This window comes from Leucobacter sp. MMO-125, assembly GCF_037148395.1.
Taxonomy (GTDB): domain Bacteria; phylum Actinomycetota; class Actinomycetes; order Actinomycetales; family Microbacteriaceae; genus Leucobacter.
The window spans coordinates 55,643-170,985 of the sequence record NZ_JBBCTL010000004.1; the positions used below are offsets into that span (position 1 = coordinate 55,643).

Annotated in this window: 98 protein-coding genes, 1 other RNA gene and 1 pseudogene (2 of these 100 running past the window's edge); 25 read left to right on the plus strand and 75 right to left on the minus strand. The window is 67.3% G+C overall.

Annotation, left to right across the window (positions count from 1 at the left end):
- From mtrA to truB, 7 genes are all read right to left on the minus strand, one after another.
- Positions 1 to 617: the 5' portion of an MtrAB system response regulator MtrA gene (gene mtrA, locus WFI54_RS10455; protein WP_336652737.1), read on the minus strand. It extends 67 nt beyond the left edge of the window; 617 of the gene's 684 nt are visible here — the first part of the coding sequence; it begins with the start codon at positions 615 to 617; its stop codon lies beyond the left edge, outside the window.
- Between the two features lie 57 nt (positions 618 to 674).
- Positions 675 to 1,118, minus strand: a complete 444-nt coding sequence (locus tag WFI54_RS10460; RefSeq protein WP_336652738.1) for a hypothetical protein — start codon at positions 1,116 to 1,118, stop codon at positions 675 to 677.
- Between the two features lie 68 nt (positions 1,119 to 1,186).
- Positions 1,187 to 2,584 carry a DUF5719 family protein gene (locus WFI54_RS10465; protein ID WP_336652739.1) on the minus strand — a complete coding sequence of 466 codons (1,398 nt, stop codon included), beginning with the start codon at positions 2,582 to 2,584 and terminating at the stop codon, positions 1,187 to 1,189.
- Positions 2,581 to 5,583 (minus strand): glycosyltransferase family 2 protein, encoded by a 3,003-nt coding sequence (locus WFI54_RS10470; RefSeq protein ID WP_336652740.1) that lies wholly within the window; start codon positions 5,581 to 5,583, stop codon positions 2,581 to 2,583. The genes WFI54_RS10465 and WFI54_RS10470 overlap by 4 nt, the downstream gene beginning before the upstream one ends.
- Positions 5,584 to 5,734: 151 nt before the next feature.
- Positions 5,735 to 5,953, minus strand: coding sequence for a WhiB family transcriptional regulator (locus WFI54_RS10475; protein ID WP_336653090.1), 219 nt, complete (start codon positions 5,951 to 5,953; stop codon positions 5,735 to 5,737).
- Positions 5,954 to 6,205: 252 nt separating this feature from the next.
- A complete protein-coding gene (locus tag WFI54_RS10480) occupies positions 6,206 to 6,562 on the minus strand; it encodes a hypothetical protein (protein ID WP_336652741.1) in 357 nt (118 codons plus the stop codon).
- On the minus strand, positions 6,559 to 7,593 hold the full coding sequence (gene truB, locus WFI54_RS10485) for a tRNA pseudouridine(55) synthase TruB (RefSeq protein WP_336652742.1): 1,035 nt from the start codon (positions 7,591 to 7,593) through the stop codon (positions 6,559 to 6,561). The genes WFI54_RS10480 and truB overlap by 4 nt, the downstream gene beginning before the upstream one ends.
- A 179-nt stretch (positions 7,594 to 7,772) precedes the next feature.
- Here truB and WFI54_RS10490 point away from each other — a divergent pair, with 179 nt between their 5' ends.
- On the plus strand, positions 7,773 to 8,657 hold the full coding sequence (locus WFI54_RS10490; RefSeq protein ID WP_336652743.1) for an A/G-specific adenine glycosylase: 885 nt from the start codon (positions 7,773 to 7,775) through the stop codon (positions 8,655 to 8,657).
- A gap of 52 nt (positions 8,658 to 8,709) precedes the next feature.
- On the opposite strand, the gene rbfA is transcribed toward WFI54_RS10490, so the two are convergent.
- Complete coding sequence (gene rbfA / locus WFI54_RS10495) at positions 8,710 to 9,147, minus strand: 30S ribosome-binding factor RbfA (protein ID WP_336652744.1); 438 nt, start codon at positions 9,145 to 9,147, stop codon at positions 8,710 to 8,712.
- 81 nt (positions 9,148 to 9,228) lie between these two features.
- Between rbfA and WFI54_RS10500 the strand changes: the two genes are divergently transcribed.
- A complete protein-coding gene (locus WFI54_RS10500; protein WP_336652745.1) occupies positions 9,229 to 9,666 on the plus strand; it encodes a helix-turn-helix transcriptional regulator in 438 nt (145 codons plus the stop codon).
- Positions 9,667 to 9,676: 10 nt separating this feature from the next.
- Positions 9,677 to 10,087: a VOC family protein gene (locus tag WFI54_RS10505; protein ID WP_336652746.1), complete on the plus strand. Its 411-nt coding sequence runs from the start codon at positions 9,677 to 9,679 to the stop codon at positions 10,085 to 10,087.
- 151 nt (positions 10,088 to 10,238) lie between these two features.
- On the opposite strand, the gene infB is transcribed toward WFI54_RS10505, so the two are convergent.
- From infB to WFI54_RS10555, 10 genes and pseudogenes are all read right to left on the minus strand, one after another.
- Positions 10,239 to 12,974 (minus strand): translation initiation factor IF-2, encoded by a 2,736-nt coding sequence (gene infB, locus WFI54_RS10510; RefSeq protein WP_336652747.1) that lies wholly within the window; start codon positions 12,972 to 12,974, stop codon positions 10,239 to 10,241.
- A 74-nt stretch (positions 12,975 to 13,048) separates the two neighbouring features.
- Positions 13,049 to 13,306 carry a YlxR family protein gene (locus WFI54_RS10515; RefSeq protein WP_336653091.1) on the minus strand — a complete coding sequence of 86 codons (258 nt, stop codon included), beginning with the start codon at positions 13,304 to 13,306 and terminating at the stop codon, positions 13,049 to 13,051.
- Between the two features lie 172 nt (positions 13,307 to 13,478).
- Complete coding sequence (nusA, locus tag WFI54_RS10520) at positions 13,479 to 14,474, minus strand: transcription termination factor NusA (RefSeq protein ID WP_336652748.1); 996 nt, start codon at positions 14,472 to 14,474, stop codon at positions 13,479 to 13,481.
- Between the two features lie 207 nt (positions 14,475 to 14,681).
- Positions 14,682 to 17,135 (minus strand): FtsK/SpoIIIE domain-containing protein, encoded by a 2,454-nt coding sequence (locus WFI54_RS10525; protein WP_336652749.1) that lies wholly within the window; start codon positions 17,133 to 17,135, stop codon positions 14,682 to 14,684.
- Between the two features lie 77 nt (positions 17,136 to 17,212).
- Positions 17,213 to 19,384, minus strand: a pseudogene (locus WFI54_RS10530) (FHA domain-containing protein); the annotation flags it as partial.
- Positions 19,385 to 19,419: 35 nt separating this feature from the next.
- On the minus strand, positions 19,420 to 20,142 hold the full coding sequence (locus WFI54_RS10535) for a hypothetical protein (protein ID WP_336652750.1): 723 nt from the start codon (positions 20,140 to 20,142) through the stop codon (positions 19,420 to 19,422).
- A gap of 126 nt (positions 20,143 to 20,268) precedes the next feature.
- Positions 20,269 to 22,092: an alpha/beta hydrolase gene (locus tag WFI54_RS10540; protein WP_336652751.1), complete on the minus strand. Its 1,824-nt coding sequence runs from the start codon at positions 22,090 to 22,092 to the stop codon at positions 20,269 to 20,271.
- Complete coding sequence (locus WFI54_RS10545; protein WP_336652752.1) at positions 22,089 to 22,397, minus strand: hypothetical protein; 309 nt, start codon at positions 22,395 to 22,397, stop codon at positions 22,089 to 22,091. The genes WFI54_RS10540 and WFI54_RS10545 overlap by 4 nt, the downstream gene beginning before the upstream one ends.
- 35 nt (positions 22,398 to 22,432) lie before the next feature.
- The gene (locus WFI54_RS10550; protein ID WP_336652753.1) at positions 22,433 to 22,726 is read right to left on the minus strand and encodes a WXG100 family type VII secretion target; all 294 of its coding nucleotides are present in this window, start codon (positions 22,724 to 22,726) and stop codon (positions 22,433 to 22,435) included.
- A 247-nt stretch (positions 22,727 to 22,973) separates the two neighbouring features.
- A complete protein-coding gene (locus WFI54_RS10555) occupies positions 22,974 to 24,755 on the minus strand; it encodes a proline--tRNA ligase (RefSeq protein ID WP_336653092.1) in 1,782 nt (593 codons plus the stop codon).
- Between the two features lie 173 nt (positions 24,756 to 24,928).
- On the opposite strand from WFI54_RS10555, the gene WFI54_RS10560 reads away from it, so the two are divergent.
- Positions 24,929 to 26,494, plus strand: coding sequence for a phospholipid carrier-dependent glycosyltransferase (locus tag WFI54_RS10560; protein WP_336652754.1), 1,566 nt, complete (start codon positions 24,929 to 24,931; stop codon positions 26,492 to 26,494).
- 55 nt (positions 26,495 to 26,549) lie between these two features.
- Here the strand turns inward: WFI54_RS10560 and WFI54_RS10565 are convergent, their stop codons facing one another.
- Positions 26,550 to 27,281: a LuxR C-terminal-related transcriptional regulator gene (locus WFI54_RS10565; protein ID WP_442918656.1), complete on the minus strand. Its 732-nt coding sequence runs from the start codon at positions 27,279 to 27,281 to the stop codon at positions 26,550 to 26,552.
- The gene (locus tag WFI54_RS10570; RefSeq protein WP_336652755.1) at positions 27,278 to 28,735 is read right to left on the minus strand and encodes an ATP-binding protein; all 1,458 of its coding nucleotides are present in this window, start codon (positions 28,733 to 28,735) and stop codon (positions 27,278 to 27,280) included. The genes WFI54_RS10565 and WFI54_RS10570 overlap by 4 nt, the downstream gene beginning before the upstream one ends.
- Positions 28,736 to 28,849: 114 nt before the next feature.
- On the opposite strand from WFI54_RS10570, the gene WFI54_RS10575 reads away from it, so the two are divergent.
- Together WFI54_RS10575 and WFI54_RS10580 are read left to right on the plus strand one after the other, a co-directional pair.
- Positions 28,850 to 30,667 (plus strand): PspC domain-containing protein, encoded by a 1,818-nt coding sequence (locus tag WFI54_RS10575; RefSeq protein ID WP_336652756.1) that lies wholly within the window; start codon positions 28,850 to 28,852, stop codon positions 30,665 to 30,667.
- A complete protein-coding gene (locus WFI54_RS10580) occupies positions 30,664 to 31,044 on the plus strand; it encodes a hypothetical protein (RefSeq protein ID WP_336652757.1) in 381 nt (126 codons plus the stop codon). The genes WFI54_RS10575 and WFI54_RS10580 overlap by 4 nt, the downstream gene beginning before the upstream one ends.
- A gap of 178 nt (positions 31,045 to 31,222) precedes the next feature.
- On the opposite strand, the gene WFI54_RS10585 is transcribed toward WFI54_RS10580, so the two are convergent.
- A complete protein-coding gene (locus WFI54_RS10585) occupies positions 31,223 to 32,761 on the minus strand; it encodes a sensor histidine kinase (RefSeq protein WP_336652758.1) in 1,539 nt (512 codons plus the stop codon).
- Positions 32,762 to 33,229: 468 nt separating this feature from the next.
- On the opposite strand from WFI54_RS10585, the gene WFI54_RS10590 reads away from it, so the two are divergent.
- Positions 33,230 to 33,628 (plus strand): Rv3235 family protein, encoded by a 399-nt coding sequence (locus WFI54_RS10590; protein ID WP_336652759.1) that lies wholly within the window; start codon positions 33,230 to 33,232, stop codon positions 33,626 to 33,628.
- A gap of 111 nt (positions 33,629 to 33,739) precedes the next feature.
- On the opposite strand, the gene rlmB is transcribed toward WFI54_RS10590, so the two are convergent.
- From rlmB to phoU, 3 genes are all read right to left on the minus strand, one after another.
- Entirely contained in the window at positions 33,740 to 34,729 is a 990-nt protein-coding gene (gene rlmB, locus WFI54_RS10595) for a 23S rRNA (guanosine(2251)-2'-O)-methyltransferase RlmB (RefSeq protein WP_336652760.1), read from the minus strand.
- On the minus strand, positions 34,726 to 36,186 hold the full coding sequence (gene cysS / locus WFI54_RS10600) for a cysteine--tRNA ligase (RefSeq protein WP_336652761.1): 1,461 nt from the start codon (positions 36,184 to 36,186) through the stop codon (positions 34,726 to 34,728). Before cysS ends, rlmB begins: the two co-directional genes overlap by 4 nt.
- Positions 36,187 to 36,275: 89 nt before the next feature.
- Positions 36,276 to 36,917, minus strand: a complete 642-nt coding sequence (gene phoU, locus WFI54_RS10605; RefSeq protein ID WP_336652762.1) for a phosphate signaling complex protein PhoU — start codon at positions 36,915 to 36,917, stop codon at positions 36,276 to 36,278.
- A gap of 138 nt (positions 36,918 to 37,055) precedes the next feature.
- Between phoU and WFI54_RS10610 the strand changes: the two genes are divergently transcribed.
- Entirely contained in the window at positions 37,056 to 38,270 is a 1,215-nt protein-coding gene (locus WFI54_RS10610; protein ID WP_336652763.1) for a sensor histidine kinase, read from the plus strand.
- Between the two features lie 22 nt (positions 38,271 to 38,292).
- Positions 38,293 to 38,988: a response regulator transcription factor gene (locus WFI54_RS10615; protein WP_336652764.1), complete on the plus strand. Its 696-nt coding sequence runs from the start codon at positions 38,293 to 38,295 to the stop codon at positions 38,986 to 38,988.
- Between the two features lie 108 nt (positions 38,989 to 39,096).
- On the opposite strand, the gene WFI54_RS10620 is transcribed toward WFI54_RS10615, so the two are convergent.
- Positions 39,097 to 39,678 carry a DNA modification methylase gene (locus WFI54_RS10620; RefSeq protein WP_336652765.1) on the minus strand — a complete coding sequence of 194 codons (582 nt, stop codon included), beginning with the start codon at positions 39,676 to 39,678 and terminating at the stop codon, positions 39,097 to 39,099.
- A gap of 163 nt (positions 39,679 to 39,841) precedes the next feature.
- Here WFI54_RS10620 and WFI54_RS10625 point away from each other — a divergent pair, with 163 nt between their 5' ends.
- The 3 genes from WFI54_RS10625 (at position 39,842) to ispF (ending at position 41,729) form a co-directional block, all read left to right on the plus strand.
- Positions 39,842 to 40,327 carry a CarD family transcriptional regulator gene (locus WFI54_RS10625; protein WP_017883579.1) on the plus strand — a complete coding sequence of 162 codons (486 nt, stop codon included), beginning with the start codon at positions 39,842 to 39,844 and terminating at the stop codon, positions 40,325 to 40,327.
- Between the two features lie 125 nt (positions 40,328 to 40,452).
- A complete protein-coding gene (gene ispD / locus WFI54_RS10630) occupies positions 40,453 to 41,226 on the plus strand; it encodes a 2-C-methyl-D-erythritol 4-phosphate cytidylyltransferase (protein ID WP_336652766.1) in 774 nt (257 codons plus the stop codon).
- The gene (gene ispF, locus WFI54_RS10635) at positions 41,223 to 41,729 is read left to right on the plus strand and encodes a 2-C-methyl-D-erythritol 2,4-cyclodiphosphate synthase (RefSeq protein ID WP_336652767.1); all 507 of its coding nucleotides are present in this window, start codon (positions 41,223 to 41,225) and stop codon (positions 41,727 to 41,729) included. Before ispD ends, ispF begins: the two co-directional genes overlap by 4 nt.
- Positions 41,730 to 41,794: 65 nt before the next feature.
- On the opposite strand, the gene purM is transcribed toward ispF, so the two are convergent.
- Positions 41,795 to 42,904, minus strand: a complete 1,110-nt coding sequence (gene purM / locus WFI54_RS10640) for a phosphoribosylformylglycinamidine cyclo-ligase (protein WP_336652768.1) — start codon at positions 42,902 to 42,904, stop codon at positions 41,795 to 41,797.
- Positions 42,905 to 43,050: 146 nt separating this feature from the next.
- Here purM and purF point away from each other — a divergent pair, with 146 nt between their 5' ends.
- Entirely contained in the window at positions 43,051 to 44,511 is a 1,461-nt protein-coding gene (gene purF, locus WFI54_RS10645; RefSeq protein WP_336652769.1) for an amidophosphoribosyltransferase, read from the plus strand.
- Positions 44,512 to 44,589: 78 nt separating this feature from the next.
- On the opposite strand, the gene tatA (WFI54_RS10650) is transcribed toward purF, so the two are convergent.
- The 4 genes from tatA (WFI54_RS10650) to WFI54_RS10665 all read right to left on the minus strand — a co-directional run bounded on the left by tatA (WFI54_RS10650) (position 44,590) and on the right by WFI54_RS10665 (position 46,048).
- A complete protein-coding gene (gene tatA, locus WFI54_RS10650) occupies positions 44,590 to 44,850 on the minus strand; it encodes a twin-arginine translocase TatA/TatE family subunit (protein WP_336652770.1) in 261 nt (86 codons plus the stop codon).
- A 31-nt stretch (positions 44,851 to 44,881) separates the two neighbouring features.
- On the minus strand, positions 44,882 to 45,169 hold the full coding sequence (gene tatA / locus WFI54_RS10655) for a twin-arginine translocase TatA/TatE family subunit (RefSeq protein WP_336652771.1): 288 nt from the start codon (positions 45,167 to 45,169) through the stop codon (positions 44,882 to 44,884).
- 32 nt (positions 45,170 to 45,201) lie between these two features.
- Complete coding sequence (locus WFI54_RS10660) at positions 45,202 to 45,603, minus strand: hypothetical protein (protein WP_336652772.1); 402 nt, start codon at positions 45,601 to 45,603, stop codon at positions 45,202 to 45,204.
- A gap of 91 nt (positions 45,604 to 45,694) precedes the next feature.
- Entirely contained in the window at positions 45,695 to 46,048 is a 354-nt protein-coding gene (locus WFI54_RS10665) for a sterol carrier family protein (RefSeq protein WP_336652773.1), read from the minus strand.
- A 42-nt stretch (positions 46,049 to 46,090) separates the two neighbouring features.
- Here WFI54_RS10665 and purD point away from each other — a divergent pair, with 42 nt between their 5' ends.
- Positions 46,091 to 47,353: a phosphoribosylamine--glycine ligase gene (gene purD / locus WFI54_RS10670; protein WP_336652774.1), complete on the plus strand. Its 1,263-nt coding sequence runs from the start codon at positions 46,091 to 46,093 to the stop codon at positions 47,351 to 47,353.
- Positions 47,354 to 47,435: 82 nt separating this feature from the next.
- Here the strand turns inward: purD and WFI54_RS10675 are convergent, their stop codons facing one another.
- A complete protein-coding gene (locus WFI54_RS10675) occupies positions 47,436 to 48,329 on the minus strand; it encodes an SRPBCC family protein (RefSeq protein WP_336652775.1) in 894 nt (297 codons plus the stop codon).
- A gap of 183 nt (positions 48,330 to 48,512) precedes the next feature.
- Between WFI54_RS10675 and WFI54_RS10680 the strand changes: the two genes are divergently transcribed.
- From WFI54_RS10680 to purQ, 3 genes are all read left to right on the plus strand, one after another.
- Positions 48,513 to 49,430 carry a phosphoribosylaminoimidazolesuccinocarboxamide synthase gene (locus WFI54_RS10680; RefSeq protein WP_336652776.1) on the plus strand — a complete coding sequence of 306 codons (918 nt, stop codon included), beginning with the start codon at positions 48,513 to 48,515 and terminating at the stop codon, positions 49,428 to 49,430.
- A 90-nt stretch (positions 49,431 to 49,520) separates the two neighbouring features.
- Complete coding sequence (gene purS, locus WFI54_RS10685) at positions 49,521 to 49,778, plus strand: phosphoribosylformylglycinamidine synthase subunit PurS (protein WP_336652777.1); 258 nt, start codon at positions 49,521 to 49,523, stop codon at positions 49,776 to 49,778.
- Entirely contained in the window at positions 49,778 to 50,482 is a 705-nt protein-coding gene (gene purQ, locus WFI54_RS10690) for a phosphoribosylformylglycinamidine synthase subunit PurQ (RefSeq protein WP_336652778.1), read from the plus strand. The genes purS and purQ overlap by 1 nt, the downstream gene beginning before the upstream one ends.
- Positions 50,483 to 50,645: 163 nt before the next feature.
- Here purQ and hemL read toward each other — a convergent pair whose 3' ends face one another.
- Genes hemL through hemE form a run of 6 tightly spaced genes read right to left on the minus strand, consistent with a single transcriptional unit; the run spans position 50,646 to position 57,629 of the window.
- Positions 50,646 to 51,971, minus strand: coding sequence for a glutamate-1-semialdehyde 2,1-aminomutase (hemL, locus tag WFI54_RS10695; protein WP_336652779.1), 1,326 nt, complete (start codon positions 51,969 to 51,971; stop codon positions 50,646 to 50,648).
- Positions 51,972 to 51,985: 14 nt separating this feature from the next.
- A complete protein-coding gene (gene hemB, locus WFI54_RS10700) occupies positions 51,986 to 52,975 on the minus strand; it encodes a porphobilinogen synthase (RefSeq protein WP_336652780.1) in 990 nt (329 codons plus the stop codon).
- Complete coding sequence (locus WFI54_RS10705) at positions 52,972 to 53,823, minus strand: uroporphyrinogen-III synthase (RefSeq protein WP_336652781.1); 852 nt, start codon at positions 53,821 to 53,823, stop codon at positions 52,972 to 52,974. Before WFI54_RS10705 ends, hemB begins: the two co-directional genes overlap by 4 nt.
- Positions 53,820 to 54,971 (minus strand): hydroxymethylbilane synthase, encoded by a 1,152-nt coding sequence (hemC, locus tag WFI54_RS10710; protein ID WP_336652782.1) that lies wholly within the window; start codon positions 54,969 to 54,971, stop codon positions 53,820 to 53,822. Before hemC ends, WFI54_RS10705 begins: the two co-directional genes overlap by 4 nt.
- Positions 54,968 to 56,521 carry a protoporphyrinogen oxidase gene (gene hemG, locus WFI54_RS10715; protein WP_336652783.1) on the minus strand — a complete coding sequence of 518 codons (1,554 nt, stop codon included), beginning with the start codon at positions 56,519 to 56,521 and terminating at the stop codon, positions 54,968 to 54,970. The genes hemC and hemG overlap by 4 nt, the downstream gene beginning before the upstream one ends.
- On the minus strand, positions 56,511 to 57,629 hold the full coding sequence (hemE, locus tag WFI54_RS10720; RefSeq protein WP_336652784.1) for a uroporphyrinogen decarboxylase: 1,119 nt from the start codon (positions 57,627 to 57,629) through the stop codon (positions 56,511 to 56,513). Before hemE ends, hemG begins: the two co-directional genes overlap by 11 nt.
- 109 nt (positions 57,630 to 57,738) lie before the next feature.
- Here hemE and WFI54_RS10725 point away from each other — a divergent pair, with 109 nt between their 5' ends.
- Complete coding sequence (locus WFI54_RS10725) at positions 57,739 to 59,046, plus strand: glutamyl-tRNA reductase (protein WP_336652785.1); 1,308 nt, start codon at positions 57,739 to 57,741, stop codon at positions 59,044 to 59,046.
- Between the two features lie 44 nt (positions 59,047 to 59,090).
- Here WFI54_RS10725 and WFI54_RS10730 read toward each other — a convergent pair whose 3' ends face one another.
- The 6 genes from WFI54_RS10730 to WFI54_RS10755 form a co-directional block, all read right to left on the minus strand.
- Positions 59,091 to 59,948, minus strand: a complete 858-nt coding sequence (locus WFI54_RS10730; RefSeq protein ID WP_336652786.1) for an iron ABC transporter ATP-binding protein — start codon at positions 59,946 to 59,948, stop codon at positions 59,091 to 59,093.
- A complete protein-coding gene (locus WFI54_RS10735; RefSeq protein ID WP_336652787.1) occupies positions 59,945 to 60,976 on the minus strand; it encodes an iron chelate uptake ABC transporter family permease subunit in 1,032 nt (343 codons plus the stop codon). Before WFI54_RS10735 ends, WFI54_RS10730 begins: the two co-directional genes overlap by 4 nt.
- 2 nt (positions 60,977 to 60,978) lie before the next feature.
- Positions 60,979 to 61,968 carry an ABC transporter permease gene (locus WFI54_RS10740; RefSeq protein ID WP_336652788.1) on the minus strand — a complete coding sequence of 330 codons (990 nt, stop codon included), beginning with the start codon at positions 61,966 to 61,968 and terminating at the stop codon, positions 60,979 to 60,981.
- A complete protein-coding gene (locus WFI54_RS10745; RefSeq protein ID WP_336652789.1) occupies positions 61,965 to 62,963 on the minus strand; it encodes a siderophore ABC transporter substrate-binding protein in 999 nt (332 codons plus the stop codon). Before WFI54_RS10745 ends, WFI54_RS10740 begins: the two co-directional genes overlap by 4 nt.
- Positions 62,964 to 63,168: 205 nt before the next feature.
- Complete coding sequence (locus WFI54_RS10750) at positions 63,169 to 63,645, minus strand: GNAT family N-acetyltransferase (protein WP_336652790.1); 477 nt, start codon at positions 63,643 to 63,645, stop codon at positions 63,169 to 63,171.
- 23 nt (positions 63,646 to 63,668) lie between these two features.
- Positions 63,669 to 64,559, minus strand: coding sequence for a hypothetical protein (locus WFI54_RS10755; protein WP_336652791.1), 891 nt, complete (start codon positions 64,557 to 64,559; stop codon positions 63,669 to 63,671).
- A gap of 170 nt (positions 64,560 to 64,729) precedes the next feature.
- Between WFI54_RS10755 and purL the strand changes: the two genes are divergently transcribed.
- A complete protein-coding gene (purL, locus tag WFI54_RS10760; protein ID WP_336652792.1) occupies positions 64,730 to 67,063 on the plus strand; it encodes a phosphoribosylformylglycinamidine synthase subunit PurL in 2,334 nt (777 codons plus the stop codon).
- A gap of 88 nt (positions 67,064 to 67,151) precedes the next feature.
- On the opposite strand, the gene tmk is transcribed toward purL, so the two are convergent.
- From tmk to WFI54_RS10800, 8 genes are all read right to left on the minus strand, one after another.
- The gene (gene tmk, locus WFI54_RS10765) at positions 67,152 to 67,787 is read right to left on the minus strand and encodes a dTMP kinase (protein WP_336652793.1); all 636 of its coding nucleotides are present in this window, start codon (positions 67,785 to 67,787) and stop codon (positions 67,152 to 67,154) included.
- A gap of 49 nt (positions 67,788 to 67,836) precedes the next feature.
- On the minus strand, positions 67,837 to 68,367 hold the full coding sequence (locus WFI54_RS10770) for an HPP family protein (RefSeq protein WP_336652794.1): 531 nt from the start codon (positions 68,365 to 68,367) through the stop codon (positions 67,837 to 67,839).
- Between the two features lie 3 nt (positions 68,368 to 68,370).
- Positions 68,371 to 71,187, minus strand: coding sequence for a type I DNA topoisomerase (topA, locus tag WFI54_RS10775; protein ID WP_336652795.1), 2,817 nt, complete (start codon positions 71,185 to 71,187; stop codon positions 68,371 to 68,373).
- 280 nt (positions 71,188 to 71,467) lie between these two features.
- Positions 71,468 to 72,262: a M23 family metallopeptidase gene (locus WFI54_RS10780; RefSeq protein ID WP_336652796.1), complete on the minus strand. Its 795-nt coding sequence runs from the start codon at positions 72,260 to 72,262 to the stop codon at positions 71,468 to 71,470.
- Positions 72,259 to 72,651, minus strand: coding sequence for a TadE/TadG family type IV pilus assembly protein (locus tag WFI54_RS10785; protein ID WP_336652797.1), 393 nt, complete (start codon positions 72,649 to 72,651; stop codon positions 72,259 to 72,261). Before WFI54_RS10785 ends, WFI54_RS10780 begins: the two co-directional genes overlap by 4 nt.
- 40 nt (positions 72,652 to 72,691) lie before the next feature.
- Positions 72,692 to 73,006 carry a DUF4244 domain-containing protein gene (locus tag WFI54_RS10790; RefSeq protein WP_336652798.1) on the minus strand — a complete coding sequence of 105 codons (315 nt, stop codon included), beginning with the start codon at positions 73,004 to 73,006 and terminating at the stop codon, positions 72,692 to 72,694.
- Between the two features lie 151 nt (positions 73,007 to 73,157).
- Complete coding sequence (locus WFI54_RS10795; RefSeq protein WP_336652799.1) at positions 73,158 to 74,114, minus strand: type II secretion system F family protein; 957 nt, start codon at positions 74,112 to 74,114, stop codon at positions 73,158 to 73,160.
- Positions 74,111 to 75,151 (minus strand): CpaF family protein, encoded by a 1,041-nt coding sequence (locus tag WFI54_RS10800; RefSeq protein WP_336652800.1) that lies wholly within the window; start codon positions 75,149 to 75,151, stop codon positions 74,111 to 74,113. The genes WFI54_RS10795 and WFI54_RS10800 overlap by 4 nt, the downstream gene beginning before the upstream one ends.
- 224 nt (positions 75,152 to 75,375) lie before the next feature.
- Between WFI54_RS10800 and acs the strand changes: the two genes are divergently transcribed.
- Complete coding sequence (acs, locus tag WFI54_RS10805) at positions 75,376 to 77,361, plus strand: acetate--CoA ligase (protein WP_336652801.1); 1,986 nt, start codon at positions 75,376 to 75,378, stop codon at positions 77,359 to 77,361.
- Between the two features lie 90 nt (positions 77,362 to 77,451).
- Here the strand turns inward: acs and WFI54_RS10810 are convergent, their stop codons facing one another.
- Both WFI54_RS10810 and WFI54_RS10815 read right to left on the minus strand, forming a co-directional pair.
- On the minus strand, positions 77,452 to 77,928 hold the full coding sequence (locus WFI54_RS10810; protein ID WP_336652802.1) for a RidA family protein: 477 nt from the start codon (positions 77,926 to 77,928) through the stop codon (positions 77,452 to 77,454).
- A 1-nt stretch (position 77,929) separates the two neighbouring features.
- Complete coding sequence (locus tag WFI54_RS10815) at positions 77,930 to 78,097, minus strand: DUF4177 domain-containing protein (RefSeq protein WP_017883616.1); 168 nt, start codon at positions 78,095 to 78,097, stop codon at positions 77,930 to 77,932.
- Positions 78,098 to 78,210: 113 nt separating this feature from the next.
- Here WFI54_RS10815 and WFI54_RS10820 point away from each other — a divergent pair, with 113 nt between their 5' ends.
- Positions 78,211 to 80,838, plus strand: coding sequence for a transglycosylase domain-containing protein (locus tag WFI54_RS10820; RefSeq protein WP_336652803.1), 2,628 nt, complete (start codon positions 78,211 to 78,213; stop codon positions 80,836 to 80,838).
- Positions 80,839 to 80,842: 4 nt separating this feature from the next.
- The gene (locus WFI54_RS10825; protein ID WP_336652804.1) at positions 80,843 to 81,784 is read left to right on the plus strand and encodes a metallophosphoesterase; all 942 of its coding nucleotides are present in this window, start codon (positions 80,843 to 80,845) and stop codon (positions 81,782 to 81,784) included.
- A gap of 117 nt (positions 81,785 to 81,901) precedes the next feature.
- Here WFI54_RS10825 and WFI54_RS10830 read toward each other — a convergent pair whose 3' ends face one another.
- The 14 genes from WFI54_RS10830 to WFI54_RS10895 form a co-directional block, all read right to left on the minus strand.
- Positions 81,902 to 82,969, minus strand: a complete 1,068-nt coding sequence (locus WFI54_RS10830) for an aspartate-semialdehyde dehydrogenase (protein WP_336652805.1) — start codon at positions 82,967 to 82,969, stop codon at positions 81,902 to 81,904.
- 11 nt (positions 82,970 to 82,980) lie between these two features.
- Positions 82,981 to 84,258, minus strand: a complete 1,278-nt coding sequence (locus tag WFI54_RS10835; protein WP_336652806.1) for an aspartate kinase — start codon at positions 84,256 to 84,258, stop codon at positions 82,981 to 82,983.
- A gap of 111 nt (positions 84,259 to 84,369) precedes the next feature.
- A complete protein-coding gene (gene recR / locus WFI54_RS10840; protein ID WP_336652807.1) occupies positions 84,370 to 84,966 on the minus strand; it encodes a recombination mediator RecR in 597 nt (198 codons plus the stop codon).
- A gap of 42 nt (positions 84,967 to 85,008) precedes the next feature.
- A complete protein-coding gene (locus WFI54_RS10845; protein ID WP_336652808.1) occupies positions 85,009 to 88,077 on the minus strand; it encodes a DNA polymerase III subunit gamma and tau in 3,069 nt (1,022 codons plus the stop codon).
- A 102-nt stretch (positions 88,078 to 88,179) separates the two neighbouring features.
- Positions 88,180 to 89,367 carry an acetate/propionate family kinase gene (locus WFI54_RS10850; RefSeq protein WP_336652809.1) on the minus strand — a complete coding sequence of 396 codons (1,188 nt, stop codon included), beginning with the start codon at positions 89,365 to 89,367 and terminating at the stop codon, positions 88,180 to 88,182.
- Positions 89,368 to 89,369: 2 nt separating this feature from the next.
- Complete coding sequence (gene pta, locus WFI54_RS10855) at positions 89,370 to 91,478, minus strand: phosphate acetyltransferase (protein ID WP_336652810.1); 2,109 nt, start codon at positions 91,476 to 91,478, stop codon at positions 89,370 to 89,372.
- A gap of 162 nt (positions 91,479 to 91,640) precedes the next feature.
- On the minus strand, positions 91,641 to 93,119 hold the full coding sequence (locus WFI54_RS10860; RefSeq protein WP_336652811.1) for a phytoene desaturase family protein: 1,479 nt from the start codon (positions 93,117 to 93,119) through the stop codon (positions 91,641 to 91,643).
- A 109-nt stretch (positions 93,120 to 93,228) separates the two neighbouring features.
- An RNA gene (gene ffs, locus WFI54_RS10865) (signal recognition particle sRNA small type) lies at positions 93,229 to 93,325 on the minus strand.
- Between the two features lie 5 nt (positions 93,326 to 93,330).
- A complete protein-coding gene (locus tag WFI54_RS10870; protein ID WP_336652812.1) occupies positions 93,331 to 95,913 on the minus strand; it encodes a S8 family serine peptidase in 2,583 nt (860 codons plus the stop codon).
- A gap of 193 nt (positions 95,914 to 96,106) precedes the next feature.
- The gene (locus WFI54_RS10875) at positions 96,107 to 98,191 is read right to left on the minus strand and encodes an ABC transporter ATP-binding protein (protein WP_336652813.1); all 2,085 of its coding nucleotides are present in this window, start codon (positions 98,189 to 98,191) and stop codon (positions 96,107 to 96,109) included.
- Positions 98,191 to 99,927 carry an ABC transporter ATP-binding protein gene (locus WFI54_RS10880; RefSeq protein ID WP_336652814.1) on the minus strand — a complete coding sequence of 579 codons (1,737 nt, stop codon included), beginning with the start codon at positions 99,925 to 99,927 and terminating at the stop codon, positions 98,191 to 98,193. Before WFI54_RS10880 ends, WFI54_RS10875 begins: the two co-directional genes overlap by 1 nt.
- Positions 99,928 to 100,171: 244 nt before the next feature.
- Complete coding sequence (gene rplL, locus WFI54_RS10885; protein ID WP_336652815.1) at positions 100,172 to 100,555, minus strand: 50S ribosomal protein L7/L12; 384 nt, start codon at positions 100,553 to 100,555, stop codon at positions 100,172 to 100,174.
- Positions 100,556 to 100,634: 79 nt separating this feature from the next.
- Complete coding sequence (gene rplJ, locus WFI54_RS10890; RefSeq protein WP_336652816.1) at positions 100,635 to 101,144, minus strand: 50S ribosomal protein L10; 510 nt, start codon at positions 101,142 to 101,144, stop codon at positions 100,635 to 100,637.
- Positions 101,145 to 101,453: 309 nt separating this feature from the next.
- Positions 101,454 to 102,176 (minus strand): response regulator transcription factor, encoded by a 723-nt coding sequence (locus tag WFI54_RS10895; protein ID WP_336652817.1) that lies wholly within the window; start codon positions 102,174 to 102,176, stop codon positions 101,454 to 101,456.
- Between the two features lie 352 nt (positions 102,177 to 102,528).
- On the opposite strand from WFI54_RS10895, the gene WFI54_RS10900 reads away from it, so the two are divergent.
- Positions 102,529 to 103,083: a YqaJ viral recombinase family protein gene (locus WFI54_RS10900; protein ID WP_336653094.1), complete on the plus strand. Its 555-nt coding sequence runs from the start codon at positions 102,529 to 102,531 to the stop codon at positions 103,081 to 103,083.
- Positions 103,084 to 103,161: 78 nt separating this feature from the next.
- Here WFI54_RS10900 and WFI54_RS10905 read toward each other — a convergent pair whose 3' ends face one another.
- The 7 genes from WFI54_RS10905 to WFI54_RS10935 form a co-directional block, all read right to left on the minus strand.
- Entirely contained in the window at positions 103,162 to 103,785 is a 624-nt protein-coding gene (locus WFI54_RS10905) for a PH domain-containing protein (RefSeq protein WP_336652818.1), read from the minus strand.
- 4 nt (positions 103,786 to 103,789) lie between these two features.
- A complete protein-coding gene (locus WFI54_RS10910; protein ID WP_336652819.1) occupies positions 103,790 to 105,493 on the minus strand; it encodes an SPFH domain-containing protein in 1,704 nt (567 codons plus the stop codon).
- Positions 105,494 to 105,533: 40 nt separating this feature from the next.
- Positions 105,534 to 106,100 (minus strand): hypothetical protein, encoded by a 567-nt coding sequence (locus tag WFI54_RS10915; protein WP_336652820.1) that lies wholly within the window; start codon positions 106,098 to 106,100, stop codon positions 105,534 to 105,536.
- 158 nt (positions 106,101 to 106,258) lie between these two features.
- Complete coding sequence (locus WFI54_RS10920) at positions 106,259 to 108,853, minus strand: ATP-binding cassette domain-containing protein (RefSeq protein ID WP_336652821.1); 2,595 nt, start codon at positions 108,851 to 108,853, stop codon at positions 106,259 to 106,261.
- Positions 108,850 to 109,857, minus strand: a complete 1,008-nt coding sequence (locus tag WFI54_RS10925) for an ABC transporter permease (protein ID WP_336652822.1) — start codon at positions 109,855 to 109,857, stop codon at positions 108,850 to 108,852. The genes WFI54_RS10920 and WFI54_RS10925 overlap by 4 nt, the downstream gene beginning before the upstream one ends.
- A gap of 114 nt (positions 109,858 to 109,971) precedes the next feature.
- Positions 109,972 to 111,558 (minus strand): ABC transporter substrate-binding protein, encoded by a 1,587-nt coding sequence (locus tag WFI54_RS10930; protein ID WP_336652823.1) that lies wholly within the window; start codon positions 111,556 to 111,558, stop codon positions 109,972 to 109,974.
- A 181-nt stretch (positions 111,559 to 111,739) separates the two neighbouring features.
- On the minus strand, positions 111,740 to 112,963 hold the full coding sequence (locus tag WFI54_RS10935; protein WP_336652824.1) for an amidohydrolase family protein: 1,224 nt from the start codon (positions 112,961 to 112,963) through the stop codon (positions 111,740 to 111,742).
- A 168-nt stretch (positions 112,964 to 113,131) separates the two neighbouring features.
- Between WFI54_RS10935 and WFI54_RS10940 the strand changes: the two genes are divergently transcribed.
- Complete coding sequence (locus WFI54_RS10940; protein ID WP_336652825.1) at positions 113,132 to 113,497, plus strand: DUF2568 domain-containing protein; 366 nt, start codon at positions 113,132 to 113,134, stop codon at positions 113,495 to 113,497.
- Positions 113,498 to 113,631: 134 nt separating this feature from the next.
- The gene (locus tag WFI54_RS10945) at positions 113,632 to 114,738 is read left to right on the plus strand and encodes an LLM class flavin-dependent oxidoreductase (protein ID WP_442918570.1); all 1,107 of its coding nucleotides are present in this window, start codon (positions 113,632 to 113,634) and stop codon (positions 114,736 to 114,738) included.
- 218 nt (positions 114,739 to 114,956) lie between these two features.
- On the opposite strand, the gene WFI54_RS10950 is transcribed toward WFI54_RS10945, so the two are convergent.
- A protein-coding gene (locus WFI54_RS10950; RefSeq protein WP_336652827.1) for a C45 family peptidase crosses the window boundary here: on the minus strand, positions 114,957 to 115,343 show its 3' end. 678 nt of this gene lie beyond the right edge of the window; only the last 387 of its 1,065 coding nucleotides appear in the window; the start codon falls outside the window, past its right edge; its stop codon occupies positions 114,957 to 114,959.

The following is a 115,343-nucleotide window of genomic DNA, read 5'->3' on the forward strand; positions in this document are numbered from 1 at the left end:
GGATCTTGCTCGATCTTGGCCCGCAGCCGCTGCACATGCACGTTCACAAGCCTCGTGTCGGCCTTGTACTGGTAGCCCCACACCTTCTCGAGCAGCACCTCGCGGGTGAACACCTGCTGTGGTTTGCGGGCAAGGATCGCCAGCAGATCGAACTCGAGCGGGGTGAGCGGGATCGGCTGCGAGCCGCGCCGCACCTCGTGCGCCGAGACATCAATCGTGAGATCGCCGATGCGCAGCGTCTCGGCGGCGTCCTGCTGTGGCTCCCGCAAACGCGCGCGGATGCGTGCGATCAGCTCGGCAGGGTTGAACGGCTTGACGACGTAGTCGTCTGCGCCGGCTTCGAGACCGCGCACCACATCACGCGTGTCGGTGCGTGCGGTGAGCATAATGATCGGGGTGCCTGATTCGGCGCGGATCTGCTCCGCCACCTCAATGCCGTCGAGGCCGGGCAGCATCACATCGAGCAACACCAGGTCCGGTCGCATCTCGCGAAACTTTTCGACAGCCTCGGCACCATCGACCGAGAAATCAGTGGCGAAGCCCTCACCCTGCAGCACCATGCCGAGCATCTCGGCAAGGGCCCTGTCATCGTCAACCACCAGGATGCGCGCGCTCATGGTTCCCATTATGGCCGCTCCTCCTCTGAGTCGGTGGATTGCGGCGACACCAGCCGCTCAGTAGTGCTCGAAGCGGCCAGGCAGCAGCTCCCACGGCTCCCGGCCGAGATACTCGCACACCGCCTGGTAGACGCAGTGCTCTACGAAGTAGCGGCGGTGCTCGGCATCATCGACGTGCAGGCCACGAGCCCGCTGGATCGGCATGCGATACATGATGATCGTGCGAGCGGCGCGATCAACCGAGTAGAAAAGCGGAAACTTGCTCTCACCGCGCCCGGTCGGTGCCGTCTGAAAACCGATCTGCACCTCGCGCAGCTCATCGGGAAAGCTCGATTGCAGCAACTCGACTGCGCCGCGCGCATCGGCCTCGAAGCGCAGCACGCGTGCGTTGGGGTCTGGCAGGCCGGCACCCGTGAGGGAAGATCGCATCGCCCGCCGCCCGTGCCGCCGCTGCGCGCGCGCAGGGGCGGGGGCGGAGGGCTTGCGATCGCGTCGGAACATGACACCCAGTCTACGGCCGTGCCGCCCGCGCGGGGACCCGCGCCTGCGTCCGCGCGGGACGCGCAAGGTCAGCGGGTGTAGACGGTAAGCGCGCCCTCTCGCGGATCGGGTGCGAGCACGGGATACCCGGCGATCAAGCCCCCACTCACGTAACGCACCCCGGCATACACGGGAACCGAGCTCGTGAGCAGGGCATCAGCGGGAGCCTGCACCACAGCAGCAGCACCGGCAGGCAACTTCTGCGTCCGGGGCGCACCGCCACCATCGGCCTGCTCGATCACCAATTTGGCTTCAACGTCACCGGGGTTGACCACGACGAGCTCGCCACCCGCAACTACGGGCACCGCTGCAGACACCTCAGCAGCAATGACCGGGGCCGGTGCGAACCACTCGTAATCGTGCCCCTCGGCAACCGTCGCGGAGCCGAGCGCCGCAGCGATCACCGGCACATCCGCGCTCACCATCACCGCCTGGGCACCCTCGGGCCAGTGCGGCACGAGCAGTTCACCGACCGACGCCCCGCTGAGCGCGATATCGCCGAGATCGGTGATGCCACCGCTCGCGTCGACGGCGCGCACCTGGGCGCGGCCCTCCTCACCGCCGGGCGCGAGCACCCGCACGGCCACAGGGAAGTCATCGCCCTCACCGGAATCGCTCGGGCCGTGGCCGTGGTCGCTTCGATTCGCAACCCCCGGAATCACGAGCGCAGTCTCCGGGTCGACCTGACGGGTCACCGACGACACCGCGAACGGTGAAATACCGGAGGTCTGGCCCACGCCGAGCGATGCCGTGACGGGTGCGCCCGTGCTGATCACACGGACGGCGACCCGCTCCCGCTCGGGGGCATAGCCATTCAGCGACACCGTCTGCATGGTGCCAGCGGCAACGAGCACACCCGCCGTCTGCACCGCATCGACAGGGCCGGACTCGTCATAGACGCTGATCTGCACAGTGGCCGGAACAGAGCCAGGATTGCCCAGGCTGAGCGTCGTCGACACCCCGAGCATTGTGGAACCGCCGAGCAGCCACTGCTCGTTCAACGGCTCAGCGCAGGCGCTCGCCGCCGCACCGCTCAGAGTCTCAGTGCTCACAGCCTGGATCTGCGCGGCGGCCAGCGGCTCATCGGCGGGCGCTTCGATCACCAGCGGCGACGATGCTCCGCCCTCCGGCCGCACCAGGCTTCCGACCTCGCTCGGTGCGCCCGAGATCGCCACAGCGGGACTCCCTGTTGGCACGGCCACCCCGGGCTGGGAAGGATCGGCGCCAAGCTCACCGAACGGACCGGCGCAAACCAGGCTGCGCACCGTGTTCTGGGTACTGTCGACGGTCACAGCGATCGGGGCGCGCTCAACCGCGGGCAGTTCGGTCTGGCTGAGCAGCAGCACCGCGGTCGCGCACACGCCAACCACGACAAGGCCCGTCGCAGCGCGCGCGCCGCCGCGAAGCACTCGGGAACGATCACTCATCGTGGGTCTCCGTTCTCGGGATGCTCGGGATACTCGGGATGCTCGGCCACAGGAAGCCCGCTCGCCGGGCCCTCCTGGCCCGCAGGAGCGGTGGCCCCAGCACCCTGATCCGCCACTGATTCGACCGGGGCCACAGCAGGCGCAGCAGCCACCGGTGCCGCAGCATCAACCGGGCTCGCCTGCACCGGCAGCCCAGACCCAGCACCGGCGCGCTTCGCCGCGCGGCGACTCGGCCGCTTGCGACGCTCGGGCCGGTAGGTGACCTCACCCGTCGGCAACGCCAGCAGCACCACAGCGATCAGCACCACAAGCTGAATGCCCCAGATCGTGCTCCCCGTCAACGAGGTGCCGCCGAGCCTGGTGCCCGCATCGCCCTGCGAGTCGGCAACGGACTCGGGATCCGCCACCCGCCACAGCAGCCCCTGCGAGGTCAGACCCGCGCTCGCAAGCGCAGCATGCTGGTCGAACACGCGCTGCAACTGCGCCCGCTCCACATCGCTGCCACTGTTCACCAGCAACACAAACCCAATACCCTCGTCTCGCAGGCTCTCGCGCATATCGGCTCCGCCCACGCTCGCGAGACCGCCCACAAGCTCGGCAAGGCGACGATCCTCCGCAGTCTCAACGGGGGCCGCAAGCGAGGAGCGGATGCGATCAAGCCGCAGACCGCTTCCCGTCACCAGCTCGGCGCGCACGCTATGACCCGCCTCCGGAGTGAGCACCAGCGTGCGCACATCGGCATCGTTCTCACCCGCAGCCTGCACCAGCGCAGGCATCTGCGCGCTCGCCGGCACGAACGGCACACGGTTCAACAGCAGGTTGCCGGCCACCGGCACCACCGCGAGCAGTGCAGCCACAAGCGCCACCGCAACAACAGGCGCCGCACCGCGCCGCAGCGCCGTCGCACCCACCGCCGCAAGACTCAGCACCGCAATCCAATACACGGCAAGCCCCGAACCCGTCCACACGGACACGCTCTGCTCACCGACGATCGCAATCTGCAACTGCCCGGCCGCAATCGCCGTCAACATACCCAGCCCGCCGAGCACAGCATTGAACACCGTGACCGCAACACGGCCCGTGAACAAGCCCAGCAGCGCGAGCAGTGCGATCGGAGCCATGAGTACCCCGACCAGCAACGTGGCAGGCGGCCCGCCCAGACCGATCCCGTCGAGAATGGCACCCCACCCCTCAAGACCGAACTCGGGAAAGCCGAGCAGCAGGTGCCAGGTGGTGCCCGCGTCAAAAGGCACGATCACGCCCGGATCGCGCAGCAGATCCAGCGGGCGACCGTTCACGAGCAGATAGACGACCTTCGGCGCGAACAGCACCGCAGGCAGCAGCGCCGTGGTGAGCACGCGCGCGGCACCCCGCAGCGTGCTGAACAGTCCCACTACGAGCAGCACTAGCGCCGCGGGAATGAGAATCGGTGCCGCAGCGAGTGCCACGGCGGCAAGCAGCGATGCCGTACCTGCCCAGCTCCACGACTCACGGCAACGGGTCGCAGCCAGCAGCAGCCACGGCAGCACGATGGCGAGCACCAGAGTGGGCAGACGCCCCGATTCGAGCGAACCGAGCAGCACCGGGCTCAGCGCAAAGCCGAGACTCAGCAGCACACGCGCTGCTCGCGACTCCGTGAGCTGCGCCCCCCAGATCCAGCCGCCCAGCGCGGTGAGCGGGATCGCCGCGATCATCAGCAGCACGAGGGCGTGCGACGGGTTCCAGAAGGTCAACGTTCCCAGCAGGGCGAGCACCCAGGTGAACGGATCAGCGGGCACGCCGCCGAGGGGGCGCGTGTTCCACCACAGCTGATCGATCGCGCTGAGCGGTGCGAGCCCCCCACCGGCAAGGCTCGTCTGCGGGAACGCCCACCAGGTAAGCGCAACCGCAGCAACCAAGGCGGCGACAAGCACCCCAAGGCCACCGCTCGAAATGAAGTGCAGCTCACGCCGCTGCCTGCCGGAGGAGGCGAGGATCGCCTCTCTGTCGATCATGCGCGCGGTGCGCACGCTCTTGGGATCCACCCGCAACTGCCTGATCGCGGGCCAGCCAGCAGTCGAATGCGCGCGGATGCGACGGCGCGACGCGATGACCGCGTGCGGCCTGAAGAACACGGTGAGCGCCGCCACGAACTCGCCGAGCATGTAGCCCGGCTGCTCGCGGATCAGCGACCACAGCACGCGCAGCACGGCGTATACGGGCAACCCAAGCCACTCGAAGAAGGCGACGGGTGCCGGAGCGTACGAGATCCGCCGTTGCAGTTGCGAGGTGCGGGCCTGCCGGTGCGCCGCACGCAGCACCGAGCGGCGACGGTCGAGGTGGGGGCCTGCCACGCCGCTCTGCGCGAAGCGCACCCGCGACGCTGGTGCGACCTCGACACGGTGCCCCGCAAGTCTGGCGCGCACGCAGAAGTCGAGCCCGTCGTCGTAGACGGGCAGCGCAGGATCGAAGCCGCCGAGCTGCTCCCAGATATCGCGCCGCACGAGCATGCCGACAGGGCCGACGCCCAACACATCCTGCAGGTGGTCGTACTGCTGCTGGTCGAGTTCCTGCCGGCGCAGCGTCCAGCGCGAGCCGTAGCGGGTGAGGCTCTGGCCCAGCTCGATGATGCGCTCCGGGTGATCCCAGTCGACGAGCTTGGGGCCGGCGACCACCACCGAGGGGGCGCGCTGCACGCTGCTGAGAATGTGTTCGAGGGCCTGCGGCTCCGGGCAGGAGTCTTCGCTGAGCAGCCAGATCCAGTCGTCGACGCCCGCAACGGCCGGAACCGTCTGCACGGCGCGTGCAACAGCCTGACCGAATGAGAGCCGTGACGACAGGCCCACCACACGCTCGGCACCGCTGTGCATGAGCTGCTCGCCGACCCGCTGCGCTCCCCCGTTGTTCACAGCCACGATCGCATCCGGTGCGACGGTCTGGCCCGCGATCCCGGCGATGGTCTGGTCGAGCCATTCGCCGCCCCGCTGGGCGACAAGAATGGCGGTTACTCTCGTACGCATATCGCGCTCAGTCTAGGCGGCGATGCCTGACGATCCCCGCCGCCATGCCAGGCAGCGGCCAAATAGCCATCGCCCCGGCCGCACGATTCGTCGAGGGCGCAGCTGGGGCGATGGTGAAGTTGAGGGTGCGGATCAGCCGCTGTGCGACGGCTCAGCCGGCCTCGCGGCGTAGCCTGCGGCGCTCACGCTCAGAGAGACCGCCCCAAATGCCGAAGCGCTCGTCATTCTGAAGCGCGTAGTCGAGGCATTCGGAGCGCACTTCGCAGCTCTCGCAGATGCGCTTGGCCTCTCGAGTCGATCCCCCCTTTTCGGGGAAGAATGCTTCAGGGTCGGTCTGCGCGCAGAGGGCGTCGACCTGCCAGGCGAGCACTTCTTCGTCACTGCGAACCCCCGGAACACCGAGGAAGACGGGGTCGACGAACCAGTTTCCCGGAACGGGGGTCTGCGACGGATCCGACACTGTCGCTCCTTTCCTCTCCTCCGGGGCACGCGATGCGCGCTGATACCTCACAATTACATCGGTGTGATTCGTTCAAGTCAAGCCGGGAAGTTTAAACCCTCAATCACTGCTTGAGGGTGGAAGACACGCCAGCGTGTCGCAAACGTGTCACCAGCGCCCGCTCTAACCCCAGATCACCAGCATGCGGTAGCTCATCACAGCCACCGCAAGATGCACCACCGCGAGCACCAGATTGGCCCAGCGAGTGCGATCCACCAGCGCCCAGAACCCGGCAGCCGGCGGCAGCAGGAACGCCACAATCAGGTACATCCAGAATTCAAGCGGATCACCCACCGCGGTATTGCCCGCGAACGGCGCAGCAATCGAAATGACAATCTGCGCGAGCAACAGCAGCGTCACCAGCAGAGTTGCACCCATCGTGAAGTCGTCAGGCCCCCGCTTCCGCAGCGCCGCGACCAAACACAGCGCTGCCCCGGCAAGCGCGACCGCAATCAGAACGACGGTGAACCAGAGGATCACGCGGCACCCCCCACATCGCTCGCACCGTTCGCAGCTGCATCCGCACCCGCGCCCGCAGCCGAATCCGGGGTCGGAAAATTCGTAACCACCCTCGTGCGCCCGCGTTTCACCTCGACAAGCCCCACAAGCCGCCCATCAGGCGCAACAGCGGCCACCAGTTTCGCATCGGGGCACACCTCCGGATCCACGTCCACCCGCTTGCCGTGCCCCAGATCGATAGCCTGCTCCGCCGTCAGCACCAGCTCGGGAAACAGCGCGGTCGCCACCGCAGCCGGCTCAGCAAGCGCGCCGATCCGACCCTCCACCAACTGCTCAATGGAGGTGACACCCTCCACCGCAAACGGGCCAACCTCAGTGCGCCGCAGCGCCGTCAAATGCCCGCCAACTCCGAGCGCAGCCCCCACATCACGGGCGAGCGCGCGAATATAGGTGCCAGACGAACACCGCACCGTCGCCTCGATATCGAGCACCGCATACTCGCCGCCGTCAGGGCCCACAGCAAGACCGGCCCGCGGCTCACCGATCTCGAAGGCGTGGATCGTCACCGGCCGCTTCTGCAACTCAACATGCTCACCGGCCCGCACCCTGTCGTAGGCGCGGCGCCCGTCGACCTTGATCGCACTCACCGCGCTCGGCGCTTGCTCGATGTCACCCGTCAGCTCGGCGACTGCTGCAACGATGCGGGCCGGATCGGCCGCGAGGCGGGCCACCTCAGCCGGATCCGCAATGCTCACGGTATCGCCCTCGCGGTCGTCGGTGACCGTCGCAGAGCCGAGGCGGATCGTCGCCGTGTAGGTCTTGTCCAGGCCCACGAGGTGGGTGAGCAACCGCGTCGCAGGGCCGGCGCCGAGCACCAGCAAACCCGTTGCCATCGGGTCGAGGGTGCCAGCATGCCCCACCTTGCGGGTGCCGAGCGCACGCCGCGCCTTGGCGACGACGTCGTGGCTGGTCCACCCCTCAGCTTTGTCGATCAGCAGGATCGCCCCCTGCGGGGGCAGCGGGCCGGGCGCGTTCTGAGCCTGATTCGTCACCCCCCAAGCCTAGCCCGGAGCGTGCGGGGTGAGCGGTCTCCGTTCACACCGCGGATCGCAGCTCAGGCCGAGGTTCTCGCCGAACACCTCAGTCTGAGCTGCGATCCACGCCCTGAGCTGCGGCGGGTGATGCATCCAGAGCCCCATGCTCGGAGTTGCGGATCGCTAGGCTATGGGCCGTGGACACCACTCCGATCGCGAGCGCACTCAACGCCTGGTACGCGCGCACCGCGCGAGAACTGCCCTGGCGCGCCGCTGCAGTGACGCCCTGGGCGATCCTCGTCTCCGAATTCATGCTGCAGCAGACCCAGGTCGACAGGGTCATCCCCCGCTGGACCGCCTGGATCGAGCGCTGGCCCACACCCTCAGCACTCGCCGCGGAGGAGCCAGGCGAAGCCGTGCGCGCCTGGGACCGCCTCGGCTACCCGCGCCGCGCACTCTGGCTGCACCGCGCCGCCATCGAAATCACCGAACAGCACGGCGATCAGGTGCCCTCAGACGTGGATCAACTGCTCGCCCTCACCGGTATCGGCCCGTACACGGCGCGAGCCGTCGCAGCCTTCGCATTCGGCGAACGGCACCCCGTCGTCGACACCAACACCAGACGCGTGCTCGCCCGCATGATGCACGGGAAAGCCGCCGCAGGCATGCCCGCGCCCAGCGACCTGAGCGACATGGAGCAGCTGCTGCCCGAACAGCCCGAAGCGGCTGCCGTCTGCAACGCCGCCGCGATGGAGCTCGGTGCCGTGGTCTGCACTGCGCGCGCACCCCGCTGCGACGCCTGCCCGGTTGCACAGTGGTGCGAATGGCGCGGCGCGGGCTATCCCGACAATGCCCCATCAAAGCGACCACGGCAGGCCAAGTTCGCAGGCAGCGACCGCCAGGTGCGCGGCCGCATCATGGCCGTGCTGCGCAACGCCGCAGCCCCCGTCTCAACAGCGCAGGCCCTCGCCGCCGCAGCCGATGGAGGCGTGCGCGACCCCGAGCAGCCTCGCCGAGCCTACGACTCCCTCATCACCGACGGGCTGATGGTCGAGTTCGACGGAACCGTGCGCCTGCCCTGAGCAGACCCGCACTGCCCGTGCCGCGCACAGCCCGCGGCTGCGTCAGCGCGGATCAGCGCTCGTCGTCGTCTTCTTCGCGAGGCTTCACATAGGGGTCGGCCTCGCCGGCGTACTGGGCGCCGGCAGCGAGTGCCGCAGCCTCTTCGTCGCGGCGCTTCGCCTCGGCCAGCAGATCATTGAGGTGCTGCGCGCTCTCGGGAAGCTCGTCGTGGATGAACTCGAGCACAGGCGTGAGCCGGGTGCCCAACTGCTTGCCCACCTCGGTGCGCAGCATGCCGGTGGCAGCCTTCAGCGCCGCCGCCGAATCGGCCTGCTCCTTCTCATCGCCGTACACCGTGTAGAACACACTCGCCTGCTGCAGATCACCCGTGACGCGCACATCGGTGATCGTCACGAAACCGAGGCGCGGATCCCGCAGCCCCTTCTCCAGCCTGCGCGCGATGATCTGCTGGATGCGCTCTGCCACCTTGCCGGCCCTCGGATTGCTCATACCACCAGCCTACCGCCAGCCCCCGACACGCAGCGCACCGGCCCTGTCGCTCCGAGCGGCCGGATCCGCGAAGATGGACCCGTGAGCAGAGCCGACGAAGACCGCCTGCACGATCTCGTGCGGCTGCGGAAGGTGCGCGACCGCATCGACCGCGACTACGCCAGCCCCCTCGACGTGACCTCGCTGGCCAGCGGCGTCGGCTTCTCGGCGGGGCATCTCAGCCGCGAATTCAAAGCCGCGTACGGCGAATCCCCCTACAGCTACCTCATGACGCGCCGCATCGAACGCGCCATGACACTGCTGCGCCGCGGCGACCTCAGCGTCACCGAGGTGTGCTTCGCCGTGGGATACGGCTCGCTCGGCACCTTCACCACCCGATTCACCGAACTCGTCGGCATGTCGCCCGGGCGCTACCGGAGGGAGGGCTGCGAACCGCTCGCCGGGCTGCCAGGCATCATCACGATGCGCGCCACGAAACCGGTCAGGAATCGAGAAGTTTCTCGCTCAGACGGTGAGTAGCGTGACGAGCATGAAGATCAACATTCACGTCACATTCCTGCCCCACACCGACCCCGAGGCCTCCCTGGCGTTCTACCGCGACGTGCTCGGATTCGACGTTCGCAATGACGTCGGATACGCAGACATGCGCTGGATCACGGTCGGCCCGCCCAACCAGCCCGATACCTCTATCGTGCTCACACCCCCCGCCATCGACCCTGGTCTCACCGACGACGAGCGCCGCGTCGTGCGCGAACTCGTCGCGAAGGGTGCCTACGCCTCAATCGTCTTCGCGACCGACGAACTGCAGCCGCTCTTCGAGAAGGTCGAGGCCTCCGGCGTCGATGTGCTCCAGGAGCCCATGGACCAGGACTGGGGCACCCGCGACTTCGCCTTCCGCGACCCCGCGGGCAACACCGTCCGCGTGCAGCAGCTCGCCTGATCCGCCCCCCCTGCATACTCTGAGCTTGCCCCCGCCTTCCCCCTAGCTCAACAGCAGCAGGGTGCAGGCCGGAGCAGCTGCAATGCAGACAGGGGCGGGGCGGATCGGCGCATTGCCGATCCGCCCCGCCCCTGTTCGCGGGAACCGCTCGCTACGCGCGCGGCTTCTCCACCATCTCAGTGGTCTCGATCTCGTCACCCGGCTGGATGTCGTTGTACTTGCCGAGGCCGATACCGGCCTCGAAGTCGGTCTTGACCTCGGTGACGTCGTCCTTGAAGCGACGCAGCGACTCGATGGCCAGGCCATCGGCGATCACCACACCCTCACGGATGACGCGTGCCTTCGCGTTGCGCGTGATCGTACCGCTGCGCACGATGACACCGGCGATGTTGCCGAACTTCGAGGAGCGGAACACCTCGCGGATCTCGGCCACACCCGACTGGACCTCTTCGTACTCAGGCTTGAGCATGCCCGTGAGCGAGTTCTCGATGTCGTCGAGCGCGTTGTAGATGACGTTGTAGAAGCGGATGTCGATACCCTCGCGCGCAGCACGCTCGCGAGCCTTGACGTCCGGCCGCACGTTGAAGCCGATGACGATCGCGTTGTCGATCGTGGCAAGATCCACGTCCGACTCGGTGATCGCGCCGACGCCGCGGTGCAGAATACGCAGCTGCACCGAATCGTCGACCTCGATCTTCATCAGCGACTCCTCGAGCGCCTCCACAGCACCCGACACGTCACCCTTGATGATGAGGTTGAGCGACTCGACCTTGCCATCCTCGAGAGCCTTCGTGAAGTCTTCAAGGCTGATGCGCTTGCGGGCCTTCGCGAGCTGGGCGTTGCGCTCGGCAGCCTCACGCTTCTCAGCGATCTGGCGGGCCGTGCGGTCCTCGGAGGTGACGATGAAGTTATCGCCGGCGCGCGGAACGCTCGACAGACCCTGCACCTGCACCGGACGCGAGGGAAGCGCCTCGAGCACGGGATCGCCGTTCTCGTCGCTCATCGCACGCACACGACCGTAGGCGGTGCCCGCCACGATTGCATCGCCGACGCGCAGCGTACCCGACTGGATGAGCACTGTCGCGACGGATCCGCGGCCCTTGTCGAGCTTCGCCTCGATCGCGACACCGCGCGCGTCCTTATCGGGGTTCGCACGCAGGTCGAGACCGGCGTCCGCGGTGAGCAGCACGGCGTCGAGCAGATCGGTGATACCGACGTTGTTCTTGGCCGAGACATCGACGAACATGACGTCGCCGCCCCACTCCTCGGAGACGAGACCGAACTCGGTGAGCTGCTGGCGCACCTTATCGGGGTTCGCACCCTCCTTGTCGATCTTGTTGACCGCGACCACGATCGACACGTTCGCCGACTGGGCGTGGTTCAGCGCCTCGATCGTCTGCGGCATGATGCCGTCATCGGCAGCGACCACAAGGATCGCGATGTCGGTGACCTGCGCACCACGGGCACGCATAGCGGTGAACGCCTCGTGACCAGGGGTGTCAATGAAGGTGAGCGCGCGATCCACGCCATCATGCACGGTGTGCACCTGGTAAGCGCCGATGTGCTGCGTGATCCCGCCGGCCTCGCCGCCGCCCACGTCTGCCTTGCGAATCGCATCGAGCAGTCGGGTCTTACCGTGATCGACGTGGCCCATAACGGTGACCACGGGAGGCCGCGGCTGCAGCACCTCGTCGCCCTCGTCTTCGAGCTCGCCCTCGATATCGATATCGAAGCCCTCGAGCAGCTCGCGGTCTTCGTCCTCAGGCGAGACGATCTGGATCTTGTAGCCCAGCTCGTCGCCGAGGATCTCGAAGGTCGCCTCGTCAAGCGACTCCGTCGCCGTCGCCATCTCACCGAGGTGGAACAGGATCGTCACCAGGTTCGATGCACTCGTATCGATCTTGTCGGCGAAGTCAGAGAGCGATGCGCCGCGACGCAGACGGATCGGCGTGTTGCCGTCGCCGCGAGGAACCTGCACGCCGCCAATCGACGGTGCCTGGCGCATCTCGAACTCTTGCCGCTTCGCCCGCTTCGACTTGCGTGCCTTGCTCTTGGAGCCGCCACGGCCGAACGCGCCGGCAGTGCCGGCACCACGACCACCGCGACCGCGACCGGCAAAGCCGCCGCCGGGACGGGGCCCACCGAAACCGGTGCCAGCGCCTGCACCGGGGCCGGTGCCACCGCCGCCGGGACGGTTGAATCCGCCGCCACCACCGGGACGACCGCCGCCGGGACGACCCGGACCACCGGGACGACCAGCACCCGCACCGGCACCCTGCGGGCGAGGAGCGGGACGGGGGATGTTGCCGGGGTTCGGGCGACCTGCGCCACCACCGCGATTCATACCCTGGTTCGGCGCGAAGGGGTTGTTGCCGGGACGCGGCGGGCGGGGAATGCCCATGCCCTGGCTCGACGCGAAGGGGTTGTTACCCGGGCGGGGGCCTGCAGGCTTCGGGCCGGGCTTAGCACCCGGCTGCGATGCGGCCGCGGGCTTCGCGCCGGGCTTCGGTGCTGCCGCCGACTTCGGGGCAGCAGCCGATTTCGGAGCCTCCGCAGCACCAGCGGCGTCATCGGCCTTGGGGCTTGCGGGCTTCTTCGGAGCCTCAGCAGCGGGAGCTGCGGGCTCTTCGACTGCCTTCGGCGCCGGCTTCGGGCCGGGCTTGGGCGCTGCGGGCTTCTTGGCAGCCGGCTTCGCCTCGGACGGCGCATCGTCTTTCTTGGTCACGCCATCCGCCTCGAGGGCAGCCTTGACCTTGCGCGCCACCGGGGGCGCGATTGCGGACGAGGGCGCCTTGACGAACTCGCCCATCTCCTTAAGCTTTGCAAGGACGACCTTGCTGTCGACACCGATCTCAGTAGCGATCTCGTGTACGCGTGGGTTTGCCACTTTTCTCCTGTCTGGGTTCACGCCAGACAGGCGAGAACCTTGGTTATCGGACGGGCCTCATTGTGAGCCGCTCATTAGTTGTCCATGAGTGTTTTCAGCCTGTTCTCTAAAGGGCCGGCGTCGGGCTTCCCCGACACCTTCAGCGCACGCGGAAAAACTCCGCGCGACACCGCTCGATTCAGACACTGCGCCGTGGGGTGCACCCAGGCTCCCCGCCCCGGAAGCACCGCACGATCATCGGCTATCAGCCGTCCATCTTGCAGCACCACTCGCAGCAGTTCATCACGCGACGCACGCTTGCGGCACGCGACACAGGTCCGAATCGGATCCATCTTACCAGCTTCCTCCACGAGGCATCCTCCCGGGCGCTCCCCCGGCGTCCGCTCGCAGCGATCCCGGGCGTTGTCTCAGGTGGCGGATCGCAGTTCAGGCGGAGGATTCTCCTGCGACTCCTCCACCTGAACTGCGATCCACGCCCTGAAGAGAGCGCCCCAGTGGGTGATCTCAGTCGTTCATAATCGAATCGGGCTGGATGTCGATCTTTGCGCCCGTCAGTTTCGCGGCGAGGCGGGCGTTCTGGCCCTCCTTGCCGATCGCGAGCGAGAGCTGGAAGTCGGGCACGAGGGCGCGCACCTGCTTCAGTGACTCGTTCAACATGAAGACGTCGGTCACCTTCGCGGGCGAGAGCGCATTCGCGACGAACGCCGGTAGCTGGGAGGAGTAGTCGACGATGTCGATCTTCTCCTCACCGAGCTCACTCATCACCGCGCGCACGCGGCTGCCCATCTCACCGATGCAGGTGCCCTTGGCGTTGATGCCGGGCTGCTTCGCGCGAACAGCGACCTTCGTGCGGTGCCCCGCCTCACGGGCGAGTGACACGATTTCGACGATGCCTTCGGCGAGCTCGGGCACCTCACGTTCGAACAGCTTGCGCACGAGACCGGGGTGGGTGCGCGACACGATCACCTGCGGGCCCTTCAGCCCCTTCGAAACGCTCGTAACGTAGACGCGGATACGCGCGCCGTGCGGGTACTTCTCGCCCGGTACCTGCTCCTCAGGGGGCAGGATCGCCTCAAGATCGCCCAGGTCGACGTGCACCATGCGTGGGTTGGGGCCCTGCTGCACGACGCCCGAAACGATCTGGCCTTCTTTGTCCTTGAACGCGCCGAGCACGGCGTCGTCGGTGAGGTCGCGCAGGCGCTGGTTGATGACCTGCTTCGCCGCGCTCGAAGCGACACGACCGAATTCGTCGGTGGTGACGTACGCCTCGCCGATGATCTCGCCCTGCTCGTCAAGCTCAGGCACGAGCACCGAGATCTGACCGGTCTTGCGGTCGAGGGTGACACGAACCTCGTCTTCTTTAGGAACCGGGATGTTCTGGTTCTCCGCGTGGCGCAGGTATGCGGACTGGATCGCCTGCTCGATGATCTCCACGAGCTCATCGAAGGGAATCTCCTTCTCACGCTCGATCTGTCGCAGTGTGACGAGTTCGATCTTCACGGCGCCTCCTTGAGTTATTGAAATGTCTATTCAGCTATCGATCCGGCATCGGATCAAACCAGCATTCTAACCCACGTGTCTCCGCAGCGGATCGGGGCCCCGGCCGGGTCACGCCCGATAGCCCTGTGGCGGCTGGGCGACCGGCTGGGGCGCCCGCCCAGATCGGGCGCAAGGGAAGCCGGGCACCCGTTGCGAGGTGGGCCCTCGTCAGGCCAGTAGAGCTTCTTGCAACGTCGCAGAATCGGCGAAGGCCACGTGTACCGGATGCGCCCGACCGTTCTCGATGACGAAACCGCGACCCGGCGGGAAGTCTGCTCGACGCACCCTACCGAGATCTTCACGGAACGGGCTCTGGGATTCGTGCTGGTCAGGCTGCAGCGACAGCCCCCACTTCGGCTGTTTGAGCGCCTGGTAGAGATCCCACACGGCACTCGCGGTGCCTGTCTCGAACTCGCAAAGCACCAGCACCCCGGCCCGGCGCGCGACTTTCACGAGGGCGACGAGCTGCGGCAGGGCCTGGGTCCCCTCAGCCTCCGCGGGCCGCTCGATCACGATCACGCCGCGGGCCCCTGACACCGCTGGAAAGGCGGGAACCTGAGCCTCCGCAGCTACCGTCGCCACGCCACCGACGCCGTCGGAACCGGCCGCACTGACGGCTCCAGCGCCCACAAGGCCGGTAGCTGCAAGCCCGACACCCATCCCACTGCCAAGCCCACTATTTAGTGCCCCGCCTCCCAGCAGCGGGCCTCGTGCCGGGACTTGTCCGCCGAGGGCCACGACCAGCTCGGCGGCGACCCGCTCGATGTCGGCTGCGCCGCTTGCAATTCGATCCCAGTGGCGGCTCCCTCCGATGCCGCGCTCATCGAAGCTGAGCAGCACCGTTTCGAGTACTTCGCCCCGCTCCGCCGCAGCTCGTTCCACGGCGGCCACGCAGCACAGCGCCGCTTGGGAGAGGCCAGCTCCACTCGGACCGGCGATCACGCCGAGACCGGAGAACGGCATCACCACCGGCTCGAAGCTGCGCACGTCGATCCCGAACACCGGCCGACCGTCGATGGTCGCCGGCAGCTCAGAGAGTGGCTGCCGCTCGGGCGCATTCACAATGCGCGGTGCGGGCTCGTCGTCCCGCTGGCTCACTTCGGCGGCGAGCGCTTCGATCGCCGCCGACTGCGCGATGAGGTCAGCACCCCCGGCAACCGCGAACTGGATCTCACGGTCGTCTCCCGAGAGAAGCGCCCGCCCTGGCGGGGCGTCCTCGAGCGCATCGGCGAGCACTCCGAGGGAACCGTAGTCGTGCGAGTTGGCGAGTCTGAGCACGAACTGACGCTGCAGGCTCGCACTCATCGACGCCGGAATCGCCGAAGCCCGATCGCTCGTGAGGATCACATGCACACCGAGAGCGCGTCCGCGCATCATAATGTCGCCAAGCAGCTGAAACGGCGAATCAGAGCCTCCCATCGATTCTGTGGCTTGCCGGAAGGCGGCGAAGCCATCGATGAGGAGGAACACTCGGTGCTCCCGGCGCTGCGGCTCAGCAGCCCGATAGGCGTCAAGCCCGCCCGCGCGCACCGCGGCATAGCGTGGGCCGCGCTCATCGATCAGTTCACTGAGGTGGCGGAGCACTCGATGCATGAGCTCGGCATCGGCGAGAGGCGCAACGGCGCCGACTGTCGGCAGCGGGCTGATGGTCTGCAGCGCGCCTCCTGCGCAGTCGATGCCGTAGATCTGCACCGGCTCGCTGCGTGCTGCAGCGCTCAGCGAGGTGACGAGAGTGATGAGAGCGCTCGTCTTTCCGGTGCCGCCAGCCCCGATGATGGACACATTGCCGGCTTCTTCGAAGTCGATACACACCGGGTCTTGGGCTTGCGCGGCAGGGTCGTCGCGCAAGCCGATGGGCGCATTCGAACCGTCAGCGATCCGCTGATCCAGAGTCGCGAGCGTGAGTAACGTCGGCAATTCGTCGAGCCACGGCCGGCGCGGCGGCACCAGCGAAAGTGAACGCGCAGCTTCGACGATGCCGTCACGCAGTCGTTCAATGTCACGAGCCTGGCGGCTGCCTCGTGTTGGCGACCGCGCTTCGGATGGGATGTTCCACGGCTCTCCCTCCACGAAACCGAGGGACCGCAGCTCGATGTCGGCAGCGCGATGCTCCGCCAAGGGCCGCCCGCCGAGATACCCGGTCTGGAAGTGGGTGATCCTGCCGGGCCCCACTTTGATCGCGCCACGACCCGGGGTCTCCGCGTCGAACAGCGCAGCATCCTTCACGCCGATCACGTCGGCGCTGTCGGTTTCATCAGCCATGCGCAACGCAACCCGCAGGTTCGTGTTGGCCCGGAGGTTGTCGGTGATGACGCCGGCCGGCCGCTGCGTCGCCATCACCAGGTGGAGGCCGAGGGATCGACCACGCTGGGCGACGTCGATGACCCCGGCGACGAACTCGGGCACGTCGCTCGCGAGCGCCGCGAACTCGTCGATCGCGATGACGAGCACCGGCGGGGCTTCCGCAGCCGAACGCCGCTCCATGGAGATGAGATCTTTAGCACCGTGCGCGGCGAGCAACTCTTCGCGGTAACGCAGCTCGGCGCGCAGGGAGGTGAGAGCCCGGCGCACGAGGTGCGGGCTGAGGTCGGTGACGAGCCCAACCGAGTGCGGCAGATCCACGCACTCAGCGAATGCGGCACCGCCCTGTAGTCCACCAGCAGAAGCGTGAGCCTATCGGGGCTCAACTTCGCGGCCATGCTCATGATCCAGCTCTGCAGGAATTCAGATTTTCCGGCACCCGTGGTGCCCCCGACGAGGGCGTGGGGGCCGTGTGTGCGCAGGTCGAGCACCGCAGGCCCCTCCGAACCCTGCCCCACAACCGCTGCGAGCGAGATCGGCTCACGATCTTGCCCCTGCTGCCACTCGGAGATCAGAGATCCACTGTCGGCCCAGGCCTGAGCGATCGGTGCTGCACCGCCGAGCAGATCGGTAGCGTGCAATTCGCGCAGGTTCACGGCCCGCGGGAGGTCAGTCTCATCGAGCACCCGCGCTGCAGTGTCTTCAACAGGTGCGAGCCGACGCGCGAGATCGTAGGCCAGCGGCGATTCAACGTGCTCATGCCGCGACAGCGGCACGATCGTAGCCGAACGCACGAAGTGCACGCGCCCCTCGCCGCGGCCGAGCTCAACGAAGGTGCGGCAGGCTGCCGGCAACGAGGCACGATTGCCCGCGACCCAGAGCACATGCACACCGTAGTCAGGGCCGGTCTCTGCGAGCTCGATGAGGCGTGCCGGATCGACAAGGCCATCTTCGAGCACCAGCACAACGATGGCGGGCAGCGTGGGCAGCTCCGAGACAGCCTCGCCCTGCGCGTCGTCGTTGCGGGTGTGGGCGGCAAGGTGCGAACGAACAGCGGTGCGTGTGCCGCGAGCCGCCATACGAGATTCGAGCACACCCTCGATGGCGGTGATCAGCCGAACCGAGCTCGTCTCTGAGTCGGCGATCTGCCAGCCTGAAATGGGGCTGGCAACTGGATCGACGTGGGGCAACCACTTCAGCCACCCCCAGGTTTCGTCATGCTCTGCGCCGGCGAAGCATGCGAACACGAGTTCATGAGGCGAGTGCAGCCCCACCAGTTGCAGCACCAGCGATGCCGCGACGCCTTCGGCCCAGTACCGCTCGCCGACAACACCAAGCGAACCGCAACGATCGAGCCGTTCGATGACCGGCACAGGCGCAACGTGCGCGAACTCGTCGGCGAGCAGACGCACCCGATCCCATTGCATGCGCGGGGCTTCGCCTCGCTCAGGCATCACCATCTCTGTGCGGCTGGGAAGTACTCCGTCGCCGAATCGAACCTCCAAGAATGCGCGGTGCTCAGGGCGCCGGGTCCAGAGCAGTTCGTCCCGCTGCTCGATCGCGACGCGCACCTCCTCGGTGGTGGGCGTCTCAGCCGCCCGCACCCTGATCTCTTGTTCCCGCAACGCAGCGAGCTCGGCCCGTTCTCCCGCCAACTCTCGTTCGAAGCGGCCAGTTTCTCGGGCGAGCTTGCGACGCCCGCCGATCCGCCCATCGAGCCACGACCCGATCATCATGATCGGCGAGAACGCAACCATCATGAGACTCATCGGCGACTGCGTGATCGCATACATCGCACCGCCCATCAGCATGGGGGCGAGCATTGCGAGCATCGGCATCCGACTGGGATCAGCGGGCGTCGGGGGTGCCGGCAGCTCACGCTTCGACGCCGGAAAATGCGGGGACACCCGTGGGCACCGGGTGTGCGTCACCCGATGAGACAGCACTGGGGAATGAGGTGAGGGAGCACCCGGAGTGATGCGCAGATCGACCGCCCCCAGTCGCAGCGTCGTCGGGGCGGTGATGGGGTACCCGAGCAGGCGCTCCTCGGCGACGAGCACCCCGTTGGCCGAGCCGAGATCTCTCACGGAGATGGCACCGGCGCGATCGATACGTACCTCCGCGTGGCGGCGCGACACGCTTTGATCAAGCAACTGCACCCTGCAGTTGTGGTCGCGTCCGATGACATTGCTGCCCGCGATCAGGCTGAAGTACACGCCTCGCTGTTCGCCGTTCAAGACTTCAACGGATGCCGCGGTCTCGATCACGCGCTGAGCCGGGCCGGAGAACCCAAACTCCGGCACTGGCTGGATCACGTGACCGGATTGCAGACCGGAAACCGCGACTGGTGTGGCGGGGTCGAGCAGCAGCGCATGAGCGCCATCGCGGCCGGTACGCAGCGTGAGCGGCGCCAATCTGCGGTTCGCGATCTCCAGGAACCGTGGATCAGCACCAAAGCCTGCGCGGATCAACGCCCGTGAGACATCGGCCACAGTCGCCGTAACGTCGCACGACAGCGTGACATCACGCTCGCCGCCGTGCGGCAGCGCCACCGACACCTTCAGTTTCACGGCTCACACCTCTCCGACTCGCGCAGCACCGATCACTATCGCTTCTGCTTCGGCGGGTTCACTACGGGATCATCCCAGGCAGGGAAAGGCACCCGCACCCCGGGGACCGTGAGTTCGTCTTCGAAAGCTTCATCGTGCGTGCGCTTGACGATTTCAGCTGTAAGCACGCTGTCACTCCCCCAGAAGGGACCGGCAGACACGCTCATCACGTACCACCCGTTCGCCTGCACGCGATACTCCAGCCTGTACCCGTCCCCCGCATCGGCGTACACCTCGTGGTGAAACTCAGCCACATCGTTGATCTGGTATTCCCAGCCCTGAGCGTCGAAGTACGCGAGCATCGAATCAAGGTCGGCCCGATCCCCCACCGCTCCCGGAAGCTCCATCGCACGATCAGCTCCTAGGTAGTAGGAATCCTCACCTCCGGCTCCTGGCAGTGCGCCTCCCGGAGCAAACAACCCGTTCGACGGAGCCATGCCCCGGGTGAGGTACTTCCATTTGTCCCCACTCACCTGCATCTGTGCCTCAGCCAAGAGATCCTGCAACCGGTGATACCGCTCACCCAGCAGAGCGAACTGCTCCCCGAGGGGCATCCGCTCCACTTCAGACCGGGTGAGCCCAGCCACATCTCGCACATCGCTCTTCAGCATCACGCCGACCTCTCCGTTCTCCTTCTCGGCGCGGACGCACCCAGACACAGCCGCCACACACAGCAGTAGCGCGGCCACCGCGAATACTCGAGCTACTCCCGATCTCATAGGACATTCCTCGACTTCCCTGTCGCAAGAACCGATGCGGCTTCTCTCACCGAGCTTGTCCCGGGCGACAGATACCCGACCTCGTCGCTCGGCGCACCGTTTTCATCGAACTCCGGCACGAACATGTCATGAACGTTGGTTTGTTTCTCGCCATTGCCCCCCCTCAGCCGAGAACTCAACGGCTCCGATCTGCCGCGGATCGATCCGATCGCTCAGGTAGAAATCCGTTCCTTCCTGAGCTTTAATCGGCACCTGCGCTAGCGAATCCTTCTGTGCTTGCGTTGCATACAGACGCCCCGTGTCTTTGATCCCGTGTCTCAGACCTTCAGAGGTAGTGTCGGCCGCGAACCCGGCGGATCCGTAGGTCACGACGTTGTCGACTTTGAAGTCCAGCGAGCTGTGCTGCAGCGCTTCCGCAACCGCGGTCGAACCGTATGAGTGAGCGAACACCGCGAACTGTTCAAGAGGAGCGTGTCTCGTGCCACGACTGGCCTGAATGCCATCAAGAAAGCTCGCGATATTCTCCGCGGCCCCGGTCGCGCGCGTCATCGACCCCACACCCCACAACGAGGGAGCTCGATAGCCGATCACCATCACTACCGCATACGATCCGCCCGGAAACCCCCTTTGGGCTTCCTTGAAAATCTCCGCAACGCCGTCCACTCCGTTGCCGATTCCTGCGACGCTTGAACCCATGCCTGCATAGTTCACCCCTACATGAGATGCGCGATCGAGGTCACCGAGCGAGATCCCAGCGGTCAGGGCACCATCGTGAACGCCCAGATTCACCAACTGGATCTTCGTTGTTTTAGGGAGCTCGACTCCGACTTGCCCTTCAGCATTGATGAGCGCCTCATTCAACCCTTCGATGTGCTGTATGAACTCTTTGAGAGCAAATCGTCCACGAGGGCGTATGCCGTATACGAGCTCATATCCTGCAACAGGGTCAGTCAGAGCACGCTCGAGCACGGCTCGCCCCGCAATGTCCTGCACCCAAGCCGGAACTCCGTTCGTCCGAGCCAGCACTGCGAGCACTTCAAGAGGAAGGCCCCGAACGTCACCCTTTCCGTACCTCCGCGACTCGCGGATTGATTTCCACGCTGCAGCGACTTCAGGCTCAGAAAGTTCACCCGAGAGAATCTTTTGCAAACTCGAATCTTCAGCGAAGTCTTGCGACTGCTCTGCTCCGCCGAGAACGGCGGTGAACATGCCTGATTGGACGGCACCGCCGGAGAAGCGAATCAGCTCGCCGAGATCCGTATGATCCAATGCGTTCACAAGTGCGCACTCGGCAGCCCTCCGGTCTTCGACCAAAGCTCGCCACATGCGTTGCGCTGCTGAGATTCGTTCCAGTGCGCCCACCCATACTTGAGCTGCACCGACCCAATCTGTCTCGGCCTGAGCCCGCGCCGCACGCCTCGCCGCTCGTTGCATTGCAGCCGCAGGATCGTCCAGCTCGGATCCGCCACGCATTGCCCCGACAGAGCTCGCAGGCGGACACACACTCGGAGGTTCGTGCCAAGCGTCGGGCACGCAGGAGGAATTCACCTCAAGACCGGCACAAGCTGCTTCGAGTCGACGTGACGCTGCGATGATCAGGTGAAGATCGGATTCCACCGTCGCAACGACAGCGCGGGCCGCACGGTGAATTCCCTCGATTTTGGAACTATAGGTTCCGAAGGCCTGCGCACCTGCAGCCACCGAATGCGTGAATGCGCGAGCGGCGGGCACCACCCGTCCGTCGAGCCGGGTACGCAGCGTCGCGAGGCTCACCCCCCGCATTGCACCGAGAGTACCTGAGGCCTGCGCAACGTACCCGACCATGTCTTCCACCTGACGCACTACGCGGCGCAGCACGTGGGCCGCCTGAGATGCATCGTCCGGCGTTCCGACAATGGGCGACCGCTCTTGCAGCACACCGCCCTCGATCACGGGATAGGTAACGGTCATGTCGAGGCCGCAACTGCGTTGCCACAACTCACGCTTTGCGCAAGACGCGCATCGGTCTGCTTCGCAGCATCAGCGATGGTATCCACCGCAGTGCCGGAGCACGCCAGCGAGGCTGAAAGCTCTTCCATGCCATTCGCGACAGCCTGAATAAATGCATCGATACGACCGGTCACGCCCTCGTAGGTGGCGGCACCGCGCATCGGCAATGTCAGCACATCACTCGTGGCAACCGCACCGCTTGCTCGTCGCAGCCCGGACGCTGCTACGTCCAAACCTGCGTTAGAAACCTTCACATCGGGCACCACACGCCTCTCCCTTCTCCCGAACCGCTCACCTCGCGCTAGTTGATCCGCGCCGCGATCTGCGCGTCCATGTCGCGCATGGCGTTCGCGGTCTGGGTGAGAAAGCTCTGGATCTCGGTGAGCTTTTCGATCACGGTGTTTGCACTCACCGTGTACTGGGCGTAGGCATCGTTGAACTTCACGGATGCTTGGTCGGTGACGAAACCCGACGACACGAGCGCCGCGATCTGCTGCTGCAACTGCTGCAACTTCTGGGTGATCTCGTCGCGTCCCACTCCCAACTGGGTGGCCGACTGCTCGATCTCGGCATAGGAGACGCTGATGTTTGCCATGGTGATTCCAATCGCTGGGGCCAACGAGCACACCTCGCCAGCCAGGATGAATTATCGATGCGTATCGATAACCCAAACTCTAGTAAGACTATGCGTTGCAGAAGAGAACCATGAGACAATCTGTGGATAACTCAGCACGATCACCCACCGACCCCAACTGTGAGCGAAGCACCGCGGAACGCACGAGGCCCCGGATCGCCGTGCGATCCGGGGCCTCGAATGTCGCGCGATTCCGCGCCGAAGTACGTTACTGCGAAGCCGCGAAGAGCGCAGGAACCTCGCTCAGCGCCACCCGTTCCTTGGTGCCGGCCTCGCGATCCCATACCTCGGCGAACCCCTCAGCTGCATCGCGGCCTACGACCACGACGCGGGGCACACCCAGCAGTTCGGCGTCGCCGAACTTCACGCCGGGAGACACCTTGGGGCGATCGTCAAATAGCACGTCAGCACCCACTGATTCAAGGCTCGACGCAAGCGACGAGGCGATGTCGTACACGGCAGTGTCCTTGCCGGTCGCCACGAGGTGCACGTCGAACGGCGCCACTGCGGCCGGCCAGATGAGGCCACGGTCGTCGTGGTGCAGCTCGGCGAGAATCGCCATGATGCGAGTGACTCCGATACCGTACGAGCCCATGGTGACGGTCACGAGCTTGCCGTTCTCGTCGAGCACTTTGAGGCCCAGCGCCTCGGCGTACTTGCGGCCGAGCTGGAAGACGTGGCCGATCTCCATGCCACGGGCGGTTTCGATGGGGCCCGATCCGTCGGGAGCGGGGTCGCCATCGCGCACGGTGGCGACATCGGCCACACCGTCAGCGGTGAAATCGCGCCCGGCGACGAGGTGCGCCACGTGCTTCTCAAACTCGTTTGCACCGGTCACCCAGGGGGTTCCGTCGATAACCCGCGGATCAAGCAGGAAGCGGATACCGCTCGATCCTTCCAGCCCGAGCACGGCCTTGCCATGCGCAGCAGGACCGATGTATCCCTTCACCAGCTCCGGGTGCTTCTCGAAGTCGGCGGCGGTGGCGGGCTCGACCTCGCAACCGGGGAACGCCACCTCGACGCGCTTCATGTCGGCGTCGCGGTCTCCTGGCACGCCGATCACCACGAGCGAGCGTTCGCCCTCAAGGTCGGTGACGGCGAAGACGAGGCACTTGAGTGTGTCGGAGGCTTCCCAGGCGCGGCCGTCTTCGCGCGGCAGCACCGCGTTGGCGTGGGACACAAGGGTGTCGATCGTGGCGGCGTCGGGCGAATCGAACACGATCGGCTGCGGCAGGCCGGCAACCACCTCGGCCGGCACGGGGCCGGGCACGGGAGTCTCGTAGGCTTCGACATTCGCGGCGTAGCCTCCGGCGGAGCGCACGAAGGTGTCCTCGCCGATCGCGGTCGGCAGCAGGAACTCCTCGCTGCGCGATCCGCCCATCGCACCGGCATCGGCCGACACAATCACGTACTCCAGACCGAGACGCGCAAAGATGCGCTCGTATGCGTCGCGCTGCTTCTGGTAGCTCGCGGCCAGCCCCTCATCGGAGACGTCGAAGGAGTAGGCATCCTTCATGGTGAACTCGCGTCCGCGCAGCAGTCCGGCGCGGGGCCGGGCCTCGTCACGGTACTTGTCCTGGATCTGATACAGCGACAGCGGCAGGTCTTTGTACGACGAGACGATGTCCTTCACCATCAGCGTGAAGGCTTCTTCGTGTGTGGGCGCGAGCAGGTAGTCGGCGCCGTGCCGATCCTGCAGCCTGAACAGGGCGTCGCCGTATTCTTCCCATCGCCCGGTGGCCTCGTAGGGCTCGCGCGGCAGCATCGCCGGGAAGTGCACCTCGTGTGCACCGGCCGCGGCCATCTCCTCGCGGATGATCTGCTCGATCTTGCCCTTGACGCGCAGGCCCAGCGGCAGCCACCCAAACACGCCGGGCGCCTGTCGGCGGATGTAGCCCGCGCGCACGAGGAGCTTGTGGCTGGCCACCTCGGCGTCGGCGGGATCCTCACGGAGAGTCTTCAGGAAGTAGTTGCTGAGCCGCGTAATCACCCCACTATCGTAGCCCTCGCGAGTGGGCGATCCCATTTCTCACCTCCACGCAGGCCGCGGATCGCAGTTCAGACTCGTGGTTTCGCGTGTTTCGATCAGCCTGAGCTGCGATCCACGCCCTGAGCAGGGCGGCATGCGGCGGCGGTGACGCGCGGCGGCCCTATCCTGGGGGCATGAGGGGATTGCACTGGCTGCGGTGGATCGCGCCTGTGCTGGTGCTCGGGATCGCGGCCGCGCTCCGTTTCTGGGCGCTGGGGCGCCCCGGCGTGCTCGTGTTCGACGAGCTCTACTATGTGCGCGACGCGATCAGCCAGCTCGCGCACGGCTTTCCGACGGTGTGGCCTGACGACGACCCTTCGATGGCTGGGGGCCGTGCGAACGCGTTCACCGATGCTCCGTCGAACGCGGTGCACCCGCCACTCGGCAAGTGGTTGATCGGCTTGGGGATTCTGGTCTTCGGCCCCGACAACGGGTGGGGATGGCGCAGCGCGGTCGCTCTTGCGGGAGTGGCGACGGTGGGGATCGTGATGCTGCTCGGCTGGTTGCTCACGCGCAGCCTGGTGATGTCGTGGCTCGCCGGGCTGCTGCTCGCAATCGACGGGGTGCATGTCGTACTCACCAGGGTGGGGCTGCTCGACGGGTTTCTCACGCTGTTCATCGCGATGGGCGCACTGTTCGTGTGGCTGGACATCGAGTGGTCGTCGCGCCGGGCCGAGGGTCGTTTGCGGACGCGGCAGCGGCCGGGTGGGGCCGCGGGGCGGATCGGGAAGTCTGGGCCGGTCCTCGTGTGGCGGCCCTGGCTCATCGCCGCCGGGCTTGCCTTCGGCGCTGCTGCGGCTGTGAAGTGGTCGGGGCTCTACCCGCTGGCGTTCTTCCTCGTCTTCGTGTCGCTGCGTGATCTGCTCATTCGGCTACGCCGCTGTGAGCGCGGCGCTTTCTGGAGGTCGGTGCTCCAGGCCGGGGTCGTGGCGGTGTCGGCATTGCCCGCCGCTGCCCTCGCCTATCTTGCGAGCTGGGTGGGCTGGATCACGCACCCTGGTGGCTGGGCGCGCACGCCCGGCACGCCCTGGCCTACGGCTCTTGTCGAGTACCACGCCGAAATGCTGGCCTGGCACAGCACCTTGACCGCGCCCCATCCGTTTCAGTCGCATCCGTTGAGCTGGCCGCTCGCGCTGGTTCCGACGGCGATGTATGAGGCGCGCTGGACCGAGGGATGCCCGTGGCACGAATGCGTCTCGGGTGTTTCGCCGCTGCCGAATCCGCTGGTGACGTGGGGCGGCGCTGCGGCGCTGCTCGTGCTCGCTTGGCTGATCGTGCGGCAATTGCTTCGCTCGAAGCGAGGGTTCGCGGCTGAGGCTGCGACTGCGATCAGCCCGCTCCCCCTGGCGGGCGCCTTCGTGCTGACTGGTTTCCTCTCCGGGTGGCTTCCGTGGGCGCTGACCTTCTCGCGTTCGGCGGTGTTCCAGTTTTACGCGGTGGTGTTGACGCCGTTCTCTGCGCTGGCACTCGCAATGGTGCTCGGTCTGCTGTGCGGCCTTCCGTTGCGTTCCGGGGGCGGATCCCGGTTCGTGCTGGCACTCGACGGCGAGCCGAGTGCGGTGCTCGGGCGGCGGATCGCAGTGACTGTGTTTCTGGTGGTGGCGGCGGTGCTGGCGGTGTTCTTCGTTCCGGTCTGGACGGGGATGCCCGTCGCCGACTGGTTCTGGCAGCTGCACCTGTGGCTGCCTGGATGGAGCTGACGGGGGCGGCTGGCTTTCTCCAATCGCGGAGCGCCCGAGGCCACGATGCCGATGCTCAGAGCAGGCGTCGTTGCAGCGCCCAGGCGGTGAGTTCGTGCCTATTTGAGAGCTGGAGTTTGCGGAGCACCTTCGACACATGGGTTTCGACGGTTTTCACCGAGAGGAAGAGCTCTGCTGCCACTTCTTTGTAGGCATAGCCTCGGGCGATCATGCGCATGACTTCCTGCTCTCGCGCTGAGAGTCTGTCGAGTTCGTCGTCGGCCGCGGCGGTCTCGCCCCCTCCGGCACCGAAGGCGTCGAGCACGAATCCGGCAAGCCGCGGCGAGAACACCGCGTCTCCGCCGTGCACGCGCATCGCCGCGGCGGTCACCTCGGAGCCTGACGCAGCCTTAGTGAGATAGCCGCGTGCGCCGGCACGGATGACGCTCACCACGTCATCGGCGGCGTCGGAGACGCTGAGGGCGAGGAAGCGCGTGGCACGCAGCGCGGGATCTCCTGCGAGTTGTTGCACCACCTCGGCCCCGCCGCCTCCGTTTCCGCCTGGCAGGTGCACGTCGAGGAGCACCACGGCGGGCGTCAGCGCGGCAATGCGGGCGACGGCCTCATCGACGTTCGCAGCCTCACCCACCACGTCGAGTTCCGGGCCGAGTTCGGCCCGGAGTCCGGTGCGAAAGATCTGGTGATCGTCGACGATCACCACCCGGATTGAGGGGACCGTCTGCTCGTGTGCGGTGGCGTCTCGTGCACCGTCTCCGCCTGCACCATCAGATTCGTGCGGATCGGTCATTGTGTGCTCCCTCGTGGCTCGTGTGTGTCGGGTGCGGCCGCGGGCCGCGCATCCGCCTCTGGCACCGACTGCTCGACAGGCATCGCGAGGCGCACCGAGGTGCCGCCTCCTGGGCCCGGCACAATCTTCGCGGATCCCCCTGCTCGGTCCATGCGTCCGAGGATCGATTCGCGCACGCCCATGCGACCCTCGGGCAGCTGTTCCGCGTCGAGGCCAGGCCCCCGATCAGTGATGTCGATGGAGATGCGGTGCGGTGCAGCCTCGATATAGACCGTCACGTCTCCGCCGGCGTGGCGCGCAGCGTTGAGCATTGCCTCCCGCGCGGCCAACACAATCGCCTCGGGGGCGGTGGCACTGCCGCCGACGGAGACAATTTCGAAGCGCACGGCGTGCACCTCTTCGAGCGCCGTGGCGTGCGCCCGAAGATCTGCGTCGACGGCCGCACGCGGTGCCGGCGGGGCACCGTCTGCAGAACGGAACAGCCACTCACGCAGTTCTCGTTCTTGGCCGCGAGCAATGCGCGCAACGTCGCTGCCTGGTTCGGACCGCTGCTGGATCAGCGCAAGTGTCTGCAGAACGGAGTCGTGCAGGTGCGCTGCGATGTCCGAGCGTTCTGCCTCGCGAGCACGAGCAGCACGTTCCGCGATCAGCTCGCGATTGATCCGCAGCAGCCACGGCGCGATCGCGAGGGCGACTCCGGCGAGCACGGCCAGTGACGCGGCAACCACGGTCCAGGCGTTCGGCTCGCGTGACGTGACGAAGATCATGAGCACCCCGACAGCAACAAGCGCGAGTGCCCCGAGCACGCGGGGCAACTGATTGCGGTCAGGGCGATCGCGATCCGCGATCTGCCACCAGGTGAGCCCAACGCCGACGAGCACCGCAAGCGCGGGCAGCATCAGCTCGAGTTCGAGATGAGCCCCCAGGCGGTCGAGCACGAGCCCGACCCCTGCTATCAACAGACACACCCCGAGCAGCAGTTCAGCAATGGGCCATCGTCTCCGGAACCCGGCCTCACTCGCGCCAGGTGGCTCGGTTCGGCCGGGCGCTCGGGCATCCCCCGCCGACCCTGAGGCATCCGTGAGCGCTGCCAGGCGTGCAGGCCCCGCCGAGGCCGCCGACGCTCTCGGGCCGACTGAGGGAGGCCTCGAATCGGTGCCATGCGGGGCTGTTCTCGTGAACCCGCCTGATGCCGGAGCGGGCTGCCGCGGCTGGTCGGCCGCCGGCCTCGTGAGGGCACGGCGCAATGGCAGCACTCCGTCTTCGTCGCCAGCCAACGGCACCGTGCCCCAGAGCCAGAGATACAGCAGCCCGCCGGCTCCACCGAAGACGCACGAGGCGAGCATGACCCCGCGCACCATCGCGAGCGGCCAGCCGAGGTGTTCGGCGAGGCCGGCGCAGACGCCGGCGAGAACGCCGGCGTCTCGCGATCGCGTCAGAGGTGGTCGTTGCATGGTTCCATCCAAGCACGGGCCACCGACACCAAGGGGCTCGGGGTCGAAACCTCAGGGGTCGCTCAGGGTGAACCCCGATGGCACAGTGTCGGTGGTCAGCGTCAGACTCGAAGCATGAACGATTCACCAGATTCCGAACGCCCCGAAGGCGCCCCCGCCGGGCACGGCTTCTTCGCCTGGCTCCGCGACCTCGACATCGTGCGCGGCTCCGATCGCTGGCTCGCCGGCGTGGCCGGAGGGCTCGCCGCCAGAACCGGCATCGACCTCCTCATCGTGCGCGGCATCTTCATCGTGCTGGCACTGCTCGGCGGTCCCGGCGTGCTCCTTTACCTGGCCGGCTGGCTGCTGCTGCCCGACAGCAGCGGCCGCATTCACCTCGAAGACATCTTCCGGGGGCGAGCGTCAGCCGGGGTGGTGACTGCGGCGATCGTCATCGGCGCACTTGTCGTCATCCCGGCAGCCTTCGGAACCGCGTTCGCAGGGGTGCCGCTGCTCGGCATCTCCGGCCCCTGGGGCTGGGATATCTGGAGCGCGGTCAACATACCTGGCTGGATTCCGCGCACCGCCGCCTGGCTGTTCTGGATCGCGATCATCGTGTTCGGTCTGCTCTGGCTGAGGAAGGCCACGCTGAACCGGGGCCGTAGCCAGGCGCAGCAGCAGCACCAAACGCAGCAGCAGGCGCAGCAGCACAACCAGTCCAGCGCGGGTGCCGGCCCGCATTCCGGCACCGAATCCACTGAGGCTGCGACCGGGTCGTACCCTGCTCAGCCGAACGGTGCCGCTTTCGCGGCGACAACCGACGGCTCGGGCACCGAACCGCTTGGGACCCCTGGATCCGCCCACCCCACAGCAGAGCAAGACACCCGCTCATTCACCGAGCGCACCGACGACTTCGCGCGGCGCGCTGCTGACGGGGCAGCTGCCTGGGGCGAGCGCGTCGGAGAGAAGGCCACACGCTGGGGCGACGAGGTCGGTCGCCAGGCCGACGAGTGGAGCGCGCGCTACGCGCAGCACCACGACGCGCACCGCATGGGTGCTGCGCAGGCGGTGCTCACGCTCGCACTCGCGCTGCTCGCTGCCGGAGGCACTGCGCTCTGGGTGATGGGGCTCGACACGCCACCGCAGGTGAGCAGCGTCGCTCCGGCGCCCCTGCTCGCGGCAATCATCGCAGCACTCGCCGTGCTCGCCGTCTCGCTCATCGTGGCGGGAGTGCGCGGTCGGCACACCGGCTGGGTCGGTTTTCTCGCAGCGTGCGGGGTGTTCGCGCTGCTCCTCACAGTCGTGCTCCCCTGGGGCACCCGCTTCCACCCCTTCGGCACGGCGCACGTCGACGGGCTTAGCCCGGCGGGAACCGTCGTTCTTGTGGGCACGACCAATGTCGATCTGCGCGACCTTGACGATCTCCCCGAAGAGCCGAAAGATCTTGAGATCTGGATGCTCGCTGGCACAACTTCGATTCAGCTGCCTGAGCATCGCCCCACCGCGGTCCGAGTGCGGGTGCTCGCGGGCACCGTGGAAGAAGACGCCTCTGGGCGAGACACCCCCCGGCTCTCCGGCCTCTTCCTCTCGCACGACACCGGGAACACCGCGGCCACCAACAGCGACGCCTTCGCTGACGAATCGACCGCGCACGTTACGGTCTACCTGCTGGCAGGCACCGTGAACATCGAGGGCAGTGGCACCACCGCCGACAGGCTCGCAGAGCGCAGCACGGCCGAGCGGGACCGCCTCTCCGATCAGAGCCGTCGCGATCTCGCCGAGCAGCAGGCTGCCGACCGTGAGCAGCTCGCGGAAGCCCGGCAATCGCTCGATCGAGTCGAGTGGCAGTTGCAAGAACCTGGCCTCAGCGCCACGGAGCGGCGACAGCTCGAACAGCAGCGCAAAGATCTGCTCAACACCGTGAACGACCTCGAACAGGAGATGGCGCGATGAACACGAACCACCCCGACTCCGACCCCACCGGCCCGGTGGACGCCTCCGGCGCTGCAGGCCCAGTGGGAGCCACTGGGCCTGCAGACGCCACATCACCGGCACAGCACCCGCCGACGGCGAATGCTGCCGCCCCGAACGCGGCTGCCCCAAACGCCGCACCCCCTTCGAATCCGTCCTCAGCCCCGAGTAAGGTGGGGCCCCGCACAGCTCCGATCGTTTGGGGCGCGCTGATCCTCGCGTTCTGCGGCTACGCCGCGCAGCGAGCATTCGGCGGCGACAGCATCGACACCGCGTGGTGGATCACAGCCACGGTAATCGGCCTCGGAGTGCTGCTGCTCGTGGTGGGCGGCGCGATTCTGCTGCGCGGGAGGCGCTAGCAGCGTAGAGAAGCGCTGACTCCGCGGAGATGCGCTGACTCCGCGGAGAAGCGCTGCCGCTGCAGAGACGGCCGGCGTCAATGAGCCCAGCGCATCTTCGCAGGAGGAACGAGTCGCCAGCCCCAGCCGCAGAACCAGCACTCAGGCTAGCCCCAGCCGCAGGACCAGCCCCCTCCGACTAAGGCAGCACTCGGGGGTTTTCGCGCGTTGTCGTGGGGATGCGGGGAATCTCTCGCGTCTGGGCAGAGATCCAGTGCAAGGGCACCTGCACTGCCACACGAGTGCCGCCCCCGGCGTCGGGGCCCCAGACGATGCTGCCGCCCAGTTCGCCTTCGACCAGGGTGCGCACGATCTGGGTTCCGAGACCGTCGCCGACGGTGCCGCCGGGCAGGCCGGTTCCCGTGTCGATAACTTCCACCGAGAGCCTGTCGTCACTGCGGTTGGCCTTGATGAGCACCTCGCCCTCGCGACCGGCGAGGCCGTGCTCTACGGCGTTCGTCACGATCTCCGTAAGGGCCAGCGCGAGCGGGGTGGCGTACTCCGAGGGAAGCTCGCCGAACTCGCCTTCCTTGCGCAGGTGCACTGTGGTGTTGTGCAGGCTGGCGACCTCGGCGGCGAGCCCCAGCACGCGGTCGAACACCACGTTGAAGTCGACGATCTGCGACAGCCCCGTCGAAAGCGTGTCGTGCACCACGGCGATCGCGGCGACGCGGCGCATGGCCTGACCGAGCACCTGCTTCGCCTCTTCGCTGCGGGCTCGTCGCGCCTGTACTCGCAGCAGCGAGGCGACAGTCTGCAGGTTGTTCTTCACCCTGTGGTGAATCTCGCGGATCGTGGCGTCTTTGGTGATCAGTTCTTGAGCCTGCTGTCGCAACTCGGTCACATCGCGGGTGAGCACGATGCCGCCCACGCGGGCTCCGTCACGGATCACCGGGATCGACCTGAGATTCACGGTGCGTCCGCGCGCGGTGATCTCGCCACGCTTCGCCACCTTGCCCTGGGCGATAAGCGGCAGCGACTCGTTGGTGTCGAACTGCCCCTTGACGATTTCAGCAATCACCTCAGCGAAGTTTTCACCCTCGAGCTCGTCACGGAAACCGAGCCTGTTGAAGATCGTCTGCGTGTTGGGGCTCGCGAATGTCGCGGTTCCTTCAAGGTCAATGCGCACGAGTCCGTCCGAGGCGCGCGGTGCGCCGTGCTCACGACCGGCGGAGGTGCCCGGCGACGGGAAGAGACCGTGCTGGATCATCGCGAACATGTCGTCCGAGACCTCGCGGAATGCCGCACCGATCCGCGACGCCTTCTGGGTGTCGGCGACGCTCGTGTGCACTGTCGCAACCGCGAAGGGGCCATGCTCACCGTTCTCGGTGCGGCGGCTCACCGAGTAGGCGGAGAGACGCATCGGGTTTTCCTCGTACCAGGCGGGTGATGTCGAGATGACGGGTTCGCCGGTGCCCATCGCCTCGTCGACGAGTTCGCGCCAGTCCGGGCGCAGAAACTCACCGATCACGTCGCGGTAGAACAGCGTGACCGAACCGGCCGGGCGACTGTGCGCCACAGCGAGGTAGTCGCCGTTTTCCGTGGGCACCCACAGCACGACATCGCTGAGGGCGAGGTCGGCGAGCAGCTGCCAGTCAAGGGCGAGCAGCTCGAGCCACTCGATCTCCTCTTCGTTCAGGGTCGAGTACTTCGTCGCGAGATCACGCAGAGTAGCCACCCCCTCAGCCTAGGGCACCACAACCTCAGGAAGACCAATTTTTCCCACCACCGAAATGCGGGTGCAGCCTCTCACCGTCCACACGTTGGCCCAGATCCTCCGCATTTCAAGCAAACTGACAGAACTACAACTCAGCACAGATATAACACAGCTTTTTTGACCAGTTTCCAAACGCACTTGACTGGCATCACTGGGTATTCTCTAGCATGGACCTTCCACTGACTCCACGACATCTGCCGCTGAAGTCACGACGATGCACTGTCGCATCATCGCCTGGCGCGACATTCGCCGGGTTGAAAGGAGACCGCTATGTCATCTTCCGCCGCTCTCAGGCCAGCCAGCAGCACTCAGGTGCGCGCAAGTCCTCCGCCAGCTTCCGAGCGAGCTGCGCAGCCCGCACCCGCTCCCGCTCCCGCTCCCGCTCCAGCCGCTACAGAACGCAGCAGCCCAGCCCGGCACCTGCGCGCGGTGCCCGCACTCACGGCTCCTGCCCGTGACCGAGCCGCGGATCCGCCCCCCGATAGGCTCATTCCCGCCCCGCCTCCGCAACTGATCCAGAGGCTTGCGCTCTACGCCTTTGAAGCGCTCGAAGGCACTCGCGCGATTGCACAGCTCGGCGGCTGGGTCACTCCCGCAGTCGTGCAGCAGCTGCAGGAACGCCGGGCGGCCCGCACCGAGCGACGCACGCTCTACCACGACGAACGCCGCATCGTCGCGACTCCAGGCCGCGCGCATATCGGGCGCCCACTCCCGCACATCATCGAGGCAACCGTCGTGCTCTACGCCCAGCCACGGTCATGCGCCGTCGCGCTGCGCTTCGAGCACTGCGCCGGTCGGTGGCGAGCCACCGACCTCACAGTACTGTGAGACGACCCGGCGCAGCTCGCACGCGATCGCGCACGAACGCTCGCTCCAGGCGCGGGTGTGGGGGCCCCGAAATCGAGGCCCACACACCCGCAAACCAAGCGGGCGAAACCACTACTCAGCGCGAAGCTTCGCCACCTCGTAGAGCGCCACACTCGCCGCGATACCCGCGTTGAGCGACTCGGTTGCAGAGGAGATCGGGATCGACACGACGGCGTCGCAGTGCTCGGTGACGAGACGCGACAGGCCCTTGCCTTCGCTGCCGATCACGAGCACGAGCGGGCGATCGGCCAGTTCGAGCCCGGGCAACGAAACATCGCCGCCGCCGTCGAGCCCCAGCACGAACACGCCCTGCTTCTTGAACTCTTTGAGCGTCTGGGTAAGGTTCGATGCCATCGCCACGGGGATACGGGCCGCGGCACCGGCAGAGGTCTTCCAAGCGGCCGAGTTGAGGCCGGCGGAGCGGCGCTGGGGCACCACGACGCCCTGCCCGCCGAAGGCTGCGGTAGAGCGGATGATCGCCCCCAGGTTGCGGGGGTCGGTCACGCCGTCGAGTGCGACGATCAGCGGCACCTGATTGCGGGCGATGATCTCGTCGAGCATTTCGAGGGGGTGCGCGTACTCCATCGGAGGCACCTTGAGCACAACACCCTGGTGCACCGTGTCGCGCTCGGTCATGCGATCCATCTCGGGACGCATTACTTCGAGCACGGGCAGGTTGCGGTTCGTCGCGAGGCGCAGGATCTCACGCGTGCGATCGTCCATCTCGATGCGAGCGGCGATGTACAGCGTGGTAGCGGGGATACGGGTGCGCAGCGCTTCGAGCACCGCATTGCGGCCGGTGACCAGCTCCGACTCGTCCTTCTTCGACCCGCCGCGACCACGCTCAGGCGAACGACCCGAGCCGCCCGCGTGCCGCAGCTTGGCAGCTTCGTAGCGCTCACGCGACTTCTTGGCCTTGTATGCGGCGTGATACTCGCGGTCTTCGGCGCGAGGTGTGGGGCCGCGGCCTTCAAGGGCTTGACGCCCCTGCCCGCCCGAGCCCACGGCCTTGCCGAGACCCTTCTTGCGCACGGCGCCGGTACGGCTCTTCTTATTACTCATGACAGGCTCCAGCGAGTTCCGTTCGGGGTGTCTTCCAGCGCGATGCCGGCTGCCAGCAAGCGGTCGCGAATTGCGTCACTTGCGGCGAAGTCTTTGTTCTTGCGGGCCTCGGCGCGCTCATTGGCGAGCTGCTGCACGAGTGCATCGAGCGCGGATGCGCTCGCGTGTTCGCTAGCGGATCCGCCTGCGGCGCCGGCCCACGACGCTGCGCGCGGGTCGAGGCCGAGCACGTCGAGCATAGCGGCGAGCTCTGTGGCGCGGGCCACCGCGGTAGCGGCGTCGCCGGAGTCGATCGCGGCGTTGCCGGCGCGCACGGCACCGTGCACAGCCGCGAGCGCCTGTGGCACGGCGAAGTCGTCGAGCATCGCTTCGACGAACGCCGAGGGCAGTCGCTGCGCGGCACCGGTCGCACCGGGTGCGGGAATCTGCTCGGCTCCTTCGAGTTCAGCTGCGCGCTCCAGGAAGCTCTCGATCCGCGAGAATGCAGCATCCGCTTCTGCGAGCGAGTGCTCCGAGAACTCGAGCACCGAGCGGTAGTGGGCGGATCCGAGGAAGTAGCGCAGCACGATGGGTCGCGCGGCAGCGAGCAGATCCGCTGCGAACAGCGAATTGCCCAGCGACTTCGACATCTTCTGGCCGCCGGTGTTCACAAGGCCGTTGTGGATCCAGTGGCGTGCGAAGGGGTGCCCTGCCGCCTGGGATTGCGCCAGCTCATTCTCGTGGTGCGGGAAGCGCAGATCGAGCCCACCGCCGTGAATGTCGAATTCCTCGCCGAGGTAGCGCGTCGCCATCGCCGAGCATTCGATATGCCAGCCCGGCCGGCCACGCCCCCACGGGGACTCCCACGAGGCCGATACCGGCTCGTGCTCGCGGTGCGCCTTCCACAGCGCGAAGTCTTGCGGGTTGCGCTTGCCCCCAGCGTTCGCAGAATCGGCGGCGTCTTCCATCTGCTCACGGCTCTGGCGCGTCAACGCACCATACGCAGGCCAGCTGGCGGTATCGAAGTAGACGCTGCCGGAACCGTCGGTGGCCGCATAAGCGTGGCCGCGCTCGACGAGCCGTTCGATGAGCGCCACCATCTCGGCGACGTTCGCGGTCGCCCGCGGCTCGTAGCTGGGCGGCAGCACGCCGATGGCGTCGTAGGCTGCAGAGAAGTCACGCTCTACCCGATAGGCGAGCGCCCACCACTGCTCGCGTGAGCCTGTCTGCTGCGCCGCGCGAGCATTGTCGAGGATCTTGTCATCAATGTCGGTGACATTGCGGATCAGCGTGACCTCGTGCCCGGTCGCCGTGAACCAACGTCGCATCTGGTCGTAGACGAGCGCGCTGCGCAGGTGCCCGATGTGCGGGGCCGACTGCACGGTCGGGCCGCAGACGTAGAGGCCGATCCTGCCCGCCTCGCGGGGCTCAAGATCGACGACCTGCTGCATGCGCGAGTCGTAGATGCGTTGTTTCACCCTCTAAGTCTACCTGCGGCCGGCCGCACGGCAGACGCGGATGCGACAGACGCGCGATCGATCCCTGGCGCGGCGAACCTCAGCGCGCCTCAGTCGAGGGTACCGCTGAGGAAGAACTGCACCTGCTTCGCGATGCTCACCGCGTGATCGCCGAAACGCTCGTGGTAGCGGCTCGCGAGCGTCGCATCGACGGCCCCCATCGGGTTGTCGGCGAGCTTGTCGCTGAGCACCTTCTCGAAGACCTTGGCGTGCAGCTCGTCGAGATCGTCGTCGAGATCGCGCACCTCCTCGATGACCCGCGCATCGAACGCGCTGAGCAGCTCGACAATCTTGCTCGCCATTTCGACATCGAGCGCCCCCATGCGCACAAAGATCTTCTTCAGCCCCTTGGGGATTGCGCTCTCGGGGTAGCGGTAGCGGGCGAGCTGCGCAATGTGCTGCGCCAGGTCACCCATACGCTCCAGCGATGCACTCATGCGCAGCGCACCGACCATAAGGCGCAGATCGGAGGCAACGGGCTGCTGCCGGGCGAGGATGTCGATCGTGAGCTGGTCGAGCTGCGCCGCGAGCACGTCGATCTCCTCGGCACCGTCGAGCACCTGCTCCGCAAGTGCGACGTCGGAGTTGCCGAAGGCTGCGGTGGCGTTCTCGATCGCCGCCTCTACGAGCTCGGCGATCTTGACCAGGCGCTCCTGCACCTCGCGCAGTTCCTGCTGAAAGACCTCACGCATGCCGTTTCCTCTCTAAATCCTGCACCCAACGGGCACCCTCACCAGTCTGGGCCGGGCCGGTGAACCACGGCGCACGGGCAGGTGAACAACAGTTGAACTCTGAATCTCCGGTCGGGGGCCACCTCTACGATAAAAGACATGGACCCCTCCCTGCTCGTTCTCGCCTCGACGGCGCTGGGTGCGGTTGTCGGCGCAGGCGTCGCCGTCGCCATTCTGAGCATGCGCCGGGCGGGCCGTCTCCGGGCAGCTGAGCTGCGCCCAGAGCTTGAAGAGGTCGCCACCACGATCCTCGACGAAATCGACATGTTCGCAGTTGTGCTCGATTCTTCACTGACCCCCGTATACGCGAACCCGATCGCGCGCCAGGAGCGTCACATCAGCGACGACGACATTCGCAATCCCGAGTTCCTGCAGCGGGTGCGACGGGTGATGACCACGGGCATCCCAGACACCCATGAACCAGATCCGAACGACCCTTCCGATACGGTGCGCATTCATATCGTGCGCATCCAGCGGCGCTTCGCCGTGGTTCTCGCCGAGGATCTCGGCGAAGAACAGCGCGTGAACGCGATGCGACGCGACTTCATCGCAAACGTCAGTCACGAGCTGAAAACCCCGATCGCAGCAATCGGCTTGCTCTCCGAGGCGGTGCAGCAGGCCGCCGACGACCCTGCGGTAGTGCTCGATTTCGCAAAGAGCCTGGTGAAGGAGTCGCGCCGGCTGGGTGAGCTGAGCCGCGACATCATCCAGCTCTCAGAGGCGCAGTCTGCGCTGCGCCCCGAAGACCGCGAATCGGTATCCCTGCGCAACCTCGTGCGCAGTGAGGTCGAGTCGCACCGGGAGTTCGCGGTGCAGCATGGTGTTGAGCTGGTGGTCACCGACGAATCCGATACGGATCGCGATGCCGTGATCCTCGGCCGCCCTGCTTCGCTCGGCGCCGCCGTCGCGAACCTGCTGAGCAACGCGATCAGGCACTCCCCCGACGGCGGCAGGGTGGGCGTGGGCATGACGATCCGCCGCCGCAGCTTCATCGTAACGGTCACCGATCAGGGCGCCGGTATCGCCCCCGAGCACCAAGCCCGCATCTTCGAACGTTTCTACAGGGTCGATGGTGCCCGCACCCGCGGCGACGGCGGCACTGGTCTCGGGCTCAGCATCGCCCGCCACACGATGCGCGCGCACGGCGGAGATGTCGATGTCTGGTCGCAGCCGGGGGTCGGCTCGAGTTTCACGCTCACGTTCCCGCTCCACGATCCCGAGGGCTCGACGAAGAGCTCGAAGCGTGCAAAGAAGGCGCGCCGAGCCACGCGCGGATCCTCCGAGACCGCGTCCGCCCCCGAAGCTGCCCAGTAAGCCCAGAAGAAAGGACCCCGCAGTGGCCCAGCACATTCTGCTCGTCGAAGACGAGGAGTCTATCTCCCGCCCGCTCGCCTTTCTCCTGGAACGGGAAGGCTACCGGGTCACCGTCGTCGACGACGGTGCCGAGGCTGTCACAGTGTTCGGCAGCGCGCGCCCCGACCTGGTGTTGCTCGACCTCATGCTGCCTGGTCTGCCGGGCACGGAAGTCTGCCGCGCGATCCGCCTCACCTCTCGCGTGCCCGTGATCATGCTCACCGCGAAAGACAGCGAGATCGATATCGTTGTGGGGCTCGAACTCGGCGCCGACGACTACATCACGAAGCCCTATTCCACGCGTGAACTGCTCGCGCGCGTGCGGGCGGCGCTGCGGCGTTCGGGCGCAGGCGATGAGGAACGCGAGGAGGAGCTCGACGAGATGGTGCTCGACGAGCTGGGGATCCGCCTCGATTCGGAGCGTCACGCAGTGACGGTGCGCGGCGAGGAGATCGCGATGCCGCTGCGCGAGTTCGAGCTGCTGGAGATGCTGATGCGCCACTCGGGGCGGGTGCTGACACGTGGCCAGCTCATCGACCGTGTCTGGGGCAGCAATTATTACGGCGACACCAAAACACTCGATGTGCATATCAAGCGGATCCGGGCGCGCATTGAAGAGGAGCCGTCGAAGCCGACGCTCATCTCGACCGTGCGCGGAGTGGGCTACCGCTTCGGCTGATCGCGCACGACGCTCGCCACTTGCTCTACCCGAGGGAATCAGCCGAGATACACGAAGCGCCCCCGGATCCGAGGATCCGGCGGCGCTTCGTGAGTTGCGGCTTCGCCCTTACTGGGGCTGGTCCTCGTTGTTGTCGGAGATGTGCGACTCCGCCGCTTCCTGCTGCTTCTCCGTGGACTGCTCGGCCTTCTTGCTGGGGCCGCTGAAGTCGGCGGGCAGCACGTAGTCGCGGTACTCGGCGAGCGTGCCGTCGAGCACGGGAACCTGGTACTCGACCTCGGGGCTGCCTGCGGCCTGGAAGTACGCGGCGACAGTCGCACCGGGGGTCAGGCCGGGCAGCGATACGAGCACGGGGGTCTGCTCGCCATCAGGGTTGCCGAAGCGGGTGTTGCCCGTGGGGATCTCGAACTCGGCGCTGGCGGCGGCCGAGCCCTTGCCCACGAAGTTGATGATGAGCTTCTGCACGCTGCCGCTGCGGTTGACGGCACTGAACACCACGTTGAAGTTCTCACCGGTCTCGTCGGCGATGAGCATGATGTTGCGCACGTCGACGTTCTTGGTGGAGATGTCGCGGCCATCGCTGGGCGCGTAAGGCACGGTGGTGCCCTGGGGTGCGATGAGGCTGCATCCGGTCGCGCCGAGCGCGAGCGCCGCCGCGAGAGCGATGGACGAGGCGATCCGAATCTTCAAGAGGTCCTCCGAGCGGTGGTTCGATGACATGCGTCGCATACGCGATCACAGTTTGAACTCATCATACCGGTCCCCGTTTGCCACGTGCAGCTTAGGTAAGCCTAACTCTGAAGTGACGAGTGTGGTATTCTAGTACTTGAACTGCTGTAAAGGAGCCAACTCGATGCAATTTGAGGTCGGAGAGACCGTCGTCTTCCCCCACCACGGTGCCGCCAGGATCATCGATGTCAAGAAGCGCAAGCTCGGCGGTGAAGAGAAGCTCTTTTTGAAGCTGCAGGTCGATCAGGGCGATCTCACCATCGAGGTCCCGGCCGAGAACTGCGAACTCGTCGGCGTGCGCGATGTCATCGACAAAGAAGGCCTCGAGCGTGTGTTCGAGGTGCTGCGCGCCCCCTTCACCGAAGAGCCGACCAACTGGTCGCGCCGCTACAAGGCCAACACCGAGAAGCTCGCCTCCGGCGATGTGATCAAGGTGTCAGAGGTTGTGCGCGATCTGTGGCGCCGCGACCAGGAAGTGCGCTCGCTCTCCGCCGGCGAGAAGCGCATGCTCGCAAAGGCTCGCCAGATCCTGGTCTCCGAACTCGCGCTCGCCGAGAAGACCGATGAGGAGAAGGCCTCCGAGGTGCTCGATCAGGTGCTCGCCTCCTAAACCGAACACACCTCGGGATCCCCCATCCCACCACGTGAAACGCCCCGCCCCGTGCGGGGCGTTTCACGTTTCCTGCGCCCTGCAGAAGCCGAGCGGCAGCCCGACTTGCCGGGTACGCTGGGGCTATGAGCCCCCTCACGAACGACGTTCCCGGAACCACCCCGCACGAACTGCCGTCTCTGGGCGTCGTGCTCGTCGCCGCGGGTCGCGGTGAACGGCTCGGCGCAGGGACGCCCAAGGCCTTTGTCGAACTCCGCGGCCGAGCCCTCCTCGAATTCGGGATCGGCGTCGTCACCTCCCTCCCTCACCCCGGGCACCTCGTGGTGGTCGCCCCCGAGTCGCACGCGGCGCAAGCGCTCGACATCGTCGAGCAGGTGCTGCCCGCAGCATCCTCCTGGGAGGTCTCCGTGGTGCCCGGCGGGCGCGAACGCCACGAATCAGTGCGCTTCGGCCTCAACGCACTCCCCGACAGCGTCGAAACCGTGCTGGTGCACGATGCCGCCCGACCCTTCGCGAGCACTGCGCTCTTCGAGCGGGTCATCGCGGAAGTGCGCCGCACCGGCGACGCTGTGGTGCCGGCGCTTCCCGTTGTCGACACGCTCAAGCGCGTCGACCCAGAGGGGATCGTGCACGAAACAGTAGACCGCGCACCGCTTGTAGCCGTGCAGACACCGCAGGGCTTCGTGCGTGAGACGCTCGCGGCAGCGCACGCCACCGCGCAACTGCAGCACGAGGGCGGGCTCCCCACCGACGACGCCGAGGTGGTGCAGCGCGCCGGTGCGACGGTGCGAACAGTGCCAGGCGAGCAGCGCGCCCACAAACTCACCACACCCGCTGATCTCGCGATCCTGGAGCACTTCCTCACGGCTAACCTGCTCGGCCTGGAGGCGGAGGCGTGAGCGCCCCCGCGGAAGCCGCGCACCCCGCCGCCCCGCAGATCCGGGTGGGCACAGGCTTCGACGTGCACGCCTACGATGCGGCCTCGCCGCTGCGCCTCGCCGGCCTCGATTGGCCTGGCGAGCCCGGCCTCTCCGGGCACAGCGACGGTGACGCCGTCTGCCACGCCATTGTCGACGCGCTGCTCTCAGCGGCAGGGCTCGGCGATATCGGCAGCCTGGTGGGTGTCGACCAGCCCGACACCGAGGGTGCTGCAAGCACCGGCTTCGTGCGGCTCGCGCTCGCCAGACTGGCCGCGCAAGGTTGGCAAGCGGTCAACGTGTCGGTGCAGATCGTTGGCAACAGGCCCAAGTTCGCGCCGCGCCGCGAGGAGGCGCAGCGGATCATGACCGAGCTCGTCGGAGCACCGGTGAGCCTCGGCGCCACCACGAGCGATCACCTCGGTTTCACCGGCCGAGGCGAGGGACTCGCGGCGATCGCCACAGCCCTCATCGTGCGGGCCTGACAGACCCGCAGCCCCGGGTGCTGGATCGCCGCGCTCAGTCGACGATCGGGCACCCAGGCCGAAACTCAGCCCGCGTAGCCACCCACGAGGCGCACTGCGCCGCCGTCGACGCCCTTTGCGCCCTGTTCGAAGCCTGCGAAGTCGCGCGCCTCGGTCGACACGGTGCCGGCGACCCAGGTATCGAGACCCTCTGCGGTGAGCGCCGCGGCGACCTGCGGGGCGCGATCCGCCGCCACGACAGCGAACATGCCGATGCCGAGGTTCCATGCCCCCTCGAGCGATTCGAGCGTGTGACCGCCGAGCTCTGCAAGATGGCGGAACACGGGCAGCGGCGACCACGAGGCGCGATCCACCTCGACCCACGCCCCCTGCGGCAGCACGCGCGCAAGATTCGCAGCGATCCCGCCGCCGGTGACATGGCTCAGCACGTGGATCGCGCCGTCGAGCGCGGGATCGTCGAGCACGCGCAGCAGCGGAGCCGTGTACAGCGCGGTGGGCGTCAGCAGCGCCTCACCGTAGCTCGCCCCCAGATCGTCACTGCGATCGCCGTAGCCGATGCCGCGCTCGGAAAGAATGTGGCGCACCAGCGAGAAGCCATTCGAGTGCAGCCCCGAGGCCGCCATCGCGAGCACCACATCGCCGTGCTGCACAAGCGCGGGCTGCAGCATACGATCAGCCTCCACAACGCCCGTCGCCGCACCGGCGACGTCGTAGTCGTCGGGGCCGAGAAGACCAGGGTGCTCGGCGGTCTCGCCGCCGACAAGAGCCGTGCCCGTGGCCTCGCAGGCCTCGGCGATACCGCGCACGATGTCAGCAATGCGCTGGGGCACCACCTTGCCGCAGGCGATGTAGTCGGTCATGAACAGCGGCTTCGCGCCGACCACCACGATGTCGTCGACGACCATCGCGACGAGATCCTGGCCGATGGTGTCGTGCTTGTCAATGGCCTGCGCGATCGCCACCTTCGTGCCCACTCCGTCGGTCGAGGAAGCGAGCAGCGGGCGCTTGTAGCCCAGCAGAGCGCTCGCATCGAACATACCGGCGAAGCCGCCGACTCCGCCCAGCACCTCGGGGCCGTGCGTGCGGCCAACAGCCGACTTCATCAGTTCGACGGCGAGGTCGCCCGCCGCGGTATCGACTCCGGACTGGGCATAGATCGACGCGTTTTCGCTCACAACTCCAGCGTACCGTGCCCCAGGGCAGCTTCGGCCTGATCCGCGCGCAGCCTCAGACAGGGCCTCGCGCACACAGCGGCATGTGGGACACTAGTTTCTGCGTCTGCCTGACGCCCCATCGCATCCCAGGGAGCATTCACACAAGCATGTGCGGCATCGTCGGTATCGTCTCGCAAGAACCTGTCAATCAGCAGGTCTACGACAGCCTCCTCCTGCTGCAGCACCGCGGCCAGGACTCCACGGGCATCGCCACGCTCGACGGCGATTTCTTCCACTCGGTGAAGGCAAAGGGCCAGGTGCGCGAGGCCTACCGCACCCGTGACATGCGCACCCTGAAAGGCAATATCGGCCTGGGCCACGTGCGCTATGCCACCCGCGGTTCGGCAGCGGCAGAAGAAGAGGCGCAGCCCTTCTACGTGGGCGCCCCGTACGGCATCATCCTGGTGCACAACGGCAACCTCACGAACACCCGCGAGCTCACCGCCGAGCTCTACAACATCGACCGACGGCACCTCAACACACACTCCGACACCGAGCTACTCCTCAACGTGCTCGCGAACGAGCTGCAGGCCGGCATCGCGGGGCTCTCCCTCGACTCTGAGCAGGTATTCGAGGCGGTCTCCCGCGTGCACCAGCGCGTCGAAGGCTCCTACGCCACCATCGCGCTCATCGCCGGCTACGGGCTGCTGGCCTTCCGCGACCCGAATGGCATCCGCCCGCTCGTGCTCGGCCGTCGCACCGCCACTTCCGGCGCCGACGAGTGGGTGGTCGCCTCCGAGTCGCTGGTGCTCGAATCAGGCGGATACGAGATTGTGCGCGACGTCGAACCCGGCGAGGCGATCCTTATCTCGCCAGACGGCACGCTGCAGTCGCGCCAGTGCGCAGAGCGCACCCGCCTCGTGCCCTGTGCGTTCGAATACATCTACCTCGCCCGACCCGACTCCGTGCTCGACGGCATCGCCGTGTACGACGCGCGCCTGCGCCTCGGCGACGTGCTCGCCGAGGAGATCGCCGAGCAGCTGCCGGACGTCGAGATCGACGTGGTCATGCCGATCCCCGATTCCGCGCGTCCCAGCGCCATGCAGGTCGCACAGAAGCTCGGCATCGAGTATCGCGAGGGTTTCTTCAAGAACCGCTACGTGGGTCGCACCTTCATCATGCCCGGCCAGGCCGTGCGCAAGAAGAGCGTGCGCCAGAAGCTCAACGCGATGAGCATCGAGTTCAAGGGCAAGAACGTGCTCATCGTCGACGACTCGATCGTGCGCGGCACCACCTCTCGCGAGATCGTCGAGATGGCGCGTGCCGCGGGCGCGAAGTCGGTCATCTTCGCCTCGGCGGCTCCCCCCGTGGTGTTCCCGCACGTCTACGGCATCAACATGCCCTCACGTGCTGAGCTGATCGCGCACGGCCGCAGCAGCGATGAGGTTGCCGCCGAGTTGGGCGCTGACCACCTCATCTACATGAGCGTCGAGGGCATGAACCGCGCCATCATGCAGGGGCAGGACCGGGTCACCGAGCTGGAGCAGAGCTGCTTCACGGGCGAGTACATCGCGGGCAATGTCGACGCAGAATATCTGGCCTGGGTCGAAGCGACGCAGGAAAGCTGACGACCGGGCCCGCACACCGATACACGAAGCGGGGCCTCGCTTACTAAGCGCGGCCCCGCTTCGTGTATCGGAGAACTGTTACGGTTTGTCGCCGGGAGCGGTGTTGCCGCCTTCGCGAGGCTCGGGGCGAGCGGTGTTCGAGCCACCCTCGCTGCTCGGAGATTCGGGGGCGCCGTCACTGCCCTTCTCTGCTGCATCGTCGTTGCGTACTTCCTTCTTGAGGATGCGCATCGACTGGCCCAGGCTCTTCGCCAGACCCGGCAGCTTCGGCGCGCCGAAGAGCAGCAGCACAATGAAGAGGATGACCACCAGGGTGGGGCCGCTCAGGTTACCGAACATGCGGGAAGGCTCCGATCGTCAGGTCAGATGGTTATGGCTGCTCGGGTCGCTGCGGCGCGGCTTCCTGCGCTGCGGCCGGAGCCGGAGCCGGAGCCGGAGTGGCCTGTGCGGCGGGAGCGGCCGGAGCCGCGGGGGCTTCGGCGACGGTGTCGGCGCGAGGAACTGCCGTGTCAGCGTCGTCGTTGCGTACTTCCTTTTTGAGGATGCGCATCGACTGGCCCAGGCTCTTCGCCAGCCCTGGCAGCTTCGGCGCACCGAAGAGCAGCAGGACGATGAAGAGGATGACGATGAGGTGCGCTCCACCCAGGTTTCCAAGCATCGGGTGAACTCCGTTCGTGAGTGATGGCCCGATTATCGCACGTCGCGCTGAATGGCGACACCGACGCCGCTGCCGCGCTTCGCGAGGAACCCGAGAACAATGGAGAAGAGCCCGGCGATACCGAGGCCGATGGCCCCGCCGATGATCGCGCTGATACCCACGGCCTGCGCCATGGTGTACTCCGCGTCTTCTGGCACGGGGAAGAGCAGGCAGGTGAGCATCGCCACAATCGCGCCCAGCACAGCGCCGCCGATCAGCACCCGCCCGTAGCGCACGGTGCGCTGCAGCACCACCTCATGCTCAGTTTCTTCGATCACGGCTTCATGGGTGTCGAGGGCGTCTTCGGCTGGGGCCGGGGCAGCCGGTACGACCTGCGCGGTCTCTGTTGCGGTTTCGACGGCGGCGCGCTGCTCGCCCGCATCGGGAATGCTCATGCCTCTATTGTCTCAGCCTGCGTCTGTGCGTCACCTCCGATGTCGGTGCGAGGATGCAGGCAGCGGGTCGCGAGCGGTTCTACATCGCAGCTCACGCGAGCGGGAGCAGGCCGTGCAGATCGGCTCGGGATCCCGAGGCAACGACCCGAGCGGTGTCGAGAGCGGTCTCCCAGTCGAGCTGCCCCGTCGCGAGTGCGATCCAGGTAGCCGGGTCGGTTTCGATGACGTTCGGCGGGGTGCCTCTGGTGTGCCGAGGGCCCGCAACGCACTGCGTTGCCCCGAAGGGGGGCACCCGCACCTCGACGGAGTTGCCCGGCGCGCGTTCGGCGAGTTCTTCGAGCAGGTAGCGCACCGCTGTGGCGAGCACGGTGCGCGTGTCTGATCCGGCCCGCGCTGCGGCGAGCGCGGCCAGCCCGTCTTCGATCGACACTTTGCGCTTCGCCACGGCTCCCACTGTAGCGGCGCAGCACCCCACTATCCTGGAACCGTGAAGATTCTCGTCCTGGGCCCCGGCGCCCGCGAACACGCCATCGTCCTCGCCCTCCGCGCGGAGTCAGCCGATCACGAGATCGTCTGCGCTCCGGGCAACGCCGGAATCTCGGCGAGCGGGGTCGAAACCCCCGAGCTGGCTTACTCAGACCCAGATGCTGTCGCCGCATTCGTGCGTGAGCGCGGCTTCGATCTCGTGGTGGTAGGCCCCGAGGCTCCGCTGGTTGCCGGTGTCGCGGATCCGCTGCGCGCTGCCGGCGTCCCCGTGTTCGGGCCTGATCAGGCTGCCGCCCAGCTGGAGGGTTCGAAAGCTTTCGCGAAGCGGGTGATGGAGGCTGCTGAGGTGCCCACTGGTCGGGCGACAGGGGTTGCCTCGGTGGAGGAGGCCGCTGCGGTCCTCGACGAGTTCGGCGCTCCCTACGTGGTGAAGGCCGACGGTCTCGCGGCTGGTAAGGGCGTGCTGGTGACTGAGGATCGGGCGGCTGCGCTCGACCATGTGGCGACCTGGGCACCCCACGGGGATGTGTTGATCGAGGAGTTCCTCGACGGGCAGGAGGTGTCGCTGTTCTTCTTTGCAGATGGTCACGACGTGCTGCCGCTGACCCCCGCGCAGGATTACAAGCGCATCTTCGATGGCGATGAGGGCCCGAACACGGGCGGCATGGGTGCCTATTCGCCGCTGCCGTGGCTGCCCGGCGGCGTGGATGCGTTCGTCGAGGAGATCACCCGCACGGTGGCGCTGCCGACGGTGCGCCAGCTCGAAGCCGAGGGCACGCCGTTCGTGGGCCTGCTCTACTGCGGCCTCATCGTGACGTCGAAGGGTGTGCGCGTCATCGAGTTCAATGCGCGTTTCGGCGATCCTGAAACCCAGGTGGTGCTGGCTCGCCTCGAATCACCGCTGAGCCGCTATCTGCTGGCTGCGGCGCAGGGCGAGCTTGCGGCGCAGCAGGCTCCCGAGTTCTCCGATGAGCCGGCAGTGATCGTGGTGGTGGCGAGCGAGGGCTACCCCGGTGAGGTGAGCACGGGGCGCGCGATCACGGGTATCGCAGACGCCGAGCAGGTGCCCGGCGTGCATGTGGTGCACGCCGCAACGGCACGCGACGCCGAGGGCGGCTGGGTTGCGACAGGCGGCCGGGTGCTCGGTGTGGTCGCCCGCGGTGCCGATTTCGCTGCGGCGCGCGAGCGCGCCTATGAGGCTGTGGGGCGGATCTCGCTTGAGGGTTCGCAGCACCGCACGGACATCGCGGCGCGCGTCGCATAGCGCAGCCCCAAACGAGAACGGCGCCCGCACCCCTGCTCGGGGTGCGGGCGCCGTTCTCGTGTGAGTGCGAGGGCAGCGCCGCTTAGAGGCCTCGGATGAGGGCGTCGAAATCGGGGTCGCCGGTGAAGCTGTCTGCTTCGGGTTCGTGGCGTCGCTTCGACTGCTTCGGCAGATCGGTTGCTTCGTCACTCGCTTGCGGATCCGCCACGGCATCAGCCACAGGCTCGGCGCGCGCAGCGCTCTCGGCAGCCTCAGTCTCGGTGTCGGTCGCCGTGCTGCCGTCGGCGGCAGCGTCGTCATCAGCATCTTCGGCATTGATGATCTGCACGGATCCGGTGTCGAGTTCGAGGTGCTCGCCGAGCTGCGGCTCGGCGTCGACCTCAAGCAGCAGCTCGCTTTCGGTTTCAACGACTTCGCCGTCGACTTCTTCGGGGGCGAGCTCGATGGCTCCGGCGGGGGCGCTGTCGGAAACGTCGCGCGGCAAACGCGCGACGGGCACGGTTTCGTCGCTCGGAGCTTCGGCGTCGGCGTCGGGCGCCGCCGGGGCGGGCGGGTCTTCTGCGGTGATGATACCTGCGGCAACGCCTGCATCGATCGCCTGCGCCAGTGCAGCGAGCAGCACCTCCCACCCCTGCTGCGAAGCTGCGGCTCTCTCGGCGGGGGCCGGCAGCGCATCGAATCCGGTTTCGGTGACCGTCACTCCGGTTTCTCCGGCCTGGCTGCGCAGTGTCAGCAGCACCGCCGTGTCACGGGTGTCTCCGGCCTCGCGCCAAGTGAAGCCGACGGCGTGGCCCTCCACCCACACATCCACCTGACCGGCGGCATCACGGCTGACCGCGTCATCGCCGGAGCCCTCGCTCCAGCGCTCGGCGATGCGGCCGCCGATCCGCGTCTCCAATTCGAGTTCAGGCCACCACTCGGCGCGTCGCACGGGGTCGCTCACGAACGACCACACTCCGGTGCGCGCGGCTCTCATCCGACTCCGAGCCACCACCGGTCCCAGCGGGATCATGTTTCTCCTCAGCGTTACTCACCGGGTCATTCTCTCCCTCGCGTCCGGCTCCCGGCGAGCCTGCAACACGGAGGTTCCCCTCGATAGGAAGCGTAGCCCCACCCGCTGACAAGGAGGTCTCATTCGAGTGGCAATTCGCGTGGAAGAATGGGGGTCGTGACCGATATCGCTTCGCCTCAGCAGCTCGCAGCTTGGACGCACATCTATTCAGGAAAGGTGCGCGACCTCTACGTTCCCGCCGACGGCTCCGACGAGCACCTGCTCGTGGTGGCGAGCAACCGCGTAAGCGCCTTCGATCACGTGCTGGAGCCGCCGATCCCGGGCAAGGGTGCGCTGCTCACGGCGCTGTCGAACTGGTGGTTCGCCCGCATCGACCTCCCCAACCACCTCGCCGGTGCCGATGCACCCGCGGTGCCAGCAGAGGTTGCGGATCGGGCCGTGGTGACCCGCCGCCTGGAGATGTATCCGATCGAGTGCGTGGTGCGGGGAGCGCTCACCGGATCCGGCTTCGCCGAATACCAGCGCACGGGCGCGGTCTGCGGCATCGAACTGCCCGCCGGCCTGCAAGACGGCGACCTGCTCGACACCCCCATCTACACCCCCGCCTATAAGGCCCCGCTCGGCGAGCACGACGAGAACATCAGCTACGAGCAGAGCGTCGAGCTCGTCGGCGAGAAAGTTGCGTCAGCCCTGCGCGACGCTTCGCTGCTCATCTTCACCGCGGCCCGCGATCTGGCTGCCGAGCGCGGTGTGGTGCTCGCCGACACAAAGTTCGAGTTCGGTCGCGATCCGCGATCCGCAGATCCCGCCGAGTTGGTGCTCGCCGACGAGGTGCTCACGAGCGATTCGTCACGGTACTGGGACGCCTCGGCATACTTCGACGAGCGCAATTCGCGGGCGGATCGCCTGGCCTCCTTCGACAAGCAGATCGTGCGCAACTGGCTCTCGGCCAACTGGGACAAGCAGGGCGAACCGCCGGTGCTGCCAGAGGAGATCGTGTCACGCACCCACGCGCGCTACGCGGAGCTGTACACCCGGCTCACCGGTTCGCCTGCCGGTGAGTGACCAGCACCGCGGCCACGCACCGGCGAATGCTCCTGCCACTGCGGGTAGACTGATGTTCGACTTCTGTGTTCTCGAGTTGGAGGCTCTCTAGTGCCCACGATTGTTGTTGATGTCATGCCGAAGGCCGAACTGCTCGACCCGCAGGGCAAGGCGACCACGGGGGCGCTCGCGCGCCTCGGCCATGGCAAGTTCGAGAACGTGCGCATTGGCAAGCGTTTTGAGTTCACCGTCGAGGGCGAGGTCGACGAGGCCGTGCTCGCCGAGGTGCGTCAGCTCGCCGAGGAGATTCTCTCGAACTCGGTGATCGAAGACGTCGTGGCGATCAGCGTTGACGGCGAGGCTCGCTGATGTCGACCCGCATCGGCGTCGTCACCTTCCCCGGCTCCCTCGACGACCGTGACGCGCAGCGCGCGATCCGCCTCGTGGGTGCTGAGCCAGTGGAGCTGTGGCACGCGGATCACGATCTGCAGGGCGTTGACGCGATCGTGCTGCCCGGTGGGTTCAGCTACGGCGACTACCTCCGTCCGGGTGCTATCGCGGCGGTCTCGCCGATCATGACCGAGGTGGTCGAGGCTGCTGGCAAGGGTATGCCCGTGCTCGGTATCTGCAACGGCTTCCAGGTGCTCGTCGAGTCGCATCTGCTGCCCGGTGGCCTGATCCGCAACGCACACCAGCAGTTCATCCGCCGCGATCAGCGTCTCGTGGTCGAGAACGCCGACACCGCCTGGACCAACAGCTTCGAGCAGGGCGAAGAGATCGTGATCCCGCTCAAGAACGGCGACGGCGGCTTCATCGCCGACGACGAGACGTTGAAGCGTCTGGAGGGCGAGGGGCTCATCGCTTTCCGCTACGCCGGCGTCAACCCCAATGGTTCGCTTGACGATATCGCGGGCCTCACCAACGAGCGCGGCAACGTGGTCGGCCTCATGCCGCACCCCGAGCACGCGGTCGAGCCCGGCTTCGGCCCCGACATGCCCGACGCCATGCGCTCAGGCATCGACGGCCTGCGCTTCTTCGAGAGCGCCGTGGCCGCTCTCGCGGCCCGGGTCTAACACCCGCACGTCGTCACCGTGAGGGGCGGGGATCACTCGATCCCCGCCCCTCACGGCTTTCATGCCCAGCCTCAAGATGTGGAATCTGCCGAAAATCGGGCGAACCCGGGCCTGAATCCCATATCTTCGACAGATCACATATCTAAGGCGGGGACGGCTCGGGTCAGACCACGGGGGCCGCAGGGGCTGCTTCGGCGGCAGCCCTGGCGGCAGCGGGCAGCGCCTCGACCACACGGGAGATCGCGGCTGCGTCGTGGGCAGCGGTAACGAACCACGCTTCGAAGGCACTGGGTGGCAGATTGACGCCGCCCTCGAGCATGGCGTGGAAGAACGCCCGATGCTGCTGTGTTTCCTGCCGCTGCGCCCCGGCATAATCGTGCGGCCCGTCGGAGAACTCACCAAAGAACACGCTGAACAGCGTGCCCGCACGCTGCACCCGATGCGGCACCCCGGCGGTGTCGAGCGCACGTGACACCTCGCCGGAAAGCACCTCGGCTGCGCGCCCGAGCGCCGCATAGGCGGCGTCATCTGCGTGGCGCAGCGTGGTGAGTCCCGCAGCGACAGCGAGCGGATTGCCAGACAGTGTGCCGGCCTGGTAGACCGGCCCGAGCGGTGCCAGCATCTCCATTAGCTCCGCCCGCCCGCCGAGCGCCGCAAGCGGCAGCCCGCCGCCGACCACCTTGCCGAAGGTGAACAGATCAGGCGCGAGCGCCGACGCCATCCGGGCCCGCTCGATCCCCCAGTAGCCGGAAGCCCCCGCCCGAAACCCCGTGAGCACTTCGTCGAGGATCACCAGTGCGCCGTGCCCGTGCGCAAGCCCGATCATAAACTCCGTAAACCCGGGCTCGGGAGGCACCACCCCCATATTCGCCGCAGCAGCCTCCGCAATCACCGCGGCGATCCGGTCGCCGTGCTCGGCGAACGCCGCCGCCAGAGCTGCCGGATCGTTGTAGGGCAGCACGATCGTCTGCGCCGCGGTCTCCGCGGTCACTCCCGCCGAGCCGGGCAGCGCGAGCGTGGCAAGCCCCGACCCTGCCTCGGCCAACAGGCCATCGGAATGACCGTGGTAGTGGCCGGCGAACTTCACGATGAGCGGCCGGCCGGTGGCCCCGCGCGCGAGCCTGATCGCCGTCATCGTCGCCTCGGTGCCCGTGGAGACGAGGCGCAAGCGTTCGAGGCCGGGCACCCGCGAAATCATCTCCTCGGCAAGCTCGGCCTCCTCGGGAACCGAAGCACCGAAGCCCAGCCCCCGCGCCGCAGCCGTCTGCACCGCCTCGACCACAGCAGGGTGGGCGTGCCCCAGCAGGGCGGGCCCCCACGAAGCGACAAGGTCGACGTACTCGGCGCCATCGACGTCGGTGACATACGGCCCGCTCCCCGAAACGATGAAGCGCGGGGTGCCACCGACCGAGCCGAAGGCCCGCACCGGGGAGTTCACCCCGCCGGGAATCACACGCTCCGCGCGCTCGGCGAGCTGCGCGCTGCGCATCGCCGATCCGCCCCTCATCGCAGCCACCCCGCAAGCTCCACAGCGAAGTAGCTCAGAATCGCATCGGCCCCCGCACGCTTGATGCCGAGCACCGACTCCTCGACCGCGCGCCGGCGGTCAATCCACCCCTGCGCGGCAGCCGCCTCGATCATCGCCGCCTCACCGGACACCTGATAGGCCCAGACAGGCACCGGGCTCGCCGCCGCGACATCCGAGAGCACATCGAGATAGCTCATCGCAGGCTTCACCATCACGATGTCGGCGCCCTCGGCGATGTCGAGCTCCGCTTCGCGCAGCCCCTCGCGTCGGTTCGCCGGATCCTGCTGATAGCTGCGCCGGTCACCATTGCTCGAAGGATCGGCACCGAGCTGCGAATCGACCGCCTCACGGAACGGCCCGTAGAACGCTGAGGCGTACTTCGCGGAGTAGCCGAGAATCGCGGTGGCCTGATGCCCGGCAGCATCGATCGCGCCGCGCACCGCCGCGACCTGGCCATCCATCATGCCCGAGAGACCGAGCACCGCCGAGCCGGCCTCGGCCTGTGCGAGGGCCATCGCACAGTACCTGTCGAGGGTGGCATCGTTGTCGACCTCGCCGCGCGCGTCGAGCACCCCGCAGTGGCCGTGATCGGTGAACTCGTCGAGGCAGAGGTCGGTCTGCACGACGAGCGCATCACCGACCTCCTCCGCGACAGCACGGGTGGCGACATTGAGGATGCCCCCGGGATCGTCGGCGGCGCTGCCGCGGGCGTCGCGCACGGACGGCACGCCAAAGAGCATGATGCCGCCGATGCCAGCAGCGGCGGCATCCGCTGCGGTTCGACGCAGCGAGTCGAGGGTGTGCTGCAGCACTCCCGGCATCGCGGAGATCGCGCGGGGCTCGTCAATGCCTTCACGGACGAAGGCCGGCAGCACCAGCTCGGCGGGATGCAGCCTGGTCTCGGTGGCGAGACGGCGCAGCGCAGGGGTGGCGCGCAGGCGACGCGGGCGGACGGTGGGGATCATGCGGATCTTCCTTCCGGGTGGTGCGGGAGTTCGGGATAGTCGGTAGTGGGCGCAGCCGCACGGTCGAGGAGCGCGGCGAGGGTGTCGAGCAGCCCGTCAGCGGTGTGGCGGGTCGCGACGGCGTCGGCCCGGAGTCCGTGAGCGGCGAGCGCCCGAGCTGTCGGGGCTCCGATCGCGACGAGATGGGTGCCCGGCGGGAGCGGCGCGAAGCGGCGGGCGGTCTCGGCGGCGCCGGATCCGCTCATCACGAGGATCGCATCGACAGCCCGCCCCCGGGATTCGAGCCGGGCATCGCGCGGGGTGGGGAGCGTGCGGTACGCGGTGACGCGGTGCGGGGCGTGACCGGCGGCGGTGAGGGCGTGTTCGAGCTCGGTTCCCGCGATCTCGGAGAGCGGCAGCAGCATCTGCTGGGCCGCGTCACTCCCGTCGGCCGTGCCGATCACGGTGAGCAGCGCCTCGGCGAGACCGACCGCAGAGAAGTCGTGGTCTGGCTGCACGGCCACCTCGAAGCCGTGCTCGCGCAGCGCTTCGGCGGTAGCAGGGCCGACAGCTGCTATGCGCCGCATGCCGGGGCGCGCACCCGCCGCGACGACGGCATACACCCCGTTCGCGCTCGTGCAGACGAGCCAGTCGTAGCAGCCCAGGTTCCAACGCTCAACAGCGGCGGCAAGCGCTGCCGGATCCTGCGGCGGCACCGTCGTCGTGAGTAGCACGATGACGGGGAGACCGCCGCGTGTGCGAATGGCCGCCGCGAGCTGTTCGCCTGGGGGGCCGCCGCGCGGCACCAGGATGCGGCACCCCGCCAGATCGGAGGTGGCCGGCCGGCGGCCATTCTGGTGGGAGGTCACGGGGTGGCCTCGGAGCCGGCGGGCTCGGTGTTGCCCGACTCGGGATGCGAGCCCCCGAGCGGGGCGATCTGCGCCGCACCCATGTCGAACAAGCGCCGCGCCACGATTTCTCCTAGGCGGCGCGGTGTCTCGCGGGCTGCGGTAGACGGTGCTGCGGAGTCAGCAGCGGATCCGCCACCCGTGTCGGCGCCGGAAACGACACTGGCACCCCCACCAGCCCCAGCCTCAGCCCCAACCGCCCAGGGCAACCCCTCCTCGGCGAGCAGCCGCTGGGTTCCGTCGAGGCTCGACACCTCGGCGCGCAGCACCAGGCGTGCATCGTCAACCCTGGCTGTGGCGCCGACAGGGGCCGCGCAGCCCGCTTCGAGCGTCGCCAAAACGGCCCGCTCGGCGAGCGCGCACGCCCGCGATTCAGCGTGATCGAGCGCGCTGAGCGCAGCCACGTAGGGGGCGCGGCGCGCATCTTCGCTGCGCACCTCGATCGCGAGGGCGCCCTGCCCCGGGGCGGCGGGCGCCTCATCGAGCGGAAAGCGCTCGGTGATCGCTTCCTCGCGCCCCAGCCTGTCGAGGCCCGCGCAGGCCAGCACCACAGCATCGAGATCGACACCCACCCGGCCAAGCCTGGTGTCGACGTTGCCGCGCAGATCGACGACGTCGAGATCTGGTCGCCTGCCGAGCAGTTGCGCGGCGCGGCGCGGCGAGCCGGTGCCCACCCTTGCCCCCGCAGGTAGTTCGGCGAGCGTCAGACCGTTCCGCGCGCACAGCGCGTCGCGAGCGTCGGCGCGCACCGGGATGGCGCCGATTTCGATACCGGGGCACGCGCCCGTGGGAAGGTCTTTCAAGGAGTGCACTGCGAGGTCGCATGCCCCGTCGAGCAGGGCGTCGCGCAGCGCGCTCACGAAAACGCCCGTGCCCCCGAGCTGCGCCAGCGGCGCAGCGGAGACGTCGCCTCGGGTGGTGACGATCACGAGCACGACTTCGAGCCCCGTGGCGACCGAGACGGCCTCTGCCACAGTGGTGGATTGTGCGACGGCGAGGGCGCTGCCGCGTGTTCCGATGCGGATCAGCCCGGGGTCGGCCGCAACAGGGGTGTCGGAACGGCGCACGCGCGGGGTGCGGGGGCCGGTGGCGGTGATGCGATTGGTCATCGCGTGCCTCCTTCTGAGTGCGGGGCGGCTGAGTTCAGGGAGTCGAGGACGCTGCGGGCGGCGGCGCGGGCAGCCGGCACGACGGTCGCAAGCCCGGTGCCGCTCACCCAGTCGCCGGTGATCGCGACGCGGGGCGGCGGCACGAGCTCGGAGGCGGCGGATCCGGTGGCGGATCCGCGGCCGTCGCCCGATCCGCGAGCCGAACCGGTGCACCACTCGCGACGGCGCATGTCGCGCACGGAGGCTGGGTTGAGCGCGACGCCGAGAATGCGCGACGCATCCGCCAACGCGATCTCGCGCACCTGCTGATCGGGGAGCCCCGCGGTCTCGGGGGCGCTGCCGTGGCGACCGTAGGAGAGTCGCAGAACATGCGGGGTGGGGCCAGGTGCCGTCGCGCGCTTCGGCCACTTCGCCGTGACATGGGTGAGAGCTTTCGCCCGGATGCCGTGTTCTCCCTCGGCGACCAGGGCACCGGTGCCGCGGGGTGCGGCGTCGAGACGAGGGTCGTCGACCGCGAGCAGAACGACTTCAACGCGGGTTTCGGGGTCGGTCGCTGGGGCGCCCAGCAGCGCGCGGGCGGCGGTTTCGGGCACGGCGAGCACGACGGCGTCGAAGCGCAGGACGCCCGTGAGTGCGGTGCTTGGCGGCGCGGTGCGTGTGGTCGCGATGTTCGCGGCGGCTGTGCGGTCGATGCGGACCCGGATGCCGCCTCCGGCAGCGGCGATCTCGCGCACCGCTGTTCCAGTGCGCGTCTCGATGTGCAGACGCTGCAGCTCTGCGGCGAGCGCTTCGACGAGGGAGCCCATTCCGTCTCGCAGACCAGCGACGGCGCCGCCCGCGGCGGAGCGCCCGTGGCGCAGTTCACGGGCGGCCGCGATGAGGGAGCCGTGGCGCTGCAGGGCGGCTGCAAGTCCGGGCACGGCGTCGATCGACAGTTCTTCGGGGTCGGCGGAGTGCACGCCGCGCACCACGGGCCGCACGAGCCTGTCGAGCACGCGCGCGCCGAGTCGCAGGCGCACCGCTCTGCCGAGGGTTGCGCCGCGGCCGAGGGAGCGTGGCAGCAGCGGTTCGACGGCGGCGCGCAGCGCCCCTTGCAGCCCGAGCACGCGCCGCGTGTCGGCCGCGAGCGGAGCTGTGGGGATGCCGACGGCGCCAGCAGCCGGCAGCGGGAGCGCCCGGCCCGCGGAGATCACCCAACTGCCGAGCGGGGCGGGGCGTTCGATGCGGTCACCGAGGCCGAGATCTCCGAGGAGTGCGGCGACGGCGCCGCCGCGCGTGGCGAAGGCTTCGGCGCCCACGTCGACCGGCACGGATGCGAGGGTGTCGCGCTGCACGCGGCCCCCGATGCGGTCTTGCAGTTCGAAGAGCACAACATCGGCGCCGCCGAGCGCGAGTTCGCGGGCGGCGACGAGCCCCGAGACCCCGCCGCCCACGACAGCCACGCGACGGCCTGAGCTGCCCGCTGCGCAGGCGAGGTCGGCGAATCCGGTGCCTTCAGCACCGTCAACACTCTCAGTGCCGTCAGCGTTGTCATCGACTTCACCGAGCATGCGCGAGCTCTACGATACGGGTGAGCACTTCAGGGTCGGTGTCGGGTGGCACGCCGTGCCCCAGGTTGAGCACGTGGGCGGGGGCGCGGGTTCCCCGGCGCAGCACCTCGTCGAGGTGCGCGGCAAGCCGCTCGGGCGGCGCTCCGAGGTAGGCGGGGTCAAGATTGCCCTGCAACGGCACGGTATCTCCGAGTCTGCGGCTCGCCTCGTCGAGCGGGGTGCGCCAATCGACGCCGATCGCGCTCACCCCAACGGCGGCGAGTTCTTCGAGCAGGTGGCCAGAGCCCACTGCGAAGTGGATCGCGGGCACGGTTTCTTCGCACGCGCTGTAGCCATCGCGGTGCGGGTGCCGATACGCGATATGCCGCACGGCGTCGAGGGTGCGTCGGGATGCGGGCGCCACATGGGCGCGGTAGTCGGCGGCGCTGAGCGATCCCGCCCAGGAGTCGAACAGTTGCACCGCACTGGCACCGGCTGAGACCTGCGCTTCGAGAAAGACGCCGCTGAGTTCTGCGGCCCAGTCGAGCAGTTCGCGCCAGGTCTCCGGTTCGGCGTGCATAAGGGTGCGGGCTCGCAGGTGGTCGCGGGAGGGACCGCCCTCGACGAGGTAGGCCGCGAGGGTGAAGGGTGCACCGGCGAAGCCGATGAGCGGTGTGTTGCCGAGCTGTGCGACGGTCAGCGCGACGGCGTCGCGCACGGGGTCGAGGGCTTCCCGAAGGCGATCGGCGGTGAACTCGGCGCGGCAGCGCCTGACATCGGCGGCGCTGCGAACGGGATCCGCGAACACCGGACCTCGCCCGGCAACGAGATCGACTTCGACGCCCGCGAGTTTCAGCGGCACGACGATGTCACTGAAGAAGACTGCGGCGTCGACGCCGTGCCGCCGCACAGGTTGCAGGGTGATCTCGCTCGCGAGTTCGGGGTTCACGCAGGCGTCGAGCATACGGTGGTCTGCGCGGATGCTGCGATATTCGGGGAGCGACCGACCTGCCTGGCGCATGAACCAGACGGGAACCCGCTCGGGGCGGTGGCCGTTGAGGGCTCTGATCAGAGGGGCGTCGCTCGTTCGGCCATCGACGAGCGGGTGCGAAGCTGGGAGTGAGTTCATCGATCGAGATGCTAGCTTATAGATCTGATGTTTCACATCAGATCTACTCAGCTGGGCGTGCGGCGCCGCGCTGATCCGCTCCCCATCCCGAGAACCCTGCCGAGAATCCATGCTCCTCTGCCTCACCGTCGATCACCGCAACGCCGATCTGGCGCTGCTCGAACACTTCGAACGGCGCACCGACACCGTGACCGCCACGCTCAGCGATCCCGCACTCACCCGCGGTGCCGTCGTGCTCGCGACCTGCAATCGCTTCGAGGCCTATCTCGACGCCCCCGGCCTCGCCCCCGAGCACGCCCTCGACGGACTCGCGCGAGCCACCGGTCTCCCACACGGCGAACTCGCCGCAGCCTGCTCGGTGCACCGCGGCGAGGCCGCTGCCGAGCACCTCTTCGCAGTGTCGAGCGGTCTCGAATCCGCTTCGGTGGGCGAGACCGAGATCGCGGGGCAGGTGCGCCGCGCCATCGACACAGCGCGCGCATTGGGCCGGTCGAGCACCGAACTGGAACAGCTCTTCCAACAGGCCATCGTCGTCTCGAAGCGCGTGAAGCATCGCACCGGCTTGCAGAGCAGAGGCCGATCGCTCGTGCAACTCGCACTCGCGCTCGTCGACAGCAGGGTCGGCGACTGGCAGACCTGCCGCGTACTCCTCATCGGCACCGGCGCCTACGCCGGAGCGAGCCTTGCGGCGTTGCGCGCGCACGGTGCCCAGCGCATCGCGGTCTACTCCCCCTCAGGCCGGGCAGCATCATTCGCGGAGTCTCACGGCATCCGCCCCGTGGCGCACAACGACCTCGATGCCGAACTGCGCCACAGCGACCTCGTCGTCGCGTGCAGCACCGTGCACGAACCCCTGCTCACCCGAGAACGCTTCGACGACACCGTCACCGAGGGCAGCCCTCCGTTCTGTGCCCGCTTCGGCAGGCTCTCCGTCTCTGAACGAGGCCGAACGCGGCCCCGGCTGCTCATCGACATGGGTCTCCCCCGCAACATCTCCCCCGGCGTTGCCGCGGTGCCAGGGGTCGAACTGCTCGACCTCGAGACCATCGCACTGCACGCGCCGATCCCCGAACTGGGAGCCGAACTCGAAGCGCGCGACATCGTGCGCACCGCGGCGGCCGAGTTCACGGCGCTGCGCGCCGAGCGCGACGCGATCCCGGCACTGCAGGAACTGCGATCATTCGTGAACGGCATGCTTGACGACGAGATCAGGCGGATCAGCCATCGCGCGAACGGCGGCGCTGCCGAGCCTGCTCGCACCGTCGAGACCGAGGCCGCTCTGCGGCACCTGGTCGGGCGCCTGCTGCACCGACCCACCGTGCGCCTGCGCGAACTCGCCCGCGCAGGCCGCGCCGCAGAGGGCCGCGCCGCAGTCTCCGCGCTCTTCGCCGAGACCTCGGAGCACCTCAGCGCCTGATCCGCTGATCGCATCGGGGTCGCATCGGTGAGCGCTGAAGCTGCCTACGGCCGGTAGTACACCGCGACACGGCGACCGTCATGTTCGAGCACGTCGACCGGGGTCTCGAAAACCCGCTCCAGCACCTCGGAGGTGATGATCTCATCGGGGGTGCCGGAAGCGACGATCCGCCCCTCGGCAAGCGCCACAATGCGGTCGGCGTACGCCGCCGCGAAGTTCACATCGTGGATCACGAGCACGACAGTTTTGCCCAGCGCATCAGCAGCCGCCCGCACCTGCCCCATCATGCTCACCGCGTGGCGCATATCGAGCCCCGTCAGCGGCTCATCGAGCAGCACGAAGTCGGTATCCTGCGCCAGCACCATGGCCACGAAGGCGCGCTGCCGCTGACCGCCGGACAACTCATCGATAAAGCGCTCCTCGAACCCGGCCAGATCGAGAAACGCGATCGCAGCGTGGATCGCGCGATGATCGGCCTCGGTAATCCGCCCGGCTGAGTGCGGGAAACGACCGAAGGTGACGAGCTGACGCACGGTGAGGCGCGCCACGAAATGATTCTCCTGTTTCAAGATCGAGACCACCCGGGCGAGCTGCTTCGGCTTGGCGGCACGCACATCAAGCCCACCCACGGTGACGCGCCCGCTGTCGGCTTCGAGCAGGCGCCCGATGATCGTGAGCAGTGTCGACTTGCCTGCCCCATTCGGGCCGATCAGCGCCGTTACACCACCGCGTTCGAGACTGAGATCGATGGGGCCGAGCACACGCCGCCCCGCGTACGTCTTCGCAACATCGCTCAGCTCGATACCCTGGCCGCGGCCCGGTTCAGACTCAGCGGCGCGCACCGCAGCCCCGGCCGTCCCTGCCGGGGCGTCGAGCCCCATTCCGATATGCGCGTCGGTCATCGCAGCCCCTTCCTGAGCAGCACGATCAGAAACAGCAGGCCGCCCGCGAACTCGATGATCACCGTCACGAGACCGGCCGCGGCGAACACGTGCTTGAGCACGAAGGTGGCGCCCAGCAGCGTGACAAGCCCGATACCGATGGCGAGCGGAATCGTCTCGGCGTGCGAATCCCCCCTCGCGAACTGGTAGGCGAGCGTCGCCACCAGGAAACCGTAGAACGTCATCGGGCCGACCATCGTCGCCGACACCGAGACGAGCACGGCCACAAGCACCAGGATCGTGACTACCTCGCGCCGGTAATTCACGCCCAGGCCGATCGCCACATCGCGACCGAGCGCGACCACGTCGTAGCTGCGCCGACGCAACCAGACGAAAATCAAGATCCCGCACACGATCGCAGCCGCGATCGGCAGATAGTCGGGATTTCCCTTACTGATACTGCCGAAGAGGCGAGCGCTCAGCACATCGAACTCGCTCGGGGTGAGCGTGCGCTGCATCACCATGGAGACCGAGCCGAAGCCGATCCCGAGCACCACACCCACGAGCAGCAGCAACTGCAGATTTGCTCGCGGGCCCGAGAACAGCCAACCGTACAGCAGCGTTGCGAACAGCACCATCAGCGCGCTCTGCGCAATGATCTTCGGAATCCCCTCCATGCTCGCCGCCGTGGTGCCGAAGACGAACACGAGCGCCGTCTGCGTGAGCACGTAGAGCGCATCGAAGCCCAGGATGGAGGGGGTGAGAATGCGATTCGAGGTGGCAGTGTGAAACAGCACCGTGGCGAGCGCCTGAGCGACGGCGACGAAGGCAATCGTCGCGAGCGAAGTGAGACGCGACTGCACGATAATCCAAAAGCCGGGGCTGCCCGCGGGCGCCGGATTGCCGGTGACGAGGATCGCGACGGCGAGCACCGCGGCGACGACGAACACCACAACGATCGGCAGCGCCGCGCGCCAGCGCGACGCACGCGACGACGGCGCGGCCGGCGGCTCCCCCGTGCTCGCGAGCCTCACAATACTGCTCTCCACGATCACCTCTGCCGCAAAAGCAGCGCGATGAACACGATAGCACCGACGAGGCCGAGCACCATCGAGACCGGAATCTCGAAGGGCATTATCACCACTCGCCCGACAATATCGCAGGCCACCACGAGCGCGATGCCGCCCAGACAGACCCACGGCAGGTTGCTGCGCACATTGTCGCCGCGGATCATCGAGACCATGTTGGGCACGACAAGCCCGAGCAGCGGCAGGAAGCCGACGACCACGGTGGTGACACCGGCGGCGACGGCCACGAGCGCGGTGCCCGCGATGAGGATCGCCTCGTAGCGCACGCCAACGCTCGTCGCCATGTCTTTACCGAGGCCGGCGACAGTGATGCGATCCGCCATGAGAAACACAAGTATCGTGACCACAGCCACCACCCACAGCACCTCGTAGCGGCCCCGCACCACCGCGGTGAAGCTGCCCATGAACCAGGTACCGAGCATCTGCAGCAGGTTGAACTGCGCGGCGAGGAAGGTGGTGAGCGAGCTCACGATCGCGCCGAGCATGATGCCGATGAGGGGGACGATGAGGGTGGTGCGGATCACGACGCGGCGCAGGATCAGCATGAACAGCATCGCCCCGATAAACGCGCAACCGCTCGCGATGACCATCTTGCCGACGAGCCCAATCCCGGGCAGGAGCAGCGAGGCGAGCAGCAGGCCGAGCGCCGCCCACTCGGTGGTGCCCGAGGTGGTGGCGTCGACGAAGCGGTTCTGGGTGAGCATCTGCATCACGAGACCGCTCGTGGCCATCGCGGCACCGGCCAGCACGAGCGCGATCGTGCGGGGCACCCTGGTGATCCAGAACATTTCTGATCCGAACTCGCTGCCCGCGATGTCGTAGACACCGATCACGAGCGATGCCGCGAGGAGACCCAGCACCGCGATAATCGCGGCGAGCAACGCCCCAGTGCGGCGCCGCGTGGGCAGTGCGGCGCCGCTCAAGACCGGCGTGCTCGAAACTGTGGGGCTCATGCCGCCGAGAACGCCTCCTGGAGCTGCGTGAACAGCCCGGTGTAGGCCTGGATGCCCTCGGTGAGGTAGAAGTTGGGATCGAGGATCACGATGCGGCCCTGCTGCACCGCGGAGACGTTCTGCAGCGCCTCGGAGTTCGTGATGAGCTCATCGGCGGGCGCCGAACCGGGCTCGCGCTCACTCGGGGCGAACGCCGCATCGCGATCAAGCGCCACGATCCAACCGGGGTTCGAAGCTGCGATCGCCTCGACGCTGATGTCGTCACCCTGGTGATCATCGCTCGCACCCTCAATTTCGAGAGCGGGCTGCCAGCCGAGGGCGGGGAACACCGGGCCGAGGCTGCGGCCCACCACTGGCGCGATGTATCCGATACGACCCGCGGAGGTATTGACGGCCATGACGGTGTCGGTGCCGTTGTAGGCCTGCTTCGCGCCGGAGATCGCGCTGTCGAGCTCGGCGTTCAGCGCGGCTGCTTCGTTGTCGTGATCGAAGATCTGACCCAGGATCTCGGTCTGGCGCTTGAGCTCGTCGAAGGTGTCCTTGCCATCTCGGGGCGCGATCTCGATGACGACGGCCTGAGGGTTCTGCTCCTTGATCTGCTCGTAGTAGTCACCGAAGCGGTAGCCGCCGATGATGAGGTCGGGCTGCTCTGCAACGATCACCTCGAGGTTCGGTTCGCGGTGGTTGCCGACGTTGGCGACCTCGGGGTCGTCGGTGTAGCCGGGCCAGACCGAACCCATGACGTCCTTGGGCACGGCGGCGAGCTCGATGTCCCACTCGGCGAGGGTGTCGAAGACCGTGTTGTCGAGCGCGACGACCGTTTCGGGCTTGACCGGCACCTCCACCTCGCCGTGATTGTCGGTGATGGTCACTGTGGCGGCGGCAGATTCGGTGCTCGGCTCGCTCGCGGGTGCGCCGGAGGCGCAGGCCGAGAGAACGAGCGCTGCGGCCAGAGCCAACGCTGCGGCTGCACTGCGGGTGGTGCGGATTGACACTGTGGGCTCCTGGGGTTCGACGGGCAGCTGACATGTGCCGGCTGCTTCGATGTGATGGGCAAAAAGAATGCACCGATACGGCGCGCGCATCGATGCTTCGCGATTCCTGAGGTGCCATCACGGCCCCCGGAACGCCAAGGTAAGCCTATACATACCTTCATCTGATGTTCAAGCGGGAAAGAATGCGCTCCTCATAAAACCCTGCTCAGACCGTAAATGCGTAGGCCATGAGCATAAGCTTCGTGCCCATCGCGTCGAACTCATATTCACGCTCGGGCACCCGCTCGAACCCCATCCGCTCGTACAGCCGCTGAGCCGCAACCATCTGCGAAGACGTGTGCAGCACCAGACGCCGAGCCCCGCGCTCTCGGGCGAGCGACACGCAGTGCCGCATCAACAGCTCACCGACGCCCCGCCCGCGAGCTTCCCGCGCGACACCCAGCAGTCGCACATCCATCTCGTCGGGGGCACTGTCACGCTGCAGCCGTTGCCCCGGAAACGGGGTCGTCACACTGCCGAGCACCGCGCCCGAGACTCGATCCACCGCAACCCACAGCTGCGCCGACTCTGCACGACCCCGCACATCGACGATCTCACCGAGATACTCGGGATCAAGTCGATAATCTCCCCCGTAGGCGGCGCGCAACAGCTCACTCGTCGCATCGGCCTCATCGAGGCGCATACTGCGAATCTCAACCCCCGCGGTCACCCCCGGGGCGACTGCAGCACGGAGAAATCGGGCTGCCCATCAGCCCCCGCAGGCAGCGGGCGCCCGTCGGGGAACGTCGGCCAAGGCAGCAAGGGCTGCGCCCCCGCCACCGGCGCCTGCTGGATCACCGTCGGCTGCGGCTGCGCCCGATACGCCTCAGCCGCCGGAACCGCCGAACGCGCCCGGCGCACAGCATCGCGTGCCGCAGAACTGAACGACCACCGCAGCAGCAGCGTGATCGATAGCCCCAGCGCGGTCAAGATCAGCAGAGCCGTCGCGATCTTCCAGTAGAGATCGGGAATGTGCAGATCGAACGCTTCGATGCCGACAGGAGCGGTGAAGAGGATGCCCGAAAGCACCGCGAGCACACTCGTCACGAAGGCGAAACGGGTCACCACATCGGGCAGCCTCGCGCTCATACCGAGCAGCAGCTGGCAGCACAGGATCACCAGCCTCGTCACCAGGATCACGAACACCGACTTCCAGAAAATCTCGAGCACCAGGCCGAAGGCCTGGTAGGGAGTCATCCAGATCACGATGAGCAACAGCCCCAGAATGTAGGCGTTGGCGATGAGCGCAACGGGCGCGTACCACTCCGACTTCTGCTCGCGACGGGTGTCGAGTGCGGTGAGCAGCACGAACACCGCGAAGAGCACGAACGTCGAGAACACACGCTCGAACTTGCCCTCAAGTTCGCCGATGAACAACAGCGAGATCGAGGCGATCGTCAGCGCTGCAAGCAGAATGATGCTGACCTTCAAAAAGGTCGACAGCCCCTCTGCCTTCGCAGCGCGCTGCTTCGAGGACGCCGCCTGGTGCGGCGCACCCTGCGCAGGCTGCGACACCTGCGGGTTCTGGCCGGTTGCGTTCGGATTCTGATCGCTCATGCACCAAGTCTTGCGCGTTCCCCCATGAAACAGCAACCGCCCGGCGTGACGGCGGTTTCCCCGGCCCGCATCTGGCGGGCAAGCCCGCCACAGGGGCGGGATAGACTGGGGCTGCATGTTTCGGCTCGCGGAGCCGATCCCGATCCCTCACTCACTGGAGCACACCGAGCGTGACCGACACCGCCGCCCCCATCGACGCCCACCGCCCCGATACGGTGGCCGACGCGATCGCCACCCCCGAGAAAGAGCAGCCCTACGGCGCCCTCGGCCTCAAGCCTGACGAGTATGCGCAGATCCGCGAGATTCTCGGCCGCCGCCCCACCTCTGGCGAGCTCGCCATGTACTCGGTGATGTGGTCTGAGCACTGCTCCTACAAGTCGTCGAAGATCTACCTGCGCCAGTTCGGCAAGAAGGTCAACGACAAGATGAAAGAGCGTCTGCTCGTCGGCATGGGCGAGAACGCCGGCGTGATCGACATCGGCGAGGGCTGGGCCGTCACCTTCAAGGTCGAAAGCCACAACCACCCCTCCTACATCGAACCGTTCCAGGGTGCCGCCACCGGCGTCGGCGGCATCATCCGCGACATCATCTCGATGGGTGCCCGCCCCGTCGCCGTCATGGATCAGCTGCGCTTCGGCGACATCGATGACCCCGACACCGCCCGCGTGGTGCACGGCGTCGTATCGGGCATTTCCTCCTACGCGAACTGCCTCGGCCTGCCCAACCTTGGCGGCGAAACCGTCTTCGACAGCGTCTACCAGCAGAACCCGCTCGTCAACGCGCTCGGCGTGGGTGTGCTCCGCCACGAAGACCTCCACCTCGCCAACGCCTCAGGCGCCGGCAACAAGGTCGTGCTCTTCGGCGCCCGCACCGGGGGCGACGGTATCGGCGGAGCCTCCATCCTCGCCTCCGACAGCTTCAGCGAGGGCGGCCCCACCAAGCGCCCAGCCGTGCAGGTGGGCGACCCCTTCGCCGAGAAGGTGCTCATCGAGTGCTGCCTCGAACTCTTCCGCGGTGACCTCGTCGAAGGCATCCAGGATCTCGGCGCCGCCGGCATCTCCTGCGCCACCTCGGAGCTCGCAGCCAACGGCGACGGCGGCATGTTCATCGAACTCGACAGCGTGCTGCTGCGCGACCCGTCGCTCACCGCCGAGGAGATCCTCATGTCGGAGAGCCAGGAGCGCATGATGGCCGTCGTCGCGCCCGAGAAGCTCGACGCATTCCTCGCCGTCACCGAGAAGTGGGACGTTGAGACCAGCGTGCTCGGCGAAGTCACCGACACGGGTCGCCTCATCATCAACTGGCGCGGCGAAGAGATCGTCAACGTCGATCCCCGCACGGTCGCCGTTGACGGCCCCGTCTACGAGCGCCCCGTCGCCTACCCGTCGTGGATCGACGAGCTGCAGGCCTCGGGCGTGCGCGCTGCAGGCCTTGCCCGCGCGGCCTCGGGGGACGAACTGCGCGCGCAGACGCTCACCGTCGCAGGCTCCCCCAATCAAGCCTCGGTCGACTGGATCACCAACCAGTACGACAAGTACGTGCTCGGCAACACCGCACTCTCCTTCCCCGACGGTGCCGGCATGATCCGCGTCGACGAAGAAAGCGGCCTCGGCGTCGCCATCTCCACCGACGCGAACGGCCGCTACTGCCAGCTCGACCCCTACGTCGGCTCACAGCTCGCACTCGCCGAGGCGTACCGCAACGTGGCCGCCTCCGGCGCCGTGCCCACCGCGGTGACTGACTGCCTCAACTTCGGCAGCCCCGAGAACCCCGAGGTCATGTGGCAGTTCTCGCGCGCCGTAGAGGGCCTCTCGGATGCCTGCCTCGCACTTGAGGTGCCCGTCACCGGTGGCAACGTTTCGCTGTACAACCAGACCGGCGACACCCCTATCCATCCGACCCCCGTTGTGGGCGTGCTGGGCATCATCGACGACGTTGCCCGCCGCATCCCCACGGGCTGGCAGGATCAGGGCGAGCACCTCTACCTGCTCGGTGTGACCCGTGACGAGCTCGACGGCTCGGCATGGGCGGAGGCCGTGCACGCGCACCTGGGCGGGAGGCCGCCCGTTGCAGTGCTCGACGACGAGCGCGCACTCGCAGAGCTGCTGCAGGCGGGTTCGCAGGGCGGCCTCATCTCTGGCGCCGTCGACCTCTCCGAAGGCGGCCTCGCTCAGGCGCTCGCAGATGGCGCGCTGCGCTTCGGTGTCGGTGCCCGCGTGTGGATCGACGAGATCATCTCGCGCGACGGCGTCGACGAGACCGCAGCGCTCTTCTCCGAGTCGCAGGCGCGCGTGCTCGTTGCGGTGCCTCACGAGGAGGAAGTGAAGTTCCGCGGGCTCTGCGAGGGTCGCGGCTTCCCCGTGCTGCGCATCGGTGTCACCGACGGTGCCGGCGCCGACGCCTCGATCGAGGTGCAGGATCGCTTCACCCTGCCCCTCACCGAGCTGCGCGCCACCTCGCAGGCGACGCTGCCGCAGCGCTTCGGCCCGGTCATCAGCGAGTAGCCGACCGCCGCCTCCGCACTGCGATCGAACGCCCCCGCCACACAGCGGGGGCGTTCGTCGCTTCCGGGGCTGCGCGGTCAGAGCATGGTCAGAGTGCGGTGAGCAGGGGGGCCACGCGGGCGATCACCGCGGCATTGAGCTCATCGGCGGGTCGCGTGGCATCGAGCACCAGGTAGCGCTCGGGATCGGCCTGCGCCAACTCCACAAAGCCTTCCCGCACGGCCAGGTGGAAGTCACTCGCCTCGGATTCAAGACGGTCCACCTCACCACCGCGCGAAACGCGCCGAGAGGCCGCCACCGCAGGGTCAAGGTCGAGCAGCACCGTCACCGCTGGCTTCAGCCCGCCGGAAGCCCACTCGCTGATGCGGCGCACCTCGGCCACATCAAGCACTCGGCCAGCGCCCTGATACGCGAGCGAAGAATCGATGTAGCGATCCTGCACCACGATGGCGCCGCGCTCAAGCGCCGGCCGCACCACCTTGGCGACGTGCTGCGCCCGATCCGCCGCATAGAGCAGCGCCTCTGCGCGGGGATCCACCTCTCCGATGTCATCGCCACCGTGCAGCAGCAGACGACGCACCTCAACTCCCAGCCGGGTGCCCCCCGGCTCGCGGGTGCGCACCACCTCATGGCCACGCGCCTCAAGCCAGGCCCCCAGCAGCTCGGCCTGCGTGCTCTTGCCCGCGCCGTCGCCGCCCTCAAGGGTGATGAAGATTCCGCTCATGCGTCCAGTCTGCCATTGCCCGCGACTCGGCGACCCGCAGTGCCGCTGTTCACGCCTCGCCGCGGCGGCGCGGCGAGGGACCACCGAGCAGACCAGGCGCGGGATAGCGGGTGCCCGTGCACCGGTGCCACACCAGCGCCACAGCCACAATCGCGGTCGAGGCCGCGAGCACCGGCACCAGCAAAAACATCACACCCGCCCCAGTGACGAAGGCGAGCACGGTGTTCGCGATCGCAGGAGGGTGGATGATCCGCAGCACCGCCATCGCAGCGACCGAGCACCCGGCGACGAGCGCGATGCTCCACCAGTGCACCGGCAGCACGAGCGCACCAGCCACCCCCACCAGCGCTGCGACGAGCTGCCCACCGATCACCGCGGCAGGCTGCGAGACCGGCGCTTCGGGAAGCGCGAAGACCAGCATGCAGGTCGGCGCGAAGCCCACGAATAGCGGCAGCAGCGCGACGGATTCGCCCAGCAGCCCGAGCAGGGCGACAACGACCGCAACCCCGAGAGCGGCAAGCACCAGCCGCCGCCACGGCAGTCGCGGCTGGTTAGGCAGGAAGACGTCTCTGAGGCGCACCTCTTACTGTCCTGCGGCTTCAGCGGCTTTCTTCGCCGCATTCGCCTTGCGCGTCTCCGCTGCTTTCTTCGCCGCGGCCGAACGCGCCGGATCAACAGCCTTCTTCGCAGCGGTCTTCTTGGCCGCGGGCTTCTTCGCTGCGGGCTTCTTGGCCGCCGTCTTGCGCGCGGGAGCCTTCTTCTTCGCCGGCCCCTTGGCGCGCTTGATGGCGAGCAACTCGATCGCACGCTCAAAGGTGATGTCGTCGACGCTGTCGCCGCGCGGAATCGTCGCGTTGGTCTCCCCATCGGTGACGTACGGGCCGAAGCGCCCATCGCGCACCCGCACCGCCTTGCCACTCACGGGATCGGCGTCGAACTCCTTCAACGCTGCGCTGGCCTTCCGCGCGCCGTACTTCGGTTGCGCGAACAGCTCCTGGGCGCCCGCGAGGTCGATCGAGAAGATCGCATCTTCGCTCGGCAGTGTCCGAGTATCGGTGCCTTTCTTCAGGTAGGGGCCGTAGCGCCCATTCTGAGCCGTGATCTCGGCGCCGGACTCGGGATCCGCTCCCACGACCCGCGGCAGGTCGAGCAGCGCGACAGCGGTATCCAGATCGATCGTCGCGGGATCCATGCTCTTGAACAGCGATGCGGTGCGCGGCTTCTGCCCCTTGGGCAGCTCCTCACCCTCGTCGGGCAACTCACTCACGTAGGGACCGAAACGGCCGTTCTTCGCGATGACGCGCTTGCCCGTCTGCGGGTGCAGGCCCACAACCCGGTCTTCGGCGGGCTCGGCCGCAACGAGTTCATGCGCGCGTTCCGGGGTCAACTCGTCGGGCGCCATGCCGTCCGGGATGTTCACGCTGCGCGGCTTGAGCGCACCGTCGTCGCCGACTTCGCACTTCTCGTCGAACACTTCGAGGTAGGGGCCGTATTTGCCGTTGCGCAGCGAAATCTCGTCGTCGATCTTGATCGTGTTGATCGCGCGGGCGTCGATCTCGCCGAGGTTGTCGACCACTCCGCGCAGACCCGGGTGGGTGTCGGTGCCGAAGTAGAACTCACCTAGCCACTTGCCGCGAGCGGCCTCGCCTGCGGCGATGCGGTCGAGGTCGTTCTCCATCTCGGCGGTAAAGTCGTAGTCGACCAGCGCGCTGAAGTGCTCTTCCAGCAGGCGCACCACTGAGAAAGCGATCCAGCTGGGAACCAGCGCCTGGCCCTTCTTGGTGACGTAGCCGCGATCCATAATGGTGCTGATGATGGCCGCGTAGGTCGAGGGACGGCCAATACCGAGCTCTTCGAGCCGCTTGGTGAGGCTCGCCTCGGTGTAGCGGGGCGGCGGGCTCGTCTCATGGCCCTTGGCTGCGGGATCGGCGATCTGGAGGCTCTGTCGCTCGGAAAGCTGCGGCAGCGAGACGTTCTGCTCGGCGTCGCCGCGCTTCTCGTCGCGGCCTTCCTCGTAGGCGAGCAGGAAGCCTGGAAAGGTGATCACGGTGCCGCTGGCGGTGAATTCGAGCGCGGTGGCGGCGCTTTCGCCGGCCTCCACCACGGAAGCCCCCACGGTGACAGTGTCTGTGGATCCCTTGGCGTCGGCCATCTGGCTGGCGACGGTGCGCTTCCAGATCAGCTCGTAGAGGGCGTACTCGCCCTGGGTGAGCTTGCCTTTCAGCGCGCTGGGACGCTGGAAAGTGTCACCGGCAGGGCGGATCGCCTCGTGGGCTTCCTGTGCACCCTTGGCCTTACCCGTGAACACACGGGGCTTCTCGGGCAGCGTTTCGGCACCGTACAGCTCGGCCGCCTGTTTGCGGGCCGCCTGGATCGCCTGGCTCGAAAGCGTGGGCGAGTCGGTACGCATATACGTGATGTAGCCGTTCTCGTAGAGCGACTGCGCGAACGACATGGTCTGGCGTGAGCTGTAACGCAGCTTACGGGAGGCCTCCTGCTGCAGCGTGGAGGTGGTGAACGGGGCCGCCGGTCGACGGGTGTGCGGCTTGGTCTCCACGGAAAGCACCGTGGCTGCGGTGTCGTCGCCGAGCAGTTCGGCAAGGCGCTCAGCGCGCTGTTGTTCGAGGCCGACGACGTTGGCCTTCAGCGCTCTGGGCGTGAGCTCGCCATCGTCACCGAAGTCGCCGCCGGTCGCCACGCGCCGCTCACCGACGCGCACGAGCTTCGCTTCGAAGGCTGTTGCATCGGTTGCATCAGCGCCGGGCTGGAACGTTGCAGTGAGATCCCAGTACTCGGCCGCGCGGAATGCCTGCCGTTCGCGCTCGCGGTCGACAACGAGGCGCGTCGCTGCCGACTGCACACGGCCGGCCGACAGCTTCGGCGCGACCTTGCGCCACAGCACGGGTGAGATGTCGTAGCCGTAGAGCCGGTCGAGGATGCGACGCGTCTCCTGAGCGTCGACGAGGGAGATGTCGACGTCGCGCGTGTTCTGCTTAGCCTGCTCGATCGCCTCGCGAGTGATCTCATGGAACACCATGCGACGCACGGGTACCTTGGGCTTCAGCACCTCAAGCAGGTGCCACGCGATGGCCTCGCCCTCGCGGTCTTCATCGGTGGCGAGCCAGAGCTCGTCAGCTCCCTTCAGGGCGCGCTTAAGTTCGGAGACCGTCTTCTTCTTGTTGTCGTTGACGACGTAGTAGGGCGCGAAGTCGTTGTCGACGTCGACGGCGAACTTGCCGAAGGGCCCCTTCTTCAGCTCGCTCGGGAGCTCGGACGGCTCGGCGAGGTCACGAATGTGCCCGACCGAGGCGATGACCTCGTAGTCGTCGCCGAGATAGGCGCCGATCGTGCGCGCCTTGGTCGGCGACTCGACGATCACGAGTTTCTTCGTACCCTCCACGGGGTCTCCTTCGTTGCTCCGAGCTCACGGCTGGTGAGTCGTCTGCTCGACGACTGCCGGTTGCTGCACCGGCACGCGGTTCTGCACCGACACGATACACACTCTCGTGTAAGAAACCACTATCGGCGATGCGCGGTGCTCCTCTATTCATACCATCGCTGCGGCCCAGAACACCGCGCTACGGGCCTCAGCCGTATCCTGAACCCCACGGATTCGGCTCGCGCGACGGTGCTTCTGATCGTCCCGGCCGTCCGGTCGCCATTCAGCTCAACGGGCCTGCTCACGGCGGCCCGAGGTAGCTGAGCGGATCGATATCAGGATTCGTGTTCGACGGCGACGATGCAAGCGTGAAGTGGGTGTGCGGCCCAGAAGTGCAACCGCTCATCCCCGCGCTCGCAACCCGCTGCCCCGCCACCACCCGCGCACCGGGCACCACGCCGAAACGCTGCGGCGAGCCAGGCGCGACGTGGTTGTGCGAGCTGTAGAGGGTGCGATCACCGAGATCATGCCGTATGAGCACGGTGTGGTTGACGCCTCGCCACCATTCGGGGTGGGCTCGGCAGGGTTCGGGCGCTCCTCCCCCGTCTGGCCCTGCACGCACCACCACTCCGGCGTATGGAGCGTAGAGCGCCCCCTCCGCAGTTACCGCAAGATCGAGCGAGTACCCATCGTGGAATCCCTGCGAGAGAGCCCGGCGATCCGACGGCCATGCCCAACCGTTCGCCCCCACCGGGCCTCCCGCCGCCCAGTCCGAGCTCGGCGGTTGCCCGGCTCGCGCGGTGGCGGTTGAGCCGCCGAGCGGCAAGGCGATCCGCACCTCGACCCGTGCCTCACCCGAGGCCGACGAAGCCTTGCACGCCACGAGCACCCCACCCGCTTCGCCGGCGACGCGCTCGGCGAGTGCGCATGGTTCACCCTCGATCCAGCCGGTTGCCGCATCTGCGGCGGCGAGCGCGGCGGCGTCGGCCGCTGCCGCAGCGCGGTGCCCGGCCTCGAGCTGAGCGCTCGCTGCGATCACCGGCAGGCCCAGGCAGAGCGCCGCAGCGCCGCAGGCGAGCAGGGCCGGGGCACTCATGGCGAGGCCCCCTGTTCGCCGCTCACCGCGGCGCACGACCGACTCTCGATGGCAATGGCCGCGAGCATTCCGCGCCCGGGGCTGGCTCTGAGGGTGACGCAGAGGAGCGAGCCGCTGCGATCCCGCTGCACGGTGATCGCGCCTTGAGCCTCATCGAGTCTGGCGCGGGCGCGGTCGGTGTCACCCCTGGCTTCGAGCCGAGCGACCTCAGCCGCGAGACTCACGAGGGTGATGCGGTGGGCTGCGATGAACACCCCGCCGATCACGAGACCGAGCATCACCAGCACCGCCGGCATCACCACCGCGAACTCTGCGGTGACCGTGCCTCGCTCGTCGCGTATGAAGCCGCCCGCAAGGCTGCGGGCACCGGCGGCGCCGGCCGCGTGCACTCGGAGCTCCCCGGGTGCACGCCCCGTTCCGTCCGTGGCGCTACCCACCGGAGCCGAGAGCATTCTCGACCAACTGCACGAGCATGGCGCGAATCTCGGCCGACCGCATGATTGCCACGAGCAACCCCGCGAAGGCGACCGCAGCGAGAATGACGACAGCATATTCCGCCGTAATCGCTCCTCGCTCGTCACCGAGCAGTTCGCGGGCGGCCGGCGGCTTGCGCGTTCTGCGTGCGGCTGCGCCGCTGCGGCGAGCGGGCGCCACGAACACGGGGTGGTGGTCGCCCGGAGGCGATGGCGGTTGTTTCGGCAGCGCAACACCGCGATCAGATACAAGTTCGAGTTTGGTATTCATGAGGTGTTCCCTTCGTCACACACGGCCCGGCGGTCGCCGGTGCACCTATCCTGCGGCAGTCGAACAAGCCCTGAGATGCCGCTCAGCGATCTGTGGAAAGGTCGCCGCGATCCGCCTCGAATGCCCCATTGTGAGCGAAGTGCGAAGCGGATCAAGTGCCCAGCATCGCGATGAGCACAGGCAGCACCCCGAGCACGATGAATGCGGGCAGCACGCACACGCCCATCGGCACCAGAACCCGCACACCGAGCCGTTCTGCCCCTTGTTCGAGCCGCGCCTGCGCTCGCGCACGTGCGGCCACCGCTTCCTCCAGCAGAAGCCGCTGCAGGGGCGCTCCGGTGCTCTGCGCCGCCGCGACAGCGGCCGCAAGCGCCCCCGAGCGCTCGAACGCCGCAAACGGCACCCACTCAGCTCCGAAAGCGTCGATGGCATCCGCGGCACGCAGCGCCGCAGCGCCCGGCGGCGCCCCTCCGCCCAAGGCCACCCACACCAGTTCGAGCTCGATCCCTGCAACGCAATCCTCGCGTTCGAGCCGGCGCAGCAGCGCACGACCCCACGCCACCCCGGCCGCGAGCAGCAGCGTCCCTGCTGCGAGCAGTACAGCCCCCAGCGAGCTCAGCAGCACGGGCACAGGGTCGAATCCGAGCAGGGCTCCGAGCGGCAGCGCGAGGGGCGGCAGCGCCGAGACCAGGCGCACCGTCGCGCGCGGCCCCGCGAGCAGCACCGCCCGGCGAGCGCGCAGCTGCTCCAGGCCCCGCAGGGCGGTGCCGATGCGGTGCAGGGCCGGGGCGAGCGGTGCCCCGCTCTGTTCGGCGAGCCGCCACGCGACGGCGAGCACCCGCCATTCGGGGGCCCCGCAGCCCGCAAGCGCTTCTGGCGGTGAGTAGCCGTCAGCAATGCGTTCGGCGATGCCCGCATAACCCAACCCCCCAGTATCGCCCCGGCCCCGCTGCCCGCCCCCTGCGCGCGCATCGGGCGGATCCGCACACGCGAGCACCACCGCCCGCGAAGGCAGCACCCCACCGCGCAGCAGCGCCGCGCAGCGGAGCGCCAGTTCGGCCGCGTCTCCGGCCCCGACCGTGGGCCGCCCGCGCCGCACCCCCGTCACGGCCGCACCTCCTCGACCCGGAGCAGACCACCGCGATCGAGCCGCAATTTGCCAACCCCGGTCACGCGGTGCAGGCCTCTGCGGCGTTCGAGGTGGATCACCCCGTGCAACGCCGACGCAGCTTGCCGTGCCAGGGCCGGCGGGTCGAGCCCGGCGAGGGCGCCGAGGGCTTCCAGGCGAGCGGGCACATGCTCGATACGGTTCGCGTGCAGCGTGCCGGCGCTGCCGTCGTGGCCGGTGTTCAGGGCGGCGAGCAATGTTGCCACTTCTGCGCCCCGGCACTCGCCGAGCACAATTCTGTCGGGGCGCATGCGCAGCGCTTCACGCAGCAGGCTGTCGAGTGCAACCTCGCCGAGCCCTTCAGCGCTCGGCCTGCGAGCTTCGAGCGAGAGCGCGTGGGGGTGGCACAGTCGGAGTTCTGCGACGTCCTCGATCATCAGGATTCGTTCGCGAGGGTCAGCCAGGCCGAGCAAAGCGCCGAGCACCGTGGTCTTTCCGCTCCCAGTGCCGCCGGTGACGAGCAGATTGCGGCGCGCCGCAACCGCGCCGCGAAGCGCATGAGCCATGGCCTCCGAGCAGAGCCCGCCACGCACGAGCGCGTCGAAGTCCGGGGGCGTAGTCCGGGGCACCCTGATCGAGACCGCAGCGCCCTCGACGGCCACCGGCGGCAGTACGGCGTGCACTCTGATGCCGTCGCCGATCCGCACATCCGCGCACGGCTGCAGCTCGTCGAGGTGGCGTCCACCGGCCGCGATCAACTCACAGGCCAGCCGGTGCACGGCGTCTGGTGCCGCGCTCCACCCGTGAATGCGCTGCAGGCCACCGCCGCGATCCGCCCAGAGGTGCCCCACGCCGCCGCTCACCTGCACGAGCAGGTCGCGCAGAGCCGGGTCGTCGAGCAGTGGCAGCAGGCCTCCGAAGGCGCGGCGTTCGGCGATGCCGAGGCGCGCTGTTCGTGCAGGATCGCAGTCGGATGCCTGGACAACTGAACCGGGCACGGGAGTGCTCCGGGGGTTGGAGACAGCTTCGGCGATCATGTCTCTCAGAGAAGCATCTTCTGACGGGCGGCAACCCGGAATCGAAGCACTTGTGGATAAGTCGGCCGATCTTGGCGCAGCGGCGAATTGTGAGCGAGATGCCACGCGACGTCGACCCCTCCGACGGTATAGCCTGACACCACCACGCATTCTCCCGCGCGCGGTCTTGGCAGACAGGAGCTGAGGCCGCGGGCGGATGACCAGAAAGACGGATAAGGGCGTCCATGACTGATCAGAACGGCACCATCGAGAGTCACCCGCTGCAGCACGGCGAGGAGGTGGAGGTGTACCCGCCGTCGGAGGAGTTCCGCGCGCAGGCCAATATCAACGACTCCTCCGTCTACTGGCAGGCGGCTCAGGATCCCGAGGCGTATTGGGCGGAACGCGCCCGCCAGCTCAAGTGGTCGAAGCCGTTCACCGAGATTCTCGACTGGTCGAACCCGCCGTTCGCGAAGTGGTTCGCCGATGGTGAGCTCAACGTCGCCGCCAACTGCCTCGACCGCCACGTGGCGGCGGGCCTCGGGGACCGCGTGGCGATCCACTTCGAGGGCGAACCCGGCGACACCCGCACCCTCAGCTACGCCGAGCTGACGCACGAGGTGAAGCGCGCCGCGAACATGCTCACGAGCCTCGGCGTCTCCGCGGGTGACCGCGTCGCGATCTACATGCCGATGATCCCAGAAGCCGTGATCGCGATGCTCGCGGTTGCGCGTCTCGGAGCAGCCCACTCGGTCGTGTTCGGCGGGTTCAGCGCTGAGAGCCTGCGCGCCCGCATCGATGATGCCCGCGCCGAGCTCGTCATCACCGCCGATGGCGGCTACCGCAAGGGCCGGGTCTCGGCGCTGAAGCCCACCGTCGACGACGCGCTCGCGCTCGACACCGGCACCCCGCTCTCCGTCGAACGGGTGCTCGTGGTGCAGCGCGGCGGCAACGAAGTTGTCATGCAGGAGGGCCGCGACCTCTGGTGGCACGAGGAGATCACGGCCTTCGACGGACAGCACGAGGCGAAGGGCTTCCCCGCGGAGAACCCGCTGTTCATCCTCTACACCTCGGGCACCACGGGCAAGCCGAAGGGCATCCTGCACACCTCGGGCGGCTACCTCACCCAGGTCTCCGCGACGCACAGCGATGTCTTCGATCTCAAGCCTGAAACCGACGTCTACTGGTGCACCGCCGATATCGGCTGGATCACGGGACACAGCTACGTTGTCTACGGCCCGCTCGCGAACGGTGCCACACAGGTCATCTACGAAGGCACCCCCGAGACCCCCGATTGGGGGCGCTGGTGGAGCATCATCCAGAAGTACGGTGTGAGCATTTTCTACACCGCTCCCACGGCGATCCGCGCCTGCATGAAGGTCGGCCGCCAGGTGCCCGAGCAGTACGACCTCTCCTCGATCCGTGTGCTCGGCAGCGTTGGCGAGCCGATCAATCCTGAGGCGTGGCGTTGGTACCACGAGGTGATCGGTGGCGGCAAGGCACCCATCGTAGATACCTGGTGGCAGACTGAAACCGGCGCCATCATGATCGCGCCGCTGCCCGGACTCACCGGCCTGAAGCCTGGCAGTGCGCAGGTGCCGCAGCCCGGCATCAGCGCCACCGTCGTCAATGACCAGGGCGAGCAGGTCGGCCACGGCCAGGGCGGGCTACTCGTGCTGCAGCGCCCCTGGCCCTCGATGGTGCGCACCGTGTGGGGCGACGACCAGCGCTTTATCGACACCTACTGGGCTAAGTTCGGTGATCAGTATTTCGCGGGCGACGGCGCGCGTTTCGACGATGACGGCGATATCTGGTTGCTCGGCCGAGTCGACGATGTACTGAACGTGTCGGGCCACAGGCTCTCGACCGCCGAGATTGAATCGGCGCTCGTCGAGCATCACGCCGTCGCGGAGTCGGCGGTGGTCGGTGCGCACGATGACACCACGGGACAGGCTGTCGTGGCGTTCGTGATCCTCAAGTCGCAGCAGACGCTGCTCGCGCCCGAACAGGCAGAGGTTGAGCTCAAGCAGCACGTCGCCGCGCATATCGGGGCCATCGCGAGGCCGCGGCGGGTGCTCGTCGTGTCCGAGCTGCCGAAGACGCGGTCGGGCAAGATCATGCGCCGCCTCCTCAAGGATGTTGCCGAGGGCAAGCAGGTCGGCGACACCACGACCCTCGCCGATACGAAGGTCATGACCACAATCCAGGAGCAGCTGCGCGCGGGCCAGTAGGAGCGGTCCCTGGCCGCAGATGAACGAGGCGGGGGGGGTGCCCTGATAGGGTCCGCCCCGCCTCGTTCGCGTCTTGCGAGAAGTGCGCGGTTAGTCTTCGACCTTGAACACGAACTCGATTTCGACGGGGGCATCGAGCGGCAGCACGGAGACGCCCACAGCCGAGCGCACGTGGATGCCGAGGTCACCGAACACGCGACCCAAGAACACTGAAGCACCGTTCGCCACACCGGGCTGACCAGTGAATGAGGGGTCGGAGGCCACGAAGGCCGTCACCTTCACCACCTGCGTGATCTTGTCGAGCGAACCGATCACGCCACGCGCGGCAGCCAGGGCGTTGAGCGCGCAGAGCCGCGCAAGCTCTTCAGCCTGCTCTGGCGCGACGAGGCCTTCGCCATCACCGACCTTGCCCGTGGCGGGCAGCTGCCCGTTCACGAAGGGGAGCTGCCCCGCCGTGTACACGTAGTTGCCGTCGCGCAGCGCCGGAACGTAGGCGGCAACCGCAGCGGCCACCTCGGGAATCTCGTAGCCGAGATCGCTCAGGCGCTCCTCGATCACAGACGTCATTTCAGGCCTTCCTCTTCAAATATGCGACGTTGCCGCCAGCCGGGCCCTCGATAATCTGCACGAGTTCCCACCCCTGGGCGCCCCAGTTGTTGAGGATCTGGGCCTCGTTGTGCAGCAGCAGCGGCGTGACGAAGTACTCCCAGCGAGGTGCTTCGGTCGATTCACTCACGTGCGGATCTCCCTCGGTATGTGCGGTGACGGTGCATTGCGGGCGACGGCGAAACAGGCCGTGGGGCCTGCCGCCTTGCTGTTTTGTCAGCTATGTCGCTTACCCTTGATTCTATGACCCGTCAGACATCTCAGTCCGCGCGCGTGCGCACCTTCAAGCCGCGCAGCGCGGGTGGTGCCCTTGGCGGCATCCTCGGTGCCGTCGCGATGAGCGTGATCGCCGGAGTGCTCGTCACCGCAGCCGTCACCCCTGTGGTGGCGTTGAGCGGCCACACCGCGAAGACCGCAGTCGATATCTTCGAGAAGCTCCCGGGCCACCTCGATCCAGGCCAGCTGGCCCAGCCCTCGACCCTCTACGCGAAGGGTTCTGATGGGGCCGACTACGAACTAGCAACGTTCTACGACCAGAACCGCGAGATGGTCGGCTGGGATGCCATCTCCCAGTACGTGAAAGATGCCGCGGTCGCCGAGGAAGATCCGCGTTTCTACACCCACGGCGGTGTCGACATCCTGGCGACGAGCCGCGCGGTGCTGCAGAACGCGGCCGGCCAGAATCTCTCGGGCGCGTCCACGATCACAATGCAGTTCGTGCGCAACGTACTCATCCAGGAGGCGTACTCCATCCAAGACGAGGGGGCGCGCGACAAGGCCTACGAAGACGCGATGCGCCAGGATGCCGACCGCAAGCTCAAGGAGATGCGCTACGCGATCAGCATCGAGAAGCAGTATCCGAAGGATGAGATTCTGCTCGGTTACCTCAACATCGCCCTCTTCGGTCGTCAGATCTACGGCATCGAGTCGGCGGCGCAGTACTACTACGGCAAGTCTGCCAAGGATGTTTCGCTTGCGGAGGCTGCGAGCCTGGTCGCCATCGTGAACAATCCCTCGCTGTATCAGCTCGACGTTCCCGAGAACCTCCCCGCGAACCTTGAGCGCCGCAACAAGATTCTCGACAGCATGTTCAAGCACGGCAAGATCACCGAGGCCCAGCACGCCGAGGCCATCGCCACGCCGATCGAGCCGCAGATCACGCCGCGCGTCGCAGGCTGCTTCGTTGCCGAGCAGAACTATGGCCTCGGCCACTTCTGCGACTACGTGCTGCGCTATATCAAGCAGGATCCGAACTTCGGCTCCGATCCCGCTGAGCGCGAGTTCCGTTTCCGCCGTGGCGGTTTCAAGATCTACACCACCATCGATCTTGATATCCAGGCAGCTGGGCTCGCAGCCATACGCGACACGGTGCCGGCACTCATGGACGGTATCAAGGTCGGTGCCGCAAGCGTCAGCACGCAGGTGGGCACCGGACGCGTGCTGGGGATGGTGCAGAACCGACCCTTCAACGATGCTGAAGCGTTCCTCAGCGAGAACCCCGGATACACCACGGTCAACTACAACACCGACTTCGACTACGGCGGCTCGAACGGCTTCCAGGTCGGGTCGACCTTCAAGCCGATCACGCTGGCCGAGTGGATCCGCACCGGCCACTCCGTGCGAGACATCGTGCAGATGGACGGCCGCACCGTGCAGTTGCAGTCGTTCCGCGACTCCTGTTCGCCCGATGGCGTCTACGGCTACGGCCCCTGGACCTTCCAGAACGACAACCTCGGAGTGCGAGGCAACCGCCCGGTGCTCACCGCGATCACCCAATCGGTGAACGGCGGCATCGTGTCTATGCAGCAGAAGATGGACCTCTGCGACACCTACAAGCTCGCCGAGAAGCTGGGCATCCACCGCGCCTCGAAGCAGATGCACGACCAGAACTTCGACAACTACGGCACGACGAAGCTCACGCGCGTGCCCTCCGGCACCTTCGCCGGCACCGACGAGATCGCGCCGATCACCATGGCTTCTGCTTTTGCGGCCTTCGCCGGCAACGGCACTGTGTGCACCCCGGTGCCCATCGATCAGATCCTCGACACGAACGACGAACCAGTGCCGTTTACGAAGAGCAAGTGCACCGAGGGCGTCGCCCCAGAAGTCGCTTCAGGAGTGGCCTACGCGCTCGAAGAGACCGTGAAGAACGGTCTCGCGCGGCACGCCCGCTCGGCCTACGGGGTGCCACACCTCGCGAAGACCGGCACCACCGACGACATCATAGACAACTGGACCGTCGGCGCAAGCACCACTGTCGCCACGGCCACCTGGGTGGGCAATGCCGACCCCATCTGCTACGAAGACGGCGTTTGCGAGCGTGTTTCCACCCAGCCCTTTGGTAACCTCATGTTCGCGGATCAGACGATCTGGCCCGCCATGATGAACGTCGCCGATCAGAAGTACGGCGGCACCGCCTTCCCGCAGCCCAGCTCGGCCTCGATCCGCCAGACCATGGTGACCGTGCCCGACACGAGGGGCAAGTCCTACGACGAGGCTGCCAAGCTGCTCACCGACGGAGGGCTAACGGTCTCCGACGGCGGCGAGATCGACTCCTCGATCGCCCAGGGCCTCATCGCTCGCTCGGACCCCGATGGCGGAGCTTCTGTAGCGCTGGGATCGGGCATCACGCTGTATCGCAGCAACGGTCAAGCGGTGGTCGTTCCTGACGGGCTCGTCGGCGCGACTGGTGCCGATGCGGAAGCCCGCCTGAGATCCGCCGGACTCAACGGTGCCGACTTCTCCTGCCAGGCTGGCGGCAAGCCCGACCCGAAGAAGGACCTTGTGGCCTCCACAGATCCCGCGAGCGGCGCAGAAGCACGCGGCAACAGCAAGATCTCGGTCGTGCTCGCCTGCGCAGACAAGGGTTGACCCGGTGAGTTCTGCGCAGCGCAGCGCTGCGGCCGTTCTCGGAACGGCCGCAGCGGGGATCGCCATCTGGTCGACGCTCATCGAACGGCGCCTCTTCACCGTGCGTCAGCACACCGTACCGCTCCTCCCCGAGGGCGCGGTACCGATCCGCGTGCTGCAGCTCTCCGATCTGCATCTGGCTCCCTGGCAGTCCCAGAAGATCGATTGGGTGCGCTCGCTCGCCCAACTACGCCCAGACCTGCTGGTGCTCACCGGCGACCTTATGGGGCATCTGCAGGCCCGTCCTGCGCTGCTGCGCGCACTGCGCCCCCTGGTGGAGTGCACGCCAACGGTCTTTGTGCACGGCTCCAATGACTACTACGGGCCAGTGTTCAAGAACCCTACCCGCTACCTCATCGAACCCAGTCGGCTCAGCACGCGCAGGCCCGACATCGATAACACGAGACTCACCGCCGGCCTCGAAGAACTCGGCGCGATCAACCTCAACAACAGCGCCGCCCAGCTCGAACTGCGCGGCACTCGCGTCGAGCTGTTCGGGATGAACGACCCCCACGTGCGCTACCACGACCCGGAGGCGATGCGCTCGGCTCTGCACGCGCTGCGCGCTGAGCACGACGAGGCCGCCGACCGTGGTGGCAACGCGCTGCGTCTCGGTGTCGTGCATGCGCCCTACCAGGAGGCTCTGGGTGCACTCCTCGACGAGGGTGCAGACGTGATCTTCGCAGGGCACACCCACGGTGGCCAGGTGCGCGTGCCAGGTGTGGGCGCGCTCACCGCCAACTGCGATCTGCCCACCGCGCAGGCCCGCGGGCTCAGCGTCTGGTACGACGCGCACCGCGCCGCGTTCTTGAACGTGAGCGCCGGCCTCGGCAACTCCATCTACGCTCCGGTGCGCTTCGCGTGCCGCCCGGAGGCGTCGCTGCTGACGCTTGAGGCGGCCCACTGAGCTCAGCCCCATGCGGGTTCAAGCAAGACCGCTGCACGGGCGCAACCGAACACTGCCGGCACACGACAGAGGGGCGGAGATCCGATGTGATCCCCGCCCCTCTGTCGTACAACGTGGCTACGCCGCGAGCTTCGCCGCAACAGCCTCCGCGATCTGCACAGCGTTGAGCGCAGCACCCTTGCGCAGATTGTCGTTCGAGATGAAGAGCACCAATCCGCGACCCTCAGGCGCCGACTGGTCTTCACGGATACGCCCCACGAAGGAGGGATCCTGGCCTGCCGCCTCAAGCGGAGTGGGAACCTCGCTCAGCTCGACGCCGGGTGCGTCTGCGAGCACCTCGCGAGCGCGATCAGCGGTGATGGGGCGCGCGAACTCGGCGTTGATCGAGAGGGAGTGGCCAGTGAAGACGGGCACGCGCACACAGGTGCCAGCGACACGCAGCTCAGGCAGTTCGAGAATCTTGCGGCTCTCGTTGCGGAGCTTCTTCTCCTCATCGGTTTCGCCTTCGCCATCATCGACGATCGAACCGGCAAGTGGCAGCACGTTGAAGGCGATGGTCTTGGTGTAGACCTCGGGTTGCGGGAAGGTCACTGCGGAGCCGTCGTGCACGAGCCGCTCGATTCCGCCTGCCTCGACCGCGGCGCCAGCCTGGCCGGCAAGCTCACGAGCGCCGGCAAGCCCCGAACCGGAAACCGCCTGGAAGGTCGTGACGATCAAGCGCTCCAGCCCGGCCTCGCTGTCGAGCGCCTTCATGACAGGCATTGCGGCCATGGTGGTGCAGTTGGGGTTGGCGATGATGCCCTGCCCGGCTTCGACGACGCCGTCGAGTGCGTGCGGGTTGACCTCGCTCACGACGAGCGGCACATCGGGGTCGAGGCGCCATGCGCTGGAGTTGTCGATGACGATGGCTCCGGCCTCAGCGAATGCGGGGGCGTACTTCTTCGATGCTGCGCCGCCCGCTGAGAACAGGGCGATGTCGATGCCTGACTTATCGGCGGTGTCGACGTCTTCGACAGTGATCGACTCACCGCGGAACTCGAGTGTGGACCCTGCGGAGCGAGCGCTCGAGAAGAGGCGCAGGCTCTTGATGGGGAAGTCGCGCTCGTCGAGCAGGCGGCGGATGACCGCGCCCACCTGACCAGTCGCGCCGACAACGGCGACGTTGAAGCTCAGCTGCTCTGCCATGTGGATTCCCTTCAGCGGCCGGTGCCGGCGTAGACCGTGGCGTCGGTGTCGGAGTCGAGGCCGAAGGCGGTGTGGAGCACGCGCACGGCTTTGTCCATGAGATCTGCACGGGTCACGACGGAGATGCGGATCTCGGAGGTCGAGATCATCTCAATGTTGATGTCGGCCTCGTACAGCGCGCGGAACAGCTGCGCCGAGACGCCGGTGCTGGTGCGCATCCCGGCACCGACGACCGCGACCTTCGCGATCTGGTCGTCGTACTGCAGGCTCTCGAACTCAAGCGTCTCGCGCTCGGCCTCGAGCGCTTCGATGACGCGGCGGCCATCGCCGAGCGGAATCGTGAACGAGATGTCAGTGCGGTTCGTGTGCGCGGCCGAGACGTTCTGCACGATCATGTCGACGTTGGCGTGGGTCTTCGCCACGATCTCGAAAATCTTGGCAGCCTTGCCAGGCGCGTCGGGCACACCACCGACCGTGACCTTCGCCTCGCTCTTCTCAGCGGCGATACCTGTGATGACCGGCTCTTCCACCTGATCTCCCTTCGGATGCCCCTTCTGGGGGTCGTAGACGATGGTGCCCTGCTCGTCCGAGAACGAGGAGCGGACGTGCAGTGCGACGCCGTGACGGCGGGCGTACTCGACAGCGCGCAGGTGCAGCACCTTGGCGCCGGATGCCGCGAGTTCGAGCATCTCCTCGGCCGTGATCGCATCGATCTTGCGAGCCTTGGGAACGACGCGCGGGTCGGTGGTGAAGATGCCGTCGACGTCAGTGTAGATTTCGCAGACGTCGGCCCCGAGCGCGGCGGCGAGTGCGACAGCAGTGGTGTCGGATCCGCCCCTCCCGAGGGTGGTGATATCGCGGGAATCGCGGCTGAAGCCCTGGAAGCCGGCGACGATCGCGACAGCGCCCTGATCGAGCGCCTCCCGCACCCGGCCAGGGGTGACATCGACAATCTTGGCCGAACCGTGCTCGGAGGTGGTGATCATGCCCGCCTGGCTGCCGGTGAATGACAGCGCCTCGATGCCCATGCCCTTGATGGTCATCGCCAGCAGCGCCATCGAAATGCGCTCGCCTGCGGTGAGCAGCATGTCGAGTTCACGGGGTGCGGGGATCGGGGTGCACTCCGCTGCGAGGTCGAGCAGTTCGTCAGTGGTGTCACCCATGGCGCTCACCGCGACGACGACCTCGTTGCCCGCGCGTCGAGTCTCGACGATGCGCTTGGCGACCCGTTTGATGCTCTCGGCATCCGCGACCGACGAGCCCCCGAATTTCTGCACGATCAACGCCACGCGGGTCCTCCTCAAGTCTACGAGAAAGACCAGTCTATCTGACCGCGCCGCCCCTCAGATGCGCTGGCCTCGGTCACGCTCCAGGGCACGGCCAGCAAGCCGATCGTGCGACTACTCGATGCTGCGGCGTCCCTCAAATGCGCGACCCAGAGTGACCTCATCGGCGAACTCGAGATCGCCGCCGACCGGCAAGCCGGATGCGAGACGAGACGCGGGGACCTCGATGCTCGTGAGCAGCCGCGAAAGGTAGGCCGCGGTGGCCTCGCCCTCCAGATTGGGGTCGGTGGCGATGATGACCTCACGCACCTCGGCCTCACCGAGTCGGCGCATCAGCGCCGGAATGCTGAGATCGTCAGGGCCGATGCCATCGATGGGGCTGATCGCCCCTCCGAGCACGTGGTAGAGGCCGCGGAACTGCCTGGTGCGCTCGATCGCGACAACGTCTTTGGGTTCCTCGACCACGCAGATGAGGCTGTGATCACGGCGGGGGTCTCGGCAGATCGAGCAGCGCTCCTGCTCGGTGATGTTGCCGCACACCTCGCAGAAGCGCACCTTCGCGCGCACCTCGGTGAGCAGCTCAGCGAGGCGCGACACATCGAAGTTCTGGGTCTGCAGGATGTGGAAGGCGATGCGCTGCGCCGACTTCGGGCCGATGCCGGGGAGCCTGCCGAACTCGTCGATCAGGTCTTGGACGATGCCGTCGTACACGTTGGGTGTCTCCTCGCAGTAGGTGAGTCGGATCGCGCAGGGTCAGGGGGTGCGCGGAGGCAGGGGGCGCTCCTCCACGAAGCGGGCGCCGAGCACCTCGCGCACGACGGCCTCACCGTAGCGGGTGAACGCCGGAGCGGAGCGGCGGGCCGGTGATTCCGGTGCAGCGGGCGAATCGCTGGCCTGCTCCCCCCGCAGCGCAGCGGGCGGATCGCCAGCCAGAGGCGGGGTCGGCAGCCGAGGGGCAGAGCCGTGATCTGGCGCTGGCCCCGCGGGTGCCGGTGCTGCTGGCGCCTCCGCGCTCAGCTGCGAGAGTTGGTGCGGGTTCTGGTCCGGCGCCTGTCCGCCTGAGCTGGTCTCACCGCCTGAGCTGGTCTCACCGCCGGGGCGGGTCTTCCCGTCAGAGTGCTCGGCGGCGTAGGGGTCTTCGGCGACCCCGGCATAGGGGTCGCCGTCGGGGTCGTAGGAGGCGGGGATGTAGTCGTCATCGGCGGGCTCCGAAGCCACAGGGTCTGGCAGCACGGCGCGGGCACCGCCCCGCGAACCGTCCTCGGATACGGGTGGCTGCGCTGGGGGCTCAGGCGCCTCCGCGGTCTCGCCGGGCTGAGCACGAGGCACTGCGGGTGCGAGTGGTGCCCCATCAGCGGGCGGAGCGGGCGGCGGATCCGCCCAGGCCGGCGCGGCAAGCGCTGGGCCGAGCCCGCTCAGTCGGGCTGCTGCTCGCGCGACAGGGTCGTCGGCGTCGCTCACACCACGGCTCGCGGCTCCCGGCGGCAGGCTCGTTGCCGCCGCTTCGTCACTGGAGCTCGCCGTCGACGCGGTCTCGCGCAAGCCGCTCGGAGGCTGCTCAGTGCCAGCGACTCGATGAGGCTCCTCTGCGTCGGGGTCGCGCGGAGCATCCCCTGAGCCATTGCCGCCCTGCGGAGCGGTTTCGCGATTGTCACCGGCCGGAGCAATGCGCTTCGGCACGTACTTGACGTTGATGCCGATGGCCGCGTTGATGGTCTCGCGCAGCGGCCCTGCACCGCTCGCCTTGAAAGCTGCGAGGTCTGACTGAGAGCCGAGCCCCACGGTGAGCACCTCACCGTCGAGCGCGAGAGGCGTCACCACTCGCACTGCGTTCCAGGCCTCGCGATCCGCCTGCAGAATCTCCTCGAGCAGTTCGGGCCACAGCTCGACGAGGTCGTCGAAGCCGCCGGGGGCGGCCTCTGCTTCTGCCCCAGGCACGCCCGTTTCGGAGGCCTCTGCAGCTTCGGAGGCGTCATGCTGCGCAGTCTCGGCTGTCATCTCAGCGGCGGCAACGTCCCCCGCTGGGCGGGCAGCTGGCTGCGTCGTTGCCGCGGCTGCGTCTTGCGAACCCGAGGAGGGAACGGCAGCTGCCTGCTGCGCAGTTGCCTCACCCTGCGGCGGAGCGGGGGGCGCTTGGAACGCTGCGTCACGACCGATCCCCTCGATCTGTGCCGCGCTGAGCACATCGGAGATCGGTCGCCCGAACCCCGCCGCACCCGTGTTGGGGTGGCTCGCCGAGGCCGCAGAGTTCTCAGACGTCGAGGGCAACATGCCCGAGCCAGGAGCCGGGTCATGGCCAGAGGCCGAGGCAGCAGACTCGGTGCTCGCGGTGGCCGGCGCGGTGCCGGCTCCGGCCGGATCTTCGCGCAGGAACTCCCTGATCGACGCCGCGGTCTCGGCTGCGTTCGGCTGCGCCTGAGCGGGCGCCGCCGCGGCGGCCTTCGAAGCGGCCAGAGGAGCAGGGGCGGCATTCGCGGAAGCAGAGGCAGGGCTCGTGGTCGGTGTCGCTTCGGGAGCGGGAGTGTCGTGCAAGGCACCCCTGGCAGCGGCCACCGCGGCGAGCGGGTTGGGCCGGGGCTGCGCGGGAGTGGCAGGCGTGACGGCCTGGGTTAGGTCTGCACGCTGAGCCGCGGGGGCAGCGTGTGTGGCGGAGGAGGGCGCTGCCGCGCCACCCGCAACGAGGTGCTGCGTGCGAGCTGCTGCTGTCACCGGCTGAGTGGACTGCTCTACCAGGGCGCGGGCAATCATGAGTTCGAGCTGCAGCCGGGGCGCCGTGGCACCGGCCATTTTGTCGAGCGAGCCGCTCACTACATCGGCGATACGCGACAGCTCACCTGGCCCGAAGCTCTGCGCCTGTTCGAACATGCGGGTCAGCTGGTCTTGGGGCACACCCCTGAACACCGCTGCGGCGCCGTCGACCGTTGTTGCGTTCACCACGATGAGGTCGCGCAGCCGCTCGAGCAGGTCTTCGACGAAGCGACGGGGATCCTGCCCGGTCTGCACGACGCGGTCGGTCGCGCGGAAGGCCGCTGCCGAATCGTGAGCGCCCAGCGCAGCAACGACGTCGTCGAGCAGTTCGGTGTGCGTGAAGCCCAGCAGGCCGGCAGCGCGCTCGGATGTGACGAGGTCACTTTCAGAGCCTGCGATGAGCTGGTCGAGGATGGAGAGGGTGTCGCGCACCGATCCGCCGCCGGCGCGCACCACGAGCGGCAGCACGCCCGGCTCGACGCGCACGCCCTCGCTGTCGCAGAGCGACTGCACGTAATCGATGAGCGTGCCCGGCGCGATGAGCCTGAAGGGATAGTGGTGGGTGCGCGAGCGGATCGTGCCGATGACTTTTTCTGGTTCGGTGGTTGCGAACACGAATTTGACGTGGGGCGGCGGCTCTTCAACGATCTTCAGCAGGGCGTTGAAGCCTCCCGGCGTGACCATGTGCGCCTCATCGATGATGAAAATCTTGAAGCGATCGCGCGCGGGAGCGAAGACGGCCCGCTCGCGAAGGTCGCGTGCATCATCGACACCGCCGTGGCTTGCAGCGTCGATCTCGACCACGTCGAGCGATCCGCCGCCGTCACGGCTCAGTTCGCGGCAGCTGGCGCACACACCGCACGGCGTATCCGTGGGGCCCTCTGCGCAGTTGAGGCAGCGCGCGAGAATACGCGCCGATGTGGTCTTGCCGCAGCCGCGCGGGCCGCTGAAGAGGTAGGCGTGCCCAATGCGCCCGGTGCGCAGGGCGGTCATGAGCGGTTCGGTCACCTGAGACTGACCGATCATCTCGGCGAACGATTCTGGCCGATAACGGCGATACAGTGCGGCAACCACGGGACCATGCTACCGGCGACCACTGACATTCTTCGTGGAGCGGCTGCGATCCGCTCGCCGCCTCTCAAGCGGATCGCAGAGCCTGCCTCACCCGCGTCACGGTCACGCGACGAGAGCGCGGGTCTGCCTGGCGATCTCCGCCTCCTCATCGGTGGGCACGACTAGCACCTCGACCCGTGAATCATCGGCGCTGATGCGACGCGCACCTCGATCCGGGGAGGCATTGCGCGACGCGTCGATGCGAATCCCGAACCATTCCAAACCGGCGCAGACCTCCGCGCGCAGCGCAGCGTTGTTCTCGCCAACGCCGGCAGTAAACACAATCGTGTCAGCCCCGCCCAGCTCCACGAGGTAGGCGCCGAGATAGCGGCGAACCCGGTGCGTGTAGACCGCGATGGCAAGAGCGCCTTCACTGCTCCCAGCATCGGCGGCGGCACGCACGTCACGGAAATCACCGGACCCCGTGAAGCCACGCAGGCCAGAAGCGTGGTTCAGCAGCGTGTCGAGATCATCGACCGAATAGCCCTCGCGCATGAGGTGCAACAGCGCACCGGGGTCGACATCGCCGCTGCGCGTTCCCATCACCAAGCCTTCGAGGGGGGTGAATCCCATCGAAGTGTCACGAGACTGTCCGGCCGCAACAGCACACACCGACGCACCATTGCCGAGATGCAGCACGATCTGACGCAGCGACTCGAGCGGGCGCCCCAAGAACTCTGCGGCACGCCTCGACACCACCTGATGAGAGGTGCCGTGAAAGCCATAGCGGCGGATCCCGTAGCGTTCGGCAACCTCGGTATCGATGGCGTAGGTGTATGCCTCCCGCGGCATGGATTGGTGGAAGGCCGTGTCGAAAACGGCGACGTGGGGCACTCCGGGAAATTGCTCCCGCGCGGCAACGATCGCCTGATATTGCCCGGGATTGTGCAGCGGCGCAAGCGCCCCCAGCTCAAGGATCTGCGCCGCAACCACGTCGTCGATGCGAGTCGGGGCGCTGAACACGCTGCCGCCCTGCACCACACGGTGCCCCACGGCTGCGATACCGAGCGCGGCAACAGGCGTTCCCGCCCGCTCGAACGCCGCAACCATCTCGGCGAACGCTGCCGCATGGTTGGCAACCCGCGCCCGCAGCTCCTCCTCACGGCCGTCATCGCTACGGTGTACCAGCTGCCCTTCGGGCTCGCCGATGCGTTCGATCAGGCCTGAGGCGATTCGTTGCTCGGTTTGCGGCTCGATTAGCTGATATTTCACCGACGACGAACCAGCGTTGATCACCAGAATGCTGCTCATGCTCATCGCCCCATTCCGGCCTGCACCGCTGTGATCGCGACGGTGTTGAGGATGTCGTCGACGGTTGCGCCCCGTGACAGGTCGTTGACTGGTTTGGCGAGTCCCTGCAGCACCGGCCCCACGGCCACCGCACCGGCAGAGCGCTGCACCGCCTTGTAGGTGTTATTGCCCGTATTCAAATCGGGGAATATGAAGACCGTTGCGTGGCCGGCGACCGCTGATCCGGGCAGCTTCGCAGCCCCAATCTCCGGGTCGCTCGCGGCATCGTACTGCAGCGGCCCCTCGATCAGCAGATCCGGGCGCGTCGCCCGCGCAAGCGCAGTCGCTTCGCGCACCTTGTCGACATCGGCACCCGATCCCGACTCCCCCGTCGAATACGAGAGCATCGCGACCCGCGGCTCCACACCGAACTGCGCCGCAGTGTCGGCCGAAGACACAGCAATATCGGCAAGCTGCGCCGCAGTCGGATCAGGGTTCACCGCGCAGTCGCCGTAGACCAGAACCCGGTCGGCAAGCGCCATGAAGAACACACTCGACACCACCGAAACACCGGGCCGCGTCTTAATGATCTCCAGGCTGGGTCGAATAGTGTGCGCAGTCGTGTGCGCGGCGCCGGACACCATGCCATCAGCGAGTTGCAGATGCACCATCATGGTGCCGAAGTAGCTCACATCGCGCATCACCTCACGCGCCTGCTCCAGGGATACCCCCTTGTGCGCGCGAAGCGTTGCGTATTCCATCGCGAAGCGCTCCCGCAGCGGAGAGCTCGCCGGGTCGATCACCTCAGCCGCGTCGATCGACAGGCCGAGCTCGCCTCCGCGCTTACGCACAGCCGACTCGTCGCCGAGGATCGTCAGCCGGGCTGTGCCGCGCGCAAGCAGCGTGCTCGCGGCGCGCAGAATTCGGTCATCGTCGCCCTCGGGAAGCACGATGTGGGCGTTCGCCGCAGCTGCACGATCAAACAGTTCATACGCAAACATGACGGGTGTGCGCACTCCCCCGCGGTGCAAGCGCAAACGCTCCCGCAGCACGGCAGCATCCACATGTTTGTCGAACAGGGCGAGCGCCGTGTCGAACTTGGTGGGCGACTCCTCGGTGAGCAAACCGCGAGCGCGGGAGATACGCTGCGCGGTATCGAAGGTGCCGAAACTCGTGCGCACCACTGGCAGCGTCGAGTCGATCCCGTCGAGCAACTGCTCCACCGCACGCGACAGTTCGAACTCACCGTTCAGCACCACAGCCGCAATGGTGGGGAAGGTGGGCGCCTCGTGCGCCATCGTCACCGCGAGCAGGGTTTCGGCCCGATCCGCCGCGATCACCACAGCCGCGCCCTCAATCAGCCGCGGCAGCACATGCTCCATCGCCATGCCCGCGATCACGACATCGCGCACCTCGCGGGCCAGCAGATCCGCTGAACCGCGCACCAACTCCCCGTCGACAGCCTCGATCACACCGCTCACCGGAGGCGCCACAAGCAGCAGCTCCTCGGGCACCGCCCACACGGGAGTGCCCGCAGGCAGCGAAGCGGCCACCTGACGCTCGATCTCGCCAAGATGCTGCGGGTCGGCGCGGTTGACCAGCGCCGCAAGCACCTCAGCGTGCTCAGCACGAAGCTCAGCGAAGCCCAATTCAGCGAGCTGCGCGATCTCCGAGGGCGTGCGGGCCGGCTGCTGGCCGAGATGCTCAGCCTCCTCATTCGAACGCCCGCCAAGCACCAGCAGCACAGGCGTGTCAAGATTTGCGGCAATGCGCGCGTTGAAGGAGAGCTCGGTGGGAGCCGCTACATCACTGAAATCAGAGCCCACCACCACAACCGCATCGCAGCGATCGCGCAGCCGCCGATACGCCGCCACAATACGGGCCATCGCGGCCTCAGGGTCGGCGTGCGCCTCGTCGTAGGTGACGCCCACGCACGCCTCGTAGGGCGCATCAGCGGTCGTTCGGGAGTGCAGCAGCTCAAGCACACGGTCGCGTTCGGCTGCTGAGCGGATCAGCGGCCGGAAGACCGCAACGCGCGGTGCGTCCGCCCGTAACGCGTCGAGCACACCGAGCGCAACGGCGCTCTTACCAGTGCGTCCCTCGGCCGAGGTGAGGTAAATACTCGCTGCCACACGTCAACCCTACGCCTCTACCGCCGACACTGGCCCCGCCCACCCAACGGCCCTGAGCCTCCCCTCGATACGGGGTACGCCGAAAATGTGGCGTCTCCCCCGGCAATCCCATATTTTCGGCAGATCCCATATCCCAGGCGGAGGGTTGGGGTTTGGGGTTGGCTAGTGGAAGCCGAGGTCTGGATCGGGCAGCCCGTACTCGTGCGTCAGAGCCGAACGGGCGGCGTACCAGCCGGGAAGGCCGTGCACTCCAGGCCCGGGAGACGCCGACGACGAGCACAGGTAAATGCCCGCCGCGGGCGTGCGCCACGGCTCACGGGCAACAACCGGGCGCGCGAACAGCTGCCGCGGCGTCACCGCACCGGCGCTGAAATCGCCACCGACATAGTTTCGGTTGTATCCGGCGAACTCGGCTGCAGTGGTCACCCGCACATCGAGGATCCTGTCGCGGAAGCCCGGCGCGAAGCGTTCGATCTGCGCAATGACGGCCTGAGACACGTCGACATTCGAGCCCTGCGGAACGTGCGTGTAGCTCCAGATGGGCGTCAACTCAGCACCGCCCTCGCGCACCGGAGCCCGCTCAGGGTCGAATCCGGCCGCCTGCACCAGCAGCACGTACGGGGTGCTGGGGTGTCGACCCCGGGCCACCTCGAGCTCGGCAGCCGCCCCATCGGCACGGCTGCCGCCCAAGTGCACTGTTGGGGCGGCAGCGACCCGTTGATCCGCCCAGGGAATCGGCCCGTCGAGCACGAAATCGACCTTGCTCGCGCCGTCTCCGTATCTAAAACGGCCGAGCGCACGCCGGTACCGGCCAGGTAGGGCGGAGCCCGCGATCCGCACCAGTCCACGCGCCGAGGTGTCGAATAGCTTGACGCGGTAGGCGGCGAGCTCGCGCACATCGGAGATCGGATGCGCGGTCTCGATGCGCCCGCCGTGCACGAGGAGGTCGGCCGCGAGTGCGTCGGTGATGGCTCGCGATCCGCCCACCGGCACCGGCCAGCCGTGTGCGTGCCCGAGGGTCCCGAGCACCAACCCGACGCCCGCCGAGGCGAGCGCGGGCATGCGGCCGATGCTGTGGGCGGCGACGCCGGAAACCAGCGCGGGTGCTGCTGGCTCACTGAACCGCGCGTTCCAGAGCGGCGTGCCCTGCTCGACGGTGCGCAGCGCGGTGAGTATCGCGGCCAGCGGATCGCGCGGCCAGCGCAGCATAGAACCGCCGAGCGCGAAATCGACAACACCCTCAAGATGCTTGAGCAGCGGCCGGTAGAGGCGGGCGTAGGCGGGCCCATCTCGGCCGAGTTCTGAGGCGGTGCGTGCTAGATCGCGGTAGGCGATGGCTGCCCGATCACCGCTCTGGACGCCGTCGAGGGGGTTGGCGTAGGAGGCGTCGGGAACCACGAAGTTCACGCGGCGTTCAAGATCGAAGGCGCGGAAGAATCCGGTGGCGAGGGCCATGGGGTGGATCGCGGAGCAGACGTCGTGCAGCACGCCCGGGCGCACGAACTGCTGCGTCCGGGTGCCGCCGCCGATGGTCTCTGCTGCCTCGAACACGGTCACCGGAATGCCGGCGCGCGCGAGCGTGACCGCCGCAGCCAGGCCGTTCGGCCCGGCCCCGACAACGGCGGCACCTCCTGAGGTCATGTGCCCAGCGTAGCGTCAGGCCCGGTCACCGGGTCCGTCCACTTAGAAAGACCCCCATGCACGCTCCGACCCAGCGCCGGGCCCACCGGCACCAGCAGGCTCACACACATAGAAAGACCCCCCATACACCTGGCAGAGCCCGACTACCCTTGCTTCGTTTCCGACCTGGGGGAGTTCGCCGAGATGCCACCGCATGGGGGGCCTTACTAGTCTAGCCGATGTTCTCCTCGGTGTCGTTCACGGTGCTTGCTGCGGCGCGCTTGCGGCGCAGGGCGATGGCCGCTGCGACGGCTGCCCCACCGAGCAGCACGAGTGCGACTGCTCCGATGATGAGCGGCGTGTTGTTCTCGCCGCCGGTCTTCGACAGGGTCTTCGCCCCGGGCCCGCCGTCGTTTGGCTGGGGTGCGGGGTTGGGTGTTGGTTCGGGGGCTGGGGCGTTCGCCGTGGTGATCGTGATCGATGACGCGGCACCGGCCTTCCCGAGGCCTGAGATCGGGGTGACCCGGGCGGTGTAGCGAGTGGCGGCAGTGAGCCCGGTGAAGGCGTGACTCAGCTGCTGCGTGCCTAGCTGCGCCGTTTGCACGGAGTTCGCGGGCAGCGGGTCACCGGTGAACAGTTCGACCAGGTAGCGGTTCGCGTTCGCTGCGGCCTGCCAGCCGATAGTTGCCGTGGAGTGGGTGACCGTGGTGGTGGCGAGTGCGGTCGGCTGGGCGGGCACGGGCGAGTCTGCGTAGATCCGCTCGAGCAGCGCGTTCGCGTCAACGATGCCGGCACCGAAGACCTCGGCGTCGGAGAAACCCGTGTAGGGGTTCACCGGTCCGCCTTGTGCGGTGCCGCGGGCTGTTCCGATCACCAGCTGTCCGAGTGCTGCGCCGCGCAGTTCGGGCGAGTATGACAGGCCGAGCGCTGCGACGGCGGCCGCGTTGGGCGCGGCGGCCGAAGTGCCGTAGAAGCGGTACTCGGGAGCACCGGGGGCGCCTTCGTCTTCTCCGAAGAACGTGGTCTGGGTGCCGTCGACCGCGGCGATGTGCGGCGTGTTCACGATCACGGGTTCGGGAAGTCGCGCGGATGGTGCCGCGGCATCGATGCGCACCGGCTCGTAGAGCAGTGTGCCGGGGCCGAGCGAGCTGTAGTCGCGCACCTTCTGGGTGTCGTCCCAGTGCAGTGAGGCGACGCTGATGCCGGAGCCGTCGCCGCCGTGGCCGAACACCGTTTCGCCGACCCAGTCGGTGGCGGCAGGGCCGAGATCCGCATTGCCCAGGTGGGTGCGCTCCGCGATGGCGGGGCCGCCACGGATGAAGGAGAGGAACACTGCCGGTTTGCGCGCGGCGGGGTCGTATCCGGTGCGCACCATCACCATCCGCACCTCGGTGTCTTCGTTGACGACCACGCTGCCCGTGAACCCCGGGTGGGCGGGAGCAAGCTGTGAGGCTCGGCCGATCAGCTGGACGTCGTTGCTCGCGGCGTCTTGCACTTCGTAGAATCGCAGCTCGTAACTTGTGGTGACCCCGTGGAGCGGTTCGCCGATGGAGCCGAAGGGACGCATCTGTGCTTGACCTCCGTTGAGGCCGCCCCGGATCTTAAGGGTGTCGTAGGGGGTAGTGACCGAGGGGTCGGGGTCGAAGTCGAGGCAGTCGGCGGTCGGCGGGGGCGTGCCGATTGTCGGGTCACCCGTCGGCTCGAACACCCAGCTCGGGCAGGCGGTCTCTCGGTATGCGGTGGTCTGCCACGATGAAATGGGCTTGCCGGTGCTCGCCCCGCTGGTGCCGATAGCTGCGGAGTTGCCGGCCGAAGTGAAATAGGTGATGCCTTGAGCCTTGACCTGCTCGATGGCAACTGAGACAAGGCTCTGCTGATAATAGGTTTCGCTCAAGAATGAGATGTCGTCTACGATGATGTCGGCGCCAGCGTCTGCGAGCTTGAAGATGTTACTCGCCATGTCGAGCTCGCTCGATCCGGAGTCAGCGAAGAGCAGTTTCGCACCGGGTGCGATGCCGTGCACGAGCTGGGCCATGGCGCGGCCTTCGTCGCTGGCCCCGACTTTCCCGTCGGAGACGATGTCGACGGGCAGCTTACGCCTGCAGGGGTTGTCTGCGCCCGGGAGTGCACCCGTTGCGACGTCCTGTTCCCAGCTCCTGGGGGACGAAGTCTGATTGAAGGAGTCGGAGATGATGCCAATGGTGACGCCGGTGCCGTCTACGTCGAAGCCGTCGCGCGCGAGGTCGGCGTGCAGCGGCGCATCCGCTTCGATGGGGATGGGCCCGCACGGGGCTCCCGCGGGGGTGGCCACGGCGGGGCCTAGGGCTTTGCCGGTGAGCGCCGCGATCTGGCCGGGCAGACCGGCGACGGCGGCAGATCGGTCGGTTCCGCTGAACGGTCGCAGTGCGGGAATGGCGCTCACGACGCCGGGCACCGCTGCGAGCACGTCGAGCTGCTCGGGGGCGATGGTGACGGTGGCCGCGGCGAAGCCGGTCAGCACGGTCTCGATCTCGGCTCCGGCTGCCGTGACGGCGGCGAGTTGCGCGGCGTCGGGCACGTCGGTGAAGGTCACCGACACGGTGAGGCGGTCGGCCCCGTCGAAGGTGAGACTGCCTTCGCCTGCGACAGGCAGCGACACCGCCTCAGCGATCTCCTGGGGTGTCGTTGCACCCGACTCTGCGGCTTCCACGATGCGTTCGGAGAGGCCCCCCGAAGGGGCTTGCTCCTCACCCTCCGCGTGTGCCGGCGTAGTGAACAACATCAGCATGGGGAGCGCAAGAGTTGCTGCGATCCCCCGGCGCATCGATGCGCGCATAGTCTCCCCTGTCCGCGGATGCCGTATGGCGTCCGACCAGAGCAGACACTACCCGAAAACTTGAACACAGTCCACAACTGTAGGAGCTTTTGCCCAGGCGACACGGGCACTGAGTGCAGCAGCCACCCGTTCGAGATTGCCAAGAGCCCCTAGTCGGCTGCGTGGAGCGGCGTCACAACGCCGCTCCACGCACTCAGGAGTTGGTGGTCTCCTCGCCTGAGTCTGCCTCCACTACCCCGACAGAACCGGTCGCAACCGCTATTGCACCGGTGAGCAGCTCTTCTGCGTGGGCCTCATCAACCTCACCCGCGAACTGCGCCTGATAGAGCTTGTAGTATGCTCCACGCTTCGCCAGCAGCTCTTCGTGGGAGCCCTGCTCGACGATGCTGCCGTTCTCCATCATGAGAATGGTGTCGGCGTCGCGGATCGTGGACAGGCGGTGCGCGATGACGAAGGAGGTGCGGTCGGTGCGCAGCGCGCGCATGGCCTGCTGCACGAGCACCTCGGTGCGCGTGTCGACCGAGGAGGTGGCCTCGTCGAGGATGAGCAGCGACGGATTCGCAATGAAGGCGCGCGCGATCGTGAGCAACTGCCGCTCACCCGCCGACAGCGAGGAGGCATTCTCCGAGATCTCGGTGTCGTAGCCCTCGGGAAGCTGCCGCACGAAGCGGTCGACCATCGTGGCGGTCGCGGCCTCGACGACCTCGTCATCGCTCGCGTCGAGGCGCCCGTAGCGAATGTTCTCGCGGATCGTGCCGTCGAACAGCCATGCGTCCTGCAGCACCATCCCCACCTGGCTGCGCAGCTCTGCACGCGTGAGGTGGGTGATGTCGACGCCGTCGAGCATGATGCGCCCGCCGTTCAGCTCGTAGAACCGCATGATGAGGTTGACGAGCGTGGTCTTGCCCGCACCGGTCGGCCCAACGATCGCAATCGTGTGGCCGGGCCTCGCTTCGAGCGACAGGCCCTCAATGAGCGGCGTCTCGGGGTCATAGCTGAACGAGACGTTCTCGAACTCGACGTGCCCGTCAGTGCGCTCGGGCAGACGCTCGGATGCCTCATCGGGCTCCTGCTCGTCGGCGTCGAGCAGATCGAAAGTGCGCTCGGCGGAGGCCACACCGGACTGCAGCATGTTCGCCATGCTCGCCATCTCGCTGATGGGCTGCGAGAACTCGCGCGAGTACTGGATGAAGGCGGTGACATCGCCGAGCGTCATCTGGCCGGCGGTGACGCGCAGCGCTCCAACCACGGCGATGAGCACGTAGCTGAGGTACTGCACGAACTGCATGGCAGGCATGATCGTGCCCGACAGGGCCTGCGCCTTGTAGGAGGCATCGAAGAGGCCTTCGTTGCGGCGGTCGAACTCTTCTGTCATCTCAGCATCCCTGTTGAAGATGCGCACGAGCTCGTGACCCGTGAACGACTCTTCGATGTGGCCGTTGAGTTCGCCCGTGTGCTTCCACTGCGCCACGAAGAGCTTCTGCGCGCGAACGCCGACGACGCCCGCGATGATGCCCGAGAGGGGCAGGGCGATGAGAGCGATGAGCGCGAGCTGCCACGACACGATGAACATCATCGCGGTGATGCCGATCACCGTCAGCACCGACTGCACGAGCTGCGAGAATGCCTGCTGCAATGCCTGCTGAATGTTGTCGACGTCGTTGGTGACGCGCGACAGCACATCGCCACGCTGGCGCCCGTCGAAGTAGCTGAGAGGCAGCCTGTTGATCTTCGCCTCGATGTCGCGACGCAGCTGGTACACGATGCGCATCACCATGCGGTTCAGCAGGTAGCCCTGCAACCACATCAGGAAGGACGCCACCAGGTAGAGCGCGAGCACGGCGAGGATCAGGCGGCTCAGCAGACCGAAATCGATGCCCTCGCCGGGCACCACATTCGCGCCTGCGAGCACATCGGCGAACTGCGAGTTGCCCTCGGCGCGAGCCCCCGCGATGATCTGTTCGATGGGCACACCGGCAGGGAGCTGTTTCCCGAGGATGCCGTTGAAGATCACGTCCATCGCCTGGCCGAGAATCTTGGGGGCGATCACGGTGAGCACCACCGAGGCCACGACCAGCAGCACCACGAGCGAGAACAGCCATTTCTCAGGCGCGAGAAGGCCGAGCAGTCGCTTCGCGGACGGCCAGAAATGCTTGGCCTTCTTCACGGGCTGTGAACCGGTCCAGTCTCCGTTGTCGGGCTGGTAGTCGTCGGGCAGCTCGAACTCGCCGGTGGTGGCGGCTGCCTCGGCGCGCTTCTTCGTCTTCTTCTCAGCCATCAGGCCGCCTCCGCCTCTTCGAGCTGCGATCGAACGATCTCCTGATAGACCTCGCTCGATTCGAGCAGTTGCTCATGGGTGCCGCGCCCGACGATCTCACCGTTTTCGATCACGAGGATCTGATCGGCATCGGTGATCGTAGAAACGCGCTGCGCCACGATGATGGTCGTGGCTCCTGCCGTGGCCTCTGGCAACGCAGCGCGCAGCCGCGCATCGGTAGCCACGTCGAGCGCTGAGAAGGAGTCGTCGAAGAGGTACACCCGCGGCTTCGCGACGAGCGCACGCGCGATCGACAAACGCTGGCGCTGTCCTCCCGACACGCTCGTGCCGCCTTGCGATACCGGCTCGTCGAGCTGGCGCTCCTTGGCGCGAACGAAGTCGTCACCCTGGGCAACCCGCAACGCCTCCCACAGCTCCTCATCACTCGCATCGGATCGACCAAAGCGCAGATTCGATGCGATCGTGCCGGAAAAGAGGTAGGGCCGCTGCGGCACGAGGCTCAGTGCTTCGGCGAGCTGAGCACGGGTCAAGGCGGAAATCGGTGCGCCATCCACGGTGATCGATCCCTGCTGGGGATCGTACAGGCGCAGCATGAGGTTAAGTAGCACGGTCTTGCCTGCACCCGTCGAACCGATGATCGCCGTGGTCTTGCCGGGTTCGGCGACGAAGCTCACCCCGTTGATAACAGGGGCCTCAGCCCCCGGAAACCCGAAGGTGACCCCGTCGAACTCGACGCGCCCCGAACTCGGGGTCGCTACGGTCTCGGACGCGGGGAAGGAAAGCGTCGACTCCGTGTCGAGAAGCTGCCTGATGCGCTCGGCGCACACCACTGCGCGCGGAATCATCATGGTCATGAAGACGCCCATCATCACAGCCATCAGAATCTGCAGCAAGTACTGCAGGAACGCGGTGAGCGAGCCGACCTCGACAAGACCGGCGTCGACGCGGTGGCCGCCGAACCAGAGCACGGCAGCGGTGGCGCAGTGCAGCACCATCATAATGACGGGGAACATGAGCACGAAAATGTTGCCGACCTTAACCGAGACTTCGGTGAGGTTGCGGTTTGCTACCTCATAGCGATCAGCCTCGAAGTTCTCGCGAACGAAGGCGCGCACGACCCTGATGCCCATGATCTGCTCACGCAGCACACTGTTGATCGAGTCGACGCGATCTTGCATCTTGCGGAAGAGCGGCAGCAGCAGCCACACCAGAAAGCTCACGATGATCGCGAGCACTACCACCGACACCCACACGAGCCAGGACAGGCCAGCGTCTTCTCGGAACGCCATGATGATGCCGCCGATAGCCATGATGGGTGCCGAAACCATGAAGTTGAGCGTCATCAGCACGAGCATCTGCACCTGCTGCACATCGTTGGTGCCGCGGGTGATGAGCGTGCCTGCACCAAAGCGGGTGGCCTCGAGCGTGCTGAGCGAATCGACCTTGCGGTACACCTCGCGGCGCAGATCGCGTCCGACACCCATCGCGGTGCGTGCACCGAAGTAGACCGCCACCGCCGCGGTGAGGAGCTGACCCAGCGAGACAATGAGCATGAAGCCGCCCGTGCGCCAGATGAACTCGGTGTCGCCGCGGGCAATGCCGTTATCGATGATTTGCGCATTGAGGCTCGGCAACCACAACGCGGCGATTGTGGAGAGCAGCTGCAACACGACTACCGCCGCGATGAACGGCCAGTACCGTTTCGCGTGTCGAAGCGTCAAAGAGATGAGGGCCACGAGAATCCTTTCGTCGTGTGCCATTCTGCGACGCACCACCCACATTCATGGCCAGTCGGCGGCAACGGAAGGGCCCAACCCGCGTCAGCGGGGGCCTCGAATCGGATCAGAACAGCCGGGCAACTGTACCAGCTTCCGGCTCCGACCGCTACCGGCAGACCCCCGAATACGCGAAAGGGGCGGAACCACCCGAAGGTGATCCCGCCCCTGCTTCGCTGTGCGAAGAGCCGAAGTCCGAGAGGACTTAGACGAGCTTGACGCCCGCGCCAGCTTCCTCGAGCTTAGCCTTGGCCGCCTCGGCGTCCTCCTTCTTCGCGCCCTCGAGCACGTTCTTGGGAGCCTCCTCGACGAGAGCCTTCGCCTCGCCCAGGCCCAGGCCGGTCAGCTCGCGCACGACCTTGATGACCTGGATCTTCTTGTCGCCAGCCGACTCGAGGACGACGTCGAACTCGTCCTTCTCCTCGACGGCCTCGGCAGCGCCACCGGCGGCCGGAGCAGCGGCGACGGCAACCGGAGCGGCAGCCGACACGTCGAAGGTCTCCTCGAAGGCCTTGACGAACTCCGAGAGCTCGATGAGGGTGAGCTCCTTGAACTGCTCGAGCAGCTCTTCAGTCGAAAGCTTAGCCATTGTGTATCTCCTTGATGTTTGCCCTCACGCGGTGCGCGAGAGGCGGGTGTTTGTGTAGCGAAACGGCGTATGCCGATCCTTACGCGTCCTGCTTCTCCTGCAGCGCGCCGAAGCCGCGTGCGGCCTTGGCGGGCAGAGCGTTGAACAGCTGTGCCGCACCGACCAGAGCAGCCTGCATGGCGCCGGCGGCCTTGGCCAGCAGCACCTCGCGGCTCTCGAGATCGGCAAGCTTGCCTACCTCAGCGGCGGTCAGGGCGTTGCCATCGAAGTAGCCCGCCTTCACCACCAAAAGAGGGTGTGCCTTGGCGAAGTCACGCAGAGCCTTGGCGACCGCAACGGTGTCACCGTGCACGAAGGCGAGAGCCGAAGGACCGGCGAGCTCGTCATCGAAAGCGGTGATCCCGGCGTTGTTGGCCGCAATCTTGGTCAGCGTGTTCTTCGCCACAGCGTACGTCGCGTGCTCGCGGATGCTGTTGCGGAGATCCCGCAGCTGGGCAACCGTGAGACCGCGGTACTCAGTCAGCAGAACGGCGGTCGACTCTTCAAACTTCTGCTGAAGATCGGCAACCGTAGCGTCCTTCGTAGCCATGGCGCTCCCTAGCTTGTCGTACCCGTGCAGCGGATGCCGCTCGGGGGCCGTGCCGCTCGGATGCTCCCCTGAAAACAAGAAAAGCTCCGGCGCGCACGCACGGAGCTTCTGTGAAGAATTGGGATCGGGATCCCACTCTCAAGGAGTTCGTACCTGCGCAGGTCTTCGCTTACGCGAACGTTACGGGATTCTGACGAACCCTACCGACGGTCTGTGGCCGTAGAGAACCCTACCACACCACACACACAAATGCGATCCGCTCCTCCCCCAGGAGCGGATCGCATCTGTCAGCTGAATGCCTTGGTCGGCTCAGGCGGCGGGCTTCAGCATGTAGCCTGCGCCGCGCACGGTGTGCACCATCGGGGCGCGGCCCGCATCAACCTTCTTGCGCAGGTACGAAATGTAGAGCTCGACCACCGTTGACTTGCCGTTGAAGTCGTAGGCCCACACACGATCGAGGATCTGCGCCTTCGACAGCACGCGGTTGGGGTTGCGCATCAGGTAGCGCAGCAGCTCGAACTCGGTGTTGGTGACCGCAATGGGCTCCCCAGCCCGCTCCACCTCGTAGCTGTCCTCGTTGAGCGTGAGATCCCCCACACGCAGCACCGGGTCAGGCTCCTGGGCAAGTGCCACCTGCGAACGCCGCACAAGACCGCGCAGCCGCGCAATCAGCTCTTCCAAGCTGAACGGCTTCACCACGTAGTCGTCGCCGCCCGCGGTCAGGCCGTTGACGCGATCCTCGACCGAGTCGAGCGCTGTCAGGAACAGCACCGGGAACATGTGCCCGTCGGAGCGGACCCGCGACAGCAACTGCATCCCGTCGAAGTCGGGCAGCATGATGTCGAAAACAGCGACATCAGGATCGAATGAGCGAATCTTCTGCAGTGCCTCTTCCCCATTGGCAGCAGTTTCGACATCCCACCCTTCATATCGCAGCGCCATTGCGACGAGCTGCGTGATCGATTCCTCGTCATCTACGACGAGGGCGCGCACCTTCCCACCATCGGCGCGCTTCAATATTTGAGATTCCATAGTTCTGAGTGCCCCTCACCCGGCACGTCTCGCGCTGAGAGAAGTCAACGCCGAAGCGCACCAGATCGTTATCTCCCCCCGGACGCCTGAGTCCATATGAGCGCCTGGGGAACTTGTCTTCACGAGCCTAGTGCTTTCCTTTCCTGCAGCGCATCCAACAAACGATGATGAGCGCCTTCTCTCGATGGATTGTCAGCGAATTTTCCGCTTCGCGCGAAAGAACCTGCCGCATTTTGCCACTTTGCGCGACAGCAGGTGCCTTTCAGGTGCCTTCGCGAGCCGTGTCGAAGCCGCCGCCGAGACGTGGAAGACTGGGGTGGTGACCGAGCAACAGCCCTCCTACCTGAACCGGATGGTCACCGACGGCACTGATCGCATGGCGTGGATGCGAGCACGCGCGCGCGGCATCACCGCGACCGATGTGGCGAAGCTGACCAGCCCGCGTTCGATCGAGGCCGCGGCTCACGAGAAACTGCACGGCAGCAGGTTCACCGGCAACGCCTACACGGCGCACGGCAAGGCCCGGGAACCTGAGATTGCCTCCTGGGTGCTGCGCGAGCATCTCATCTCGCCGAGCCAGGCCCTTTTTCACGCTGAGACCGACCTGCGCCACCTCGCTACCCCCGACGGGCTCGTACTGCGAGAGAACGGCATCATCGAACTCGCCGAGATCAAGACCACCAACAAGCAGTGGCGCTCGATCCCCCGCAACTACCTGCGCCAGGTCTGGTGGCAGCAGTATGTGCTCGGTGCCGAGCGCACACTGGTGGTGTGGGAACGGCACGAGAATTTCGTGCCCGTCGGTGATCCCGAGTGCCGCTGGGTGGATCGCGACGAAAGCGAGATCGAGCAGCTCGTCGGGCTCGCCGGCCAGTTGATCGACGTGCTCATCACCCGCACCAGTTGAAGGTGCGGCGAGCAGACGAGCCGCTGCGATAGGAGCCTGCGGTAGCTGGTGGCCGCTGCTGATGTCAGCGGGGGCGGATCACCAGAACGAGACCGGCCCGGCCTGCTCCGGGTGCACGGAAGTGTCTCCCTTCGGCTGTGCTGCCGGGAGGTTCGCGAGTCGCTGCTCCACCCGGGTCGCGTGCTCGTAGTTGCGCGCCATCAGGTCTTGCAGCGCATCGGCGACCCGCTCACTGCCAGGCACGTCGACCAGTCTGAGGCTTTCACTGCCGTGCAACAGCTCGATGTCTCCCGCGCCTCGCATCCGTTGCAACAGCCCCCGCCGTGAGCGCACTTCGCGCACTCGCCCGAGGGACACCTCGCTGCGGTGCCGCGAGAAGAGCCCTCGGCGCAGAATCACACGGCGGGTCGTCACGGTGGTGCGGTGCGCGAGCCATGCGAGCACTGGCAGGATTCCGAGCAGCAGGGCCAGCAGAACGGCGCCGGCACCCGCCGCGAGGTTCATCCACGCGGCGGGGAGGGCTCCCACCCAGTACCCGGCAGCTGCGGCGATCACGAGCAGCGCGAGCACCGGCAACACGAGATGGCGCCCGTGGCGACGGAAGCGGAGCACGACGACCTCCGGCTGTGCATAGCTCACCGGAGCCGGGCCGAGCACCGACTCGACCTCGGCAGTGACCGAACGGGGTACTCGGGAGGGCATGCCCCTATTCTGCCGGGTTCTGCTGAGGTGCAACGCCGAATCCGTCGAGACCGGTCGCGGCAGTGCCGCCAGCGCGCTGGGCGGCCGCGCCTGCGGCACCCGTCACGGACTCTGCGGCCTCAGCAGCTTCGGCGGCAGTCTGCGCAGCGGTCGCGGCGAGATCCTGCGCGGCGACGGCAATCTGCTCGGCCGCGCCAGTATTCGCCCCGGTGCCAGCATCGGAGTCACCGGTACTATACCGAGCCTCTCCGGGCGTCGCGACAGCAGCCCGAGCGCGATCAATGCGGGCCTGATCCGCCTGCCCCTGCGAGGCGCGGCCAGCCGCCGCACCCGCAGCGCCGCCGGTGACCGCACCGTTGAGCATGCCCACCAGGTCGATGCCCACGGTCTCACGAGCCATCTCGAGCATGCCCTTGATGTTGCCCATCGCGTCGCCGGTGACCTTGGCCGAGCCATCGGCAGATACGACGGTCATGTTGTCGATCGCGCCGATTGCCTGCGCGTACTCGCCCGCGATCTCCGGCAGCAAGTGGATGAGCTCCTGTGCCAACACGGCCTGCGACTGCGTCTCGAGCGCGCGGGCTCGAGCATCGATCGCGGCGGCCTCTGCCGTGCCCTTCGCTTCGAGCGCCGAAGCCTCGGCCCGGCCCTCGGCCTCCAGTGCCTCCGACGCAGCGATACGCGCGGCACGGTTCGCAAGGCCCTCGCGCTCCACGGCCTTTGCGCGCCCCTCGGCGGCCGACACCGCGGCCGCCGCTTCAGCCTTCGCCAGCGCCTCGACTCGGTAGGCCTCGGCCTCGGCGACGGCGCGCACATCGGCGTTCAGCTGCTCGGTGCGCAGCGCCACGCCCTTCTGCGCCGTGATCTGCTGCTGCTCAACAATGGCCTGCTGCTGAATCGCCTGCTCCAAGGGCTCGGCGGCCGCCGCCTGCGCGGTTGCCCTGTCGGTCTCGGCCTGGATTTCGGCCTGGCGCAGTTTCAGCTCGCGATTGCGATCGAGCAGTACTTTCTCGGCCGCGATCTTCGCCTCCTGCGACGCCTGATACGCATTCGTCTCAGCGATATCGGCCGCCTGGCGCACCTTTGCCGCCTCGGGGCGACCGATGTTGGTGATGTAGTCGGCACCGTCGCGAATCTCCTGGATCTGCAGCGTGTCGACCACGAGGCCCTGCTTCGTGAGCGCTTCCTCGGCGGCTTCGAGCACGCTCTGGGCGACAACGGCGCGATCTCTGATGATCTGCAGCACGGTGAGCCCGCCGATAATCGAACGCAGCGAACCCGACAGCACCTCCTGCGTCGACTCATCGATCTCGTCGGAGTTCGACAGGAATCGCTGGGCGGCGGCGCGGATCATCTCCTGGGTGCCTCCCACCTTCACCACGGCAACGGCCTGCGCCTGGATCGTGATGCCGTCTGTGGTCTGCGCCTCGGTGGTGATCGACAGGCGTCGGGAGCGCAGGGAGATGGTGAACGACTTCTGCACGAAGGGCACGACGAACACGCCGCCACCGGTGACCACCTTCTGCCCGGATAGATCGCGCGACCGCTGCCCCGAGGCATCGACAACTTCCTTGCCTTTGCCGCCGGTGACGATGATCGCCTCGTCAGGTTTTGCGATGCGGTACCGCTTGATGATGACGAGTGCCACCAGCACCAGCGCGATGACCGCGCCAAAGATGCCGATGATCGCCGGGCTTGCGAGCAACATTCAGTCTCCGTTCATTGAGTCTTGGGGTCTGCTGCAGGGTCTAACCGGAGGCGCCTGGCGCAGCATCCGGGGTGGGCGGAACCGAGACCGGCTCGACGCGCACCGAAGTCGAGGTGACGGTTTGCGTAACCCGCACCGCCGCGCCACGCGGGATCGCGGTGTCGGCCGAGGCGGCGAGCGAGATCCGCTCGCCGTGGCGGGTGATGGCGACCTCGCCGAGCCCGCCCTCAGGGATCGCGAGCACGACCGCCCCCTCGGATCCGACAAGGTCGCTGCCGCTCACCGCAGTGCTCGACTCGGCGCCGCGGATCATGCGCGACAGCCACCAGGCGGCCGCACCGCCCACCGCCCCCGCCAGTGAGCCGATCACTGCCGCGACCGGTGTGGCCATGCCTGCGCCGACGCTCGCGAAGGCCGTGAAGCCGAAGATCGCGGTGAACGCCGCGATGGTGGTGAGGCTGAGCGGGCCGTCGCCGAAGTCGAACGCGTCGAAGATGCCGTCGAGCACCAGGGAGACGAGCAGCAGCACCCCTCCGATGACGCCGATGATGAGGAAGACGCCGCCCGCCATCAGCGAGCCGTCGAGCAGCCGCTCGAACCAGGTCATGATGCCATCCATCGAGGGCCCCCTCTCGAGCGATCCGGTACTGGCAGCGTATCAAGGGCCTCGGACATCGTCACCGCCGGGCAGACGCAGCGGCGGCGGGCGGCGGGCGGATAGCGGATAGCGGCGCGGTGTCGCCGCGGGGCTCGCTGCCGCCGCGGTCAGGCCTGGCGACTCAATCGCGGCACCGCTGCGAGCAGCTGCCTGCCGTAGGTGCTGCGGGGCTCGGTGAAGAATGTCGATCCTCCGACTTCGACGGTCTCGCCTTCGCGCATCACCAGCACCTCTTCGCACAGCTCATGCACCACGGCCAGATCGTGCGACACGAGCAGGAGCGCCACCCCGGTGGTATTTCGCAGTTCACGCAGCAGCTCCACCACGCTCGCCTGCACCGACACGTCGAGCGCGCTCGTGGGCTCGTCGGCGACGATCACCCGCGGTTCGACCGCAAGTGCGCGGGCGATCGCAACTCGCTGGCGCTGCCCACCCGAGAGCTCGTGAGGGTAGCAGCGCGCAAGGGCTGGGTCGAGCCGCACCGATTCGAGCAGCGCGGCGATGCTGGCCTGCACTGCAGCGCGCGTCGCGATTCGGTGCGCCCGCAGCAGCTCACCGAGTGTCTGCCCGACGGTCATGCGCGGATCGAGCGAGGAGTATGGGTCTTGCGGCACTAATTGCACCGCCCGACGCGAGGCTTGGTCGCGGCGCGTCGGCTGCTGCTGCCCGTCGAGCAGGATCTCACCAGCGATGAGCGGCAGCTGGCCGGCAATGGCGCGGGCGAGCGTGGTTTTGCCGGATCCCGACTCCCCTACGATGCCCAGTGCTCCTCCGGCTGGCACGGCCAAGGAGACGCCGTCGACGGCGATCGTGCGACCGTAGGCCACCCGCGCGCTGCGCACCTCGAGCACGGGCGACTGCTCGGAGGCGCGCTTCGGTGGCTCTGCCGCGAGACCGGAGCGCGAGTCTGATGCGAGCTGCGGCAGTGCGGGCACCGCATCGAGCAGCGCGCGGGTATAGGGCGCGCGGGGGGACTGCACGATCTGCGCGGTATCGCCCGATTCCACCGCTCGCCCGCCGCGCATCACGATGACGCGGTCGCACAGCGACGAGACGACGGCGAGATCGTGGCTTACGAACACCAGGGTGATGCCGCGGCTGCGGCGCAGTTCGTCGAGCAATTCGAGCACGCTGCGCTGCACGGTCACATCGAGCGCGGTGGTGGGTTCGTCGCAGAGCAGGAGGGCCGGGTCGCCGGCAAGGGCCATCGCGATCACCACGCGCTGCCGCTGCCCGCCCGAGAGCTGGTGCGGATAGGCGCGCGCGATCCGCTCTGTGTGAGTAAGGCGCACCTGATCCAGCAGCTCGTGCACCCGGCGCAGGGCGTCGGAACGTGTGCCGTCGTGGGCGGCCTCGACGGCCTCTCGCAGCTGCACGCCGACACGTGTGAGCGGGTCGAGCGCTGTCAGCGGATCTTGGAAGACCATGCGCACCGGCCCGCCGGCGCTCGCCTCACCCGCTGCGATGCGTGTGCCGACGGGCATCATGCCGAGCAACGCGCGAAGCGTGAGCGTTTTTCCAGAGCCCGACTCCCCCACGATACCGACGGCCTCGCCCGGTTGCACCTCGAATGAGAGCCCCTCGACGAGCGCAGGGCCGGTCTCTGCGCCCGAAGCCTCTGCTGCGACACGCAAACCCCGCACGCGCACCTCGCCCGCGCGCAGCGCGGCACCCGCACCTGCCGCCCCAGATCCAGAACCAGAACCAGAACCAGAACCAGAACCAGAACCAGAACCAGAACCCACAGACCCCGCGCTCGACCGCTGAGGCGACGCGAGCGGCTCGGTCACGCGGGCGAGACCGCCGCTCGCGTTCCCTCGATCTCGGCTCACGCGGCCTGAGCGACCTGACCGGCCTGAGCGGCCTGACCAGCCATGTCGGCCGGCGCCCACACGCAGCGCGTCTCCGACTCCGTCGCCGATCAACGAGAGCGACACCCCGGTCACTACGACAGCGAGACCTGGCAGCGCCGAAAGCCACCAGTGCGTGGTGATGAAGGCTTGGCCATCGGAGATCATGGTGCCCCAGTCGGGCGTTGGCGGCTGGATGCCGAGCCCGAGATAGCCGAGGGTGACGATCGCCACCATGATGAGCACGATCTCGGTGGCGAGCAGCACGATCGCCTGCGGCAGCACGTTCGGCAGCAGATGCCGCAGCAGCACTCGCGCGTGCGACAGCCCACCGCCGCGGGCCGCGCGCACCCAGCCGGACTCCCGCAGCGAGGCGGTCATCGCACGAAGCACCCGCGCGTAGCCCACCCACCCCACAAGCGCGAAGGCCACGATGATGCCGCCTTCGCCGGCTCCCACCGCGAAGACGATCGCGATGATGATCACGTAGAAGGGGAAGGCGATCACAGTGTCGATCACGCGGGAGCCCACCCAGTCGACAGCGCCTCCGAAGTATCCGGTGATGAGGCCAACCGTCACCCCGATCACGAAGGGTGCCACCGCTGCGAGCACCGAGATGCGCAGGTCGGTCTGGGCTGCGAAGAGCATACGGGAGAGCACGTCGCGCCCCAGCTGATCAGTGCCGAACCAGTGCTCGGGCGAGGGCGGCAGCAGCCCGCCGGTGAGGTTCTGCGCGTTCGGCGGGTAAGGGGCGAGCACGGGAGCCAGCAGCGCAGCGAGCAGGATCAGCGTGAGCAGCGTCGCACCGGCGACGAACGCCGGCGAACGGCGGAGGCGACCCAGGGTGTTCATCGCGCAACCCCCTCGGCAGTCGGCCGCGCCGGTTCAGCTGCATCGCTCACGCGCAGACGCGGATCGAGCAGGGCTGCGAGCACGCCTGACAGCGTGGTGACGAGCACCACGAGCACCGCGCAGTACAGGGCGACGCCCTGCACTACCGGGAAGTCGCGACTGCCGATCGACTGGAACAGCAGCGTGCCGAGGCCGTCGATGCCGAACACCTTCTCAACAACAAGGGTGCCGCCGATCAGGTACGCAGTGTTGACGCTCAGCAGGGTGAGCGTGGGCAGCGCCGCACCGCGCACGACGTGGCGCCACAGGATACGGCGCTCGGGCACCTGCGCGGCGCGCAGGGTGGTGACGAAGTCGGCTGAGAGCACCTCGAGCAGTTGGGCGCGCAGCGAGCGGATCAGCGGCGGCGCCATGCCGAGCGCAACCGCGAGCGACGGCAGGAACAGACTGCGCAGCGGCTCCCCCGGCCCCGATCCGACCCCGCCGACGGGGAACCACCGCAGCTGCACTCCGAACACGATAATGAGCAGCAGACCGATCCAGAAGAGCGGCATGCCCATACCCACCGCTGGCAGCACGCGCACCAGGTGATCGACCCAGCCGTCTCGGCGCAGCGCTGCGGCGAGCGCGAGCGGCACCGCGATGATCACCGCGAGCGCCACAGCGAAGACCACGATGCCCAGACTCACGGGTGCGCGAGCGAGGATGAGTTCGCGAGTCGGCACCCCCGTGACGAGGGAGTCGCCTGTGTCGAAGCGGGTTACTACCTGTACGAGAAAATCGGTGAACTGGTGCCAGAGCGGCTGGTCGAGGCCGAGCCGGGCGCGCAGCTGTGCGACGGACTCGGGAGTGGCACGCTCGCCCAGGATCATGGCGGCAGGGTCGCCGGGCACGAGGCGCAGCAGGAAGAAGACGGCCACCACCACGCCGAGCATGACCGGCACAATGCGCGCGGTGATCCGCCCCACCGCCCGCAGCGCTCGTCGCAGCCTGTCGTTCTTCACGGTCTCACCCTACTCACGACCTCCGACATCGAACGTCGCAGCCCGCGGCCCCGCTGTGTGCGAGGCCGCGGGCCGCGACGTTCATGCAAGGATCAGGCCCTCAGGACTGTCGCGCTACTTCCCGCCGCCGCTCAGCCAGGCATCCTGGAAGCGCACGCTCGAGTTCGGCAGCACGGTGAAGCCGTGTACATCGCCGGTGGTCGCCTTCAGGTTCGAGGGGAAGAACAGCGGAATATAGGGCACATCGTCGGCGAGGATCTGCTGGATCTCGGCGTAGATCGCTTTGCGCTCGTCGCCGGGAGGCGTGGTGCGCCCCTCCTCCATGAGCGTGGTGACCTTGTCGTTCGTGTAGTGCGTCCAGTACGACTTGCTGAAGCCCTCCGGGTCGGCTTGGAAGGTGATGAACCCGTTGGGGTCGGGGGCGTCAGACTGGCCGCTGTTGAGCATGACGTCGTAGTCGTAGGCGAAGAAGCGCTCGCGGAAGACTGCGATATCGAGCTGCTCGATCTCGACGTCGATGCCGATCTTGCTGAGCGACTCCTGCACGATCTGCGCGATCTGCGCCCGCTGCGAGTTGCCGCTCGCGATGAGCAGCGTCGTCTTGAACCCGTCAGGGTAGGCCGACTTGGCAAGCTCGGACTTCGCGGCGGAGACGTCGAAGTCAAGGGCCTTCACGGTGTCGTTGGCCGAGTAGGTGATGGTGGGCGGCAGCAGTGCGTTCGCGACCTCGGCCGTGCCGAAGGTGGTGGCGGAGGTGATGCCCGGGCGGTCGAGGGCGTGGGCGATGGCGCGCCGCACATGCGGATCGGCGAACTGCTCGCGCTGCGTGTTGAAGAAGACCTGTTCAGTCGACCATCCGTCGGTTTTCGAGAGCACGGTGTCGGCTGCTGCGTCGACCTCGGCGGCATTGGCTGCCGGAACGGTATCGATCGCGTCGACCTGGCCGGCTGCGAGCTGCTGGCGCAGCTGGGTGTCGTCGGCGACGACCTTGTAGACGAGCCCGTCGAGGTAGGGCTTGCCCTCCTGCCAGTAGTGCGTGTTCTTGACGAACGACAGATCGCCGTTCGGATCCCACTTGTCGACCACGAATGGGCCGGTGCCGACGGGGTTCTTGAAGAACTCCTCTTCGCTGACACCGCCGAAATCGGCGGGGAAGATGCCGTTCGAGAAGCCCGAAAGCTCGGACAGGAACGGCGTGTACGGGGCGGTAAGGGTAATGGTGACCTCGCGGTCGCCAGTGGCCTCGATGCTCGCAATGGGGGCGGTCAGCGGCAGCGGGCCGCCCACTTCGAGGTGGCGGTTGAGCGAGAAGACGACGTCGGCGGGGGTAACCTCGGTGCCGTTCGAGAACCGCAGCCCGTCGCGCAGGGTGAAGGTGTAGACGAGGCCGTTGTCGCTCTCTTCGTACTCCGCGAGCCAGGGGCCGATCTTGCCGTGCTCGTCGAAGGCGACGAGTGGTTCGAAGATCTTGTCGATCGCGAAGGCGTTGTTGGCGGTGATCTGCTGGTTCAGGTCGAGGTTGTTCACCGCGGCGACCCTGCCGAAGGTGAGCGTGCCGCCCGCGACGGGAGTGGCGGTTTCGCCCGCGGTCTGGGGGCTCGCGCCGCCTGCGCAGGCGCTGAGCAGCAGGGCTGCTGCGGCGAGCGAGGCTGTCGCGAGCGCAAGGCGACTGCGCGACGCGGTGTGGGGCTTTCTGGGCACGGGGTCCTCCGGGTGCGGTTTGGGATCGGGCGCTGGCACACCCGACGTGGTCTATGCACATACGCTAACCGAAGCCAGATCAATGGACCACTTTGCCTGTGCCCGGCAGAACCACGTGTTTCTTCCGCGTAACCCGGTCGGCGAACCCGCCCAGAGCAAACTCTGCGCACAGTCCGAACCCTCAGATCTCCCGCAACTCCGCCGGATCGATGGGACGGCCTCCGAGCAGCACCCCAACGATGGATTGCGGATCGCTCAGCGCCCCGGGCAGCCGCGGGTCTCGGCGCAGGAGCACGCCGTCAGCCACCGCGCCATCGACGATCCGCCCCGCGAGCGCACCGCGATCCGCCACCGCACCGACATCACCCGCACGCCCCGCAACCCGCGCCAGCAACTCCGCACCCGAGCGCGTTGCGGCCAGCAGTGCCTCACCGGGCGAAAGCCCAGCTTCGACCAGCGCATCGACCTCGCGCCCGTTGCTGCCATGCTGCTCAGGAGTGCCGTAGTCGGTGCCGAGCGCGACGCGCAGCCCGGCGTCGCGCGCCCGCAGCACCGCACCAGGGTGCGCGCCGACAGCCTCGTCAACCCGCGCCCGCAGACTCGCGGGCAGCGCGCCCGCGTCGATCATGCGCTGCACGAGATGGTAGATGCGCAGCGTTGGCACCAGGGTCATATCGCGCTCGGCAGCCCGAGCGGCCTGATCCGCCGTCAAGAACAGACCGTGCTCGATACTCAGGGCACCCGCCTCGATCGCATCATCGATCGCGGCACCGCCCCACGCGTGCACCATCACCCCCGCACCGACACGCTCAGCGCGATGCACGGCGTCGCGCAGCTCGACGGCGGAGAACGTTGCATCGAGACGGGCGCCCGACGTCGAGCCGATCCCTGCGGTGCCGTACAGTTTCACCCAGCTGGCACCCCTCTCGAGCACCGATTCGACAGCTCTGTCGAGCCCGCCGCACGCATCGGCGAACGCCCTGTCGATGATGCTGACCGACGCCTGCACCCGCGGCCGCGCAGTACGCGGCATCGGGCGCAGCATCAGAGGGTCGAGGCCACCGGCGTCGCGAATGCTCGTCACGCCCGCTGCAAGCGTGCGAGCAAGCGCCCGCTCCGTGGCCGCAATGGTCTGCGCCTCGCCCAGGAGCTCGCGATCGGTGGCATCGAAGGCGTGCCAAGCCGCGTGCAGGTGAGCATCGACCAGACCCGGAATCAACCAGAGCTCATCCGCACCCCATGTCGCCGGAGCATCATCGCTCGCGCGCTCCGGCCCGCCGAGCGCGAACGCACCCGATGCCCACGAAACACGGCACGGAGCGGTGAAGCCGCCCCGCGCATCGAGGACGCGCACGCCGCGCAATGCCCTGCCCTCGTGCGCAACTGGCTCTGCTACCCCGCTCACGCCCACTCCGTCCTGCCGCACCCGGCCCGCGATCGCAGCAGCAATCTAGCACTCTGCGCTCCGATAACCGCTCGGCCGCCGGGCCACCCGCCGCGCCTCCCCCGAGCCGGCTCCTCGGTTTCCAGCGCACCGGCCCGACGCACACCACCGGTCGAATAGAATGGTGCGGTGACCAGCACCTCCGATGCCCAGCCCACCCGTGCCGCCACGATTCTGCAACTCGTGCGCGCGCTCTTCCACCTCGTCGCCGTCGCCTCGGTGACCGTGTGGGGCTTCGTCGCCTGGCCGCTGCCGTTCCCCGGGCTCCTCACCGGCTTCGCGTTCCTCGCACTCTCGGTGCTGCTGTGGGCGCTGTTCCTGTCACCGCGCCCCGTGCTGCGCACCGACCGCTTCGCGCAGGCCCTCTTCGAGCTGCTGCTCCTCGCGGCAGCAGTCGCCGCGCTGCTTGCGCTCGGTGTGTTCTGGGTCATCCCGGCGCTCTACGGCGTCGCCGGTGCCGTGGTCGGCTACGTCGCATCGAGCCGCAAGGCCTGAGCGGATCAGCCAAGCCGGCCACCCAATGGTGATCTGATCACCGGGCTGAGCCCCCCGCTCAGAAATCAGCAACCCAGCACACCCCCGCAAGCCTGCCGTAGCCGAGGAATACAACCCCATACGGCGCCGTTGCAATGGGCATGGCTCACAGCACCCATTCGACTGGCTCCGCCCCCGCCCCGCTACGCGCGGTCGCCGGGGCCAACGCCCAGCAGCTCGTCCTCGGTCTCGACACCTTCGGCGATGTCACCCGCAGCTCAGACGGCTCCCCCGCGCATCACGCGCAGGTGATCCGCGACGTGGTCGAGCAGGCCGTGCTCGCCGACCGCCTCGGCGTCGATGCGATCACCCTCGGCGAGCACCACCGCGACGACTTCGCGCTGAGCAGCCCCGAAATCGCGCTCGCGGCCATCGCCGGCCGCACCGAGCGAATCTTGCTCGGCACCGGGGTGACGGTGCTGTCGAGCGACGATCCGGTGCGAGTGTACGAGCGATTCGCGACGCTCGACGCGGTGAGCAGCGGTCGCGCCGAGGTGATCCTGGGTCGCGGCTCCTTCACCGAGTCCTTCCCGCTGTTCGGTTACCGGCTCGAAGACTACGATGCGCTGTTTAGCGAGAAGCTCGACTTGTTCTCGCGGTTGCGCCAAGAAGGCGCCGTGACCTGGTCGGGTCAGCACCGCAGTCCGCTGGTGGAGCAGGAGGTGTTCCCCAAGACCGAGCAGCCGCAGGGGGTGCGCTCGTGGATCGGCGTCGGCGGCAGCCCGCAATCCGTGCTGCGCTCCGTGCAGACGGGTATCCCGATGATGCTCGCGATCATCGGCGGCGATCCGGCCCGCTTCGCGCCGTTCGCGCAGCTCTACCGGCAGGCCCAGGATGAGCTGGGGCGGGATCCCATGCCGCTCGGTGTGCACTCACCAGGCCACATCGCCGAAAGCGACGCCGAAGCCCGCGACCAGCTCTGGCCGCACTTTGAGGCAAACCGCAACCGCATCGGCGCCGAGCGCGGCTGGCCGCGCACCTCGCGCGCAGAGTTCGAGCACGAGGCCGACACGGGCTCGCTCTATGTCGGCTCACCCGAGACTGTGGCGCAGCGGATCGCGAGCACGGTGCGCGTGCTCGGCGCCGACCGCTTTGATCTGAAGTACGCCAACGGCACGATGCCGCACGAGCAGCTCTGCGCCAGCATCGAGCTCTACGCCACGCGGGTAGTTCCCCGGGTGCGAGAACTGCTCGCTTCCTGAACTGGGGTTGCGGATCGCCGCGACGTGTCGCTCTCGGCCGGCCCGCCTGGCACGGTCGCCCGCCCGATCCACCCGATCCGCCCGACCCGCCGTGTCCACCCGCACATCCCTACACGCACCGATCGACGTTCCAGCACCTGTTTCCCGTGAAACGGGGTGCTGGAACGTCGATCGGTGCGGGACGTGGGACGCAGGCGGCCCGGCTGAAAAGCCCAGCGCTACGCGACGAGCGTGCGCCAGGTGCCTGTTTCGGCGTCGGTGGGCATGCCGTCGAGGATGCGGATCGTGCGCGCATCGGGGTCGGTGAGCACGGTTGCGAGGGTGGCCCAGCGTTCCCCGTAGCCCTTCGACATGTCAGCATGGCAGGTGAGCGGAGGCTCCCCTTCGCCGCTGAGCAGCACGCGCACCATCTCGTCGGTGGCCGCGGGAACGCCCGCGGCGAGGCGCTCGCGCACCAGCACCAGGCGCGCTGAGGAGTCGGGCTCGAACAGCTCCGACTTCTGCTCGGCGAGCGGGGTGCCGTGCTGGAAGTGATTGGTGCGCTGCACCGATCCAGCCTGCTCCTCGATCACGAAGACCCCAGCCGGGCTCATTTCAACAGACAC

Excerpts from the sequence above, each read along its gene's own strand:
- WFI54_RS10460 (WP_336652738.1), bottom strand. The coding sequence starts at position 1,118 with ATGTTCCGACGCGATCGCAAGCCCTCCGCCCCCGCCCCTGCGCGCGCG.
- WFI54_RS10465 (WP_336652739.1), bottom strand. The coding sequence starts at position 2,584 with ATGAGTGATCGTTCCCGAGTGCTTCGCGGCGGCGCGCGCGCTGCGACG.
- WFI54_RS10470 (WP_336652740.1), bottom strand. The coding sequence starts at position 5,583 with ATGCGTACGAGAGTAACCGCCATTCTTGTCGCCCAGCGGGGCGGCGAA.
- rbfA (WP_336652744.1), bottom strand. The coding sequence starts at position 9,147 with ATGAGCAATCCGAGGGCCGGCAAGGTGGCAGAGCGCATCCAGCAGATC.
- WFI54_RS10505 (WP_336652746.1), top strand. The coding sequence starts at position 9,677 with ATGAAGATCAACATTCACGTCACATTCCTGCCCCACACCGACCCCGAG.
- WFI54_RS10515 (WP_336653091.1), bottom strand. The coding sequence starts at position 13,306 with ATGGATCCGATTCGGACCTGTGTCGCGTGCCGCAAGCGTGCGTCGCGT.
- WFI54_RS10535 (WP_336652750.1), bottom strand. The coding sequence starts at position 20,142 with ATGAGATCGGGAGTAGCTCGAGTATTCGCGGTGGCCGCGCTACTGCTG.
- WFI54_RS10540 (WP_336652751.1), bottom strand. The coding sequence starts at position 22,092 with ATGACCGTTACCTATCCCGTGATCGAGGGCGGTGTGCTGCAAGAGCGG.
- WFI54_RS10550 (WP_336652753.1), bottom strand. The coding sequence starts at position 22,726 with ATGGCAAACATCAGCGTCTCCTATGCCGAGATCGAGCAGTCGGCCACC.
- WFI54_RS10560 (WP_336652754.1), top strand. The coding sequence starts at position 24,929 with ATGAGGGGATTGCACTGGCTGCGGTGGATCGCGCCTGTGCTGGTGCTC.
- WFI54_RS10565 (WP_442918656.1), bottom strand. The coding sequence starts at position 27,281 with ATGACCGATCCGCACGAATCTGATGGTGCAGGCGGAGACGGTGCACGA.
- WFI54_RS10570 (WP_336652755.1), bottom strand. The coding sequence starts at position 28,735 with ATGCAACGACCACCTCTGACGCGATCGCGAGACGCCGGCGTTCTCGCC.
- WFI54_RS10575 (WP_336652756.1), top strand. The coding sequence starts at position 28,850 with ATGAACGATTCACCAGATTCCGAACGCCCCGAAGGCGCCCCCGCCGGG.
- WFI54_RS10580 (WP_336652757.1), top strand. The coding sequence starts at position 30,664 with ATGAACACGAACCACCCCGACTCCGACCCCACCGGCCCGGTGGACGCC.
- rlmB (WP_336652760.1), bottom strand. The coding sequence starts at position 34,729 with ATGAGTAATAAGAAGAGCCGTACCGGCGCCGTGCGCAAGAAGGGTCTC.
- phoU (WP_336652762.1), bottom strand. The coding sequence starts at position 36,917 with ATGCGTGAGGTCTTTCAGCAGGAACTGCGCGAGGTGCAGGAGCGCCTG.
- WFI54_RS10610 (WP_336652763.1), top strand. The coding sequence starts at position 37,056 with ATGGACCCCTCCCTGCTCGTTCTCGCCTCGACGGCGCTGGGTGCGGTT.
- WFI54_RS10625 (WP_017883579.1), top strand. The coding sequence starts at position 39,842 with ATGCAATTTGAGGTCGGAGAGACCGTCGTCTTCCCCCACCACGGTGCC.
- ispD (WP_336652766.1), top strand. The coding sequence starts at position 40,453 with ATGAGCCCCCTCACGAACGACGTTCCCGGAACCACCCCGCACGAACTG.
- purF (WP_336652769.1), top strand. The coding sequence starts at position 43,051 with ATGTGCGGCATCGTCGGTATCGTCTCGCAAGAACCTGTCAATCAGCAG.
- tatA (WP_336652770.1), bottom strand. The coding sequence starts at position 44,850 with ATGTTCGGTAACCTGAGCGGCCCCACCCTGGTGGTCATCCTCTTCATT.
- tatA (WP_336652771.1), bottom strand. The coding sequence starts at position 45,169 with ATGCTTGGAAACCTGGGTGGAGCGCACCTCATCGTCATCCTCTTCATC.
- WFI54_RS10660 (WP_336652772.1), bottom strand. The coding sequence starts at position 45,603 with ATGAGCATTCCCGATGCGGGCGAGCAGCGCGCCGCCGTCGAAACCGCA.
- WFI54_RS10675 (WP_336652775.1), bottom strand. The coding sequence starts at position 48,329 with ATGAGAGCCGCGCGCACCGGAGTGTGGTCGTTCGTGAGCGACCCCGTG.
- WFI54_RS10680 (WP_336652776.1), top strand. The coding sequence starts at position 48,513 with ATGGGGGTCGTGACCGATATCGCTTCGCCTCAGCAGCTCGCAGCTTGG.
- purQ (WP_336652778.1), top strand. The coding sequence starts at position 49,778 with ATGTCGACCCGCATCGGCGTCGTCACCTTCCCCGGCTCCCTCGACGAC.
- hemL (WP_336652779.1), bottom strand. The coding sequence starts at position 51,971 with ATGCGCAGCGCGCAGCTCGCCGAGCGCGCGGAGCGTGTGATTCCCGGC.
- hemB (WP_336652780.1), bottom strand. The coding sequence starts at position 52,975 with ATGATCCCCACCGTCCGCCCGCGTCGCCTGCGCGCCACCCCTGCGCTG.
- hemC (WP_336652782.1), bottom strand. The coding sequence starts at position 54,971 with ATGACCAATCGCATCACCGCCACCGGCCCCCGCACCCCGCGCGTGCGC.
- hemG (WP_336652783.1), bottom strand. The coding sequence starts at position 56,521 with ATGCTCGGTGAAGTCGATGACAACGCTGACGGCACTGAGAGTGTTGAC.
- hemE (WP_336652784.1), bottom strand. The coding sequence starts at position 57,629 with ATGAACTCACTCCCAGCTTCGCACCCGCTCGTCGATGGCCGAACGAGC.
- WFI54_RS10725 (WP_336652785.1), top strand. The coding sequence starts at position 57,739 with ATGCTCCTCTGCCTCACCGTCGATCACCGCAACGCCGATCTGGCGCTG.
- WFI54_RS10730 (WP_336652786.1), bottom strand. The coding sequence starts at position 59,948 with ATGACCGACGCGCATATCGGAATGGGGCTCGACGCCCCGGCAGGGACG.
- WFI54_RS10740 (WP_336652788.1), bottom strand. The coding sequence starts at position 61,968 with ATGAGCCCCACAGTTTCGAGCACGCCGGTCTTGAGCGGCGCCGCACTG.
- WFI54_RS10750 (WP_336652790.1), bottom strand. The coding sequence starts at position 63,645 with ATGCGCCTCGATGAGGCCGATGCGACGAGTGAGCTGTTGCGCGCCGCC.
- WFI54_RS10755 (WP_336652791.1), bottom strand. The coding sequence starts at position 64,559 with ATGAGCGATCAGAATCCGAACGCAACCGGCCAGAACCCGCAGGTGTCG.
- tmk (WP_336652793.1), bottom strand. The coding sequence starts at position 67,787 with ATGAGCGGAATCTTCATCACCCTTGAGGGCGGCGACGGCGCGGGCAAG.
- WFI54_RS10780 (WP_336652796.1), bottom strand. The coding sequence starts at position 72,262 with ATGAGTGCCCCGGCCCTGCTCGCCTGCGGCGCTGCGGCGCTCTGCCTG.
- WFI54_RS10790 (WP_336652798.1), bottom strand. The coding sequence starts at position 73,006 with ATGAATACCAAACTCGAACTTGTATCTGATCGCGGTGTTGCGCTGCCG.
- WFI54_RS10800 (WP_336652800.1), bottom strand. The coding sequence starts at position 75,151 with ATGATCGCCGAAGCTGTCTCCAACCCCCGGAGCACTCCCGTGCCCGGT.
- acs (WP_336652801.1), top strand. The coding sequence starts at position 75,376 with ATGACTGATCAGAACGGCACCATCGAGAGTCACCCGCTGCAGCACGGC.
- WFI54_RS10810 (WP_336652802.1), bottom strand. The coding sequence starts at position 77,928 with ATGACGTCTGTGATCGAGGAGCGCCTGAGCGATCTCGGCTACGAGATT.
- WFI54_RS10820 (WP_336652803.1), top strand. The coding sequence starts at position 78,211 with ATGACCCGTCAGACATCTCAGTCCGCGCGCGTGCGCACCTTCAAGCCG.
- WFI54_RS10830 (WP_336652805.1), bottom strand. The coding sequence starts at position 82,969 with ATGGCAGAGCAGCTGAGCTTCAACGTCGCCGTTGTCGGCGCGACTGGT.
- WFI54_RS10850 (WP_336652809.1), bottom strand. The coding sequence starts at position 89,367 with ATGAGCAGCATTCTGGTGATCAACGCTGGTTCGTCGTCGGTGAAATAT.
- WFI54_RS10860 (WP_336652811.1), bottom strand. The coding sequence starts at position 93,119 with ATGACCTCAGGAGGTGCCGCCGTTGTCGGGGCCGGGCCGAACGGCCTG.
- WFI54_RS10870 (WP_336652812.1), bottom strand. The coding sequence starts at position 95,913 with ATGCGCGCATCGATGCGCCGGGGGATCGCAGCAACTCTTGCGCTCCCC.
- WFI54_RS10875 (WP_336652813.1), bottom strand. The coding sequence starts at position 98,191 with ATGGCTGAGAAGAAGACGAAGAAGCGCGCCGAGGCAGCCGCCACCACC.
- rplL (WP_336652815.1), bottom strand. The coding sequence starts at position 100,555 with ATGGCTAAGCTTTCGACTGAAGAGCTGCTCGAGCAGTTCAAGGAGCTC.
- rplJ (WP_336652816.1), bottom strand. The coding sequence starts at position 101,144 with ATGGCTACGAAGGACGCTACGGTTGCCGATCTTCAGCAGAAGTTTGAA.
- WFI54_RS10895 (WP_336652817.1), bottom strand. The coding sequence starts at position 102,176 with ATGGAATCTCAAATATTGAAGCGCGCCGATGGTGGGAAGGTGCGCGCC.
- WFI54_RS10900 (WP_336653094.1), top strand. The coding sequence starts at position 102,529 with ATGGTCACCGACGGCACTGATCGCATGGCGTGGATGCGAGCACGCGCG.
- WFI54_RS10905 (WP_336652818.1), bottom strand. The coding sequence starts at position 103,785 with ATGCCCTCCCGAGTACCCCGTTCGGTCACTGCCGAGGTCGAGTCGGTG.
- WFI54_RS10910 (WP_336652819.1), bottom strand. The coding sequence starts at position 105,493 with ATGTTGCTCGCAAGCCCGGCGATCATCGGCATCTTTGGCGCGGTCATC.
- WFI54_RS10915 (WP_336652820.1), bottom strand. The coding sequence starts at position 106,100 with ATGACCTGGTTCGAGCGGCTGCTCGACGGCTCGCTGATGGCGGGCGGC.
- WFI54_RS10920 (WP_336652821.1), bottom strand. The coding sequence starts at position 108,853 with ATGAACACCCTGGGTCGCCTCCGCCGTTCGCCGGCGTTCGTCGCCGGT.
- WFI54_RS10945 (WP_442918570.1), top strand. The coding sequence starts at position 113,632 with ATGGGCATGGCTCACAGCACCCATTCGACTGGCTCCGCCCCCGCCCCG.